The sequence below is a fragment of the Stieleria tagensis genome (assembly GCF_024129865.1).
Classification (GTDB): Bacteria; Planctomycetota; Planctomycetia; order Pirellulales; family Pirellulaceae; genus Stieleria; species Stieleria tagensis.
Map to the genome: position 1 here is coordinate 1 of NZ_JAMYFE010000049.1, position 115,343 is coordinate 115,343.

The following is a 115,343-nucleotide window of genomic DNA, read 5'->3' on the forward strand; positions in this document are numbered from 1 at the left end:
TGCCCGGCGGGATTCGGCGGCAAAGCCGCCGAATCCCGCCGGGCAGCGCGTGTTCCCGGTGCTCGCAACCTAGGGTGGCGGTTTGCTCGCTGCGCTCACAAGACCTGACCCTAGGCTAAGTGTGTCTAACGCCGTTGGCGTATGGAGACCGCAACCTGAATCAATGCCTGGGCCTACTGAAGGGATGTGAGGGCGTCGATGACTTGTTGATCGTGGCCGTCGACTTTGACGCGTTTCCAAACTTTGGCGACCTTGCCATCGGCATCGATCAGGTACGTGCTGCGCTGGATTCCGATTGACTTTTTGCCGTACAGGTTCTTTTCCCGCCAAGCCCCGTACTTTTCCAGCATCACGTGTTTTTCGTCGACCAACAGTGGAAATGGCAGCGAGTATTTCTCGCGGAACTTGACGTGACTCTCGGCGGAATCCGCGCTGACGCCGAATAATTGTGCGCCCAGCGATTTCATTTCCTCGTATCGATCACGAAACGCACAGGCCTCTTTGGTACAGCCCGGCGTGTCATCGCGGGGATAGAAGTACAGCACGACCGGGTTCCCCTTGAGGTCACTTAGTTTGACCTTGTTGCCTTGATCGTCTTGCAGCGTAAATGCGGGGGCTTTGCTGCCCGGTTCAAGCCAGTCGGCCATGGCGTTTTCCTGTCTGGGGTGAAGCACTCGAGCGGGCTCTGGCAGAGCCCGAAACAAATCTGGCAGCAAACCACGCGCTGCACAGGACTGGCAGTGTGGCAAAAGCGGCAAACAAAAAAAAGCCCCGACAGTCCTTTGCGGGACCATCGGGGCTTTCGAGATATTCGCTGTGAATTCGGTATCGGCTCGGAGCGGTGCACGGCTGGTCGCTTGACCCGCTAGGGAGACAAAAACGAGTCGTGTGCGATGAGCCTTTTCAGAGCTAGGTGCAAGGCGGGAACTCCGTTTGGAATCTCGACCCGACCTCTCAGCATCTCGCTATCTAATTCACTGGCATCCGCAAGGAGCAGCTTCGAATCCGCAGGAAGGACCGGCGATTTCGCAGCCACAGGCTGGTTCAGCGTAAGCGGCACAGCCGTTATCGCATCCGCAATCCTTTTTGCAGCTGAACAGTTTTTTCAGCAAACCGAAAGGTTTCTTGCTGCCACAGCATCCGCTGTCGCAAGCCGGTGCAGCGACTTCGCATCCGCAAGCAGGTGCAGCAATTTCGCAGCCACAAGCTGGTTCAGCGATTTCGCAACCGCAAGCTGGTTCAGCACAGCAGCTGTCGCAGCCATGTTTCTTGCCGAACAGTTTCGACAGGAATCCGCCACAGCATCCTTTGGGGGCGCTATCGCATCCACAAGGATCTGCGATTTCGCAACCGCAGGCGGGCTCCATTGCACATGGAGATGCGATTTCACAACCGCAGGCGGGTTCTGCACATCCGGTGTCACAACCGGTGTTACAAAGTTTGCTGAACAGGCCAAACGCGCTTGCGTTTGAAGAGGTGCTTGCGACCAAAGCGACGGCCAACAAAGCAGGAACGATTACACGACGCATCGTGATTCTCCATTGATTTAGTATGAGAGGGTCTTGCCAGCACTTTCGTTGCTACCGAATCGACGGTGGTGGTGACCTGTGCCGGTGAGCACTTGCCAGATCGTGTCTTGCTATTTCGATCAACACTCGCCGACACTACCGATTCGTTCACAACGTTAGCGGCACGGGATTTCAGATTCGTTACCTGCGATTCTCGTGCAGAAGTGGCTATCGTCGCTGCGGTCGAGCCGCCGTTGGTATTCCTGAATCTTTTCGCTGGGAAGCTGTTTTTTGCAGTCCAATTGCAACGCCTTTGCTGGCCCTAGCAGCTGATCCGGTTTCAACGCCCCCATTGTGTGTGGTGCCTGTTCCACTCAGGTTCGTTGCGAGAGCCAAACCAGCCACAAATACAATGCGGCCAGCGTTGAAATCGTGATCAACGCACCCAACGAAAGACGTTTTCGCATCGGCGCGTGCATCAGCAGCGGTTGAACCGCGCCACACCAGGGGCATTCCTGGACGCGGTGGTTGATGCTCGCGTTACAATTGGCACATTGGGCCAAGTTCGATTTCATTTGCTGTTCCCCCCTGCGTACACCGCTTTTGATGTTCCCCAACCTGTCTGTGCTTGACCCCACCCGACCGTATGCCCAATTGTCTGAACGCGAACCCCAGCGAGATGTCTCTGGTGAAGTCGCCGCCGTAGACGTTTCTACGGTTTTCTTGACGGCCAGTCGTTGTCCGGTTGGCTGCGCGATGTGTGATTTGCACCTCAATACGCTTCCGCACCCGACCGAGCGGGGTGCGATCGCCGAGCAAATTCGGTTTGCGCATTCGGTGTTGCCGGCCGCACCCTGGATCAAGTTGTACAATAGTGGGAATTTTTTTGATCCCGCCAGCATCCCGCCTGCTGACTACACGCAGATTGCCGCACTATGCGATCGCTACCAACGCGTGATTGTTGAAAATCATCCCCGTTTTGGCAGGCAGCGACATCAACGTTTTCGTGACCAACTAAACGGAACGCTGGAAATTGCCGTGGGGCTGGAAACCGTGCAGCCGAGAATTCTGAAACGGCTAGGCAAACAAATGTCGCGAGATGATTTCGATGGTTACGCCAGGTGTTTGCGAGACTGGTCGATTGATTTAAGAGTCTTCTTGATTGTCGGCTCGCCGGGTATGTCAGTCGTTGAATCGATTCGCTGGGCTCGCATGTCAGTGCGTCACGCGCTGTTAACCGGTGCACGTCATGTCAGCTTGATTCCGGCTCGTGCCGGTCACGGCTGGAACGGCGCAGCGCACAGCCTGCCCGATATCCGACCCAATCACTTGGCGGATTTGTTTGTCGATTGCCTGGACGATGTTGCCGGTGCGACGTGTTTGTCGGTGGATTTATGGGGATTCCATCAAGCCGATCTTCCCGTCGCAGACCAACAACTGTTAAGTCGCTTGGAATCGGCGGTGTTGCGGCAGGATGCGGATCAGCTATGAAGCAACGATTTGACATCGCCATCATCGGGTCCAGTTTTTCGGGATCCATCCTGGCTTGGATCCTGGCCAAACAGGGCCGCCGGGTCTTGATGGTCGACTCGGCAACGCACCCGCGTTTTGCAATCGGCGAATCGTCCACACCGATTGCCGACATGTTGTTGGCCCGGTTGGGAGAACGATACGGGCTGACTGAATTGGTTGATTTGGCGTCCTTTGGGCGGTGGCAACAAACGCACTCCAATTTGGCATGCGGAATGAAACGCGGGTTCAGCTATTTCGATCACCAATCGGGTTGTTCCGGCTTGGCAGAATCGTTCTCCGGCCAGCGTAGTCTACTGGTGGCTGCCAGCCCCAGTGATCAACGCAGTGACACGCATTGGTACCGGCCAGACGTGGACGCGTTCTTTTTCCAGCAAGCCACGGCCGCGGGGACGCACGTCCGCCAAGCGGTCGCGGTGACGGGATTGACACAAAACCACGATGGATCAATCTCGATTTGCCTGGGCGATGGCGCCACCGAAAGTGCGGATTTTGTTGTTGATGCGTCAGGCCGTGCGAACGTCGCTGCTCGGGCGTTCAATCGCCCATCACTTGTCGAACGATTGCAGACGCGCACCTGCGCGTCGTTCGCGCATTTCCATGACGTGGGATCATTTTCACAGCGATTCAATCATCTCCACAGTGATCGTCGCGCAAGCGTGCCGTTCGACGCTGACGACGCGGCACAACATCACGTGATCGACGACGGTTGGGTTTGGATGCTGCGAATGAACAATTCTGTCACTAGTGTCGGTGTGACATCGTCAACACAGGGACGTTCTGGCGCCGCGCTCGCTGCGACGATTGCTCGCACCGCCGAACAGCTGGATCAACGTTTCGCAAAGTATCCGGATCTGCACCAAGTGATGCGAGACAGTACGGTGATTGCACCCGCATCGGGAATCACAACGATGTCGCAATTGCAACGGTTCTATGATCCGGTCGTCCTCGAAAACTGTTTGCTGTTGCCGGCGACCGCAGCCACGATCGATCCATTGCATAGCACTGGAATTGCACATTCGTTGGCCGGTGTCGACCGCATCGCCAGGCTCTTGTTGGGGCAACAGAGGGCGGCCACGATTCACGATTACCGCCACAGAGTGCTTGATGAAACGGTGCATTTAGACAGGCTGGTCAGTGCCGCCTATCGCTGTCTGCATTCCTTTTCGAGGCTAACGACGGCTTGTATGCTGTATTTTGCGGCGGCGATCGGCAGTGAGGAGAGCATTGCGTCTGGGAATGAAATCCGCGGATTATGGTTGTCGGACGACCCGCAGTTTGTTGCGATTGTTAACGAGTCGGTTGAAATTCTTGATTCGGATTCAAGCGACGCAAATGCGAATTCGAGAATTCGAAAACTGATTCAGCCCTGGAACACCGCCGGTTTACTCGATGATCGTGTTGCCAACCGTTATGCCTACACGGCGACCAAGTAGGTCAACAACGTTGACTTGATGGCCGATTGCAATTCACTTTGACCTTGAACACGAATGACTTCCAAACCCAAAATTTTTCTAACCCGTCGTCTGCCACCCAAAACGATGGACCGATTGCAATCGGATGCGACGTTGCTGCACTGCGATTTGGATCGATCGGTCACACGTCAGGAATTGATCGACGGTGTGAAACAGGCTGATGGTCTGATCTGTTTGTTGACAGACCAGATCGACGCCGAGTTGTTGGATGTCAATCCAGCCCTGCGAGTGGTTTCGAACTATGCCGTGGGCTACAACAACATCGACGTGGATGCGGCGTCCGCGCGGAAGATTGCGGTGACCAACACGCCCGACGTGTTGACCGATTGCACCGCAGACTTGGCATGGGCGCTGTTGATGGCGTCTGCGCGTCGCGTGGTCGAAGGCGACCGGTTGGTCCGCAGCGGTCAGTGGCAAGGCTGGGAGCCGTTGCAATTGTTGGGTGCGGAGGTCAGCGGGGCGACCATTGGATTTGTGGGGTTTGGGCGGATTGCCAAAGCAACCGCGCGGCGGGCGCATGCGTTTGACATGCCCATTCGCTATTGGAATCGAACTCGACTGAGTCCAGACCAGGAAAACAAACTGGGCGTGGAGTATCGACCGCTGGATGATTTGTGGGGCGAATGCGACTTCTTGTCCGTGCATGTCGCGCTTTGTGATCAAACGCGGCATTTGATTTCAACCGCTGCGTTTGAGAAAATGAAGTCGACTGCGACATTGATCAACACCTCACGCGGCCCTGTCGTAGACGAAGCGGCATTGGTGACTGCGCTGGAAAACGGTCAGATTGCCGCCGCGGGACTCGATGTTTACGAACAGGAACCCCTGGTCCAACCGGCACTTCTGCAGATGCCAAATGTCGTGTTGGCGCCCCACCTAGGCAGTTCGACCATCAAGACACGCACCCGAATGGGGGATTTGGCGGTTGAGAACTGTTTGGCGGCCTGTACCGGAAAACGTCCGCCAAACCTGGTCAACACCGGTCTCACAGGCACTGCCTGGTCGTAGCCCTGCCTGGCGTAGCATCGATTTTTCGTTGATCCAGAGTGGATTGACTGGCGGAAATCCAGTTTTCATCGGTTCGCTGTTGTGCGAGGCTTAATCGGTAAAGCCTGCACGCTGTAGCGGTTGCTCCGGTGGATGCCGGTGGAGTTTCGTTGACTGGGTATTTTGCCACGGCTACCATTCATTTCAGTCGGGTGCGATCAGAATGACGGAATTTCTAGGGCGCCGGGCGGTTTCGCGTCAACTTTTTTCGGGGCGCGCTCTTCTCCTGTCTGACTATGGACAAGCACGATTCATCGGCCACCGACGAAACAGTCCAGCGCCCCAGCGCGCTGAAGGCTGCCAAGAAGATTGTCGTCCCGGACGAAACAACCTCGCTGCCTGATGCGCAGCCGGCGGGCTTGGAAGGTGCCAAAACGGTGATTCGTCACGTCGCTGACTCCGACCATCGCAAACCTGAAAGTGTCGGGCGTACACCGGCCGAGGTCGCCAAGGTTCTGGTCGGGCAGCAATTGAACCAGTACCTGCTGCACGCCTTGGTGGGCGGGGGCGGAATGGGGGCGGTGTTTCGCGCACACGATCAACAGCTTGATCGGATCGTAGCGCTCAAGGTGATTCCGTTTGTCGGCAACGATCCTGAATTGCAGCGGCGGTTTCGCAATGAGGCTCAGAACGCAGCCAAATTGGACCACCCTCGGATCGCTCGCATCTTCGATGCAGGCAGCCACGATGATTGGCACTACATCGTTTTTGAGTACATCCAGGGCACCAATCTGCGTGATTTGGTCGAGCACCACGGGCTGCTCTCACTCGACGATGCCGTCTTTTTCACCGCCCAAGTTGCCGAGGCTCTCGATCACTCGTCCGAACGGGGCATCGTGCACCGCGACATCAAGCCGTCCAACGTTTTGATTTCAGAAGACGGTGGTGTCAAATTGGTCGACATGGGACTGGCCCGTAGCGACAACCTTGATCTCAGCGAGGACATGACGGCCAGCGGAGTCACATTGGGGACGTTTGATTACATTTCGCCGGAACAGGCGCTTGATCCACGCGATGCGGATCTACGCAGCGATTTGTATTCTCTCGGGTGCACGTTCTATTTCATGCTCACTGGTGAAGCGCCCTACACCGGTGGCACGATGTTGCAAAAGCTGATTAGCCACGGCAACGCACCTTTGGCCGACCCACGTGTACTGCGGCGTGATCTGCCCGACGAAGTCGTTGCTGTGATGCATCGCATGATGGCCAAGGATCCCAAGGCACGTTACCAGAACGCACGCGACCTGCTGGCTGATCTGGGCGAATTGGCGTTTCGGTTTGATTTGAAACGTTCCCAGTCCAATGCGCCTGTCGCACTGCCATCGGAAAACGAAGGGCTTCAGCGTTTGCAAACGCATCTGCCCTGGATGATCGCGGTGCTGTTGGTCTTGATGGTTGGCGGCTATCTCGAGCTGCAATCAACTGCCACCAACGACTCGTTCGTGATTCAGGGGCCTGCGTCATTGGTTCGCTCCGGCGGTTCTCAAGAAGCCAGTGGGGCGACATCGACCCAGGCGGTCAACTCGCGCGCAGTGGATTCGGGGGCGTCTGTCGAATCAGCGGGAACGGACAACGGTTCAGGTTCAAGCGAACAAACCGCCAATGCTGAATCGAATCCATCAACCACCGCATCGGCCGGAGCAAGCGCTGCAGCCGACCGTATGATGTCCGCAGATAACTTGGGCGGCAGTCTGGATGCCAGCGTCGATGGGATGGCCCAGTCTGCAGCGATCGGACCTCGGTTCAGTCCTCGATTGCCCCTACCTGACGCGCTGGATGGCCCTGATCTGATGGGTGATTCAGACTCGGATGCCTACGCGACCGACAGTGTCAACGAATCGGTTGGACCGTCCGGTAACGGATCGAATACCGTGGACGTCGGTACGGCGACGCAATCGATCGGTGGGGCGGACACAGTGTCGCCGCCAAACTCAAAGTCGGAATTTGTATTGCCGGCGCCGCAAGCCGTTCGAATTGTTTCTCCCGCCTTGCTGGCTCTGTCGGTCCGCGTCGATCAAATCGACCGTGACACCGACGGTGCGATCTTGTCATCGTCCTTTGCCGACGCCATCGATTTGGCGATGCGGTTCGGAGTCGGTCGCGTCGAACTTGCGACGCCAGAGATTGTGACAGGGCCGATCTCGATTCCCATGGACAACATGGTGTTTCAGTCGACCGTTGGCCGCACCACGTTGCGAATGGTTTCAACGGACACACTGGCAATCGGTCGCAGTGAAATGTTGTACGTGGGAAACAATCGCACACAATTTCGAGACATTGATTTTCATTGGGAACTTGCCGAGGAACAGGTCGACGGCGGTGCGATGTTTGTCATCAATGACAACCGTCTGACTCGATTCCAAGACTGTACGTTCACGCTGGTCAATCAAGCAATTCATGATGGCGTGACGTTCTTCGAAATTGTCACCGATCCGGAAGCCCTGCCGGATTCGGAAACCCTGCCGGGACGATTGTTCAATCCAAACGAAAATGCGTTGCCGTTGGTTGCGATCCAATTGGACAACGTCATCGTTCGCGGCGAAGCAAATTTTATTGAGATGGACTATGCGGCCGGTTTACAACTGGTTTGGAACAATGGATTGTTGGCCATCAGCGGACGAATGATTGAAACCTCGGGGGCACTGCGTCGACCCAGTTTGGTTTCTAGCCCGATCCAAATCTCGCTCACCAGTGTGACCGCCGAGATTCCACAAGGTTTGATCCGGATGCGGCTAGGTGATCCCGGCGTTTATTCGGTGCCAATTGAACGCGAAGCAAACCAATGTGTGTTTGTCGTCGACGAAGGCCAACCGCACATTCAAATTTTGGGTGTCGAATCGATCAGTTCCGACCAACCCTTTGTGAAGCTGCGTGGCGAAGCAAACGCCTATGTGGGGGCACCAACATTAAGCGACCCGATGCTGTATGTTTCCGACTACGAGGGCAACGCGATGATGAGTGTGATGTCGGAGTTGCTGTCGGATTCGCTGCCGTGGTTTGATGAGAGTCGGCCGCGTTGGTCGGTGTTGTGGTCGACCGAACGACCCCGTTCGCAAACGTTTCACCGACTGACGCCCGCCAACTACCGCCAGGATGGCGCCATCTATGCTGGATTCCAAGAACTGGATCTTCCACCGTTGTAGCGATTCGTTTACTCAGCAGCGGACTCGGTGACGATTTGAACCTCGACCGGCATTCCCACTGGCAATTGCGCATCGGACTTCAGGTCGATCCAAATTCGCCGCGTGTGCGTTTCATTGCGTTCGCCCGCCCAACCGCCGTAGATCTTTTTCGGTTCCATCCGCGGTTCAATCTCTGTGACGATTCCCTGGAACGATTGATCAGCGGTCGCATCGGCCGTGACAACGCATTGTTGACCGGTGCTAATGCGTAGGGCATCCCGTTCATCAATATCAGCAACCACTCGCAAGTTCTCGATGTTTGCTAGTTCCAGTGCGGCGTCAGGCATATCTGGACTGGCCCATTCGCCCGGATTGATTTCAACGGCAATCACCACTGCCTCGCAAGGCGACACGACAGCACAACGTTCCAGATCAATCTCGGCCATTTGCAATTCCGCTTTTGCTGCTGCGATTGCGGCATCGGCGGCAGCCAGATCAGCGCTACGTGGTGCGGCTTTGATTGTTTCCAATCGCTCACGCGCCGCCATCAGAAGCGCGCGACGGGTTTCGAATTCACCATGTAAATCTTCCAGTCCCTGGGGGCTGATCGCGTTCTGTTTGTAGAGTCGCGTGGCGCGTTCCAGGCGATGACTGGCTGTTTGGAAGCGTGTTTCCGCCGCCGTCATATCATGTTTCGCCGCGGCAATTTCACTTTCCCTGGCGCCTTCGATCAATCGCATTCGTTTTGCCTGGGCCGATGAAAGTGCGGCCGCAGCCAAATCGCGTTGGGCCTTGTAGCGACGATCCTCAAGACGAAACAGGATGTCGCCTTGCTGCACTCGGTTTGCTCGATTCACGTCGACGGTATTCACACGGCCCGGAAATTGAGGGCGAATGAGAATGTTTTCCGTTTTGCCTTCGATACGTCCGGCCGCATGAACGGTATTGGCCAGTGGGCTCGCTTGCTCGATCGGAGCAACCCATTCGGATTTCGCCGTCGTCTGCAACTGTTGATCTGCGACAATTAAGAATCCAGTGCCGACCACCCCAAACACGCTTGCAAAGATGAGCTGTTTCATTTGAACCTCCCATTTTCCATTTCGCAAATGCGATCGGCATAGTGATAGATACGCGGGTCATGTGTGACCACGACAGTGGAGGTCAAGAATTCAGTGGTCAGCTCGCGGAGGAGCTCCATCACTGATTGACCGGATTGGCTGTCCAAGGCAGCGGTGGGTTCATCGGCAAGGATTAGCTCGGGTTGTCTGATCACGGCACGCGCCAATGCGACGCGTTGGCATTGTCCCGGACTCATCGACGAGGGCAGTGCATGGCGATGATCTTCCAGCCCAATCCGACAAAGCAGTTCGTTGGCCAGCTGCCGGGATTCGGCCAGATTCATGCCATCGAGTGTCAACGGAATCGCAACATTGTCTGTGGCGTCTAACCCGTCGATCAATTGGAAGCGTTGAAAGACGAACCCGATCCGCTCTCGACGAATCAACGTGCGTTCGACTTCTCCCAGCCCATCGACACGACGTTCACACAGTCTCAATTCGCCGGCATCGGGCGTCAGCAATAACCCCAAAATGGAAAGCAGAGTGCTTTTTCCGCTGCCGGACGGGCCTGTTAAAAACACACATTCTCCTGTGCCTAGTTGAAAATCGATGCCGTCCAGAACCGGTCGGCTTTGACCGCCGATCACATAGGACTTGGCGATCCCACTGGCTTGCAACGCGAAAGTGGTTTGACGTTGGTCGTTCTGCATCTGTTGTTCGTCAACCCACACTGGTGGGACCGACGAAGTGGCAAATTCGGACGGCTGATGTGTCGAGGTCATGATTGCAGTGCCGTATGAGGATCAATTCGTCGAACGCGCAGGTACGGCAGTCCCGATGCAAACAGACAAATTGCAAAAATCAATCCTGCACAGCCCAGGTACAACAGGAATGGGATTTCAATGGTTGCCCGCGGTGTGCTCAGTAGCATCTGTAAAAAGATCGTGATGCCCATTCCGATCACGATGCCCAGAATGGCCACCATCGCAGATTGGAATGTCAGAATACTCAGCAGTTCTCGCTCACTGAGTCCGATTGCTCGCAAGGTCGCGTACTCGCTGATCCGGTCAAGAACCATCGCATACAAGGTTTGACCGACCATGACCAAACCGACCAGTAGCCCCAACATGGTGGCTGCGCCAAAACTAAGACCTAGTCCGGTCCGCGTCATCCAGAAATTGATACTGACAGATGCGTATTGATCAGCGGTCATGGCCGACACATCGGGTAGTCGCTGTTCGATGGCTCGGCAAACAGCAACTCCATCGACCCCCGGTTTCAATCGCGCCAACAGGTACGATGTTTCGGATGGGTCAGAACCGGTCAGATCGATGACGCTGTCGTAATTGGTAAACACATAGGGGGTCACCAAAAAGCTAAGGATCCCGTTACTTTTTCCAGCGACACGAACGCGTCGTCCGTTGACTTCTCGTAGTTCGCCTATTCGCGGTGTCTTCAGTTTGTCATCGTCGCACTGATCGACAATGACTGCATCGTGGCGATCCAGCGCGTCTGCGGGGCCGTCGACGATGGAGTACGCGCGGCCAAGGTTTGTGGTTTCACCGACGCCGACCAAAGTGACGTTTTCAAAGCTTCCGTTGGGAAGCGACATTTCACCAAATTCAACGCGCAGTGGTTCGACGTCATGGACTCCTTCTATCCCCGCCACGACGTAGCGCCATCGCTCGGGAATTGGATGCGCAAAATCCACATTGTGCATTCCACGGTGCCCGACCCAGATGTCGGCGTTGCTGCGGTCAACCAGCAAGCTGGCCTTGTTGATCAACCCAAAAAACAATCCGCCTTGGATGTTGACCAGCACCACTGAAAAAATCACGCCGATCAAGCCAGCAATCAGTTTGCCGCGATCGTGAAAGAGAGTGCGATAGGCCAGATTCCAACGCATCGCACTGCAGGTTTAGGAGAATAACTTGTAAGTCAGATTCCCTGTTTGTATCGGCGTGAAATTGGTCAAACTTGAGAAAGTCTGGCTCACTTGTTCTCAAGCACCGAAATCCTTTTTTCCAATTGTTCGACACGTTTGTTCAATTGGATCACCATTTGACGCAAGTCGTAATCGTTGATTTGCGGTTTGGGATTCTCCGCATGAAATGGGTTTTCTGCTGGTTCTCCCATTGCCGGTTCCCAGGCTTCCAGCTGTTCTTCGATCGCTTCAATCTTTTTCGTGATCAACGGCAGCGTCGGGTGCTTGCTGCCCAAATTGGCGCGACTTCGTTTGAGCATCCGCAGTTCTTGGGCCAGTTGGCGACCACGCTCAGTCAACAACGCTGCACCAGGGACCGTTTCAGAATCGGAGGATTCTGCCGAGGGCGGAGGCAGCGTTTCCGGACTCTCAGTTTGGGCCCACAGATGAGCAGTCAGGGAAGTGGCTAGACCAGCCAGTAGAATCACGGCGATGAATGGAAAGCGTTGCGGCATCACTGTGGGCCTTGAAATGTGGATTGGAAACGAGAGGTTGATTCACGCACAGAACCAATAGACCACTAGTTTGACGTATTCGATCCAAATCGGCGAATGGGTTTCGGTGCTTTCCGCAGGCAGGTTCGACGAATAAACCTGAATTTTTGCCTGATCATCGAAGACACGGTCAAAACAAAGCTTGCTACGACGGGTGTGTGGCGGCGATGTGACCACGACAATGCTATCGAACGAATCTGGCAAATCAGCAACTCCCTGGGCTTCACTCAGCGAGCTGAGCCAATCGTCGGGACGAATCGGGACGCTGTGAATCACTTCCGGCGGAACGCCGAACATCGCCATATAGTCGATGGCACGTTGAAGCCGCGTGTCCGATGCGCGTCGTGTAAAGTTGTAGCTGCTGGTCCGCGTTTCGTTCAACACATAGATCTGTTTCACGCGATGCATGTGGTACAGATCCGATGCCGCATGCAGTCGTTCCCAATAAGCGGGGCCGTCAGCCATCACGTATGCGATCTGGCCGCGGGCATCTGGTTGGCTGACATACAGCGGTTCAATCAAGATCCCGCGGACAAACGGAAACGATGTTGCCACGGTCCAAATCGCCCAGACAAGCAGCAACGCATAGCAGCGCCGACGCCATTTTTTAGCGGCCTCATTCACGTCCGATTCCTTAGGGGATTCCACGGACGATGGAAGGGCCGATGATTTTTGTGAACCAGACCGGCAATCGCTGCCATAATTCCACTAACTTTTGTTTGCCACCGGCGTCGGGACGCATGTCGTTTGGATCGCCGTCACGCACGTAGTATTGCCAGTTGGCCGGATGCGGCTGGGCGCCCCACTGGGCTTTGAATTTGTAGGTGCCACTGGACTCACTGCTGCGCCCAAAGTCAAACGTGTGACTTCCTCGTTCGATCGCACGCGACAACAGATGGCGATACATCAGCATGTTCGCCCCCATGCGATTGAACTCACGCAAACTGCTTGCACTGGGGACTTCGCTCACTCCGCTGCGATGAATGATCAGGCCCGCTGCGATTGGCTGCTTCTGATGTTGAACGACACAGATTTCGGCATCCCCGTCGAACTGATTTAGAATGCTCGAGAATAGCTTTTTCGAAAACACAGGCGTTCCCAAATCACGCATGTTATGTGCAAACACCGTGTAGAAATCATTCAGCAATTCGCTTTGACCAAATTCTACCTGACAGTCGTAACTGGCGGACTTTTTGACTTGACTGCGAAGTTTCGAACGGAAGGATTTTGAAAGTGCATCGTCGCAATCGGGCAGCGGCAGCCGCATGTGGACTTTGTCGGTCCGCTGAAAGTTGAATTTCGGGTGTTCGACCGGGATTTCATGCCGACACTCGAGATACTTGACACCCAATTGGTCTGCCAAGTCACAGGCTGCGTCGATCAGATTCCCGGCAACGGTCTGATCTCGCGCCCACACGCCACCGGTGTTTAAATACGGCAAACTGACCAGGAATTTCCCAAAGATTGGCCCGCGTACAAACAGCAATGGCATCACTCCGACGATCTGATCGCCATCGGAATCCGTCACGACATAGACTTGATGTCCAAGCCCCTCTGCCAACGCGGTGATCCAAGCCGGATCATGGCCGGCCAATCGCGGCAGGTCTGCAGGCTCAATCTGCGGCCACTCGCAGGGCCATGAATGAATTTGAACTCCGGACAAAGATCAGGTACTCGTCACCGCTGATACGGATCGTTGGAAGATGAACAGGCGGTATTTCCCGTCGCTGATGGTTCCGAGGATTTGTCAGAACGGTCAATTTCGAGTCTCTGACCCTGGAAAAGCCGACTCGTTGGCACCGCAATATCTCCGATTGGGGCGGTTCGTTCAACACCCACTCTCTTTCCATCGAACCTGAAATCTGACCGCTCAGGTCGAATCATTCTGGGGATCTCCGGCACGATACAAACATCGACTAGTTGTTTTGGTGCTAGTCGTGTGACCTGAAGAGTTGTTATTTACCGCACAATCGGAACATCGTTGCGTGTTGACCCTACTTCGTCCTGCTGGCGGGGCCCTTTCGCGGTCTTCACTGTCAGTCGAATCCTACGTTTGCTCAGACGTTCGGAGTTCCCGTTTCCAAATCACTTGTCTTCATGCAACCATCCAATGCAGCAGCCGACTCGGTTTGCCCGCTGATCCCTGCCGGGCAACCGGCAGTGAACAAGCCGGGGGTGGCGGGGTTGCGGTACGAAATCGCGTTCTCGTACCAAGATTTGCATGATTCGTTTTCATTGGTCTACAAATCGTATCGCCGTGCTGGACTGGCGGAGGAAACGGGCAGTCAAATTCGATTGACGCCATTTCACCTGTTGTCGACGACGGAAGTCTTTGTCACTCGGTTGCGAGAGACGATCGTTTCCACGGTCTCGCTGATTGGTGATGGGGCGATGGGGCTGCCATTGGAGGCAATCTATCCCACCAATGTGAACATCATTCGCCGCCGCGGATTGCGGATGGCAGAGGTCGGGTGTTTGGCGGATCGACGCGAATCACCGGTCCGGTTTATCGAGACGTTTGCTGCGATGGGAAAGCTCCTTGCCCAAGTCGCGATGGCCCGTGGCTACGACGGATTGGTCGCCGCAGTTCACCCCAAACACGCGCGGCTTTACCGCCGTGTCCTCCCGTTTGTTCAGATTGGAAACCAGGTCACTTGTCCTTATGCCAACGGCAAGCCTGCGGTGATGTTGGCATTGGTCTTTGAGGACCAAGTCGGTTCAGACGTCTACGAACGTTTTTTCGGATCGATGGGCGGGCGTGCTGACACGACGCCGCGTGCCTGGTCGGATCAGACACGCGACAAATTCGCTGAACTACTGCGTGCAAATCAGCTTCAGACTCTGCGCCCGATCGCCGGCCAGACGTCGGTCGCGTCCGCGCCAGAACCACGACAGGCTAGAGTTCCGAAAGATCAATCAGCAAATCATCAGTGATCGCGATCTTGTCTAGTTTGACGCCATCTTCGCGGACTTTGAATTTCAATGTGTGCGAGCCCGCACTCAAATCAAAACTAACCTGTGAACGTAGCAACCCGTCGGTGACGGTTTGCCATTCGAACGAACTTCCGGTCACACTCAGGTGCCATTGAATCCAGTCGCCATTGTCGATCTGGACCCATAACGAATTGTCACGGTTGCTGGCGGCACTGACCAACGCGTGTAGCTCAAAGTTGCCGGATTCTTCCAATGTGAATTCGTATGTTAATTCGTCGTCGGCTGGCGGAGTGAAATAATGTGAGCCGCTGCCGTTGGGTGAAATCCAGAACTCGTTGCCGTCGTTGTCGACTTCGATCATCCAGTCGCCACTGACAGAACTGGTGTCCAAGGCGTCAATCACAATTGTCGTTGTTGCTAGTTTGCTGACCATGAACTTGTCTAACCTGGTCCCGTCTTCGCGAACTCTAATCTCCAGCGTATGGGCGCCCGCATCCAAATTGAATGCGGTCTCGGATCTGAACCAGCCACTTGTCACCGTGTGCCACTGAAATTCGGATCCTGTCGTCGGCGTGTGCCACTGGATCCAACGGCCATTGTCCACTCGCAACCAGATCGAATTAGCACTCTGGCTTTTTGCCTGGATCAGTGCTGATAGTTCATAGTTACCGGCTGAGTCGACTTGGAAGTTGTAGCCGATCGATTTTCCGCTCGGTGCCCAGAAGTAGTGTGATCCGGTTCCGTCGGGCGCTTCGACAAAACTACCGCCGGACGCATTGGGACTGGATTGAATCGTCCAAGGTTGGTCAATCCATTGATAGTCTTCGGCTTCGAACGTCACGTCCGCTGCCGGTGGATTGACGGGGTTGGTGTAGTGGCTGGAATCACTGGCGAACACCGAACCGGCAGTGACACTGCCGACATTGTGATAACCATTGGATTGCCCCGTGACGTCGTTGGCGATCCCGCTCGCTGTGTACTCCCAGACCTCGCCTGGTGAAAGAATCAGATCGCCTCCGACGTCAGATCCAGCGGTCAGTGTAGGCGTGAAATCGTCTCCGTTGTTCGACGGCGTGCCGGCGTCGTCAACGACCATCACGTCACTGAATATGAACGAAGTCGTGCCGGTGTTTTCGACAACGTAAGTCCACGTCACCGTGTCTGCCACCGCAATCTCGACGGCTTCGGCCGGTGTGTCAGCGTCTTGGCCGTTGGTCAATGTTTGCAGGCTGATTCCCGGTACTCCCACCACGCTATAAAACGCAGCGTCGTCATTGGTTGCATCGTCATCGATGGCGTCGCCGCTTTGGTCAACGGGTGTTCCAGTCACCACAACAACGTTCGTGAATTGTCCAATCTCGCTGGCGATGATTTGGGCGGTGTAGGTCCATTGTTCGCCGGGATCCAAGCGGCCATCAGTGTTCGTGTCTCCGCTGTGGAATCCATTGGTGTCCAGGACTGGGCTGGGGACCAGATCGTCCGACAATTGATTGCTGGTTGCATTGTCGTCAATCAATGACACCGGACTCATCGGAATGTTTCCGGGATTGGTCACCAGATAGGTAAACACGATCGGATCGCCCAGATTGAATTCCACCCCAGGGGCCGCGTTTGACTCTGAGGATCCCACGTATTTGGTCACTGCAATTTGCGGGTTCATGATCTCTGCCCAGCCGGCATCCCAGCTCAGGTCGGTCTGTCCCGCGGCCAGTGAAATGATTGTGGTCAGACCCGAAATTGGATCTGCATCACTATCAAGGCTGTCGTCTATTCCGGCGTTGGGTTGAGTGAATTCCAGTCCGATCGGAAACGGGCCGGGATCAAATTCGACAAAGTAGTCGCCGGCGGCGAGTTGATCGAATTGGTATTGGCCACTCACCCCATCAATGACGCCGGTCTGTGTGCTGGCAATGGCCGGGCCGTCGTCGCCGCCGGGTTCGGCGACACCGTCACCATCGACATCGCGGTACAAGTTCACATCGACGCCGTTGATGCCGGTGGCTCCGTCGTCTTGGATGCCATTGCGGTTCGAATCGAACCACACCGAGCTGCCGATTTTCGCAGTCGGTGGAATGACCACAACTGGATCGATCGCGGTTAACAAGGCTTTATTATTGCCGCCGAAGTCAACTGAAAAATCACCTGCGAAGGTTGAGTTCTGGTTGGTGATCAGCAGCCCAATGTCTTTGCCTGCGAAATAGTTGGGACTTGATGCGTCCGCTGTTGCCAATGCACCGCCGGTGATCGAAATGCGAAAGTCGAAGCGATCGGTCGTTGGGCCGTCGTCTGAAAATCCGAACGCGGTGACTTCGCCGGTCAGCAAGACACCGCTGATGTCTGCAATTCCATCAATGTCCAGATCGATCTCGCCAGTGATCACCAAGTCGTCGCCGGCAACCCCGCCAGCGAACTGCCCTGCTGCGTCGACATGCAGTTGCAAATCAAATGTGGCCGGGCTGGTAATTGGCAATGCTAAATTGATCGGATCGGACTGAAACAGGTTCGGAATACCATTCGCGGTAAACAGGTTTGTGGTGGAATCGTAATCCACCAGTCCGGCAACATCCGTATCGAGCAGCGGTGGCGACAGCATGGGTGGCATCACTCCCAGCAGCGCCAATACGCGTCGGTCTTCAAGCGATTGCACCATCAGTTTTCGGCGCCGGAGGTTCTGTAGGGACAGGCGGCGAGATTCAGTTCGTTTGGATCGTGGAAGCAGACGGGCCAGTTGACGTGAAATCATGAATGCAATTGAAGGGTAAGCGGGGACTGGAAAAAACGCTTGTGGTTTGTCAGCCGACAAATTTAGGAAGGACCGTTTGATCGGAAACGGGGGCACCCCAAAATTTGGCGTGGATGCACCACAAGCCAGAGCGCATCGCAGGTTGAATAATGGCGACGACAATGAATCGAATGTGATCCAAGGTCAACGGCGATACTGTACACAGATCACGTGAAGCGCACGTGTGGTCACAGAGCAGATCGTCGACGCGTCGCAATTCTTTTTCAAAACACGCAGCGAGATGGCGTGTTTACGACGCAGTGCGGTACTGGCAGGCAAGTCAGTGGCGCTCTTACCGCCAGCGCGACGTGTTCGCGAGCGATTTAGCCGGTTGCATGTTGGTGTGGAGGATTTATCCGACCGGCTTTATTCATCGCACCAGACCCTCACCCGAGTCGGATAAATCCTCCACACCAGCGCCGTTGAAGTTGCGCGTTCGCGTCGGGGTACGACTCACACGCTGACCCTTACTCGTCGCGCTGAGGATGGTTCGCGTGCAACCCTGACTGACTTCAGTCGGCCTTCAGTCGGCCGTCTCGAAGGACGGACCGGAGTTGTGCTTGGTGGCGGATCGTCGAGGGATCCGACTGCGGATGGGCGCTAAGCGTTCGGATCCATTCAGATAGCGTGCGTGTCGAGCGCGACGGAAATTGGATGTCGAATGGCAGTGGGGAACAGGCGAGATAACGATGTCGTGTTCATCTGTATCGTCCCCGTCAATCAGCGGTGCTGAGAGCAGTTGGTAGAGCAGTGCAAGCGTGCACAACGTCCAAAGAATTAACAGTGACATCATCGAGGATCTGCTACGAAAGTCATTCGCCTTGCTTCGTCAACGCGTCTCGATCCTTGAGACCCACGAGTTATATCGGCAGGCATCACCGCAGACCGACACGAGAATCGAATTCGACGAAAATTTTGTGAAAAGGCGTGTGCCCGCCAACTTGATCTTCGGCTTAGACGGAGCTCGCATTCGAGATGAGCATCTCACTCGAGTCGGATGCTGCAGTCTTTCCCAACCCGACGCGTCAGCGAGGGATTTGGGGTGTTGGCGGGATCCCTCGCTGACGCGTCGGGTTACCAAAAACCCATGCCCCACGCGAAAGCGCTGGCTTCAAAACTGACGCGTCGGGGTACGACCAGTGTGCAACTTTCAAAAAACTCGCGAGACGGTTTTGCAGGCCAGCACAGCCCGAGCGACTGCAGGGGGTGGTGGCAAACCCACTCGCTAGCATGCGTGCCAGTTTTTTGGGGCGTTCATTGACGCATGGCATCCGCCGCTAGTCTTGATAAATGGTCCGCACCATGGGCAGGACTCCCTTGGTCAGGATCACTGCGATACCTGACAGGGCTGCAAGTGAGAGGATTGTCATTGCGCTGAATTTCAGTGCACGGCGACGAAACGATTGCTTGGCATTCTTTTTCAAAAATCGCTCGGTCAATGCGAGTTCCAGCGATTCAACTTTGTCGTCCGATCCTGCTTGAACAACCGCCACATTTTGTTCACTGGTGTTCGTGCGTGCTGTTTCGATGTCGTCGTCGGATATCGTGGTCGCCAGGGGTTCGAACGATTTGATGGGACGAGCGGATTTAACGAGGTGATCGATGTCCGATTCTTCGCTTCCCGTGATCCACAGATGCACGCCTCCAAGGACGACCGAAGGGTCACCCGGACGAACGTGCCGGATAATTGGCGTTTCCTCGCTCAAATGTTCTGGGTGTAAATCGATCAACCAAACGTCTTCGCCGAAACAAACCACGCCGTGGTCACAGCGGTGTAGATGAGCGCGATGAAGGCGAATCAGGCTGGGATGGTCTTCGCCCAAAATGGAAATGTTTCGATTCAGCGACTTTTGCTTTGGGCCGCTTCCCCAGTCCAAGACCAAATCGGCGTCGGGGTCTGCAATTTCGGGCACCGGCGACGTTCCAAGTTGTTGTTCGACATCGAGTGGTGCATCCACCGGTTCGATCAGGTCGCTTTCAAACTCAACGACATCGGTGTCTGGCGAGTCGTCTTTCAGGAAGAACTGGAGTCGAGTCTTGCCCACCAGCAGCACATGGTTTTTGCTGATGCGGCCCCAGATGGGAAATGCGAGTGGGCAGGTCGGCCAAGCCTCGATGCGGTCATAGTGGATCACAACCAAATAGACGACGGAGGGAAGTCTGGAGTCTTCGATCTGGATGTCGCAGCGCGGATGTGATCCGACCATTGCGAAGGGTTTCTTCAGATCGACCCAACGCTCCCCCCGTTTGGTGCGTATTCGGGCGCCCCATCGATTTGCCGGCCAGAGTTGCATCGTCAATGAAGTCGTTTTTCAAGAGCGAGTGGGAACGGAGGTCTAAATTGCTGAAAATGGAGTGGCTGAAATGCGCTCGGCTGACGCGGACTAAGCAGAGAGAATTGAATCAATTTCACCGGCCGATGCGGGTTTTGGACCTCGACTTCGCATAAGCGAGTTGTTGACGTCGGATCGCACCAGTCTATTCTTTTGTCGTCGGGGGGTGAGGTGAACATAACCGCCCTTGTGTGGTAGATGTTGATTTGGGGTGGCGGACATCCGCAATTGAGCAAGAATTGTGTCGTAGTGGTTTGGCCAAAAAGTACGTTTCAGGCAGATTTCAATGGGCCGATCAAAACAAGACCGGACGTCCAAAACGCGATCGCGCAAGTCCCAGTCGCGTGTTCCTGGCGTCGATCGGAGTAGTGATTCGCCGGCGGCTGGCGGAAAGCAGGGGCGATCTGGCAGCGGCGGATCTGGCAGCGATGGGCGCTCGGGCGGTTGGATCACCAGCTGGCTGGGTTCGGAGCCGTTGGTGGCGTTCCCAAGTCCCGCGAAATGGCCGGCTCGCTATTGGCAGGTTTTAGCGGTGCTGCTGGCGGTGTTTCTGTTCAGTTACTGGCCGACACTCCGCTGGATGGCGGACGCTTGGATCAACGAACCAGATTATTCCCACGGTTGGGGGGTGCCGCTGTTGGCGGTGATGATCTGTTACTACCGCAGCGAGTTGTTTCCCGGAGCGGCCCGTGACGTTTCTTGGGGCGGGTTGTCATTGATCGTTGTCGCCATCGTGATGCGAATTCTGGGGCGATTCGCCTACTTTGATTTTTTCGACGGCTGGTCGATGCTGCCAATGATCGCGGGTGCGGTTTGGTGTTTGCTGGGAATCCGTGCCGCTTGGTGGGCTTTGCCGGCGATCGGGTTTCTGATGTTTGCCGTGCCAATGCCCTATCAGATGGAGAGCATGCTGAGCTGGAAATTACAGGGCGTGGCGACTGAGTTGAGCACGATTTTCTTGCGGGTTCTTGGCCAACCGGCGGTTTCCGAAGGTCACGTGATTTGGATCGGTTCAGAACGAATGGGGGTCGAAGAAGCCTGTTCGGGACTGCGGATTTTTGTCGGGATGGCTGCCTTTGCGTACTATTGGGCCGCCATCAACTTGCGTGGCTGGTCTGACAAGCTCGTGATTTTGGCGTCCGCGATACCGGCCGCGATTTTGGTCAACGCATTGCGAATCACAGTGATCGGACTCGCGTACAGTTGGACCGATAACGAGTCGGCGCGTCGATGGGCACACGATATCTCTGGGATTTTGATGATTTTTGCATCCTTTGCGATGATGTGGGGCGTAAATGCCTACTGGCAAAATCTGTTCGCACCGGTCAGGAAATTGACGGCCAAAGAAATGATGCGGGAATCCGACAGGGTTTCCGCTAATTCTCTTTAGCGGCCTGATGGACTCCCTCCTCGAAGCTAGGTATGATTAGCCCTGTGGAATTTAATGTGAATGATGAGGCCAACGCCTTGGGCGTGCCGTTCGTATTGCATGATGCTTGTCGTGCTGAATTGCAGGGCTGCAACTGAGAATGCGGTTTTGACGGATGTGCCGCATGTCATTGGGTTGGGCGAGAACGGCAAGCATGCCTGATCGTCGGTAGGCCGATGCAAGACGCCGTATGTTTGCCTCAACGGATTTTCTAATCCAGAAATTCAAGTTAGTTCAAGTTCCATGAATCATTCCGAAATTAGCCAACACACCGTCATGCGTGCTCAGCCGCAGGCAGAGTCAAAGTCGTTCGATCCCTGGTTGGTTTGGGTCACGGTTCGTCGCTGTTGGTATTGGGCAATTCCTGTCGGATTGGTGCTCGCCTGTGTCGCTGGATTCGGCGTGCTCAGCACCTTCGAGCCGCGTTACCGAGCCAGCCACCTGATCGAAGCCAACGAGGATTTCATCCTCCACAAAGGCGTGATGCCCACAGTCGAGGATTTGGCGCGCACGGAAAAGCCGCTGTTGATGAACGAAGTCGTGTTGGGGCCAGTGTTGAGTGACCCGGCACTGCGATCGGCACCCAGTTTGAAAGATCCAGAACAAGCCGAGCGAAACATTCGCAAGAACCTGTCGATTGCCACCGCCGGTTCGCGATCGCGTATGACGGTTTCATACGAGGACTCTGATCGCGAATACGCCGCCAAGGTTTGCAACGCGGTCGTCAGTGCCTACATGCGGCAGCGTTCGGATTTGGATCAAAAACGAGTCTCGATTTTGGAAGGTTTGCTGGAGCCGGAAATTGCATTTTGGCAGGGGCGGGTCAGAGAGGAAAAAGCGAACGTCAAAGATTGGTCGCTGAAGACCCGCGGTTACGATCCCAACAGCCCGGTCGGTGTGTCACGCAATCAAAACCAACTGTCGCTTCTAAACACCTATGAAAACGATTTAAACAATCTGCAAGTCGACCTGGTGCTGTTGGAGAAAAAGCTTGTCATTGAAGAGGGCGAAGCGGCTAGCGCAGGGGCGGATGTAGAAGCCGAGCAGCCACAGACCGCAGCGTTTGTTCCCCCAGCGATGGTCGTCACCCGAGATCCCATCACTGAATTCGATGTTGCTACGCTAGTGGAATCAGATCCCAAGATCGCTGAAATCCAGCAACGCATCGCTCGCTATGACCGTCAGATCGTAGCGATTGAAGATAATGGGATGATCGGAATTCGCCGTGCGGAGCACACCGACTATGTGAAATCGCGCGACGAACTGAAAGAGAAATTGGCGAGCATTAAACCCGAAGCGGAGCAGCGGGCCCGCGCCAAGCTTCAGGAGGCAATCGAAAAGAAATATCAATCCGATTTGAAGAACCGGCAGGCGACGATTGATTCGATGCGACTGGCATACGAAGAACAACAACGCGTTGAACGCCAAAACCGGGAATTGGAGAAAGTCCAGCAACGTAGCAGTGCCAATAACATGTTGCGAGATTTGATCGCTGAAAAGAAGCAGCGAATCGCAGTGATCCAAGGGCAATTGGATGAGGAGTTGGCAAAACAGAATCAGCTGATTGGAAATTCGTCAGGGTTGCAGTTTGCTCAGGATGACTTGCGACGCGCCGAGGAATTCTTGACAAAGCTCGAAGACCGTGTTGCGGCGATTCGAACCGAGCGCCGCCAAGTCAACGCGGTTCGGTCTGTTGCCCCGGCGACGCCGCCAAGTACGCCGGTCGAGGACATCCCCTACAAGAAACTATTGGGTGCCTCGGGAATTGCGTTTTTGATTCCGTTTGCACTCGGATTGCTGTGGGAAATGCGTACCAACCGAGTGACTGATAGTGTGGCGCTGGTTCAATCAAAAGGTCTCGCCCCGGTTGTCGGTGAATTGGCTCGTTCACCGAGTGCCTCCAGTGGGCGGCACTCACGCGGGCGCCGTGTTTTCCAAGAAAGTGTGGACACACTTCGCGCCAATCTTTTTCTCTCCAAAGGCACTCGGGATTCACGCTCCATCGCCATCGTCAGTTCGATGTCGGGCGAAGGCAAAAGCACGGCCGCATCACAACTGGCAATTTCGTTGGCGAAAGCCAGTGGGAAGACCGTGTTGCTGATTGACGCTGACATGCGCTGCCCCGACCAGCACGATCACTTCGGCATCAGTCTTGAACCCGGACTCAGTGGTGTTCTGACTCAGACGGCATCATTGGACGAGGCGATTCGCACAGACTTGGGCGATTTAGTGCATGTCATGCCGGCCGGACGATTGAAAGCCAGTCCGCACCGCTTGATGACACCGGAATCGATGAAAGATTTGGTCAATCAAGCGCTGGAGCGGTATGCATTTGTGATCTTTGACACCGCGCCTGTCTTGTCAGCCGGAGAGACCCTGTCGGTAGCATCCGCTGTCGACACAACATTGGTCTGTGCGATGCGTGATGTGACACGAATGGATAGCGTCGTGCGGACGACACATCGATTGGAATCGGCCGGAGCCAACGTGGCGGGCACGATTTTTAGTGGGGTGACGCCCCGCCAATACGCTTATCGCTACGGCGACTACAACTACTCCAATTTTGCCCAGCTTCCCGGTGGGAATGGGTGACCGAACGAATGCTTCATCCAGATTTGAATTTAGGGTCGACATTTCGTGGCGTAAGCTTCCAGCTTGCGATTCACCCGATGTGGTGATTGCAAGCTGGAAGCTTGCCCCACTTTTGAATCTGGATGCAGCACTGGTTGCATTTAAAACTGTACGGCGGGCCGCTTGGATGCCTGCTCTTTCGATTCCCGAATTCGCCGCGTAGAAACGAATGCCGTCCTCCTCTCAACCGACCGACCAGATCAACGATCACGTTGACGACCCGGACGTTGCTGATTCAGTTTCGCGTCACGATGATTCGGTTGAATCTCGAGAGCCGATTCGGGGGCAAGCTGTATCTGCTTTTCACGCCAAGAAATTGAAAGAACGGCGGGAAGAATGGCAGATCAACGGTCGCTTGGTGGCGATCACTTGCGTCGTACTGGTTGCCGTGTTGGGCCTAGGTGCGGCATCGTATTTTTATCATTCCTCATCGGCAATCGAAACATTCCGAGCTCGAGCAAACGATGCCGCAGCAGCGGGTGACGCGAAGGAACAAGTCCGTTGGTGGTCGCGTTATCTGATGATGGCGCCGGGTGATCCCGATGCGATCATGGCGGTTGCGCACGCCGCCGACCAAGTCGCCGAGGAGGCTTCGGCGGCAGGGTCGTATCCTGCGATCAACGATGCACGACGCCGACTGTCGCAGTCACTCGCTGAATTGGGGCAAGGTCACGAGCAAGAACAATCTGACTTGCGTCGACGTTTGATTCGCCGCCTCCTGCAATTGGGCGGCGCCTGGTATCGCGAAGCGGAACAGCAGGTGGTTGCGTTGGCAGCACCGGATGACGATCGATTCGCTAGTAAAGCGCTGGCGCTCGCACTGTACGGCCAAGTTCAATCCGGGATATATGACGACCGTTCCGCAGTGATCGTCGGGGAAACCGATGGTTTTTGGGGGTGGCTGGCCCAACAACCGCCCGGTGTGGTGCTCAATCGGGCGGTCCAGCTTAGCCCCGATGATTTGGAACTTGATTCAGAATTTCTGACCTTGGCCAGATCGAATCCAACACTCTTCGTCCGCGCCGACGACAAGCGTTCTCGGTCCACTTCGGAGCTTTACAATCAAATTCTGGACCGGTTAACGGACTGGACGCAACAAGTCGGCGTGGTTCTCAAACGCTTGCGGGCCGATGATTCAGGCCGATCGATTTTGATTCAATACGCCTATGGGGCTGCCGACAAAGACCCCGTCCAACGCCAGCAAGCTCAGCGGTTCTTATTGCAATCGGCCCCCTTGGCCCAGCAGCGGTTGCGAACAGATTCTGCCGATGCGAAAGACGACGAGCAAGAGTCTGCAACGGTGCAGATAGATGCCGGGTCCATGGATGCCGAGTCCAGTGCCGACCAAATAACCGCATCTGAACTTTCTCTCTACCAAGGTTTGTCGCCTGAATTCTGGGATTACCAGTGCTTGCTCGAAGCGGCAAGAATTTCAGTTGCTCAAATATTGGGGCAAGCCGGTGGCAACGTGGTTGCCCAGAATGGTTCCGAAACTGCGGCCACGAAAGGATCCGATGGGAGTCTGCCGCAGGTTAGCCCCGCGCAGACCGAGCAATGGTTCCAAACCCTGATCGCGGCATCCGTGCCAGACGTCCGTCCAGGAATGCGTGAAAATACTTATCTGTACGCTGGTTCGGCCGCAGATGCCGCTGGCGACCTGGATCGTGCGGTTGAAATCTGGCGTCAGGGGTTAAAGGAAGTCAGTACCGATAGTTTAGAACTTCGCGGTGCGGTTGCCGGACGGTTAGCTGCAACGGCAAAAACCGATTCTGAATTAGCGACCGCAAAAAAGGAACTGGATCTATTTGATGTTGCCATCCAAGCCGAGTCGCGGCGGTTGTTGGAAGCCACCAGTGGCGAATTCAGCGAAGGCCAGCGGAATCAGTTTGGCAGGGCGATCGAGCTGGCACGGTGGCGAGCCTCCGTGGCACGTGCCCGTTTGCTTACCAGTGAAGGCGGTGGGGCGCAGGTGAAAGGCGAAGTGATTGCATTGCTGCAATCGGCGCTGAATAGCAATGCGGACGTCCGGCCAGTCGAACGTGCCCAGTTGGCGATCACGCTGGCAGGCATCTATCAGGAACTTGGTGTATGGGATCAATCCGCCAACGCATTATCCGTTGCCACTGAACTACTACCCGGCGACGAATCCCTGCACGCAGCGGCTGCCGAGGCCTGGTCGCGAGCCGGCCACCAAGTTCGGGCTGCCGAAGAATGGAGATTGGCTGCGAATTCGACGTCGTTGCCGACACGGATTCGTGCCATCGAAGCTGAATTTAATAATCAGCTCAGTGGGCAGCCCGCGATGCGTGATTTGAGCGGTCTCCGCTCTCGAATCACCGCGTTGCGCAGCAAGCTCGATAACCCAAGCGATCCCGATACCCAGAAGATTCAGGATGAAACCCTCGCCGACCTTCGTGCCAGATTGCAAATCGTTGAATTGATGTTGCCATCTGCCGGTGAACTGCTGGAGCAACACCTGAAGTCGCCGGAACTTGCTGAATCAGCCGATGAATTGGCTAACGCAAATCCCAGCAGCGCCGTCTTGCAGGCCTATGCCGCCGAACGTCTGGCTGTGGCTGGGCTCGCAGAAAAATCCGAGCGGCGATTGGCTGTACTGAAGTCAATTCAGGGGGAGGATTCGACAAACTATGCGATCGCCCAAGCCCGGGTGGACGCACTCTTGGGGCAGCCCTTGGAATCGGCCAAACGATTGGCCGAACTGGCGAAGAACAACGTGGACGACGCGGCGCAGTTGAGTCGTTTGGCAGCCAATTATGCCCTTGGCGGCAGCGATAGTCAGCTGGCCTATGACGTGTTGAAACACATCCCCAAGGTCGATCGGTCGCCACAGGATTTGTATCAGTTGTACCGTCTTGCCAATTTGTCGGAGGACAATTTACAGCAGGAGGCAAAGACATGGTTCGACGATTTGAAAAAGTTGGAGGGAGACCAGGGGACGTTCTGGCGATACATTGAAATTGAAAACTCAATTGATGAACTAGCGAAAGACAGCGACAAATTAGAACGCGATGATCCGCGCATTGCACGTGTTCGTGCATCAATCGATCAGTTGACGGCAATGCGTCCCCGGTGGGGTCAGGCGATCACACTGCGCGCACGGCTACTGGATCTGTCAGGCCAGCACGAACGTGCACTCGAGCAGGTTCGGACGGGCATTGCGGCCGGTGATTCCTCCATCGCTGCACGCCAGCTGTTACTTCGCCAGCTTGTCGCGCTCGACCGGCAGCTCGAAGCCGAGGAAGAATTGAAGCGGTTGGCAATGTCAACTAGCAGTGTCGTTGACGCTTACTCGCAAAACGAAATTCAGTCCGCTTTTCGACGTGGCGATTTGATGTTGGGGGTCGAGGCGGCTCGCAAGAGCGCTCAAGCGAGTCCGGATGATCTGACAGCCCAGCTCGTGTTTGCCCGCGTCGCATCGCAAGCCGTGCTGTTGGACCAACAATCTTCTTCATCGTCCAAAAGTCGCGCCACTTTGACGCCCAACGCACGACGTGAGCTGATCGATGAAGCTCGGCAGACGGTTGAAAATGCCGAACGTCTTGCTCAGGAAAACGAGTTTGCGTTGGCTGCGATTCGATTGGAATTGGAACTTCGCCACGGATCGCCCGAAAGTGTGGATGCCGAATTACAGCGGCTTGAATCCAGTCAGGTTGAAAAGTATCAGCAGCTCTTGCTGCGAGCCGAAGTTCAGCGATCGCGTGGAGAAATCGATCAGGCAATTCAAGATTTGCAAGAATCAAACCGGTTGCATCCAGCGGTCGACACCCAGTTACGCCTCGCAAGATTGTATCAGTCGCGAGGGGAATCTAAGGGGTTGGTTCAATCGTTGCAGGACGCGCTGAAATTGCGTCCCGGTGATTCCGTCATCCGAAATGATTTGGCTCGTGCCCTGCTTGTCCATCAAGGCGATACAGTCCAGTGGGACCAAATCGAAGCGTTGCTTTCTAGCGGTGCGGAAGTCACTCCCGCTAATCGGTTGATGTATGCGACCATGCTCGCGGCCAAAGGCAGCGAAGAACAGCAGTTAACGGCCATGGAAATGTTGCGGGAAATCGTGGCGGAAAAGAATGCGGAAAGCAACGATGCCTCGGTTGTACTCGCTGCCTTGTTCATCAAACTCTCTGACCAATACGCCAAAGAGGGGCGGTTTGCTGAGAAGCAGGAAAGCTATCTGTCCGAAGCACGCGAGATCTATCAACGATTGGCTCGGGCGCGTCCGCCTCGCGAAAACGATTTGTACCGCTATGGTGTGTTTCTGCTGCAGCATGGGACCGAGAAAGACTTGGCCGTTGTGAAAACTCTCTCCGAGGACCTCGCTGTAATGCCGGGTGGGATGTTGCAATCGCTGGAACTAGGGTTGATTGACCATCAGCGACGTGGGAACTCGGATGAAACGCCTGAGTGGGTCTCAAATTGGGTCGAGGCCGCAAAGACCACTCAAGACCGTCGCCAACTTGGTGCCGTCGAAACGGCTGCGGGTTCCGCTTTGATGAAATTGGGGTTCACGCAGCAAGCACTCGAGTGGTTCGACAAGGCTTATCAAGCTAACTCGGATTCGCTCACGAACTATGTGGTGGCCCTGTCCAATGCCGGCGAGCACCGTCGTGCGGCGGAGTTGTGTGCTGATCACTTTGACCAGAATGGGGACGCCCGCTCAGCGATGCTTCTGGTGGAATCTTTGTTGGCCGAGGGCTCTGGTGAAGTTGATCCGCGTTATTCCAAGATGTTGAAACGAGCTACAGCGGACTATCCGCGGGATGCTGCGTTGCTCGAGAGTGTTGCGACCTGGGCAATGCAGCGCGGTCGGACTAGAGATGCGATCTCCTTGTACCGCCAAGTGTTGGCGATGGATTCGCTGCGCGTTCGGACTTTGAACAATTTGGCGATGGCATACGCTCAGATCCCGGAACTGGCGGCCGAAGGAATTGAGCCGATTGATCGCGCCATCAAATTGACAAAGCGGAATCCCGAATTACTGGACACTAAGGGCGCGGTGCTGATGAGTGCCCGTCGCTATCGTGAGGCGATCGATGTTTTTGACGAAGCGATCGCGATTATTCCCGATCCCCGCTACAAGTTCCACAAAATCCTAGCGCTGTTGGCCTTGAAACAAACCTCCGACGCGCATCAATTGTGGCAGTCGATTGAGGCAGATGAATTGGACGTCAATGGGCTGACAGAGGAAGAACGCGAGTTGTTCAATCGAATGAAGCAAGATTTTGATTCCGTCGCAAAAGATTTGACATAATCGTGCGGCTAGCCGCCACGCTTTACGCTGATACCTTTGAACCCCCACATACAAACAAATTTTCATCCGAATGATTCGCCTTCACTCCCGCCGTTTCGCTGTCGCCGCCTTGCTGGGGTTAACCCTGCTGTCTGGCGTGGTGCATGGCTATCTAGATGGCCGCTGGACCATTGGCACCGACAAACAGGCGGTCGGCGATCAATTGCATGATTTGCCCGAGACGCTGGGTGATTGGACATTGGTTGAATCTGGGAATTTAGAAGAAAACGCGCTCCAAATGCTGCGTTGTTACGGATCGTTTCTGAACGTCTATCGTCACAATGACACCAAGGCGTTGGTCAATGTTGCTGTGATGTACGGTCCCCGCGGGCCAATCGCGGTTCATACCCCGGAAGTCTGTTACAGCTCTCAGGGCACTGACCTAGTTCGTGAGCGGCGGGTTGAAACGATTTCAGTTGAAAATCAAGAAAATCGGTTCTGGTCGGTGGAATTTGTTAGGGACAATGACCCGAGTTCCGCGTTTGAGGTTTGGTATGGGTGGAGTGATGGCGGAAGCTGGGTTGCGGCCGAAAATCCAAGGTATTGGATGACGGACGATTTGTACAAAATCCAGCTGTCTGGTCCTGCTTCGAAAACTTCATTTTCTGCTTGCAAATCATTTTTGACCGCGTTGCTGCCTCATTTAGAGCAACACATCAAGTGAAGGATTTTACTGTGTTCGATTTCGAAGATTCTGACTCCGATAGCTCCATCATCACCGAATTGCCGGTGAATCTGGCCAGTCGTCGGCACGCTGGTCTCGCGCCGCAAATGGATGCTGCGATCAATCTGACTCCAGTGCGCTCGTCAAAAACTCGCTCGGTGATGGCGGCACGATCGCGTAACGCGGCTTACTTCGCAGTGAAGCATTTCTGTGAACGGGTTTTTGCTGCTGCTTTACTGGTTCTCTCGGCTCCTGTGATCATGTTGTTAATCGCGGTGGTGCGATTGACTTCCAAGGGACCGGGGGTCTATCGCCAAGAACGTGTTGGTCTGAATCGCAAAACATTTAACGTGTTAAAGCTGCGGACCATGTACCAAGACGCCGAGGCCGATGGTCAAGCCAAGTGGAGTCAAAAAGGCGATCCGCGGGTCACCCCCGTCGGACGGTTCTTGCGTCGTAGCCATTTGGACGAGTTACCGCAGTTGTGGAACGTCGTCGCTGGTGACATGTCGTTGACAGGCCCGCGTCCTGAACGTCCAGCGATCTGCGAAAAACTGGAGCGGTACATCGGTGGCTACTACAATCGCAACAGTGTCAAACCGGGTATCACCGGCTTGGCACAGATCAATCTCGAGCCCGACTGCACGTTGGACGATGTCCGCCGTAAACAACTGCTCGACATGCACTACGTCCGTAATGCCGGTCCCTGGCTAGACTGCCGAATGATCCTGGCAACGATGATGCGAGTGGTTGGGATTCGCGGACCGGCTGTCACCCGAGCCATGGGCCTGTGCCGAATGGATTTAATCGACGCTGCTGGGCTCAGTGCAAAGGATGGGCAAAACTCTCAGTCCATCCAGTCTCTCTCAGACCGCCCCACTCACACAGCGGTCGAAGAATTCGAGTCGTTGGTCGCGGTTCGAGCTAATCATCGTTTGCAAAAGACAGATGACAAGCGGAGCGGACGTTTAGGCGGTCGTAGCCGGCCCAGATAGACACTGCTGATCATTTGACAATCAATGCTGCGCCAGCCTCGTGTTGTGGTATGCAGATTGGTCAAGTGAAATGATAGGGCACCGTCTACTCTCATTATGCCGATGGCATTACGTTTGATGAACGAGCGATTCGTGAATGTCGTGGATCGCTCCGCGATCCAACGATGGTTTCCACTCGCTGGCGGGCGTCTCTAAATTCGTAATTGGTAGGTCGTTCCTGCCCGATCCAGTTGATAGGTTGAGTGTATCTGTGCCGTGGTCCTGCCGCGAGAATTAACGGTAGGGTATGATCGCCACACCATCTAATTGGGAGGTAGGCTGTCCACAAATGTGGAAATCGTGCTGCCGCTGGATGGTGAATTGTTCTTTTTCGTTGGCCGTTCACGGACTGTCACCGACGTGGACGAAGTCCGCGCCGATTCCCCTTTTGAACCTCTGCGGACGAGATTAACTGTCTGTGCTTTCCGGCAATATTCCCAACGCCCTGACCGTCGACGTCGAAGACTACTTCCAGGTTTCCGCGTTTGCCGATCGCGTCTGCCGCAAGGACTGGGACAAGTACGAATGCCGTGTGGAAGCAAACACGGACAAGATGCTATCGATCTTCGACAAACACAGCGTTCGAGGGACATTTTTTATCCTCGGTTGGGTCGCCGAACGCTACCCATCACTTGTCAAACGCATTGCCCACGCCGGACATGAAGTTGCCAGCCATGGCTACTGGCACCAATTGGTCTACGACCTGACACCAGAAGAATTCGCCAAGGACATTGCCGACAGTAAAGACGCGATTGCCAACGCCTGCGGCATCGACGTCGTCGCGTACCGAGCTCCCAGTTTCTCGATCGTCGATGATTCTCTTTGGGCACTCGACATCTTGGCCGAGTACGATTTCCGCATAGACAGCAGCATCTTCCCGATCGGCGGTCACGACCGCTATGGTGTCGTGGACGCTACCAAGGAAATCCACGATATCAAAACCAAGCACGGAACCATCCGCGAGTTTCCACCTAGCGCTTGGTCTCGAGGCCGAATCCATATCCCCATCGGCGGTGGCTATTTCCGACTGTTCCCTCTGAAGCTAACCTTGAAAGCCATTCAAGCGATCCGAAAAGAAGGGCGTCCCGCGATGTTTTATACCCACCCTTGGGAGTTCGATCCGAAACAGCCAAAGTTGGTTGCTTTGAAGCGGAGCGTGCGCTTTCGCCATTACGTGGGGTTAAACAAGACGGAGCGACGACTTGATCGCATGTTGGAATCATTTCATTTTGGAACGATGTCAGATGCGATGGGGCGTTCCGACTCTCATTCGTAGACTCGCGGTGTGACAGTAACCATTGACGTCTAGCCAATGACTGCTCCATTTCGAGTGATGTCGAGCAAGGGAGATGCATTTCCCATCAATTTGGGGGCGTCAAAGGCGCTCAGTGAAACCCTCTCTCTTTTGTTCAAAGGCTGTCGAAAATCTTCGATTTGGAAATGGTGTTTACTGGCGCAGTTTGAGCGGAGTGTTACGCAAATTGATTAAGGCAGTGAAGGCCTTTTGTCATTCTTTCAAAGATTGGGATTGGTCGGATCATGTTCATGTATTTTTGCGAATTGGTCACGCAGCTTCGATCGTGCAGGAGAACGAGCTTAGGCATTAGTTTCAGGGCCATTCTCCAATTTTTGAAAGCTCATGCAAAGATCTAGTCAAAATCCGTTTTTTTGCTTGATTGTTGGTGACAATCAACTTCTTGATGTAAATCATAGAGGCGGCATACTTTCATTGCGGATGCTCGGATCCCGCTACGTACGGCAAATTTGCAAACCATGAGTATCGTTTCCAGAGTCTGCAAGAATGTTGCATCAAGCTGGGTAGGGCTCGGTGTGCAGATTGTCGTTACGTTGCTTCTCACTCCGGTTGTGTTGGCGAACCTGGGTTTAGAAGCGTATGGTCTTTGGCTGCTGCTTCAGGGACTTGTTGGGTATTATGGTCTGGTTGACATGGGCTTGCGGGCAGGCGTCACGCAGTCAATCACGCACCGGATTGCGACCAATGACTACCGAGGAGTCCGTCGGCACATTGCCGCTGCGCGACCTATCCTGTGGAAGCTCTCAGCGGCCGTATTGGCTTTGTCTGTTGTCGCCAGTTTGGTGCTGCCGCGACTAATTGACACTGCACCGGATCTACAGTCCGCTTTCTTTCTAATCGTGATCATCCAGGGATTCGGGGTTGCAGTCCAACTTCCATTGATGCCTTACGCTGCAGTGTTGGTGGGATTGCAGCGTTATGACCTCGCCAACGGGATCGCAGTTTGCATCAAAATTGTTTATGCAATGTTGGCTTACATAACCTTGTTATTGGGCGGTGGGATTGTGGCACTGTCGGCCATTCTTGCGTTCACTAACTTGCTTGATAATTTGTGTCGTGTTCGTTTGGCATATCGGTTGGTGCCGGAACTGCGCGGAAGCGTGGATGGAGATTTGAGTGGGGAAGTCAGTGAATTATTTCAATTCGGTATATGGAATTTCTTAATCCAAATCGGACGTCGTTTAATTTACTACTCGGACACACTGGTGGTTGGGACCTTGTTTTCTGCTGCGGCGATCGCACCCTTCGGTATTGCTGGATCGCTCGTTGAGTATTGCAATTCATTGGTTAAAGCTTCTACGCGAGTTCTATATCCCACTATGGCCAGTTTGCATTTGAACGGCGAGAGGCGTCAGCAACTGGCTCTTTATTTATTCTCAACCCGGATTTGCTTGATTGTTTCGGCAGCGTTTCTGATCATCGGATATAGTCATTTACGGGCGTTTCTCTTGCTATGGCTCTCAGGTCCCCAAGACATCACGCCTGTCATTGAACATTCTCCACCGCTTTTTCTACTTATTGGAATTGCGTTCGCCTTTGTGAGCTTGCGTCGCCCAGGCACTCAGTTGCTATTGGCTGCAAAGAAGCTCAAGGAGCTTGCAACGGTTCAGTTCACTGAGGCAATCATTAATTTGATTCTGAGTTTGGGACTAGGGTGGTGGATTGGAGTCGAAGGAGTCGCTTTGGGAACGTTAATCCCAGCCGTTGGTCTAGGCGTGATATGGCACCTCGGTGCCCACGCCGATGTATTGGAGACAACACGTTTTCGGATTTTGGCTTCGATTGTTCCGGGGACCACGCTCTACTGCGTTGCATTGCTCGGTACCGCTTGGGGATTGGGGCATGCGTTTGGGCGTATTGATAGCTGGTTCGCGCTGTTCGGTTCGGCTACGGTCTACACGTTAACTGCCACCTTGCTGCTCCCACTTGGGTTTGAATCAAAGGAACGAAAGTCAGCATGGAGTGCTTTGATGCGACGATTCAATTCATCCAAAAAGGCCTCGGTGCCCGCGGCAGCTATGGATTCTAATGCCGGTGCGGGGAGCGAGTCATGAGCTATAGCGATCTCAAGTCTAGGCTGAAACGACGTTTGCGACGAAGGTTATTGCAACTCGGGAATACACGCCGCGTTCATATTTTTGGGGCCGCCCGTTCAGGGACGACGTTGATGCACTGTGCGATGGCCGCTTTTGAGCACACGTCGGTCCATTCGAAAGAATCCAACGTTCATCACCCTCGGTTAGGCCGCGTGATGAAGATTGGTTTGATGAACCGACTTCAGGGTGATGAGCACGTATACGTTACGAAACGAGGTTTCGGTTGGTATCAACAGGAATTGCTAGACCTGTTCTGTGAGGAAGCGTTGGCGGGTGGCTATGGGGTCATCTATATGGTCCGGGATCCTGCCGACGTTCTAACCAGTCGGCATCGTGGAGATTCAAGTACGCAGTATTATTTGTCACCAGATCGTTGGGTTGAAAGCGTTCGCGGCGGGGAACATCTGGTTAGTCAACTTGACGGTCGGGTCCCTTTTCTGACAATCCGATACGAGGATTTGGTCACTGATCCGGAAGCGACGCGGCAACAGATCGAATCCTGTTTTGACATGCAGCTTCGCTCAGAAGTAACATCGTGGTCTGATTTGGGCGAAAATGTAGACGCTGGAGCGTTGGGTGACTTGGCAACTGCGTTGCACTCCATTCGCAGTTTCGATGCTGATAGTATTGGGAAATGGAAACGGACCGAGAGCCTTGCTGACTACTGGGAAGGCTTGTTGTGTGGAGAATTTGGAGACGAGTTGCTCCAGTTTGGTCAGCGCTATCAATACGATTCGACGAAGATCGTCGCAGGTAGTTAATCGGGCTGTGTCGCAGAGTTATCGACCCGAAATAGACGGACTGCGCTGTATCGCTGTACTTGGTGTGCTTTTTTTTCACGGCGGCATCGGCTTTCCTGGGGGCTTTACAGGGGTCGATGTTTTCTTCGTGATTTCAGGATTTCTAATCGGGGGAAACATCGACCGCAGTCTACGAGCGGGCAACTTTTCGCTGTTCGAGTTTTGGTTCCGAAGAATCCGCCGCATTCTTCCCTCTTCGTTAGCCGTTGGTGCGGTAACGTTGGCGGCGGGCTACGCCTTGCTATTGCCGCAAGACCTTGCGGATCTCGCGAACTCCATGTTCGCTCAACTCTGCATGGTCTCGAACTTCTACTTTGCCGAAGCGGGGGACTATTTCGGTACACAGTCGGAAACTTGGCCACTGTTGCATACTTGGTCATTGTCCGTCGAAGAGCAGTTCTACATCGTGTTCCCGCTTCTGCTTTGGAAGTTTACTGGCGTCTGGCGTAGGCGTTTGTTGCTGACTGGATTTGTTGCTAGTTTTGCTCTGGCAGTGATTGCGGTGCATCAGTTTCCGCAGCAAACGTTCTATTTGTTGCCTACGCGAGCTTGGCAGTTACTTGCCGGAGCGCTGGCTTATGAATGGTTTCATTCAAAACCGCTTTCAAGTGGTAAAGCACGTTTGGCGTCACAATTTGGCGTTGTCGCTGTCGTCTTGCCGATGTTGTTATTGAGCGACGAAATACCTTTCCCGGGGTGGGCAGCGGTACCCAGTACACTCGGGGCCGCTTGCTTGTTGGTTGGTCTTCGTGAACACCGCGGTTGGATCTATCGTCTGCTTTCTTCGCGTTGGCCTGTCAAGTGCGGACAAGTTTCCTACTCACTCTACCTATGGCATTGGCCGCCGCTGGCTTTTGCCAATTACTTTTATCCATCGGGGCCTCCACTCTCCGTTCGATTTCTGGCGTTGACCGTCGGTGTAGTCTTAACGCTAATTGCTTATGCAGCGGTCGAAAAACCACTCCGGTTGAAGGGGCCGATTCATCAGGTTCGGCCGACGTTAGTTGCGACCTTTGTAGTCATCTTTGCGCTTTTGAGTTGGTCCTGGCTGACGTCCGTTTCGAAAGGATTCCCAAACCGTTTTGCAGACCTTTCTTTGCTGCAAAACGAGAGTGAAGAATTATCAGGCCAGTTTCAAACGCGTCATGCGGAGGATTTAACAGCTGAACGACTGCCCCAAATCGGTTCCGCTATTGCAGAGCCCAGTTTTCTGCTATGGGGCGATAGTCACACCTATTCGTTGGCCGCGGTGTTTGATGAGTTTGCGCGACGCTCAGGAGTGAGTGGTTTGGTTTGTGCACGCAACGCGACCGCACCTGTTGTTGACACCTGGCGTCCCCATTACCAGGGAAACTCGCTAGAGGCTATCACCTGGAATGATTCAGTTCGTAACTTAGTCAGTCAACAAGGCATCAAAAGGGTCTATTTGATTTGCCGCTGGGATGTCGCAGTCTTCGGTCGGCCGTCAGGAAAGATGGACACGCTGATCGCACCGGCAGGTAAATTCGGGACGGGGGTCGAGTCCTCGATGCAGACGCTACGAAGTGGATTGCAAAAAATGGTCGCCGATTTGAGTGCCGATGGGGTATCGGTCATCCTGATCGCACAGCCACTGACGCTGCAGTGTCATCCCAATCGGACCGCTGCGTTGTTTTCTCATTTCGATCGACAGTCGATGCTTGAAAACTCGGTGGCAACTGTGAATCGAACGCAGCGGGAACGCATCGCCGAAATGCTCCGTTCCCTTCGCAGCAATAGCGTCGCGATTATTGAACCGGATGACGGAGACCTCACATCAAACGGATTGATGGCAGTCAGCTTCGTCGCCGGCCAATCTCAGTACATGGACACCAACCACTTGACCCCTGCCGGTGCCAAGCGTTTGTACGGCGGGGCAATTGAACGAGAGATGGTTTTGTTAGGCAGTGAATCAACAATCGGTTCGAACGGTCCGCCGGAGACACGCTGAATGGAATCAATTCCTCTACTCATCGTTGCTTCCAATTTTCCTCCGATCCAATCTGCGGGAGTCTACCGTACTCTGCGTTTGGTGAAGTACTTGCCTGAACGAGGTTGGATCCCGCACGTGATAACACTGCGGGAGGACACTGTCCCTAAAGGAACATTGATCGATGACGCCTTAGTCACGCAGGTTCCCGAATTGGTTTCGGTCTATCGTGCGCCCGCTCGGTTCCCGATCGAGAAACTCAACCGAATTCTTGGGCGAGGTGGCAGTCTACAAACGAAGAGCAGGGGCCTGGGAGCCAGCAAGAGCGATGCTGCATCGAAGCCTGTGGGTAAATCGGATCGGGTGCGTATGCTGCAAAGCATAAAAGACCGGTTAACGCTGCCTTGGATGACGCCCGACCGGCTTGTAGGGTGGGTGCGCCCTGCAACACGTCTCGGGATTCGCACAGCAAGGAATTCTGGCTCGCAAATCATCTATAGCTCAGGGCCGCCGTGGAGCAATCACATGGTTGCGGGAGGAATTGTTGCCGCCACTCGTTTGCCGTGGGTAGCCGATTTCCGAGACCCCTGGGTCGGCAATGCGTTCCGTCCCGGCCGCAACGACGACACTTGGGCGGGCCGAAAACACCGTAGACTTGAATCCGAGGTGTACGAAAATGCGGACGTGGTCATTTTCAATACGCCACGAGCGATGGAAGACGCGGTGTCTCGCGCGGGCGAGCGTCTAGCAAATAAATCCATCGTGATTCCCAACGGATTCGATCCGGCCCTCTTTGAAACCCAAGCCGCCGACGTCACGGAAGATCGAGCAAAAAAGATGCCGTTGACGCTGGTTCACCCAGGCGGTTTTTATGGGAAGCGCAATGTCGATGGCCTATTGCAAGCGCTTGGCAAGATGAAGCGGAATGGGCAACTTAGCGAACGTGATTTGCGATTGGAATTGATCGGCGCCGATCGACCTGGGCGTGTTCGCGAAAAAGAGCAAATCGCAAAATTGCAGCTGGAGGGAATTGTCAATCTTTCACCACCAGTCCCTCACGAAGAGTGTATTGCGCGTATCTCCCAGGCCAATGTATTGCTTCTTGTTCAGACCGAAGCGCCGCTTTGCGTCCCGGGCAAATTGTATGAGTACATAGCGATCGGAAAACCAGTTCTGACGATTTCGACAGAGGGCTCCACATCGGACCTTGTGAATGCTGAGTGTCTGGGACCATGCGTCGATCCCGATGATGCCGTCGGTTTAGAAATGGCAGTGCGGGAACTGCTCGATCAGCATCATGCCGGCCAACTACCGAAACTCGATGCGTCGATCAGCAAGCGATACGACGGTCGTAACCAGATGGCTCAGTTTGACGCTGTCTTCCGTCGGGCAATAGGACGGTCAATCGAATCGATTTCAGCATCTAAGGGATTGCGGGAATGATTCGCCTTGGTTTTGTCGTGCACTCGCTACAACCTGGCGGGATCGAACGTTCTGTCACTCGGATTGTGGCCGGTTTGGACCGTGAACTGTTTGAGCCGACCGTGATCTGCTTAGAACGATCCGGTCCGGCCGCTGCCTGGCTACCGAATGATGTTCCAGTAGTAGAAATCAAGAAACGCGCTGGTAACGACTTGGGCTCTGTTCTTCGGTTGGCTAACGAACTGCGTTCACGAAAAATAGACCTAGTCCAGTCTCACAACTGGGGCACGCTGATCGAAACAGTTACCGCCAGAAAGTGGGGGGGAATCCAGGCCCACATCCATGCCGAGCGAGGCACGGTGATGGGAACACTCGGTAGCGGTGGCGTGAGGGGGCGCCTGCGTGCCTTGGCCATGCGTACTGCCCTGAGAAGTGTGGATCTCGTCACGTCAAACGCGCATGCGGTCGCCCGGCGTGTGGAGAATCGATGTGCCTATCCGGCGGATAAAATTAAGATCATTCCGAACGGCATTGCTGGCTATGGCTGCCATGACCACAAGTATCATCGCAATCAGATTCGAAAGAATCTAGGAATAGATAATAATACATTGCTCATTGGCGCTATCGGGCGTCTTCACCCAGTCAAAGGTTTCGATATTCTCGTCACCGCGTTTTCAAAATTATCAGTAAGCCATCCAGACGTTCACCTCGTTATCGTGGGTGACGGCCAGCAACGCCCTGATTTGGAAAACAGGATTAATCTGGATGGAGTAAGTGATCGAATTCATCTCGTTGGACACCATGATCGTGTTGAAGGGTGGCTCAAATCGTTTGATCTCTTTGTCAATTCGAGTCGTAGCGAAGGGATGAGTCAATCGATGGTGGAAGCGATGTCTGTTGGACTTCCAATCGTTGCGACAGATGTTGGCGATGCATCGCGGATGATCGTTCACCGACCTGAGGCGTGCGGGATCACTTGTCCTCCAGAGAACGATCAGCTTTTGGCAGAAGCGATGGCACGCCTGCTAGATGATTTTGCCTTGCGGACTGAGTATTCCGCCAACGGGCGACGAATCCACGAAAGATACTACGGTGTTGAGACGTTCAATCAGTCCATGGAAAAGCTATATCTGGACACAATGAATGATTCGCAACGGGGCGAAAATCAATTGCGTGGTGTAAGGTTGCTCGCTACGGCTGATGCTCTGCAGTCTTGTGGAAAGTCTGCGAAGAACGAAGGCAGTGCCGGGAAATGAGTCTTACTGCGGTTCTTTGGCTATCACTGTTTGCAGGCTGTGCGATCGCATCTATCAAGCGACCGGCGTATGCAGTGTCTGCATACATGTTGTCTTTCTTTCTTTGCCCACCGTTTTGGTGGTGGGGGGACGCCATCGCCGGGTATCGATGGAATCTATATGCGGGGCTGCTCTTGCTGGCAAGCGTATTTGTCAATGCTCCGCCACCGGTTTCCACATGGGGCAAAACACCGAAACGAGCTGTCAAAATTGGCTTGTTGATGTTTCTAAATTTTACGTTCGTGCACCTTGCGTTCGCGTCGGATGCAGAAACAAGCTTTGAAGGTTGGTCACTCGCGAGTAAACTTCTTTTACTGATGTTTCTGACGTTTGCATGTATCAAGACACACCTTGATCTCAAAATCGTGTTGCTATCGATTTTGGTCGGAGCCGCATACATTGGGTATGAGGTGACAATTAACGAACGAGGAGAGTTGAACTCCAATCGCCTTGAAGGAATCGGTGCCCCGGGAGCCAGTACGGCAAATCACTTCGCATCTTTGATGGTTGCTGTGATGCCGTTGGTTGCGCCTTTCTTTTTGGCTGGACGCATGTGGGAAAAAGTATTCGCGGTGGTCGCTGCACCGTTCATCATGAATGTGGTACTGCTGTGCAATAGCCGCGGGGCGTTCCTTGCCGCCATTATGTCGGCTGTGGTGTTCTTGGTGTCTGCTCCCGCTGAGTTTCGTGGGAAATCGATCAAGCTAATTGTGGCGGGGGCCATCGCGGCATTCATGTTGATGGGCGACTCGCGGATTTTGGATCGCTTCATGACGACGTTTTCAGCCGAAGAGGATCGTGATGCGTCGGCACAGTCAAGGCTTGAATTTGCTAAAGCAGGCTTGTCGATGATCGCGGATCACCCGTTGGGAGCAGGCGGAGATTCCTTTAAGTATGTCCATGGATTGAAATACCTTCGCCAGACAGGTGCCGCCGACGAAATGAAGGCACTTCACAACGGCTATCTCACCGAGGCGTGTTCCTGGGGGATTCAGGGGAGCCTATTGCGTCTGTTCTTGTTTGGAACAGTGTCATTGGCAACGTTTCGAGCGGTTCGGCGAAATCGAGGTGAGAGTTCCACGGACAGCTTTGAACGTCTGGCCGCATGTTCTTTCCTGAGCGGTCTTTCTGCTGTCATGACGACCAGCTTATTCGGTGACCACTTTGACAGTGAATGGGGGCTGTGGATGATCGCATTGATGATGGCTTACCTCACGTTGAGTGGGGCCGAAAATGGAGCTTCCAGTATTTCCGATTCTAGCGTTCTTCAAGAGTCGCATCTGTGATCGAAGAGAATCAACCTATTGGTCCAAGCTATTCTCGTCGTGCAAGTAGCCAAATCGCGCGACGAATGCGGAACGGGGTTGCTGTTTACGAAAAACAGTATGTTCCCGACGATTGGGGAGCGACCGAATCGATTGTCAAACTGCGTGCACAGCGAGAAGTCGACTTAATCAAGTTGATGGCTGATAGCGATGCGTTTGGTGGTCCGCTGGGAGTTGTCAGGATCGAGCAATGTGACCCTCAGAAAGCGACGATTTCGACGTTCGAGATCCCAGGTAAATCACTTGATCAATGGATCAAGCGAAGTGCCCAAGCAAAGACAACGCAGACCGCGGTTGAATTGGCAGGGAGATGGATTCGGGCCTTTCAATCGTTGCCATTAACCAAGAACGCCAACAAACGCTTTTCGGAATACGATCCGGAATCCATTCGTGACTATTGCGAGTTGCGGCTCAATTCGCTGAAGGGCTATGGCTATTCGTGGCCCGATACGGCCATGCGTGAAAGAATATTAGAACGCATCGGTGATCTGGAAAACAACTGCAGTGACGCAGACCAGCAGGACGTCTGGGTGCACGCCGATTTTGCGCCTGGAAACATCATGTGGGACGGCGAAACCGTGACTGGTATCGATTTCGCGATGGCGCGTTCAGGGCGACCGCTCGACGACGCCACGTATTTTATCCATCGATTAGAAATGCAAGAAGTCTACCGGCCGTGGCGGTCATTTCCTGTCCAGCAATGGCGTAGTGGGTTTCTGCGAGAGTACGGACGGCCTGACGCGGCTGATTCGGCAATGTATCAATTATTAATGGCGAAGCACCTGGTTTGTCGATTGCACACCTATGTGCGACGACCAGCAACAAGCCACAAGCAAGCCATCCACGATGTTTGGGTTCGGCAGGTCCTTCGTAGAAAACTTAAGCAATTCGCACGCTGACATGCCGAGTGAGAAGAGAGACCAATTGATTCGAGCGAGCGAAGCGCGGGTCCTCGTTTTGGGTTCCGATACGCGCAGCTTTTTGAGTGTTGTCCGATCATTGGGGCGGCACCAGATTGAAGTGCATTCCGCTTGGACTGACCCAAAGTCGATCGCGGCAAGCTCCCGTTTCCTAAAGCAAACGCATGAGATAAGCAAGCCGGAAGGTGGCAATGTTGACTGGATTTGTCAGCTCAATCGACTCCAGTCTGAGTATCGATATCAGTTGGTCATTCCCTGCAATGATCAGTCAGTTATACCGATTCGCAGCCATCGAAAGCAAATCGACCATTACGAATCCTATTACATTCTTGATGACCAAGCATTCGAAATCACTAGCAGCAAGAGTCGTTCTTTCGAATTGGCACGTTCACTGGGTGTACCAGTGCCGCACGGCAAGAATGATGTTGAGCTCTCGGATGCCAAATCGATCACAGATGAACTTGGTTTTCCTCTTATATTAAAGCCGGAATCATCGTTCTTGTTGGACCAGTTGTCGAGGAAGCAAAATGTTCAAACGGTCTTTAGCCAGGATCAACTGCAGAGCACTTTGCGGCGAATGCGTGAAAAAGGCTCGGTTCAAATTCAGCAGTACTTCAAGGGCGTCGGGACCGGAATTGAATTCCTTGCCGTGGACGGCAAAGTTCTTCGTGTTTTCCAACATCTGCGTCTTCATGAACCGCCGGGCGGCGGAGGAAGTTCTTATCGGAAAAGTATTTCGCTACACCCGGGAATGTTGCATGCTGCAACCGATTTGCTGAAGTCGCTCAACTATTCGGGTGTTGGAATGATTGAATTTCTATGGAACCGCTCTACCGATGAATGGCGATTTGTCGAGATCAATGGGCGTTTTTGGGGGTCGTTGCCGTTGGCTGTGTTCAGCGGCGCCGACTTTCCAGCGGATCTCTACCGATGGCGCGTTCAGGGGAAAGTCAATTTCCCGGAGGTCTATCGCGAAGGGGTCCATTCCAGAAACTTGACGGCGGATAAGAACTGGCTTTCAGATTTTCTACGTTCACGCGAGTCGTCGCTTGTCAAAAAGACGGCGCTGCTAGGGCGAGGCGCGATTGGAATACTTGGTCGAGTTCTGCTGGGGAAAGAGCATGTAGACACATTTGCGTGGGACGACCCAAAGCCATTCTTCAAAGAGATCGCTTCGATTGCAGGCTCCGTGTACACCGGAGGTAAGAGGAAGTTGAGAATGCGGCTACGTGAAAACCGATTTGTTCGGAATCGTATTCGGAAGCGACTGTTCTTAAAAATGGGTTGTGCGAAATCGATTTTATTCGTCTGCAAAGGCAATATCTGCAGAAGTCCCTTTGCAGAGCGTTATGCGCGTTCTGTGATGCCATCGGACCTAACAATTAAGTCTTCGGGCTACTTTCCCACTAGCGGTCGGCCTTCCCCTGACGCTGCGGTGTTGATTGCCAAGAATTTCGGAGTTGATCTCGCGAGTCACAGGTCCAGTTCTATTGACGAATTTGAATTAGATAAATTTGACATTATATTCGTGTTTGACGATGAAAATCACGACGAAGTCCAGTTGCGATCGTGTGGTGAGCGTGAAAAAATATTCTTTTTAGGCTGCTGTTCCACTACAGCGACTCATATTAGCGATCCTTATGGTGGGACCCAAGCGAGGTTCCAACAAACCTACGAGGAGATTCAAGAGTGCATGGATCGACTCGCCCAGTGTTTTACGCCCTCTCCTGATGACGCGTAGGTTTCTATGTTTGTCGATTATTTTCAAGACATGAAAAGCGAGCCCAAATATGTGATTTTGGGCTGCCAGGGCTCCGGGACAAACCTGGTTTCTCGGCTGCTGCAACAAACACTCGAATTCTCGGTTGTTCATGACCGGTCGCTAATCTTCAACGCGGCCGTAGGACTTATGCGTGACCAAGAATCGTTGGGGCTTCAGTATGCCAAAATCAGAAAGCGGATTTTCCCGGGAAAGCTGCGGAGGCGGTTCATGCTTAAGCGTCATTATCGTCAAGCAAAACATTTTCAAGGTCTGCCGAGTACGATCGACTCAGATTTAGTGAAAACGCCCGAGGACTTTGCAAACTATCTTTATGCTTACCATGGGTACACGACAAATGCGATGCATTTGGGACTAAAGAGCGATGACCTTTGGGAGAGCGTCGAGCATATTGACGTAGTGATTCCTAACCGGAGGTACTTATTGCTTGTTCGAGATCCAAGAGACAATGCGATTTCAATCACAAATAAGGACTTTGGTCCGAGGAACCTATACGCTGCTTCGCAGTACGTTCAGAAGCGAATGTCACTTTACCAAGCCGAGGTCGACAGGCGGACTGACATTGAGGCAATTACGATCAAATACGAAGATCTACTGAATGAACCTCAGCGACAGATGGAGACGATCGCTCAGGAATGGCGTTTAAATCTTTGCGATGACTACATCCACCGTGTTGAAGGTCTTGGGATTCGAAAGCATAACCAGAGTAAATGGAAGAAATTGTCATCTGAGGATTTAGGGGTTTGCGAATCTGTGCTTGGGGAGCAAATCGAAAAGTATGACTACCCTCGGAGTGAGCAAGCGAAAGTCGAACTAAACAAAATTCATCGGATTTACTACACGGCAAGTGATGTCGCGCTTCGAATTCCGCAACGAGTTTATAAAACCTGCCGAAACTTTATCCGCACATGAGCTACAAAAGTAAACTCAAGAAGATTAAACGTATGCCTCCGGGCGAAATCCGATGGCGGATCAGCAGATTAATCAATCAGCGTAGGGAACGTCGCGACTGGCGGGGGCAGTTGGGGCCAGCTGGGAAGACTTGGCCAAAGTGCAATGGCGACTTGCTGAAGCGGTGTCAGCGGCTTGTTCCAGGGACTCAAAGCGAATCTTGGGATTCCTCGCCGGAAATCGCGAGTATGTTGAGTGACTACCGGCGGAAATCAAGATTGAATGCCGAGTCAATCATGGAAGGCAAATGGTTGATGCTTGGGCATCCGTTTGATCTTACCGGTGTTATCGACTGGCATTGCGATAGTCGCACTGGTTTTCAATGGAAAAGGGAGTTCTATTCCGACATCCCGCTTTACAATTTGCCTGGTGAGACTGACGTCAAGTATCCATGGGAATTGTCACGACATCAGTTTCTTCCTGAGTTGGCACGTGACTACCAGCTGAATGGTAGTGATCGATCTGCCGAGTATGCGCGGGAACTCATGCTTGATTGGATAGTGCAAAACCCGCTGTACGAAGGCGTGAATTGGACCAGCGGACTTGAGGTTGCGATGCGGGCAATTTCCTGGATTTGGACGTTGGCTGGCCTCGGCTCTTGGGAGGGATGGAGTGAACAGGATCTCGACATCATTGGAGGTTCATTGCGCGAACATGCGGTCTATTTGGCGGGCAACTTTTCGACCTATTCCAGTCCCTACAATCATCTTATCGGTGAAGCTGCGGGATTGCTTTGCATCGCCACTTTGTTTGATGAAGGGCCACTAGAGAATAGTTGGAAACGGAAATCTCGCGAAGTGCTTTTAGATTCGGGGCCGAAGCAGTTTTATAGCGACGGCTTCTGTGTCGAGCAAGCAATGGGTTATCACTATTACACACTCGGTTTCCTAGTCATTGGTTGGTTGGCATCGAAAACGATCGGCGAGCCGCTAGATCAATTAGGCAAAGTGATTCATACAGGATTTCAGGTCGGGGCTTCGTTTCGCCAGCCCGATGGGCGATGGCCAGCAATAGGCGATTTGGATTCCGCGCGAGCCATACCGGTTTCAGTCGATGACTATTGGTGTTTCGATTCGCTTCAGAACTTGGCCGCTGTTCTTTTTGACGACCCGCATTTGAAGACAGGAGAAAATGCTCCGGGGCAGGAGTTGTTTTGGCTCACTGGATCATCGGGGGTTTCGAGCTGGATGAAATTGGAGTCATTCAGCACACCATCAGTAAACGTGGTTTATCAGGACTCTGGGTATGCCATCGGTTCAAATGAAAGCGATTGGATGTTGTTTGATGCCGGCTCAATCGCCCACGGGTTGTTTGGCGATGGGACACCTTCGACAGCGCACGGTCATGCCGATACATTGCAAGTGCTCTATTGTTTTGAGAAGCAATTGATCCTCAACGATGGGGGCATGCCATATTATGGTGGGGATCAAGATTGGGTGGCGTATTTTAGAAGCCCGGCGGCGCACAATACCATTCATATCGACGGGGTCGATTTAGTTCGCCGTGCCGGGCGTCTCGCATGGTCTCATGAGGTTGCACGCCCCGAACTAGAAGCATCCATGACGTCAACGACTTGGCTGTGCCGAGGCACGGTTCAGTGGCCAGGCGTTTGCCTAGAGCGGTTCGTTTGCTGTATTCCCGGGAAAGGGCTTTGGATTGCCGATGTAATTAAGGCAACGGAACGCCGCCGTGCAGAATGGTATTGGCAGCTACCGAATCGTCAAATCAATCTTTCTGACCCAGGCATGGCGAAATGGGATAACATGAGTCTTTCTTGTCTCAGTTCGGGCGAACCTATTCAATCCAGTATTGATCGGTTTGACGAATCGAAACCTGAGGGATGGCGCTGTCTCGGATACGGAGAAAAGGATCCTGGGTGTAGGTTGCGGATTCAGCAGTCCGTGCACGGACAACTACTGACACTCACATCGATTGGTCCCGCCGATCGTGGCCAAATTAGTGTTCGAGTAGGAGATCTAAGCTTGGGCGAAGGCGGTAGCGTTGCCGGCGAGTATTCGGTGCGGATCGGACAATGTGAATGGCTCTTTCCACCGTTGGCGGAAATCTCTGGTTAATGTTCTTGTTTCCTTGATCGTTTTTGATAGCCATAAGTGAAAGTTCTTTCAATCTCAGCTACGTTTCCTTCATCTGCGGATCCATCACGTGGCGTATTCGTAAAGGAGCGTCTTCGGGCACTCTCCGAAAAACCTGAGACGGAAGTGCGGGTGCTATCGCCTACTCCCTGGTTTCCGCCAATCAAGGCGTTCAAGAAGTGGTATAGGTGGAGCCAATATCCGAGACAGGAGGTGGTTTCCGGGATGACTGTCTATCGGCCTCGCTATGTATTGCCTCCCAAGGTAGGTGGATATTTTCATCCTCAATTGATCGACCTTGCAATTGCAAAACAGGTTGACCAAATCCGTCAGGCCTACCCCTTCGATCTGATCGATGCCCACTGGGTTTACCCCGCGGGTGCATGGTCGGCCAAACTTGCCAAGCGATACGGTGTTCCTGTTGTGATGACTGGGCGCGGTGAAGACATGATCAAGTTTCCCGATTTACCGTTGATTGGCAATCAAATTCGACGGGCGCTCAAGTTTGCAACTGGGTGCATTGGTGTCAGTCAGGAGATCAGCGAACAGATGATCGCCAATGGCGCTGCTATGGAAAGAACGTGTACGATTGCAAACGGAATCGATGGCCAGAAGTTTCATCCGAAAATCCGGTCAACCTGTCGGCAGGATTGTGGACTACCGGTCGATGTGCCTATCGCCATCTCCGTCGGCGACCGATTGGAGCTAAAGGGGTTTCATTTGGTCGCCGAGGCGATGTCGCTCGTGAGGAAGCGATTTCCCGAGGCGCTGTATATCATCGTCGGCGGCCCTGGGCGATTTGGACGAGATTACACGTCAGAGATTCAGTCACGCATCGATCAATTTGCGCTCGGGGCAAATGTTCGCATGGTGGGACCAAAGCCGCATGGCGATCTGATTGATTGGTATAACGCGGCGGATTTATATGTGATGATGTCGTCGCGCGAGGGCTCGCCAAATGTCGTGCTTGAATCCTTGGCGTGCGGTACTCCGGTGATCGGTAATGCCGTTGGCGGAGTTCAGGATGAATTGAGCGATTGTTTAGCTGGACGTTTGATTCATGACCGTACGCCCGAAGCAGTTGCAGAAGCGATGATCGCTGAATTCGAATCACCCAGGAATCCGGACGTGGTCGCCGGATTGATGAAGGATCGAACCTGGCAGGCGACCGCAGATCGCGTCTCTCACTTCATGCACGAAGTCGTTGATTCATCCGCAGCCGAATTTTCTTCCAACCCCCTTCACACAATCAACTAACGGATATTTTGATGCGAATCACCGTCATTGGAATCGGATATGTCGGCTGCGTTACTGCGGCCTGTTTGAGTCGCGACGGGCATCAAGTGATTGGTGTCGATGTTGATGCTGGTAAAGTCGATGCGATCAATCGTGGGTTGACTCCAGTTTTTGAGCCAGGGCTTGAGGAACTGCTGAAGACACAGGTGGAGACGGGGCGATTGTCAGCGACTACCGATCTTGCTTCGGCGATCATCGGCAGTGACGTTGCCTTGATCGCCGTTGGCACACCTTCGGCTGACGATGGTAGCACCAACGATCAAGCGTTGCGTCGGGTCGTGCAGCAAATCGGGACCATTCTCTCAGGCACTGATCAGTCATTGGTCGTCGTCGTACGGTCCACGCTCATGCCAGGAGTGCTCGAGGACGTCCTAACACCTCTATTGGCAGAGGCAATGGGAGAGCGCGTCGGCGATCGGGTTCTGATTTGCAACAACCCCGAATTTCTTCGGGAGACGACAGCGATAGCGGATTACGACCAACCACCCTATGTTCTTGTGGGTGCCGATGGCGACCGAGCGGCGAAGGTTGTCCTGGACCTCTATAGCAAACTTAGTTGCGAAAAAATCGTCACCAATACTCGGGTGTCTGCAATGATCAAGTACACGTGCAACGCCTTCCATGCACTGAAGGTTGGCTTTGCAAATGAGATCGGTACATTGGCTAAGTCGTTGGGGGCTGACGGAAGAGAAGTGATGGAAATTGTCTGTAAAGACACCCAGCTAAACATCTCCACCGCTTACATGCGTCCTGGATTCGCCTTTGGTGGTTCCTGCCTACCGAAAGATGTGCGTGCCCTCGCGCGACATGCCCAGCGAGAAGGCCTGAAAACGGATCTCATTCGTTCGATCCTTCCCTCAAACAATTCTCACTTAGAACGAGCCGCTCATTTAGTGCGATCAACCGGCGCGCGCCGAATCGGCTTGGTGGGCCTTAGTTTCAAGGCCGGCACGGATGATCTTCGCGAGAGTCCACAAGTGTTGCTTGCCGAGACGCTGCTTGGACAAGGATTTGAGCTGCGGATTTTTGATCCGGATGTTCGAGTCACATCGCTGATCGGTGCTAACCGACATTACATTGACGAACGGTTGCCACACCTCGCCAAACTACTCTGCGAATCGCCCTCTGAGCTAATTGAACACTCCGAAGTGTTGATCGTAGCAACTAGCGTGGTTGATCGCTTAGACGGCTTTGATCGCTTCACCGGCAGGATCATTGATTTAAGGAGAGACTTGGTTGTCGCGGAGACATGCGACTCGGACTCTGTGCAAGAAGTGGCTCGTTGAAAATCCTTTTTCTTCAGAAGAGATTGCTCTTCCCCCCCAATACCGGAGGGAAGATCCGCACACTAAATGTCGTTCGACACCTCGCGGAGTGGCATGACCTGACGTACGTATGCAATCTGCTTCCCGAAGAACAGCGTTTTCTACCCGAGATGCGATCGTTGGGCGTCGAATTAAAAACCGTTGGCTGGACTGAAGCGAGTCGACGAAGTTTTCAGTTTCTATGGTTTGCTTTGCGGAATTTATTGTTCTCTCCACTTCCGTTAAATGTCCAGAAAGATCAAGATTCTCGATTGCGATCTCTCGTTCAGGATGAAGTCGAGTCGGGGCAATATGACCTGCTAATCTGTGATTTTGTTCAAACAGCAGGCAATTGCATTGGGTTGAAGATCCCTAAGTTATTGTTTCAGCATAATGTCGAGGCTGAGATCTTTGAACGTCTTGCCGATCGCGGCGGGCCGTTGTGGCGATTGTATTTGTCCATGCAGGCTGGTCGGATGCGACAATTTGAAGGTGCCGCAGGAAAAGACTTCAACGGAGTCGTCGCGGTTAGTGAGCGCGATAAAATGCGGTTTGAAACCGAATACAGTTGGCGACATGTTCGGTTGATCGATACCGCCGTTGACACTAATTATTTCCAACCACCTCCGGACGCTTCTCCCCGGGCCGGAGTGGTATTTGTCGGTTCGATGGATTGGCCACCAAACGTGGATGGCGTCCTTTCTTTCATCAGCGGTTCTTGGCAGCGAATTCGTGCAGATCGTCCGGACGTCAGCCTAACGATTGTTGGTCGCAATCCACCTGCCTCGTTGCTGCACCATCAGGGCCGTGACGGCATTCGAATCACAGGCACCGTTGATGATATTCGCCCGTACTTATCCGCTTCTGCGGTAGCCGTGGTCCCTTTGCATTCGGGCGGCGGAACCAGACTGAAGATTTTCGAGTCGATGGCGATGGGATGCCCGGTGGTCAGCACGGAATTGGGGGCAGAGGGTCTACCATTACAAGATGGCGAACACTTGTTGATTCGTGACGGAGACCAGCCCTTCGCCGACGCAGTGCTAAATGTATTAGCGGATCCCGATTGTGCTCGCCGGCTCGCACGGTCTGCTTTAGCATTGGTGCAGACGAAATACTCATCCATGGCTGTCGCACGGCAATTTGAACAGCACTGCCGTGAAGCAATTGCTGACTCTACTCTGAATCAGCCGGGGAATAGGGTGGAGAGTGGCAGCTTGGATCCCACCGCAACGGAAATGTAGGTGGAGACCACTGTATTCGCAACACTGAGAATAAATGCCTAAACAATCACCCATAAAACGCAAGGTCATGTATGTGTCGTGGGCGGAATCGTGCAGCCGCAGCGACCAAACGGCGAGAGAATTGGGAGGACAGTCGCTGCTGATCTACTTACCGGTTTTGGGCAGTCATCCGGTTACGATTCTCCCTAAATATTGCGGGCAATTCTTCATGACGGCCTTCGCGTTGATTCGTTATCGCCCCCGTGCCGTAATTGTCATGTCGCCACCCATCGTCGCGGCGTTTGCAGTCTTGATTTATCATCTGTTGACGGGCCGGAAATTTGCGTTGGATTGCCACACAGCAGCGTTCCTGCACCCTCGATGGAATCGTCTGCAATGGCTTCAGCATTTGATCGGACGGCGAGCGAGTATCAATATCGTCCACAATGAACACCTAGCTCAACTGGTGGAACAGAATGGTGGGAAAACTGTAATTGTGAAGGATGTTCCCGTTGTCTATGAGTCCGGCGACACCTACGAACTCTCTAACGGCCCGAATGTCACAGCTGTCTGCTCCTTCAATCCAGATGAGCCCATCGGAGCGATTCTAGATGCGGCGAAAAGATTACCTGAGGTCCAGTTTTACCTAACCGGAAACCCGAAGCATCTTTCCGCCGATCTGGCGGAGTCTCTTCCGATTAATGTCAAGCTAACCGGATTCGTCAGTGATTCCGCTTTTGGCGACTTGCTGATACGTTCTGACATTGTTATGTCACTCACCACGCGAGACCATACAATGCTGCGTGGCGCCTGGGAAGCGATTTACCAAGGCACTCCAGTGATTGTCTCCGACTGGCCAGTTCTGAAGCAAGCGTTTCCTTTGGGGGCATTGCATGTCGATAATTCGCCTGAGGGTATTGCCGAAGCCGTGTCGGTCTGCTTAAGCGACTCCGAACGTTTTCGGTGCGAAGCCGATCAAAGCCGATTGCAACGAACGACGCGTTGGCATCAGACGCGAGATCAAATCTTGCGGGCACTCAATGTCTAGGCTAATCCGCCCCTTTTTGAAACCAAGAAAAGTGAGAAATCATGAGTGAACCAGAAAGGCTCTCCGAATCGAATTCACGAGATGCGATGCTGACAACGAACCAGCGCCAGACGGAGTTCTACGAAACGCACGGACACAACCTTAATAAGTCGAGCAAAGGGCTGCCCAGTCGTCTTTGGGGATGGGCTCGAGGTCGGATGAAAGACTATCGCCGGGAAACGGGGATTAAGGATGCAATTCGTGATTTTCAGTTGGAAGCTTTGGGAGATTTGAAAGGGAAGCGGGTGCTCGACTTGGGCTGTTATGATGGAAACAGCATGAGCTTGCATTTGGCACGGTCAGCCGACTACTACCTTGGAGCCGACCTTTCGACGAAAGCCATTGACAAGCTGAATGCCAAACTCGTGGGATTCCCAAATGCCGAGGGTAAAGCTGTCGATTTTTTGTCGACTGAATTTAGTCCGCAGCCTTTCGATGTGATCTACGCTAACAGCGTCATGCATCACTTCGAACACTTCGATGCCTTTCTGTCAGTTCTTCGAAGCCATCTGAAACCCGGTGGGTATGTTGTCTCGTTTGATCCGTTGGAGACCGCAGCGACAATCCGTGTTTTGAGGTGGGCCTATCGCCCATTTCAAAAGGATGCCGACTGGGAATGGCCTTTTCAGAAGTCAACTTTCGCAGCAATCGAAAAACACTTCCAAATCGATCAGATTCAGGGTTTCTTAGGCAAATCCAAGTGGCCGATTTTCTTGACTCTTATTCCTGGAACGCACAAATTAGTGACCAGGATGGGCGTCAGATCCGCTCTCCACGATTATGAACATGCAAACCAATTGGGACGCCCCTTGTGGCGTTGCATGCAAGTCGCAATGAAACTGGTGCGAAATGAATAGTGTACCTTATTCGCCAAAGCGACTGTCTTTCAGCAATCTCTTCCGGCCGATTGCGATTATGACGGCGCTATTGCTCGGCATCACTCTCGTCACCATGTGTCTTCGGGGTGAGGAAAAGGTGGCTTCGCCACCCTTCAGTCAATTGAGTGAATTGACTGTCGCTGGAGTTGAGACGGCCTTTGATGGGCCGGCGCCTTCAAGAATCGTCGTCCGCGACACTCATCCTCGAATCATGTTCTCTCGTGACGATTTGGAGAACTTGCGTCAAAAACTACATTCCGCCGAATATGGTCGTGATGTTGTTGTTTTGCGTGCCGACCGCAGCACTTCGACAGGTCCGTCCTCTGCAGCCTTGAATTACCAGCTATTTGATGATCAAACGGCACTTGAGTTTGCAAAACAGAAACTGATCCGGTGCGAAATACAAAAGTGGGGTTGGCCCTACTATGACAATCAATGGATTTTTGTTTGGGCATGCACCTACGATTGGATTCATGATGCACTGACGGAAAAAGAAAAGTTGATGGCTTGGCAACAATTTAGAAAGCAAGTCGGAGACCAGTTCAATTTCGCGGCTTTTGAGGGAACCGGCAACTACGTCCAGGAATTCGAAACGAATCACAACGACCATTGGGGAAAACGGGCGTCACCGTACGAAGGCGTGGTCGCTCTAGCCATTCACGGAGACGGAGTTGCGGATGATTGGGCCGAGTGGACGATTGAGAAAATTCGCAGCGGTCATCGATCTTTTTGTACTCCGTGGGGAAAGTATGGAATGATCGATTGGATGAACCTGATGGCATTGGATACCGGTGGGTGTCAGGCTTCAACAGATGACGATAACGCAGCGGGCTACAATGGATTTTATGCAGGGGCGACAATGTTGGTCACAGGTTCGTGGAACTCGGCCACTGATCAACATTTATGGGAAAAAATGAATTTCTTTCGCTATTGGCCACTTTGGAATACATACGACAACGACACTCCGCTTCTTCAAAACGGTTTCGGACTTGGGATCATGGAAGTGGTTGCCGGTCGGTATAAAGAATTGGACCCGGCGATGGCTGGATTAGCCAACTGGTACTCGGCGCAACATGGTCCGAGCGACAAATCGGCAACTTTCCTACCGGGACTGATCTGGGGCGATCGCCGCGTCGCTGCAAAATCACCGCAAGAGCTCAAGCTTCCGTTAGCTAAATTCTTGCGGGGAGCGGATGTTTGTATTTCTCGCGATTCATGGCAGGCCGATGGACTTCTGGTCGGGATGCGCTCACGCTATCTCGACACGTTGCGCTATGAAGGGGCGTCAGGGTGTGTTTGGATTTATCGTCAGAATCAGCCCATCTTGGTTCGTCCGAGATCCGGAAAATGGCGTGATCAGGCAACCACTTGCTCGGGTCTGGGGTTCCGCGATCCCAATGTTGTCAATAAGCGACTGGGGACCAGCCAAGGTGCGGGTGCGACCTATTGGGGAAGGGGGATCGGTCGCGTCGACAATGCATTGGTAGCTGCAAATGTGGGCGACTATTTTCCAAATTGTTTATCACAAGCCATTGTCGAGCCGGCATTTCATATATTCACGACTCGCTTAGATCCTCTTTATACGTTTGATGAGGTCGAGCGTGCGGAACGAACCCTTGTTCACTTCCCACAAGACAACTTGGTTGTCATCGTTGACCAATTTGAAATTCCAGAATCGATTGAATACTACTCGACCCTGCGTTTACCTGACACTCCTGATATTTCTGAAACGACGGTTGCATGGAGTAACGCCGTAGCCAATGTTGTTTCCTTCGACGGCACGCGTCCGATTTGGATTGGGGGCGCTGAGAAAGAACTGATGACGCCGTGGGGTGAGTGGATCACATCAAGAAAGTTCGCGCCAGGTTATTCTCGAGACGATGAAAAGAGACTGCGTTATGGACTCGGGTCTGTCTGGACGCACGGAAAAGGGTCGAATACCATCGTTTCTGCGATTCACGTCGGTTCAAAGCAAGCACCGTCGATCGAACGGTTACCGACGGGGGTTCGTGTCGCAGGGTATTCGTTTGATCTGTCGGGAGGAAATGTTCGCTTGTTGACTGACCAAACGAAATTGCGGTGAGGCGGTAGCATGCAATTTTTTTTTCCGGAATCACCCATTCACCTAGCGATAGCCATTGGCTTTTGGATTTGCGTGGTTGGTGTGATCATGCCGTACCTGATCTATCCAATCTGTCTGTTTGTATTGTCTCGCTTGCGTCGAGTTCGTGAAGCGAGTGGGACTTCGCGACCGGTCACGTTTGTCATTAGTGCCTACAACGAAGCGACCGTGATCAGGGAGAAGATTGAAAATACTTTGGCGCTAGAATACCCAAAGGATTTCCTGCAGATCGTCGTGATTTCTGATGAATCGGATGACGGCACTGACGAAATTGTTGCTCAATTCCCGAGTGTAGAACTCTTTCGACAGTCACCACGACAGGGGAAATCGTCAGGTATCAATGCATCCTTTGGGCAATTTCGTGGTGAAATTGTCGTTTTCAGTGACGCTAATGCGATCTATCATCCCGACGCCGTATCCCATTTGGTGCGTCATTTCGACGATGAGCGTGTAGGCTATGTGGCCGGTCGACAGATGTACCGACAGGGTGGCGGTGCTGCTCAAGAATCTGAAAACGCGTTCTGGGATTTTGAGCTGTTATTGAAGGCCTGGGAGAGTCGACTGTCCAGTGTTGTAGGTGGCGATGGCGCGATCATGGCAATTCGTCGAGAGCTTTTTACTCCTTTGAAAGTCGACGATATTAATGATTTCGTATTGCCGCTGCGGATGGTCGTTGCTGGATTTCAGGGCCGTTTTGAGCCCGACGCAGTCTGCTACGAGGAAGCGGCGCCTTCGTTCCGTGGAGAGTTTCGCCGCAAAGTGCGAATCGTCAATCGCTCGCTTCGAGCGGTGTCGCGAGTCCCGCAGGCACTTAATCCGTTTGTGGTTGGGATTTTTGCGGCCCAACTCTTCTGCCATAAGGTCGTGCGATGGTTTGCAGTATTTTTAATGCTAGGTGCGTTGGTCAACAGCGGTGTGCTGGCATTTGCAGGATTGCCAGCGTACGTTTGTCTTTTCGCCGCACAACTTTGTAGTTATGTCGTTGCATTGGCTGCACGCTGGACTCCTCTGGGGAATTGGAAACCGGCCATGTTGCTCTATTACTTTTGCATGGCGAATATCGCTGGGGGATTGGGTGTGCTGAACTTTTTTGTGGGAAGGAAGTTTGTGGTCTGGACACCACAGCGAGACACTGTTGCCACAGGCGCTGAGCCAACCGCTTAGGTCGCTTTAAATGCAGGGTTTCAATGTGGACGGATGGTTGGCATTTGCATTAACGCTAAATGCTCTCGTTTTGATTTACACATACGTAATTTTTCCGTTTGCGATGGCACTTATCGGACTTCGGCAGACGCGAACCCCATCAAAGGTACAAGACGTCGTGGATGGCGGCCAGTCGTTAAGCGTCTCGCTGATCATTCCCGCTCACAACGAGGAGGCAGTCATAGCGGAAAAGATCCAAAATTCGATTGCCATTGAAACCACTGATCTCGAAACCTTCGGTCAAAAAAATATCAACCTGGAAATCGTTGTAGCGAGTGACGGATCCACTGATCGCACCAACGAAATCTGTAGCGCCGAGCCGCGGATCCGCCTGATGGCATTTGACACCCGCCGCGGTAAATCATCGATCCTCAACGATGCGGTGACTGCCAGTAGGGGAGAAATCATTTGCCTGTGCGACGCGAACGTGATGTTTCGCAAAGACGCGTTGCGACGCCTTGTTAGCCACCTAGGCGATCCGGAGGTTGGTGGCGTTACTGGTGATGTTCGTTTGAAGAGCGAAGAGTCCAGTTTTGGACTCGCAGAGCGTCTCTACTATCGACTTGAACGCTCGATCCACCGTGGTGAGTCAAAGTTGGGAGCAGTGATGGGAGTCGACGGAGGGATGTATGTCATCCGCCGAAATCTGTTTCAGGCACTGCCTCAGGACACAGTGCTGGATGACTTTTCAATTTCAATGAACGTTCTACGCAGTGGCAAGAAACTTCTTTATGATCATAGAGCGATTGCAGATGAGAATGCAACCGAATTAGCTGCCGATGAGTTTCGCCGCCGAGTTCGGATTGGCATCGGAGCCGCCCAGGTTCTCCGCAGAGGCGTGCATCCTGGTTGGGGGCAAGTCGATCGGATGCTGCTGTTCGTCTCGCACAAATTGCTGCGTTGGCTTTCTCCGTTGCTGCTGATTTTGCTTTTTTCGTTGCTGATCGCGTGGGCGCCTCGCAATCCTCTCGCATGGTTGGTGCTCGTTCCAGCATTGTTGGCGAGTTTACTTTGCGTTGTAGGGGCTATGCTGCCAAGCTCACGCAGGACAATGATCGTTGCGTTGCCGTTCTATTTCATCCTCAGCCAAATTGCGATTGCAATGGGTTTGATACGAGGTTCAATCTTTAGATCGTCCGGTATTTGGAAACGCACGAAGCGAGAACGCCTTCAAGACCGTGCGGTGGAGCCATGAATGTTGCCGGAGAGATCTACAGGGGGTTAGTGGTCACAATCGACACAGAAGAAGAAGGGCTGTGGTCGGGTGAGTATGCCGCAAAGGCGACGGTTCAAAACATCAATTCGGTACCGCGATTTCAAATGATTTGTGATCGCCACGGGATTCGCCCTACCTATTTGGTTACCACTCCGGTGGCCGAGTCCGCTGACGCTGTAAGAATCTTGAAAACCATTCAGGATGAAGACCGCTGTGAGATCGCCACGCACGTTCATCCTTGGAACAGCCCGCCGGTGGATGACCATTCAACGCCCAGGAATTCCTACCTCTGCAATCTCCCGACAGAAGTTCAACGGGAGAAGCTCTTGGGATTGACAGAGTTGATTGAATGCCAATTCGAACGCAGGCCAATCGCATTCCGCGCGGGCCGATATGGGGCTGATGCGACAACCCTCCGGATTCTGAAAGAACTGGGTTATCAGGTCGACTCCAGCGTCTTGCCGCGAGCAGACTATCGAAGCCAGGGGGGGCCTGATTTTCGGGCCGCAACGTGCATCCCTTATTTTCCTTCCGAACATGATATCCTAGGCACTGGAGAAGATGACGGCCTGCTAGAGGTACCCGTCACGGCCGGATACACCCACAGTCACTTTGAACTTGCCGATCGACTCCGCGCCGTGGCCATGCGTCGGCCATGGAAAAGTTTCAAAGCAGTGGGGCTATTGGATCGCACTGGCATTGCGACCAAGGTCAAACTCAGCCCAGAGCAAGCAAGTTTGCAGGCGATGCAGCAACTCGCTGCCGCGATGATACGGAGGGGTTCGCCCGTCTTGGTGCTCATGTTTCATAGTTCTTCATTGCTGCCGGGGTGTTCTCCGTACGTGCGTAGCGAAGCAGACCTTGATGATTTCCTTGACCGTCTTGATCGTTTCTTCCAATTTGCGGTCGATCAGCTTGGTCTTGACACGCTGACTTTAGGGGAATGTTTCGATCACCGAGGGCATTTGTGCCCCGGGCAGTTGCCGGGATCGAAACTCTAACCAGCTCTGTTTTTCGCCCGGCAAAAGGAGCGCACTCTTTATCCGCGCTGATCGCATCTCATCCGCGGTCAGAAAGCAGGCTCAGCTGTGTCCATCCATCCGTCGGCATCTTCACGGTGCCAACGTCGTCGGAGTCGGCCGCTTTGTGCGGTTCATCCTGATTGAGTTGGGCGTCCCGGTGTGCGGTTTCTTCCTGTTGCGCACTGATGAAAATTTCTCCTGCTGCGGCCAATGGAATCAGGTCGCCATCTGGATTTCGCATCGACTGGGATACACTTGGAAATTGCGTATCGACACCGATTGTTGTCGATACGACATTCGTTAGGGGGATCGCTGCCGATCGTCCCTGGGTGAAGCGATCCGCTACTTCGTCGCTCTCGATGACAGTGGCTGAGATCCTGGCATTGGACAGGCCGCCACTGAATCCCGTGTCTGTGTCGTCACCACCACCGAGCATAACGGTTTGGCTGCCGAATGGTTTGTACAAAATCCGTTGGCCAATATCCGTGGCGTCGGCACGCATTGTTCCATTGACGTATAGACGCATCCGTCCATTTTGGGCTTCTGGTTCATAGGTTAGCACGACATTGTCCCACTCGCCTGTTTTCCAATCCGTCTTTTCAGCAAGGATGCGTGTTGTTCCCAGTTCCGTCGTGAGTGTGGCGTAGTAGCCCTGCAGCGACGTCGTCCCGCCATCTTTGACCCCAATCGCGTAAGCCGCCGCTGAGCCGGAATTGTATCGAATCAGGTCCTGGAATCCAGTGCGCCCTTCAGGAGACGCCCACAGTTCTATCGTCAGTTCCGACTCGGGGCGCAGCGACGCATTCGCTTCCAGATCTACACGGTTGGAACCATTGAATTGTAGTCCTCCGTCGGCGCGAGGTTCGGCTTCTGACAGAACGCCGTCATTGCCATTGGGGGAGAGATCGGGGACGACAGGATTGGGGCTATTGAGATCCCAACTTGCTAGCACTGGCGAGTCACTCGCATCGTAGAGAACGTTCACGCGAACCTCATTCGTTGCACGCTTGCCGCGCGCATCGGTCGCGGTGAATTCAATCAGGTGCTCTCCGGCATCATCATTGGTTGGTAGCCAGGTGAACTGTCCCGTATGGGTATCGAAATCGCTTCCCTCCGGCAGGCTGCTCGCCGAAAGTTCCACGGCCTCTCCATCTTCGTCAGAGGCCGACACAGAAAAGTCTAGTAAGTGATTTGCCGTGATTCGCTGTCCGGCGGGCGTATTAAGCACCGGGCGAGTATTTGAGCCGGCAATGGGGGCCGGCCGGATCGGTAATTTAAGCGTGAGACTGAGTTGTTGGATGGTTGCACCGCTTTCGGACAACGCTTCACCATCCAATTCAAGGCTGCCGAAACTCGGTAACCCTTCCAATGCGATTTTTCCGGATGTCGATCCGCTCGAATGGATTACCTGACCACCGATCTGCCAGCGAACTTGGTTCACTAATTGATCATTGCCAACGATGGTGTAGTAGAGCAAGGGTGTGCCAAACTCCAGAATCACGTTGCCGACTAACTTAGGCTGGACATTGATCGCGGATGCTTGTTGGAAAACGAGCCCCTCGATGCCCATCGCACGTGCCCGAATGAGAGCTGCTTCTCCGTCGTCACCATCAACTTCTTGGGTAGGCGCAACTCGTCCACCGACCGCTATTCCGTGGTTTGTAAAAGCGTCCAGGTTGCTTAATCCGGCACTGGGACCACCCACAGTTTCGGGAATGATAAAGCTAGGCGCTTGCTCTTTGTAATAGACGTCCAGGTCAATTCCGGCCCAGCCTCGGTAGTTTTTGAGCGTCGTCGTTTCTGGGACCAAAATTGCGTCGTCCAATGTCGGCCGGATCTCCATCCAGACGTTTTGGTCCGCGCCCGGATTGAGATGATCCCCGAATACGACATTGGAAATTTCCATGTCTCGGGAGCCGTCCACCGGGAATTGCCCCCAGGTTTCGCTGGCGAAGTTGGTCGCGTTGTCGAAGTAGCTGTCGCGGATCGAAATCTCGTCCGTCACTCCTCGTCCCCGGTTTCGAAAGCCGATTTCAACCCCTTGAACATTGGCGTTGCTAATTTCGGTCGTGGCGGCGATCGAGCCTCCGTGGGTAAACGCCGTTCCCGGCTTGCTGGATCCACCTTCGGTGATCCGCAACCCAATCGCATCGGGATCCCCTCGCTGCAGCCAACCGTCAATCACGTGATCGTTGGCGTAGTAAAAATAGGCTCCCGATCCGGATACATGCCACACTGTCGTATCAACCAGTGTGTTGCGTCCAGGGGTGTCGGGGAAATGGCCCCGGTCACCGACAGACCACAACCAGACCGCCGCGGTGGTGGCCCCATATGCCTCATTGCCATGAAAATCATCAAAGGGTTCAGCCAGCACGTTGACTTCCCGGGACATACCTACCATGTGTGGGTTGGCGCCTGGAGCCAGCGGAATCTGCACAGGCCGATACGTTGAGCGGTTCACGCTGGGGACATTGTCGGTGTAGACGATGTAGGCATTGCGAATCGCGTTGGCGACGACGTTGTTGTGGACCGAATTCATCGCCCCAGCTAACCAAATCCCATCCCCCATGTCACCAGTGTCGGCTGCCGTCCGGTGCACACCATGCCAGGAAAAAGGGCCACCACCACCGTTGACACGAACAATGAAGTTTCCCTCAATCATGTTCTCAAACTCGCTGCCATCCTCGGTGACCACCGCGGCACCGTCGGAATCGTAGTACACCGACTGGCCTAGGTAACCATAATGCGAAGCATGAATCGCCGTGCCCCACTTCAGCGCCCCGGTGATTGAGTTGCCGACGCTGATCCATTGGTAGTTGGCACCACTGTCATCAAGCGGAATCCCACCCTCAGGGCCGAACAAATGGTGAAAGTGTTCCGAGTATCGAGCGACCTGGTTGCTACCGATTTTCGTCACACGGCCGTCAGAGTCGAACTGAGTGTTGTCGAGTTCACCGACGGTCGTTCTTCCCAATTCTTCCATCGCGGTATAGCGAACGTCATGAACAGAATTCGCAAAGAACATCGTATGGCCACGAACACCGTCAGGGTTTTCGCTTCGTAGAGTGACGTTTCGTGTCAGATTGCCGACATGCGGCATGACCCGTTGCCCGTCAAGTCCTTGGGTAGGCTGCCCGTCGGCGTCCGAAGGTCCTAGGTGAGAGAATTGCAGCGGAGCTTCTAGCGTGATCACACGACCCACGATCGATGCAATCCGAGCGGTCTCAAACTGTCCCTGATAGTCGTAGTAACCGTCGCTATCCACAGGGTTGATTTGTCGAGTATCGGGAAAGACCACCTCGTCTCCGACTTTCCAACCGACAGGCTGTTCGCGAACGAGGATCTCCTGATCCCCGCCTGAGATATCCTGCTCAAGCTCCAAAAATGTTTGCTCCAGTACACTGCCGTGGGCGACGGTTGTGCCGAATGAAAGCAGTCCGTTGCCGAATTGTTGGGGATCGATTCCAGGGTTTGCTACCGTACCGGTTTTGAAGTGCCGCCCAAATGTATCGGGTGTGTCAGTGAAGACAATTTCCGCGGATACTGAACTCGCTACCGGATCATCTTTCGTACCGATCGTGAGGACACCCGTCGGCATCACCATCAGTTCGTTCAACCACAGCGATGTGTTTTTGTTCGTGGCGAAATCCAACTGTCCGTGAATTTCGATCGCGTCCAAGGCGATTTCACTGTCAATGTCGTATCGGACGTTCAGTCCATGAGGAATCCGCACCACGGCATCTTTGGCTGGAACGCCTGTGGGACCCCAGGTATTCGCATCCGACCAATCACCACTGGCAACTGCGACATGACCTGCATTTGCCGCGAAACGCGGAATCGTATCATGCAAAGTGATCACACTGTCCGCCGTGACTTGAATGCCATTGCCGTGGTGCATGGCATCGGATTCGGCAATCATTTCCGGCTCGGGTTGCTCTGTTGATGCCAGGTTCGTGTTGGCAGTCTGGCTCAGGAAATGGACGATATGCAACGGATCCAATGGCGTCAGGTGCCCGTCGCGGTTGACGTCAAACGTCGCATTTCGATTCTGATCACTGCGTTCCAGCTGGTTGATCGTTAGCAAGGCATCCAGCACGCTAACCTTCTGGTCCCCGTTCACATCTTCTGGTTGACTTTGCGGTCCAGCTTGCTGAGTGGCTACTTGATTGATCCATCCTGCTGATTCGGTATTGGTACCTTGAGCAATCGAGCTGGCGTGCAGGAGCCGGCGCGATTCCAGCGACTCCATTCGAATCAAGCGTTTGGGCATCAGAGTGTATTGGGAAAGGATAACGGATGGGGAGAGACGGCAATTGTAGCGGATGGGTGAGATTGTGCGGATTAGAAGGGCTCTCTTCAGATCTTTGCAAGCTCAAACGTGACCCGGTTGCTAAAAGGTTACAGGGAAGCCATTGCAATCGATTGTGCCAGTGAGATTCGTGGCCCTTTTGATGACAGTATGTTGGAGCTTCTGGCGCCCTGCAGGTCGCGGCCTACCGAATTCATGCTTTGCTCGTATCGCGAGGCATTGGCATACCGCGGGCCCTCAGGCGGATACATCCAAGGTCACGGAAATTTGGTCTCCGTAAATGCACGCGACTAGTCAATCATCGAATGGTCGTTAATTATTCGAGAGGGTGCACGGATTGCAGTTCGCCTAACATATAAAGATGGCAGTGCGGTGCAGGTTGAAGCATGGTGCAGTGTGTGCCGCGAACTGGGGCCGTAGGATGCGTTTAAGCATGTTACTGCCACTTCCGTCGCTCGAATGGTGTTGGTCAATTGATATCGTTCTAATTTACCAACTGCTCACGTATCGCTTGGAGGACTATGAGTCGGGCACAGGGAAGCAATCGGGACGGATCGTGGCGGTGCCGCTATGTCAATCATTATGCATAGCACGTTTCAGTTCGTTGATTCAAACCCGCTGAAAGGGTTTTCGGTACGCGGCCGGACGAAGGACCCAGCCACTGGCCCCCCCAAAAAAAAGCGACAAAAATCAAAGTGTTTCGCTGTACAATCGACGATAAACGGAAGATTGCTGCAGCAAGTTGCAATTCACTAGTTTGCATCAAATTTGTGCTTTCCTTGCAGTGTCTAGGCGTTTGAGCCTGCTCTCTCTGCCGTCAGACATTGTCTGTCAAATTGGCAGGTGTGGGCGCGGAAATGAAATCGCTTTTCTCGCAGTTCCAGTTGCGGCTTCTCAAGATTTTCAACGCTTGCATTCCCCCCCGGATGCAGATACAATCGAGTTCATGCCCTATCGACTGATCATAATCGCACTTCTCTTACTGGCAGCCAGTCAATCTGCCAGCGCTGGGGTGATGTATGCCATCAGCGATGGAGTCGACAGCTCCCCTGGGCAGTTCGAAATGATGATGTCAATGGGTGACTCCGATGAGATAGAAGACGGTCGCTGGGTTGACACTCAATCGAATTCGATCGCAATTGTGATTAATCGTGTCGTAAGCAACGCGCCGGCTGCCGTGATCGGTAAGTCCGACGCTTTGGACTTAGGGCTGTTTTGCGGAGCGATTCGTCTGCGGAATTGCCGTTTGCCACGTAGTCCGGTGATCGACGGTCTCCTAAAGCCTGTTTAGATCGAGAATGTTTTTCGAAATGGTTCTCTCGATTTAATCAAATTCTTAGCTTTAGGAATACAAAAATGCGTATCGTTTTTTCTTTACTCGCACTGCTTGCAATCTCGTGCAGTGCTCAAGCAGGTGTGATTGACAGTCTTTTCAACGGTGAAGTTACCAAATTGGAAGATGTTGACTACGAAATCGCCCTGGATGGTGGTGATGGGAGCTTGGATGTCGGCGATTACTTGCTGACCATCATTGAATTTGGTGCCACGCGGCTTGCGGCCAGCAATGATCTGGTCTTCGATGCGAGTGCATCTACTGACGCTATTACTGGCGTTGCGTTGTTCAAGGTTGCTGGAGTCTCTCAGGTCTTTGCCGGAAGCGACGCGATACTTAGCTACGCGCTTACGGGTGCAACAAGTGCAGAGTGGCTTGCTCAAGCTGGATTGGCGGGAATTGGGGACGGTACGGCTTTGGTCGCGTATCATGATCCGATTTCGGCTCCAGCTCAGCACATCGTGAATGCTCCGACCGTCGCGGCCGGCGTTGCTTCCGCAACTCATGGCACTAAGATTTTTGAGTTTGCAGTTGATAATAACTTCCTAGGTGCAACGGTTTCGGATCTCATTGGCGGAACGTTCAATGCGTACGATGCGGCAAACGTGGATGGTTTTACATCTGCTGGCGCCTTTGTTTCAACATACAACGGTCTGCCAGGAGTCACGCTTGTAGAGCACGACTTCAACAATTTCGGTTTTGATACAGAACTGCAGTTGATCGGTGGATTTGAAAGCAAGGGAGGCGCAGGCGCCTTTGATTTCGTAACAGACTCCGACGTGTACCTTCATGCCGTTCCCGAGCCCGGAACGGGCTTGGCCTTCATTGGCATCACCATGGTGACCGGATTCGTTCGCCGCCGACGCCAATCATAAGCCGATTGAATTTGGCTGTGCAACTGCGAAGCCGCTTCTCTAATTTGTTGGGGAGGCGGCTTTTTTTGGTGGGCTTGGCCGAAACGCATTGGTAGGGAGGCGTCGTTTATAGCTTGACCGTCGCCCCTGGGGCAAACGAAGTTAACGTCAGGGACTTACTTTCAGTTAGGCGAGCTGTAGCGTCCGGGAGCAATAATGCTATGTGGGTCGATTGCCTTTCTCAGCTTCGCTGAGGTTCGGCTGGTGGCGTAGCGGCCTAGGGGTACCATCCCAAGTGAATCATCCGATGCGTACCGATAAGGTGTGCACCCCAATGACTTGCCAGCTTGGTTAAGAGCGTTGAAGCAATCTTTAGCCCTTTCGGGGGCGCCATCTTCGTTTGGGCGGAAGAGAATTGGCACAGTGGAATCGAATAATCGTTCCGATAATGTGGTTAGAGTGATTAGCGGTTCGATGCCGTATCGCCGACAAGTCCTTGTAACGACCTGAGTATAGGCTTGGACTATTTCGGACTTCATTGGCACAAGCGGGCTGTACCAAATTAGGCCGCATCCATCTTTTGCAGGATTCAGCGGTTGTGCCTGATTGGGGCTCTCGCCGCGAAGCCAATAGGCAAGCGGAAGTGCGACCCGTCGGGGAAAACCGTTCGCGAGATCCAGGAGGGCCTCGATGGAATCAAGTTGTCGCAGGAAACCTAAAGAATTTGATGGGAGCCTGTTGGCGAGCGATCTCGCCGCGCGTGTCCGCTGATTGTTCATGTGAATGGGGCGTGGAAATGACGCTGGCAAGTGTCGTCGAAGTTCTTTTCGGATGACGCGACGCATAGATCGTGGGCAGTGGATCACTCCCGCAGCTGTCCAGGGTGTGATTCCAGCGCCTCGCGTTAGCCGATTGCAAAGTGAATCACTCATCACTTCCCCAGGGTGAACTTGGTCCACCGGGTAAGGATGTGACATGGAAAGGACTCGACGGTCATTCATCAAATTGACGCCTGCCAAACACGCCCCTAGCGAACTCAGTAGGTCACGGAGGCTTTCAACCATTTCACCAAACTGCGTTTCATTTCCAATACGAATGAAAAACGCTTCGACATGCTCGGGTCGTCGCTGAAGAGTGAAGGTTGCTCGGGTAACAACGCCAAAGTTTCCCTGGCTAAACAAGCCTTCTATATAGGGTCCGATCTGCCAACGGTGGGCTGCGCCGACCAACTCAGCACCCATCTCCATCAACGGTGATCGGTAAATACTGCCGTCGGCAAGAATCGCTTCCAATGAGGTGAGCGCCGCAAAGTGGTCCGTGGTTGGTGTTAGTCCATAGCCGCGTTCAAGTGCGTTTCCGAGCAAGGAGCAATCGGGGCCGCCACCATGTACGGGTACCATCCAGTCCAGGCCTTCGCTGGTTAGGTGGTCTGCCAGCATGCCTTGGGTAACACCGGGTTCGAGTTCAACCAGTCCCAATTCGCGATCAATGATCCGAATCTGAGTTAATTCGGACATGTCGAGCACGGCACAGCCTTCTTGTGCCGGTGTTGCGGATCCGTATCCCCAATTTCGGCCCGTGCTGGTTGGATAGATCGGTGCTCGATGTTCTGCTGCGATCTTGACGATTTGTTGTACGTCAGATCGCTTTCCGGGGCGAAGGACAACCGGTATCTGGATTCGAGAGCCGATCGTGTTGGCGGCGTGGCGTATTAGATCGGTGGCATCGGTGATTACTCGCGCTTGGCCAAGCAAGTTCGTCCAACTTGTGATCGCCAAACTCAAGCTTGTGTCGGTCGGGTTGGCCACAGCGTCGGTGCCTCGGGAAAACCTGTTCGTTCGGTTTGCCCCCTATTGGGTATCAATTATTGATCCGAGTGAAGGTCTTGGGTCAAACCGTATGTACACCGTAGCATTTGTTTAAGAAGAAGGCGCCAACGGACACCGCATTTTCCACATGCGATATACCGAATTTGAATCGGAGTGGATGCGTCTAGGAGAATGCAAAATCCGCCTTCACACGTGCTGGAGGCCGCGTTTGCTGGGAGTTTTAGAAGGTGGTTAAACCTGCAGGGGCCTCTTGGGCAACGATTGCTTTTGGGCATTTTTGCCAGGTGAGCGTTGAAAGAACCAGCGGCGATCGGTTGCGGTCATCTTTGTGCGATTTAGCGAATTGCGTTTTTCGCTGTTGCTGAAATAGTAACTTCGCCACGCCGGGGCGACGATTTCTGGGTCGTGTATTGGGGCGGCGATGGGGGCAGCTGGTTTGCCTAGCACTCCACCATGTGGGGCGATGGATCCGAATTGCTCGAAACCCATCAGTCGCTTGTAGAGCTTGGCGTGACGGGGGTGCACGGTGGCTACCAACTGATCGACTCCCTGGCTGCGGGCGAATTGGACCGCGGCGGAGGTCAATTTTGCGAATGCTTCCGTTTTCGACCGTTCGAACCAGGGTGCAATCGCCAGAGAACTCAGCTCAGCCATGCGTCTACCAGCCGCTCGCTGCTGCTGTACTTCCGCGTGAAAGAGTTCCTCCATTGGCAACCGATCGTTCTCGTCAATGACCAGCGTGACTGTCGCAACACATTCTCCATCGACCATCCCGCAAATCAACTGCGTTTCCGGCCACAGGTGAAATGGCTGGATTCGCATGCCCCAAGGGTTCGGCGCGCACAATCCCGACTTCAAATAGCTCTGATACAACACCTTGTACGCAGTTTCGTGGTCGTAGCGATTCTGGGCTGTTTGGCAGGCCAAGACGCGATTCTTGCTCGCAAGCCGAGTGCTGCTTCTGGAGCGACGTGGGAATGCGAATGGTATCGACTGTGCCGGACCGTACATGAAGTCTCCGTCAGATTAGTCTGTCATCAATCCGGAATCCCGACGGTGTTGATGACGATGAATAGTTGGTCGCTGAAAAGTTGCCCCCCCAAGTGAATCAAGTGATCCTGAGGACCTGGTGAGGGCGGATAGTCCGCCATCGATACCTTGGAGGTGCGTTTCGAATGTAGCGACTGGGTGGGTGGAGACTAGAGCGATTAGGCCGTTTTTATTGCTCGTACCCAAAAAAACGACCGAAATTTTGCATAAGACTACGTACTCTGGTGGGAATGTAAGGACTGCAATCATCTTGATGTCTGCACCAATGATCAGGCCCGTTTTGGGGCTCGATTTGCCATTGGAGCTTCGGACGAAGTAGGCCAGGTGCAACCTGGCGATTGATTGCGTCGGTGGTTTGGGAATTGCCAGGTTTCACCTGGCCTACTGTTTGCGGAGGTCTCGGTGGCGGGGCAGCGGGATCTCAGCGTTCATCCGTAGCGACAGTGTGGTGGGACGCCAGGTTTCACCTGGCCTACTGGGCTTTTCATATAGACCCTCACCGATACGTGCGGGATGTGCCGGTGCCCGGATGGCCGAACGCAGACTAAAATTCAGACCCACTGGATCCTGGCGGGCTGGTGATTTCCTGCAAGTTTTGCTTGATCACCCCTAAATCCCTCGCTCACGCGTCGGGTTGCGATAAAAGCGCTGACTTCAAAACTGACGCGTTGGGTTGCCAGCTACGGCAGCGGTTGGGGCCTAAGGAAATACATCATGTCCGCCGACCAGGAGCATGTATTTTCTGTTGGGGGGCGATGCGCCATCAGAATGAATCAACAGCTGTCTCGGTGATCCTGTTGGCTTTTTCGCATTGGCGATGGTTTTCGGTACTTTCGCGTAAAAACCAGGCCCTGCACGTAAACGGCTAATCAAATTGGCGCGGTCGAGCTAAACTGCCGCGGTCCCCCCCTGTTGTAGACGATGTTTGCCGAACAATCAGAAACGCCATTCAAGCAGGGTTCATTTCCGAAGCCTTCTTTAGCAACCTCTTATGTCTAATAGTCACTGTACTGATTTACTTGAACGTATTGAAAACCGTCGTTGTACCGTTGGTGTCATCGGACTGGGGTATGTTGGTTTGCCCCTGATCGACGCATTTGCTAATGCCGGCTTCCGGTGCATGGGTTTTGACGTTGATAAGTCAAAGGTCGATTCGCTGCTGGCTGGCAAGAGCTATATCAAGCATGTCAGCCACGACAAAGTTCAGGCTTGGTTGGACAAGGGGTTGTTCGATGCAACGGCGCAAATGAGTCGGCTCGATGAGCCAGACATGTTGTTGATCTGCGTGCCAACTCCGCTGGATGATGCGCGGGATCCGGATTTGACGTATGTGATTGAAACCTGCAACAAGATCGCGGATTGCATTCGACCGGGGCAGCTTGTTGTTTTGGAGAGCACGACATATCCAACAACGACGCGCGATGTGATGGTCCCGATTCTCGAGCGAAACGGGTTGAAGGCCGGCGTTGATTTCTTTGTCGCCTACAGCCCGGAACGCGAAGATCCAGGGAACCCTGATTTTTCGGCCGCAGGGATCCCTAAAGTTGTCGGTGCCATCAACGATGAAAGTTTGCAAGTCGCATCGAAGCTGTATCAATCCGCTGTCGCAGGAACCGTGCCGGTTAGCAGTTGCGAAGTTGCTGAAGCGGCGAAGGTTCTCGAGAACATTTATCGCGCCGTCAACATCGCCCTCGTCAATGAGTTGAAGGTATTATTTGATCAAATGGACATCGATGTATGGGAGGTCATTAATGCCGCGAAAACCAAGCCCTTTGGATTCCAAGCGTTTTATCCTGGCCCCGGTTTAGGCGGACATTGCATTCCAATTGATCCATTTTACCTCTCTTGGCTTGCGCGAAAGCAGGGCCTGAATGCCCGTTTTATCGAGCTCGCTGGTGAAGTGAATCGCTCGATGCCAGCCTATGTTGTCTCGCGAACCTCAAGCTTCCTGAATGAAGTATCGAAACCAATCCGCGGAAGCAAAATTTGCATGTTGGGCGTGGCCTACAAAAAGGATGTCGACGATCCACGCGAAAGCCCATCGTTCGATTTAATCAAGCTACTGTTGGCGCAAGGTGCGGAACTGACCTATAGCGATCCACATGTGCCAAAACTGCCCAGGATGAGACACTACGATTTACCAGCCATGGACAGCCAGGAGCTGACTGCTGAATTCTTGGCCAGTCAAGACGCGGTGTTGATCGCTACCGACCACACCGATTTTGACTATGACTCAATCGTCGAGCACTCGCCGCTGGTGATTGATACTCGCAATGCAACTCAGCATGTGACAGCGAACCGCGATAAGATTCGAAAAACCTAGCGTTTGCAAACGTGTCGTGATGCGCCCGGAACTGCGCCAGGTTTCACCTGGCCTACTGGGAGCTGAGTTTTAGTAGTGTGGCGTCGGCGATGATTCGGTGTGCTTGGCTGGTGGGGTGAATGATGTCCCAGTACAAGTACGATGCGCCCTGGTGGGGTGAGATCAGGTTGGATTGAATATCTGTCAACGCGGCGTTGGAGGTGTTGGTCAGTCCAAATGCGGTCGGGAAAATGATTCCGAGATAGGTGAGCGTGAAGGTGTCTAGCCGGTGAATTTTGATCTCTAACTCGGCTTCCAGTTTGTCGAGGCGGCGGTCGAGCAGGCTATTAAAACGCCATGCCATTCCGTTCAAGATCAGGCCCTCGAAGGATTGGTTGACTGCCGGCGTGGTGCCTAGTGGTGAGAGGCTAGGGACAAGAAATTCGTCGGCTCCGGCATCTGCAAGTTTGCGAATATGGTTCTCCACGTTGTAGACCGCAACGATTGGTAGCGTGCGGTTAAGCAAGTCATTTGATCCTGCCCATAAAATGGTCAACTGGTTTTGTGTGGGGGCAGCGACTTGCAGAAACGTCTCGATTTGAGCGCCGACGGTGGGGACGACCGCACCGGGGGCTCCATCGAAAATGCCACTCGGTGGTTCTCGGAAACCCTCTCCGGTGCTAGCGCCGCCGACGGCAAAGTTCAGGATTTGTTGGTCGGCCAGGCCCAGGTCTGACTGCAAGTAGTCGATCCAGACCGGGCCATTTGAAAAGCGGCCTTGGTAGTAGGGGAAATCGCCGGGGCCTGTCGGGGGAATGCCAGTTGCCGCGAACGCGTTTCCGGTATCGCTAAGACTGTCCCCGAACACCACGATGCTGTCGTAGGGCGGCTGCGCAGCGACCTGTGTTGTGAGTGCCGCTAGAACAACGAAAAAGAAAGCCGAAATTCTGTGGTGCATCAACTGTTTCCTGTCTGCGTGAACGAATGGCTTTTGGCGCGATCCTTCATTTTGAGGATACGACCGGAGAGGCAATCGCCTCCGTGGCGAGCCATACCTTATCTGCAGAGGGGTCAGCTGTGTGCTGTTAGAGCGGCTTTTGCGCCGTCAATTTGACTAATAGTTGATGTCGATCGCAATCAGGCAGTCGATCGGGGTAACCTGGCGTTGATTGAGGCTGCCGGGAGATTCGTTGCGCCAGGTTTCACCTGGCCTACTGGAGAATTGCGCCAGGTTGCACCTGGCCTACTAGTGAATTGCGCCAGGTTGCAGCTGGCCTACTGGGGCGTGGCGTTGGGTTTGGTTTTTGAAATGGGCTCTGATGCGGGTGTGGATGATGTCGGCGTGGGTGATCTTCATCCGTATTTGCTGCCCGGGTGATCCGCCGACTTCTTCACAGGCGAATGGTTGGCCGATCACTTCGGCTTTGAAGATGCGGCGATACAGTTTGGCGTGCCGTGGGTGAACAACCGCTTCGAGATGGGTTAGCTGCATTTCCAACGCGGTTCGATGGAGCAAACTGGTCAATTCCAAAAATACCCTCAGGTATGAATCGGGGTGTGGTGGCCCATTGGTCGGCGCTTGATTGATCGCCAGTCGCGTGATCTTGCCAATACCACCTGCATCGTTCGATTCGAACTCGGGCGCCAGCAGTGTGACGGTTCCACACACGCGTTCGGTGGCTGGAGTGTCGAGCGTCGATTGGCTGGCAACTCGTTGGTAAGCCAGGAAAGTGACCGTGCGCCACATCGCTGCCGGGGCCAGCTCGCAGGTGTGGTCCGCTTGGGAAAGCGAATCGACTGGGCGATCGCTGTTGCAGAGCCCAGCTTCGTGATACCGCGTCGCCCACAGTTTCTGGGCGTTGATGTGTTGTCCAACCGTTGTGGCCCGCTCGGCGCGTATCAATCCCAAATGACGCGACATGCTGAATTGGCTCATTCGGTTGACTCCGCGTGCTCATTCGTCCATCAAGAATCAGGCCCCGTCGGTCTGTATCGGTCCCGTCGTCTTTACGGCTTGAGCAAAGTGTGTGTTAAGTCGCAGGGTTGTACCGCTAGCCAGTAGGCCAGGTGCAACCTGGCAGATACTGGTGGGGCGACGCCAGGTTGCACCTGGCCTACTTTTTGCCGCCAGGTTGCACCTGGCCTACTTTTTGCCGCCAGGTTTCACCTGGCCTACTGGTGAATTGCGCCAGGTTTCACCTGGCCTACTGGTGTGGCGGCTGGCCTAGTTTGGGGATCGCCACTGAGTGCTTGGCACGCTGAAGCGTGAACTCCAACGGTGTGTGGCGGCGCTTACTGGCGGGTGGGGGCGTCGGTGCGTTCGGCCATTTGGGGTGCAGTGAAGTTCTGGCGGGTGATCTTCCAGTCGGATGGCGGTTTCTTGGGGATGAAGTTGTTGAAGAACTGCGAGATCCCCGCGCCTAATGCGTTCCGCTTGACGTCACTGAACTCGTAATGGTCCCACTGGGGCGCCAATTTGGCGTGAAAGTTTGGGGCGTACATGATCAAGACTTCGGGTTCGAAGTTATTGCTCAAGACGACTTGCACCATCTTGTACTGCGCCCGGTCTTCTTGAAGCTTCGGCCACGCTTCGATCAAAAAGGTGTTCGGCTTGGGGGATTCCTTCAGCGTGACCCAATAACGCTGCTTGATTTTTGTCGCGTCCAGATTGAAGACGAATGGAAGCGGGCTGTTGAAGATCTGCTGGCCTTGCATGTCCGCCGGCAACGACTGCACGTTGCACTGCTTTTCTTCGCGGTCGTACTCGATCAATTCCACTCCGTTGCAGACCCAGTACTCGCCGTATTTATTGTTCTGCGGTCCGTACTGCGGTTTCCCGTCTTTCATGCCTTTGTAGTACATCAGCGAATCGACGCGAAACAAACCCTTGTCCGGGTTGGCGTACTTGATTTCACCAGTCGCTTTGTGGGCGTGGACGCCAGCGGGGGCTGCTAGCAAATCGAAATGCCAGCGTTCGAATTTGCACTCGAGTGTCTTGGTGCCCTGGCTTTGCGTTTGCCATGAAAGCAACAACTGATCCAGTTTGGCTTGTTCTTCGGGCGCTAGCGCAGGGATGGGCGGTTGAGCAGCAGCCGTCGCGGAAGCTTGTCCGTTGGCAGCCGGTGGTTGTTGTGCAAGCAGCGCAGACGAGCCTGTGAGGCAGCCGATCAAAAGTCCGGCGATCAGGCGGCGATTGCAGAAGAATCCATTGCTTTGGCAAAGTTTTACCATGGCCAGCGGCACCATCCTTGGAGTCTTTGGAACAGTCAAAAGTTTCGGAAAACGCCTCGGTCCGTCAATGATAGACGTGCGGCCACTGCCTTATAGCAATTTTGGTGGGTCGACAGAAAGGGCAAAGAGTTGGCACCCGCTACAAGTTCGGGCTGCGGGTCAGTGAATTCTGAGAGGCGAGTTTTGAGAGTGCGGACTTTATCGTAACCCGACGCGCCAGCGAGGGATTTAGGGTGTTAGCGGGATCCGTCGTTGACCGGGATGTTGATTGAATTAGCCGGTCGCACGTTGGTGTGGAGGATTTATCCGACCGGCTTTATTCTTCGCAGAAGACCCTCACCCGAGTCGGATAAATCCTCCACACCAGCGCCGTTGAAGTTGCGCGTTCGCGTCACGTGTCGGGTTAAGGAAAGCTCATGTCTGAGGCGGCAGGGTGAAGGGGTGTTCAGTCAGTCTGAACCCTGGCGGGCCCAGCTACGCCTTGGAAACTTTTCCGATCATGACGGGAGGGACGAATGGCCGATAAGTGAAAGGATGCGGACTGCGCCAAACCTGCTTCGAGAAGCTGATCAGGTTCACGAATCATCTCCGGTCGCAAGGAAAAACAAAATGTCGCCACGACAGATTGATCAATACGAACGACTTTTCATGTCTCGCCGCCGTGTTTTGCTATCAACGCTGGTCGGCGGCGCCACGCTCGTCACCTCGCAGGTGGCCGTTGGAGATCCGGCAGGCAACGATCAAGTCGTTGCCAGGGTGGCGGCCGAAAACCTAGATCGGCCGATTCCCAATGAGATTGTTCGGCTGCCGGCGATCAGCAAAGAGTTTGAGCAAACGATCGTTCAGGCCATCGCGTCGGACCCGCTTGGAAAACTGATTGCGGTGGCCGGTGACGACCATGCGATTCGAGTGATTGATGCCACATCGTTGGAAATGGTGGCGACGCTACAAGGCCACTCGGATCTGATTCAAACGTTGCAGTTCGACTCCAATGGTGATCGGCTGGTTTCGGCCGGTAACGACGGGCAACTGATTCTGTGGGACCGCAAAGATCAGTTTCGACAGATACAACGAATGGCGGGCACACCGGCGCTGGCTTGCGTTCGTTTTTCGCCGGATGGTCACCAGTTGGCGGCTGTCGGGTTCAAGAACCAGGTGTTCCTGATCGGTCGTTCGCCAGGCCAAGGAAGCCCAAAGGTCGAATGTGACTGTACGGATCTGCGCGCTGTGGACTATCGGAGCGACGGCAAGGTATTGGCGGTTGCCGGACGCAATGGCGATCTGAATTTGTTTGATCGAGCGTCCAACGAATCGCTTGGGGCTTTTAAAATTCATTCCGGTCGCGTGCACGCGTTGCAATTTCACACCGCATCAAATGTTGTCGTCAGTGTCGGCGAAGACGGTCGCGTCACGATCTTTGACACCGCCGCCAGAGTCATCGTCAGTCAAATGCGTGTGACCAGTGGAAAGCTGTTTTCGGTAGCAATTTTGGACCAGGATCATTTGGCGGTGGCGGGTAGCGACAACGTTATCCGGATTGTTGATGTTACGTCGGGGCAGATTGTCAAGGAATTGAGCGGTCACACCGGTTCGATCGCCGCGCTGGCGTGCACCGGGACGCAGCTGTTTTCTGGTGGTTACGACGCAACCTTGCGGCGCTGGCAGTTGAGCAGCATTCAGGGCGTGCGAGATCGAATTGCCGAACGCGACCAGTCGCTGGATCGGTAGTTTCTATTTGGCACACGGATTCATCTGGCACATGAATTCAACCGGCACATGGAGGTGCCAACGCGTGATTTGGAAACCCAAACGAATTCGTCGCTCTCTGCGGAATCCTCCGCCAGAAGCAACTCGTCGTGCGCCGCGTCCCCAGCAATTGGAACGGCGAGAGTTGCTAGCTGCGGATCCAATTCACGTCGGTGTGGTTTACCTGGAAACAGATTACTTGGAAACCGACAACGACGTCGGCAGTGATTCGCGCGGCGACCGGTTCTTGCTGTCGTTCACCGGCGGCGCACCGGATACGGAACTCAACCAGTTGCGCATTCGGACGGACAAAGATGGCGACGGAATTTCGGTCGGTGATCCGATTTTTGATACCGAGCAGGGCGGGCGCGGCAAAAGTGGCGCGCACGATTTCCAGATCGTACGGATTCTGACCAGCGACGGGCGGACTGCGACGGCGCGCGCGACGGTCGCTGACGGCGGCCAGGAACTGATCCTGGATCTAGAAAACTTTCGCGCCGGCGATCGCCTGGAGTTCACTCTGGACGTCGACGAAGTTCTACGCAATTCGCTGGACCTGGCGATCTTTAATGACCGCTTGGATGTGATCACGTCGGGCCAAGAGTTTCAAGATTCGATTCTCGAGGCCGTGTTCGAGGCTCCGCATTACGAATCCGCGACTGCCGATGCAATCTTTCTAAACGACTATGGATCGCCCAACACTCAGTACGGCCTGAATTTGCCGCCTGATGAAGGCAGCGATATTGATAGCCGTCCCAACCGCAGCGCCGCAGCGGTCGCGCACACCGTGCAAACTCCCAAACCCATCGCAATCAGCGGGCATGTTTGGCTGGACAACAATCTGGATGCAATTTGGCAAGACGGTGAATCGGGGTTGTCCGGTGTTGAACTGACATTGTTTGCGGCGAATGACAATGGCCAGTACGAAGCCACTGGATTTCAGACGCATACCGATGAAAACGGCTACTACGAATTCGCCAAATCGTTGGGGTTAGCGCCAGGCCAATACCGTGTCGCCCAGACTCAGCCCGGTGGCTTGTTCAGCGTCGCAGCGGTACCGGGCAGCGTTGATGGGCAATCCACCGGCGTCGCAACATCGACGGACGTGTTGTCGTCGATTCAGATTCCGCTAGGCGACACGACCGCGGTGCAAATGAATTTTGCCGAGGCCGCGCCTGCAGCGATTGGCGGATCGGTTTATAGCGACGACGACAATGATGGGATCCGCGATCGTGACGAAGCCGGGATCGCCGGCGTCACGATCCGTCTGGTTGCGGTCGATACGATTGCTGACCAGCCGACGTTGACCGCTGTGACGGCGGCCGATGGGGCCTATGAATTTACAGGTTTGGCTCCGGGCACGTATGAAATCATCGAAGTCAACCAACCGGCTGATTTCGTCGATGGGATCGACAGCCCGGGAACCGTTGACGGCGTCGTGGTCGGAACGGCTGACGATCCGGGCGACGCGCTGCGAAATATTTCACTTGGCGGCGCTGACGTCGGCATCGACTACAACTTTGGCGAACTGGCGCTCGGAGATCTCTCTGGGTATGTCTACCTGGTCGCACCCGGACAAGACTGCACGGGCGATCACGACGCAATCGGTAACGAGCCGCTTGGTGGAGTGATTGTGGAGTTGCAATCGCCCGATGGAAACGTGATCTCGCGGATCACAACGACTCCCATGGGACGATACGATTTCGAATCGATTCCGCCGGGCAACTATCGGATCGTTCAATACACACCGGATGGTTTGCTCGATGGTGGGGCACACGTCGGTACCATCGATGGACGCAAAAATGGATCTGCGGTTGACGGTGGATTGATCGCGCAGATCACCATGACGCCGGGCGGTGTCGGCGTCGAATACAACTTTTGCGAAATTGCACCGGCGGCGATTTCTGGCTCTGTCTACCACGACCAGTCCAACGACGGTGTGCGCGACCAGAATGAATCCGGAATTGCTGGGGTCACAGTGACTTTGGTCGACGAAACCGGAACGGTCGTCGCCACCCAGCAAACCGATGCGGATGGTCGCTACGAGTTTGACGGCTTGCTTCCGGGGACCTACGAGATCCGTGAACAGCAACCCGCTGGCTACTTGGATGGCATCGATACCGCAGGTCGTGTCGACGGTCGCCCGGTCGGGGTAGCGGGCAATGATTCCATTGGGCAAATCGAATTGCCACAAGGCGTCTTCGGTCTGGACTATGACTTTGGTGAGTTGGTCGCTGCGTCGTTGGCCGGGACCGTTCACGTCGATTTAGACGGTGATTGTGTTCAAGATGAAAACGAAGTTGGATTGCCAGATGTCGTCATTCGCTTGCTGGACCAAAATGGGCATCAAGTCGCGATGACGACGACCAGTCCCGATGGCACCTACCGATTTAGTGGACTGGTGCCCGGCCGCTATACGGTGGTGCAAGATCAGCCGGCGGGCTACTTCGATGGTGGAACCATGGCCGGATCGGTTGGCGGTGTTGTCGGTGAAAACCGCGTCAGCAAAATTGATCTGGCTTCGGGAATTGATGCGGTCGATTACGATTTCTGCGAAGAACCACCGTCCAGTTTATCCGGTTCGGTGTACGTAGACGCCGATGGCGATTGCCAACGTGATGACGACGAACACGGTATTGATGGTGTCACCATCGAATTGCGTGATGCGTCCGGAACGCGCGTTGCAACGGCGGTTACCGATGATCAGGGGAACTACCGTTTCGATGGTTTGCGTGGCGGCGAGTACACGATATTCGAAGTTCAACCGGACGGCTATCTACAGGGCGGACAACAGCTTGGTTCGGCCGGCGGCATGGTATTGGGCGTGGATTTGATGTCGGTTGATCTGCAGCCCGGTGTCACGGCGACGGACTATCTGTTCTGTGAATACCGGCCGGGTTCCATTTCCGGATCGGTCTGGTCGGACAACGATCAAGATCAAGTCTTTGATCCCCACGAAGATCCGATTGCTGGCGTCACCATCACGCTATTGGACGAGAGCGGCAATGTGGTGCGGACTGTCAAAACAGATTCACACGGAAACTACTCGTTCGACGAACTCCCTCGCGGCGTTTACAGCGTTCGGCAACAGCAACCGACGGATTTTTTTCATGGTGGCCAACTGATCGGCAGCCAGGGTGGCCAGATCAATGGCGAAGACTGGATCGTCGGTATCGAGATTGGCAATAGTGACGCAGCCGACGGCTACCATTTCCCCGAGATCCCGCCGTCGAGTGTCTCGGGTCTGGTCTTTATCGATGGCGCGTTGATTGAGACTGAAACGGAAATCCCGGCAGACCAGATTCGGGATTATCGCGACGGATTGTTTACCAGCGATGACACGCCACTGGCGAATGTGCAAATTGAAATCCGTGATGCTGACGGTAATCCGCTGACCGACGACGACTTTTTGTCCGGATTGGCAACCGAGAACAGCGTGGTGCTAACCGACGTCGACGGTCACTACATTTTTCAAGGTCTGCGACCGGGCACGTACACGCTGTTTCAAACTCAGCCGGATTCGTTGACCGATTCGATCGACACAGTTGGGTCAACCGGTGGTCTGGCTGTTAACGCTTCGGACGTTTATAGCGAAGACGAACTGCAGTGGATTGCTTCGGTCAACGGCACCGAGACTCTGGATGCATTGATCGGCATTCGTGTTGAAGCCGGTGGCCAATCAAGCCAGAACAACTTCAGCGAAATCCAAATTGAAATCGTCATTCCGGAACCACCTGTTGAACCGCCTGTCGTAGAGCCTCCACCGGAAGTTCCCCCCAGCGATTTTCTGCCTCTGCCCGGTCCCGAACCGGAGTTTGTGGTGCAGCCACCACCGGAGCGTTTTGAACCGAAGCAATTGCTGTTTCGGCCGGGGATAATCGACGAGGTCGAAGTCAAACGCTACTCGGCAGAAGCTGAGGTGGTGACATGGCACTTAAGTGTGATCAACGGCGGTTATCCGCGTGGCGCCGTGCAGTCCAGCGAGGCGTTCAAGCAGGTGGCGATGAAGCGAATGCCCAAGCAGTGGAACGAAGGTGATCATTCCAAAGGGAAATGGAAATTGATGACGATCGACGGCGAGTTGCGTGAACAGAGCAAGTCGATGACGTTGGGAGCGGAAGACGCGGTGGCGTTGGTCGGTGATTTTGATGGTGACGGTGACGACGAAGCGGCGGTGTATTTGGCCGGCCAATGGTTCGTCGATCTCAATGGGAACGGCGTCTGGGATGCTGGTGATCTGTGGATCATGCTCGGTACCGAACTCGACCGACCGGTTGTCGGTGACTGGGACGGCGACGGTAAAGATGACATCGGGATTTACGGACGGATGTGGGAGCATGATCTCCACCGTGTGAAAATCGACGCCGGACTGCCGGACCCCTCCAACCGTTCGCGACGCTTCATCGAAAATCGTCGATCTCAAAGCGTGGTTCCAGTGACCTATCGCAATCATGATCGCGAGCGCTGGTTGCGCAAGGGTGACGATGGCCAGTTGCGCGCTGACGCGGTTGATCACGTCTTTCAATTTGGTGAGGATGTGGATACGCCGCTCGCTGGAGACTGGAATGGTGACGGTATCGATCAAATCGGGACCTTCCGCAATGGTATCTGGATGCTGGATGCCGAAGGCGACGGACGGCGTAAACTGAACGAAGTTGAATTCGAGTTCGGGCGTCCGGGCGACCAACCCATCGTCGGTGATTTCGATGGCGATGGAATTGACGAAGTCGGTGTGATCCGCGGTGACCTGTGGATCATCGACTCCGACGGTGACCGTCGTCTGACCGCTGCAGATCGACGCATCGAAATGCCGCGTCCCTCTGCCGAAAGCCAGCCCGTTGTCGGAGATTGGGACGGCGACGGCAAAGACGAGCCGGGATTCTACGACAAGGCTGGATAGTGGTTCGAGCCCCAGTGTCGTGCCTCCGTTTTGCATCTCAGCATGATGATGCCACCACACAGGTGTTGCGAAACGGCAACATCCATTGTCGGCGGTCGGTTGATTGAATCAGCCGGTCGCACGTTGGTGTGGAGGATTTATCCGACCGGGATTGTTCTTCGCAGAAGCCCCACAATCGAGTCGGATAAATCCTCCACACCAGCGCCGTTGACGATGCGCTTTCGCGTCAGGCATTGGTTTTTGGTAACCCGACGCGTCGCGCTTGCGATAAAATCGCAACTTCAAAACACAAACGCCGGATTCGGCTTGGCACGGATTGTGCAAACGACGGTGACGCAACTTTGCGTTTCTAACTTTTGCCACCGACGAACCGCTCCATGCATTGTGTCACTCTCGCCGATTTGGCCGCTACGCTTGCTCAGAACGGCCCCTCCCTTTTGCTGCATCGCCGGCCCATGCCTGCGGAGGTGATTATGCGGTATTGGACGGCATCCAGGACACGCCATGAGCTATGGCATCGTGCCATGGCGCGCTACAGAGGGGCGCACAATGCCGGTCAGTCGCGATCGCTGCGTGAGTGGTGGATCGAGCACAGCGTGGTGCTGGAAGAAATCTTGGTTTCCGAGTTGCTTGTCCGAGTCGTGGCGGCGATCAGCAATGAAATCCTGCGAATGGCGGACCCAACCGATGACAAATCGGTGCGGAGCAGCCACGAGAGTTTGGCGGCCGTGACCCACGGTGTCTTTCTCTCGCAGACAGAGGCGAGTAACCGAGTGGCTCAGTTGATTTTGGAAGGCCACGGGGCACGTGTCCAAGACACGGTGCGTTTAAACCGCTTGCGATATGGGGTCGAGCGATGGACGGATTGGTTGATCGGGCGAATCAGTTTGGACGCGAATCGCTCCTTCGAATACTGCATCGATTTGGAACGCGCGCAATCGTTTCATACTGAAGTCCGGCAGCGTTCAGCGGACTTGGAGCCGGACATCACGACGCGGTTGATGAGAGCCGCAATGCGAGACATGTTGACTCGACGAACCAGTTCCGAATCCGCATTGCCGCACGCCAATCAGCAAGTGGCGTCGTCGGCACTGGCACTGTTCCGTCCCGAACTGTTTGATGACTACGGTGTGCCGAAATCGCTGTGGCTCCGTCGTCTGCAAGACACTCCCATCCAAGAAAGGTCACCATCAAAAGTGATTTCCCGAGAACCAAAACGCTCAGCTCCCCTGTAGCCGGCTTTTGTCAAGAAATCTCTGCGTCAATCAGCCGGCACGCGCTAGCGTTCGGTCCCACGGAACTTGCAAGGTTTGTAGCGAGTAACCGATGACTCCACCGGAGTACGCTAAGGCAATCGAAACAATCGCCGCGCGTTCTCGGTCGTCACCTCCGCCAATGCTTCTGGCTTTACGCCGCGGGCTTCCGCCAGGCAACGCAAAGTGTGCTGCACGCGGGCCGGTTCATTGGGGCGCTTGCCACGCAGCGGTTCCGGACTCAAGTAGGGTGAATCCGTTTCAACCAACAACCGATCCTCGGGAACTAATTTGGCGACGTCCCGCAGGTCCTGGCTTTTCTTGAACGTCACCATCCCGGCAAAACTGATGTGCAAACCGAGATCCAGGCATTCGCGGGCACAGTCCCAATCGCCGGTGAAGGAATGCATGATGCCAGGTGGCACCAACGACTGACGTTTCAATTGTTGCACGATCAAATCACCGCTTTCACGCATGTGAATCACCATCGGCAAATCGGTGTCGCGGCACAATTGCAGGTGTTGGTCAAATGCAGCGTGTTGTTGCTCGATCGGTGTGTCGTCCCAATAGCAGTCCAAGCCGGTTTCGCCGATCGCTCGAACGCCTGGCATTCCGACGAGATCTTTGATCAATGCAAAGTCATCTGGGGCGGATTCAGCGACTGAATTGGGTTGGATGCCTACGGCCGCAAACAGATAGTCCGGGTACTCTGCAGCCAACTCGCAAGCGCGTCGACTGGAGGGGACATCGATGCCGATCACCATGATCCCTTCGACGCCGGCTTGCCGCGCCCGCTGAACTGTTTCGGCAACGGTCTTGTCGAACGCGTCGACGTTGAGGTGAGCGTGGGTGTCGAAGAGTCGTAGCGTCATTACGCAGAAAAAAAGTAGCGTGTCAGGTGATAAAAGACCGGTGCAGCAAAACAAATGTTGTCGATCTGGTCCAGCACTCCGGCGTGGCCTTGCACCAGCGTGCCGGTATCGGTGACGCCGCGGTCGCGTTTAATGGCGCTCATGGTCATCGCGCCGCCACAGGCCATCGTCGTCACCACCGCCGCCATCACACCGGCCTCCCAGGGATGAAAGGGGGTGGCCCAGGAGAGTGCAGCGGCGATCAAACCGGTCGTCACCATTGATCCCAAAAAGCCTTCCCAAGTTCTCGAGCCGTTGATCTTTTCTGCGATCACATGCCGCCCGGCCAACTTGCTCCAGCCGCGTTCCAAGACCGCTGCCAACTGGGCGATAACGACTAAGAAAATCAGCACGCTTACGTTGCTGCCGTCCCACTTGGCACCGCCCGTGCGAACCAAATCCAGATCCAACAGCGCCGGTGCATAGCTAAGTGAATACACACAGATCAACAACCCCGATTGGATCTTTGCACTGCGTTCAAGAAAACGTTTGTAGTCCCCGGCAATCGCCGCCCGAGCCGGGATAAACAGGCTGGCGTAGACCGGGATCATGATGCTGTACAAGCCGTAATAATCGTTCTGGGGAACGAAGCTTGGCGGGTGACTGCCCAACGCGATCAGAAAATATTGCAGGGGGGTGAAGACAAAAAATACCCAGAACAACGTGCGGTGATCGCCACGCCGCGTCGGCGTCATCGTGATGAATTCACGTAGCGCCCAAAACGACACGAACCCGAACAACACCACCACGCCAATTCGTTGCAGCAAAAATCCGAACACAAAGATTGCGGTCATCAGCCACCAGACACGCAGTTTCTGGTTGAAGCGGCGTACGCTTGCCGATTCAATCCCCATCGTGTCGCGGCGCGACATCAGGAATCCTACCAGCGTTGCGATGACCAGTGCTGACAAGATCACTGCCACCAAAACCATGGCGCGTGTCGACAACCAGACCGTGCTGGCAATCGGACCGACGGTGGCTTGAAGAGTGATCTCGTTCATCAACTGTTGCTGGTTCGTCAAGTGCGTTTACTTGCTGATCCGCTGGACGACGGCGTCACCCATCGCTTCGGTGCCGATCGCTTCGGAACCGCGGGCGATGTCGGCGGTTCGCAGGCCTGCTGCCAACACCTTGCCAACGGCTGTTTCGATCGCAACCGCTTCGGTTTCGGCGCTCAGCGAATGACGCAGCAACATCGCTGCGGCCAGAATCGTCGCCAACGGATTTGCAATGCTTTTGCCAGCGATGTCCGGTGCGGATCCGTGAATCGGTTCGTACAAACCCGGTCCATCACTGCCCAGCGAAGCGCTCGGCAACATACCCAACGAGCCTGGCAACATCGACGCTTCATCGGTCAGAATGTCGCCGAACATGTTTCCGGTGACGACCACGTCAAAGTCCGCGGGACGATTGATCAAGTGCATCGCCATCGCGTCGACCAGCACCACGTCGTACTGCACATCGGGAAATTCTTCGGCCATCACGCGGGCGGCAACTTGACGCCACAAGCGGCTCGGTTCCAACACATTCGCTTTGTCGACGCTTGTTAACCGGTTGTCGCGGCCCTGAGCGGCTTTGGCGGCTAGGCGTACGATCCGTTCGACTTCTCCGACGCTGTACACCATCGCTTGCGTGGCGGTTTCGTCGGCCCCTGATCCGCTGCGTCCGGATTCCCCAAAGTAGATCCCGCCGGTCAGTTCGCGTAGGAACAGGATATCAGTTCCTTCGATGATCTCACGCTTCAGCGGCGACGCATCCACCAGTTCAGCGAACAGTTTGATCGGGCGCAGATTGGCGAACAGTCCGAGTTCTTTGCGGATCTTCAACAGTCCGGCTTCGGGTCGTGTTTTGGCCGACGGATCATCCCACTTTGGGCCGCCGACGGCACCCAACAGAATCGCGTCCGCGCTGCGACAGGCGGCGACGGTTTCATCCGGTAGCGGGTTGCCCGTTTCGTCGATCGCGATTCCGCCAATCAAGTGCGAGCTGAACGTGAATTCGTGCCCAAAGACTTCGCCAACTTTTTCGAGGACTCGTCGGGCTTGCTGCGTGATTTCTGGGCCAATGCCGTCGCCAGGCAAAAGAACTATGGAGGCTTTCAAGGTTGCTGCGAATGTCAGAGGGGGGAAACGGACGGGTTTATCGGCCGTACTTTAGCCGACTCAGACGGTTTTCCCCAGTGGCTCGCGGGGCGCGATTGTTCCCGAATAACCGGTTTAAACGTTACTGTCCGCATCGTTTACCGTCGGCTTTGCCAGGGATCTTCACCGATCAGCAAAATCGATACGGTCGGTGGGGTTGCGCACCGCACTGTGTGGTAGTCGCACCTGTGCACGTCTACACGCTTGCCCACCTGTTTTTTGGGGGGCGATCGTGAGGTGGGTGCCGGTGATTCGTCGCGTCCCACGTTCCGGTCCAAAACGATGTCTGCTGTTCCACCTGACGCATTGCCTCCATCGCCGCCATCACCTGCTGGAATGCCGCTCTCGGCCGGGGGACCGCTCTGGCCAGCTCCCACCGCGTTGGCACCGTTGGTCTGGAATCCCGCACCGCTGGTTCCGATCGTGCTGCCGGTCGCACAGCCGCCGGCGGATGTGGAGAAGCCGTCACTGCCAAAGCTAAGAGTGCTGCACATCGTCAACGGCGAACATTTTTCGGGCGCCGAACGCGTGCAGTCACATCTGGGCCGCTGTCTGCCAGATTTTTCCGTCGACGCAGATTTTGCCTGCGTGAAGCCAGGTAAATTTGCAGCGTTGTTGGATCAGCACCAGGGGCAATGGGGACAGATCCACTGCGCTGCGATGGCCCATCGATTGGATTTGCGAGCCGCCTGGAAAGTTCGCGAGCTGGTGATCGGCGGTGGCTACCAGTTGCTGCATGCTCATACCCCGCGAACCGCGATGATCGCGTCGGTCGCCGCCAAGTTGACCGGGGTTCCCTGGGTCTATCACGTCCATAGTCCCGCCCTTCGTGACTCCGCCAAGCCGATCACCAATCGAGTCAACGGAGCGATCGAACGACTCGCGCTCTCCAGCTGCAGCCACTTGGTCACGGTTTCAGAAAGCTTGCGTCTGGATTGCATTCGCCGCGGTGCCCGAGAAAGCGATGTCACGGTGGTGCACAACGGCGTGCCTGCGATTCGTCCACCGCGTGCCAACACGCCCGTCGTCGGTGGGCGTTGGGTGATCGGCATGGTGGCTTTGATGCGAGCCCGAAAAGGATTGGAGGTGATGCTCGATGCGCTCGCCCAGCTTCGCAGTCATCACGACGTGGTGTTGCGTCTCATCGGACCGTTTGAAACCGAGTCCTATGAAGCCGAGATCAATTTGAAAATCAAACGCTTGGATTTGTCGCACTGCGTAGAGCGGATCGGATTTAGCAATCAGATCCCTCAAGAACTCGCGCGGCTCGATGCCATGGTGCTTCCCAGTTTGTTTGGCGAAGGTTTACCGATGGTCGTTTTGGAAGCGATGGCGGCGGGATTGCCCGTCATCGCAACGCGAGTCGAGGGAACGCCGGAAGCGGTGACCGATGGCGTCGAGGGATTGTTGGCCGAGCCGCGCGACGCGGTCAGTTTGGCGGGCAAGATAGAAGAACTCGTGACCGGCGCGCATGACTGGAACAAAATGTCCGAGGCCGCTTTCAAACGCCATGGCAGCGATTTTTCGGAGATCGCGATGGCGCGTCACACTGCGGCGATCTATCGCAACGTCTTAAACAAACCGACTCCGTAGCATCATCGGTGTGGATCACTCCGCGAATCCCAACGTCGTGATCGGTCGCTCGATCTGAACAACCAGCAGGGGCGCTGGTACTTCATCCACTTTTTACAGTGGGGGTAAGCTTCCAGCTTGCCATCACCACACCGCTTGAATCGCAAGCTGGAAGCTTACGCCACGAAATGGTTGACCCGAAATTTGATAGGGATGGATCGCCAGGTTGCACCTGGCCGACTGGATCAGGCTTCTAGCAGGCTGTCGCAGACCATCACGCTGGCCCAGTTTTCTTTTTGCCGCGAGATGAATTCCAGGTGCCGTGGAGCGGTTTGGTAGACGTCGTGTGTGGCGCGATCACTAAAAATCACGTGCAGCGAAACGTCGTAAACGGCGTTTACCGGGCGATCCAGTTCGGCGTCTCGTCGGCCGACCGAAAAATCGATCACACCGTCGTGGTTATTCAGATACTCTTGGGCGTCACCGATCAGACTCGCGACGGCTTCGGGACTGTTGTCTTTGAGTGTAAAGAAAACGTGGTGCGCGAGACGCGACATGGAGAACAAGCCCGGGTTGATGATAAAAGATTGCGGTGCGCCCCCGAACCAGTGTCTGGCGGTCAACTGGGACCGGAAATCACTGGGGGGCACCCCGTCAGAGCCGACAGCCGGATTCGAACCGGCGACCTAATCATTACGAATGATTTGCTCTACCAGCTGAGCTACGTCGGCAACCTGGATCGCAGAGTGGTGAAAAAAGGTCGGAACGAACGCTTTCGCCTGCCTTTCACTTCCCGCGAAGTCGCAAAGATTACAAAACGTCTGCGGACTTCACCAGGGTAGATCTTCCACGAGTAAAGATTCTCGGCCAAGGAATCCGACGAATCCTGCCGAAAATTAAAAAATGGCCCTGCTCGACCGATTTTCCCGCTGACACGAAAAATCGTGCCATTTTTTTGACAGCTATCAACGTGCCACGACTCGACAAAAATTATTTTTTTTGGTAAAAAAATTTTCAGCGGTTGGAAGTCTGTCGCCAACCTGCTCGCAGCGTCGGTCACGGCGAACCCAATTGGGGTTATCGCAACCATGGGAAACGCCAGCATCGGCGGACCAGAACATCACACGCTCGCCCCCCGCGGGCAGGAGAATAGGACTTGATGAACGAAGTCGAACTGGAAGTCGTCGACTTGAAAGAGCTCATTCTGTCGAACAATTCGTTCGGACCGAATGACGTTGCCGAAATTCGGCAAATGATCGCTGAGAATTATGGCCATTTTGCCGAGCTCCGCGATGCCGTCAATGAAATGGAAGACGATCCTGCGATCACGCCTGCCGGCAAGACCAAGATGGGTGTTTGCCAGTTCCTGCTCGGCCATTTCGCCCAGTCGTTGGAAACGTTGAAGGCAGCCGACGGCAGCGCTACGGCGCTGTTTTACTGTGCCCGTTCGCTGTTCGAACTGAAAGAGTTTGACAACGCGATCAGCACCTACGAACAAGCTCAAACGGCCGGCTACAACGCCGATCAGTGCAAGATCTTCATTGCCGAATCGCACCGCTATGCCGGTCGAATTGAAAAAGCAATGTTGTTGCTGGACGATATTTTCGGGCCCGCCGAACAGACCGCCGAGTACATGTACCAGCGCGCCGCAACCGTGGCTGCCGTTGGTGGCCGACGCGACGAAGCCATCACGTTGTATCAACGTGCGGTGCAAACCGATGAGAACCACGCCGGTGCCTTGTTCGGTTTGGCTTGGGAAAATGATCGGATGGGCAACGACGAAGAAGCGCTTCGCCTGTACGAGCGTGCTGCCAAAGCGTTCCCGACCGGCGTCGGTGCGTTAATCAACTTGGGATTGATCTACGAAGATCGCAACGAGTTTGACAAAGCACAGATTTGTTACAAACGAATCTTGGACGCCCATCCGGATGACACCCGGACTCGGTTGTACATGAAAGATGCGTCGGCCAACGGCAACATGCTGTACGACGAAGAAATGCAGCGTCGCAACGACCGTTTGGCACAAACGCTGAACATGCCTGTCGCTAACTTCGAACTGAGTGTGCGCAGCCGAAATTGTCTGTCCAAGATGGGAATCGAAACCATTGGCGATCTGACTCGCACCAGCGAAGCCGAACTGCTGTCCAGCAAGAACTTCGGTGAAACCAGTTTGATCGAAATTCGTGAAATGTTGACCAGCAAAGGGTTGAAGCTGGGTCAGTTCGCTCACGAGAAAAAAGCTCCGGAACCACCGGTCGACACCAGTCACCTGTCGCCCGACGAACAGGCGATGTTGGAACGACCGATTTCCGATCTGAATCTTTCGGTTCGTGCCCGCAAATGTATGGCCCGACTGCAACTCAACTCGATCGGCGAACTGCTGCGAAAAACAGGCGACGAAATGCTGGAGTGCAAGAACTTTGGCGTGACCAGTCTGACGGAAGTCCGCGAGAAATTGACCGATCTCGGCCTCAAACTCCGTGGCGATTGATCAGTAGGTCAGGTGCAACCTGGCGACTCTTCTCTCCACCCGGCCTGCCATCCAGTGACCCTCCCGCGTGCGGGAGGGGTAGGCGGAGGAACCTCGCGACGACGCGGGGACGGCCCGCCTTGGGGCGTCTTGGATTTCCTGGAGATTCACTGCTCGACGTCCCCTCGCTACGCTCGACCCTCCTGCCAGCCAGGAGGGTGAATTCCTTAACTGCACGACCGCGAACCGGGGGTGAGTCGTGGATCGCTCCGCCGATCCAACGCAACGCCCGCGTTCCCTCCGAAATCGGTCCGACGATTCCCCCCGTAGACAAACCTGTATGTCCTTTCGTTTCCATCTGCATCACACCGACCTCGAAACCGGTGCACGGCGGGGAACGTTTGAAACACCCCATGGTCCGGTGGAAACGCCTGGATTCATGCCGGTGGGCACGCAGGGAACCGTCAAGGGTTTGACGATCGATCAAGTCGCCTCGACCGGGGCTGACATGATTCTGGGCAATACCTACCACCTGGGACTGCGGCCTGGTCACTTGACCGTTCGTGCCCTTGGTGGGCTGCACGCGATGTGTGGTTGGGACGGTCCGATTCTGACCGATAGCGGTGGCTTCCAGGTATTCAGCCTGAAGGGCATCAATAAAATCACCGAACAGAGTGTGGTGTTTCGCAGCCACATCGACGGTGCAATCATCGACCTGACCCCCGAGCACTCGATCGAAATTCAAGAATCACTCGGCAGTGATGTCGCAATGGTACTCGATCACGTCGTCGCGCTGCCCGCGGAAAAATCCGAAGTCCAGTTGGCGATGGAGCGGTCGATTCGTTGGGCCAAGCGTTGTTTGGAATATGCCAGTCGCGGGGATCAAGCCAAATTTGCGATCGTACAAGGCGGACTGGATGTCGAACTCAGGCAACAATGTGCCCGCGATTTAGCGGCGATGGATTTCCAAGGCTATGCCGTCGGCGGCCTGAGTGTCGGCGAGGCGCCGGAGGAGATGTACCGGATCACACAGGCCACGACACCTGAATTGCCGTCGGATAAGCCACGCTATTTGATGGGCGTCGGCCGGCCGATCGACCTGTTAGAAAGTTTGGCTCGGGGGATCGATCTGTTTGATTGTGTGATGCCGACCCGCAATGGGCGAAATGGTTTGGCGTTCACCGATGCGGGCCCGGTCAAGATTCGCAACGCGAAACACAAAACCGACACCGCGTCGCTGGATCCAACCTGTTCGTGTTTGGCATGCACCCGTCACAGTCGCGGCTACTTGCGGCATTTGTTCATTGCCGGTGAAATGCTCGGTCCGATTCTTTTGTCGCTACACAACCTGACGTACTACCAACGGGTGATGCAGGGCGCGCGTGAAGCGATTAAAGCGAATACACTGTCGCAATACATCGCAACGAAAAAGTCGCAGTGGGGAATCCAATGAGACAGATCATCGCCATCGTCCGACCGCATCTCGCCGAGCGGGTCTTGGAGACGCTCAAGCGAGCTCCGTTGGAAGCGCTGACGGTCAGCGAAGTCAAAGGCTACGGACGTCAAAAAAGCTATCTCGACGAATACCAAGAGACTGAATTCTCCGAGGCGTTTGTCCCCAAGGTTGAGATCACATTGTGGGTCGACCAATCTCGCTACGAAGAAACGCTTGAGAAAGTTGTCGCCGCCGCCCGCAGCGGCCGCATCGGCGACGGCAAAGTCTTCACGCTCCCCGTCGAAGTCTTCCAGTAGGCCAGGTGCAACCTGGCGATCTTCTTCCAGTAGGCCAGGTGCAACCTGGCAACTTTCTTCAAGTAGACCAGGTGCAACCTGGCAAAATTTCCCCCCTCAACCGACCGCAATCTGGCAGCTTTCTATAGCGCCGATGTCCGTCGCGTGCATGTTCGGGTGCAGTCCCCACGAGCCACCCACCGACCTCTCAAGAAATTCAAAGTTTCGAACCGAAAGACCTAGGCGCCAGCGAAGCGATCGACGATAACACCGGTGCGGGATGGAGCAGCCCGGTAGCTCGCGAGGCTCATAACCTCGAGGTCGTCGGTTCGAATCCGGCTCCCGCAACTCTAGATTTCTCGACGAACTTCGGTTGACTGTCGGGTAAACGAATTGGCCGGCGATTGTGTAATACACGATCGCCGGCTTTTTTTTGGTTTCTACGGCGTTTTTTGCCGTGTCAAACGCTGTTTGGCTGTGTCTCGCCGGGCTCTCTGGGTCTCGGTTCGGAGAGTCTCCATCGCGGGTGTTGGGGCAACCTTGGAAGACCTCGCGACCGGAAATCTCAGCACTCTCTAGTCTCTCCGACCTTCCCCTTATTTGAATCCACCGCCGTAGAGACTTTTCAGAGATCGGGCCTCGGACGCCATTTTCCGGGAATCCACGCGCGCCGTTTGCATAAGTAACCCTGAGGGGAGTCGTTTAGTTCGGCTCGGTGAGTTTGGTTCTTTTTGGAGGGGAGGCGTAATGCAGAATTCGGTTTTGCCGGCGGAGCAGGCGACGCGGGTGGCGTGTTTGTTGGGGCGTGCGGTGCTGCGGTGGCAGCGAGATCGAAACACCAACGCGAAAAGTTCGGAAATTGTCTCCGACTCTCTACCCCAGCGGCTTGAGTCTCGTCCGGTTTCCTCGCTCTCTGTGACTGGTCGAAACGATCGGGCTAGGTCTCAAGAACAACTTGGGGGTTCGGTCGAGACCGGTTCTCGACACGAGACGGGAGACACAGGCGTTGTGCGAAGAACAACGAAAACAAATCGCGGAGCTAATCGTCGAAGCGATCCGGCGAAATGCAGAAAAGGTCGCCAAGCAGAAAGCGGCAGCGGAAACAGAGAAGAACGACAAGACGGAGGTTTCCAATGAGTCCTGAAACGAAATTGAAAGTGGCAAAGCTGTCCGATTTGACGATCGGGCAACTCGCGGCGAAGTACGAAAAGCTGTTTGGCGAAAAATGTCGCTCTCGAAATCGGCGGTACGTTCATCGCCGCATCGCGTGGAAACTGCAAGCCGACGACGAAGGCGGATTGAGCGAACAGGCAATCTTGCGTGCCACCGTGGTGGCGGGCGAATCGCTGATTCGATTGACGCCGCCGAAGTCACGCAAATCGAAGAAAGACGAGTCGAAGGTTCCTGAGAAATGGGATTCGCGTTTGCCGTCGCCAGGAAATCTGATCGAGCGACAGTACAAGGGCCAGACGCTGCACGTGCTTGTGTTGACCGAAGGGTTTGAATACGACGGCGAGCGTTACAAGTCGCTGACCGCGGTGGCTCGAGCGATCACCGGAACGCACTGTAACGGGTTCCATTTCTTCAAGCTGGGGCAGGCGAAATGAGTAGCAAGAAACCCGAAGCGAGCCAGCCTATCATTCGCTGTGCGATCTACACTCGCAAGTCGACCGACGAGCGATTGGATTTGCAATTGAACTCGCTCGACTCGCAGCGAGGTGCCGCCGAAGCATTCATCGCCAGCCAGAAATCAGAAGGCTGGGTGTGTCTGCCCAAGCTGTACGACGACGGTGGTTTCACAGGCGGAAATCTGGATCGGCCGGCGTTAAAGCAATTGATGAGCGACATCGAGGCCGGTGAGATCGACTGTGTTGTCGTTTACAAAGTTGACCGACTCAGCCGTTCGTTGCTGGACTTTGCCAGGGCGATGGAAACATTTGATGCCAACGGCGTGTCGTTTGTCTCCGTCACGCAACAATTCAACACGACTCATTCGATGGGCCGATTAACGTTGAACATTCTGCTTTCATTCGCTCAATTTGAACGCGACATCATCGGCGAACGCATCCGCGACAAGATTGCCGCTCAGCGACGAAAGGGGCTTTGGTGTGGCGGGCAACCGGTTCTTGGGTACGACGTGGATCGGTCGGAGACGAGTCCGAAGTTGGTCGTAAACGCTGAAGAAGCAGCGAAGGTCCGCGAGATATTTGACTTCTACTTGAAGCTGCGTTCGTTGTTGCCGGTAGTTGAGAAACTCGAAGAGCTCGGATGGGCGAACAAAACCTGGCTGACTCGCAAGGGACGCCATAAAGGCGGTCGGCCGTTCGACAAGTGTTCGGTGCATTCGCTTTTGACCAACGTCTTGTACGTCGGCAGAATTCGTCACAAGGAAAACGTGTACGACGGCGTTCACGAACCGATCATCCAGCCCGATGTTTTTGACGCTGTCCAAAAGATGCTCAAAGAACACGGTCAGGGCAGCGGAAAGCGTTTGATTAATCGACACAACGCGTTGCTGAAAGGAATGCTGTATTGCCCAACGTGTGGATACGCGATGGCCCACAGCCCGACGAAAAAGAAGAGCAAGTTGTACCGATACTACGTTTGTCAAACGGCCATCAAGCGTGGCCACGCTCAATGCAGTACTGGCTCCATACCCGCACCGGCGATTGAGGCTGCGGTCGTCGAGAGCCTACGCTGCATCGTGGATGACGACGGATTGAAGCGAGAAGTTTACAAGCAATCCGAAACGTTGGTGCAACAGCGACAGGAGAGGTTGGATCTGCAACTTCGGCAACTGACAAAGCAAAGGTCACGCGATAAAGCCGAACTCGAACGCATGGCGACCGAGGGCGAGGCTGGCGAACTGAACGACGCCCGGCGACATGACTTGCAAACGCGTATCGAGAGAACTCGGACGCAGATCGCAGAGGTAACCGATGCACTGGTGATCGCGGGGCAACAAAGTTTCCGACGCGGCGATGTTGATGAAGCTCTGGGCGACTTCGATCGACTTTGGAGGATGCTCAAAGCGAGGGAACGGGTTCAACTGTTGGAGCTGTTGGTATCGCGTGTGCAATACGATCGGTCCGACGGCACTCTGGCAATATCGTATCACCCCACTGCGATCACGGCGTTGATCAAAAACGGAGAGGAAGAGACTGAATGATTACGGTTAAAACGAAAGTCGACTTAAGCACGACGAGACGGCGCAAACGGATCGTGTGTGACGATGTGGAGATGCCAGGTCGGCTGCCGCGGATCACCCGACTGATGGCGTTGGCAATCCGTTTTGACGAGCTGTTGCGGACCGGCCAGGTTCGTGATCTGTATCATCTCGCGACGATCGGAAATGTATCTCAGGCCCGGATCTCTCAAATTCTGAGCCTCGTTTTGCTCGCTCCCGACATCCAAGAATCGCTCCTCTTTCTCCCGCGTATCACCAAAGGCAAACCAGAAATCACTGAAAAAGTTCTTCGGCCCTTGGTCGTTCAGGAGGACTGGGACGAGCAGCGTAAAGCATGGATACGAATGGGGTTCGGTAAGTGGACGCACCGAGAATGATGGTCGGATCGTAAGGCTTACGAAAGATTTTCTGGCTGGAGTGGACCAGACGTGTCACGACCCCTGTGTCTGATAGGTCGCCGAAGGATTTTTGCTAGCAAACGCTCGCCGGCCCGTTATCGCTCCAGGGAAGTCCACAACCAGAGTCGAGTTTTTTTTCGTGAGTCATGATGTTTCAGTTCAAACTGCACCACTTCACCGATCCAGCGTTTCTGCTGTCGATCGACCCGCCGCGATTGCGGATGTTCCTAAAACAGTTCTCAAAGTATCTGAGGCTTCGCGACTTCGACATTCCGTCTAACGCGAAGTTCACTCCGTCGCACATCAATCAGCTGATCGGCATCTTCAACACGCCGACATCTCGCACACCGGCCGAGATGGTCGAAGCGTTGTTTCATATCGACGAAATGGCCAACGAGCACGGCATGGAGGCTTTGCTCTTGGTCGCGTCGAAGGCTGGTTTGGAATTGCCCGAAGGACAGCTGTCCGAAGCCGATGTGGCGATGCACATGTGGTTGCATCACCCTGATCTGTTGCGGCGCGCGAACTGTGAACGCATCGTCTTGCGGGTTCAGACCTTTCGCTATTTCTTCAACAAGACGTTCGAGGTGCCGAAGTTCGTGACGCCCACGGACGACGTTCTCAAACGCATCTGCGACCAACTGAACCGCTTCAATCGTGATCGTCTGCGAGGCGGTGGTTGTGCCGTTTGGATGTACGAGTTTGGTGATGACATCGCGTTCTTGCTGCGATTGGCAATTCCGATGAAACGCGATGAGGTCATGGACGGCGAAATCTGTCGTCACGATGTTCGGCGTCCAGTGCAGTACGACTTGGTCGTCTACAACGTCAAGACGGGTGAACTTCGGGTGCGTGCGAACCTGGTTTCCGAGCGTCGCGAGTACTGCCGAATTTTCGGCGAGCAACTCTTTGGCGATCCCGAGTTCTTTCCAGCAGGCGAACTATTCGATCTGGGTGCAATTCACGAACAGGGCGAAGACATCCAATCACCTACGCACGTCGATGGCATACGGCAAGTCAGATTGGTTGAGTTGCAAGAAGTGTTACTCGGCCAGCAAACGCTCAAGCTCACTTTCAAATCGGATCAAGTTTTTGACGCGATCAAAGAGCATAACAAGCGATTAACACCTACCGGACGATTGTCTCAAGCGAAGTTCAAGTTTTGGTTCATCGCAGGCGGCGACGTCACCGTCACGATCTATGCAGGAAATCAAATTCGGTTCAGTCGCCAAGACGGAATTGACGCAATCGAGCAATGGATGATTCACCACGGTATCAAGATCAATCGTCATGCCACTCTCAGAATTCCAACCGCTGCTCCTCTGGCGGACGCTTTGTCGAATCCCGAGTCTTCACGCACCTCACCGGCTGTGGCGACTCGAATTAGCTGATCAATGGGAACTGTGCCACCAGTTCCTGACCGCGACACCGAAGCTGGCTGCATGGACGCTGGCCAGCAACGGTGTGACGCCCTGCGATGTGATTGAGCATGACGACGGTTCGTTGGTTGGCCTTGACCGATTGCAAGGCGAGACGTTCGACGTGGTTCGCAGCGACGTGGTCATTTACCGATTGCAAATCCGCGAGCTTTCCCATTTCTTGATGGAGCTGCTGGGTGGGGCGATCGACTTCGAGACCGAATCCATTGGTTCGCCTCACCATCGACTCGGCCGTCTATCCCGTCGGTTTAAATCAACCCGAGTGCACCTCTGCACTCGCAATGATCGAACATCGTTGTTGTCCGTCGCGAATACGCTACGACCGACGAAGCCATTGTTGCTCTTCGTGCCGACACTCGCCGGTACCGATGCCGACATCGACTCTTTGGATGAGCACCATCGCGTCGTCGTGTTCGGCCTCGACAAGCTCGTGGTCAAGTCAGGCGATTCAATCATCGTCAACCGCGATGCGATGGAGGACTTGCGATTTCGTCTCGGTCTCGGCGACGACCTCGACACAAACTTCTTCCGCAGAAACGGCAGTGGCTACGACATCTGTTTTGAAGGAAATCGTTTTCCGCTGACCGATGCGGTTGGTCTTTGGTACCTCGCGGAATTCCTGGCTAAGCCCGGTGATACGCTCGATCCCGTCGAACTCGAAGCTGCCCGCACTGGTGTCAATGCTCGTTCCTCCACCAGCGGAACTGGCGAGACGATCGACGACGAAGCGCTGGCCAACTACAAACGCCAACTCCTAGAACTTAGCGAGGACATCGCGATCGCTGAACGCAACCGAGACGATGGCACACTGGAGCGTCTACAAACTGAACGGCATCAAATCGCCGAGCATCTGCAAAAAGAGATTGGTTTGAACGGCAAATCACGAGTCAAAACAGATGCTGGAAACTCTCGCAAAAACGTCCGGCAACAACTGCAGCGAGAAATTAAACGCATTCGCAAACGGCATCCCACGTTGGCCGATCACCTCAGTGCCTCATTTCACGGTCACTGGATGAGCTATCAGCCCGCGGATGATCCACAGTGGGAGTTTTGACAATCGACCTCTCAAGCAATGCACATCATGTAAAAGCCCAGCGAGCCAACAGCAGACACCAGCATGACGAGCAGTAGGTAGGCGATCGTTCGCTTCGGACCGAGGCGAATCATCCAAGCGCCAATAGCAAGCTCAAATGCACTCAGCAAAAACGCCAGCCATTGTGATTCTTGGAAATGTTGTCCGAACATTTGGCTTAGGAATGCCGCCGGAAGAAAGGCTGGCATGCCGGCAATCATCACTGTCAGTGCCGGTAACAACCGATCAAGCTCGTCGTACCCGACTATCCAGGCGTACGGCAGAATCATGCATGCCAGCAACGCAGTAGAAGCCATGCGATGCTCAGGGTATCGCACGCAGAACGCAATGAAGTATGCGAACATGCCGGCACACACGATTCCACTCACCACGAGCGGGAACTTGGCGAGCATCGGGATTGCCACTGCAACACCGGTGGTAATCATCAGCAACGTGCGAACCGAGAATCGCATCGGCGTCCGTGGCGCGTCACTTGGCGGTTTGGTCTCGATGGGCAACCAAGGCAGAGCCATGCAAAACGCTGCGGAAGAAATCGCCAACCAAAGCGGCACCTTCCATAGAAGCGACGACGGCCGGCTCTGGTCGGAATCTGTCCACTCGTAAAACGCAGGGATGCTCCAGCCGACGATGAGGCTGACCGCGATCAAAAGCGGGAAGATCGGAATTCGTGAGAGCAGCTTCGGCATTGGCATTTTTCTACCAGAGCCTCAAGTGACTCGTCTGCTGCGCTCATTCAGAAAATCTGCAAAATCCACAACGACTCACCAAATGAGCCAACGACTCACGATTTGAGTCGCCGTGACTCCAGCTGATGGATTCGCCTGAGTCCAGTCGGGTTGGCTCGTGTGTTTCCGCGATCGTTTGGTTGATCACGGCACGGTTCCGCCAACCGACTGCTTGTGACTTGGGCAATCCTCCAGTCGGAGGATATGGATTTGACAAACCAGGACGTCACGAACACGACACGCCCCGATGTCGATTGGAAAGAGGTTCAAACAGCGGTTCGAGTGAAGGCGTGGCGTGGCTACAAAGCCGGCCTGTACCCACGGCAAGATCTGCGCGACATCGAGCAATCGCTGTCACTCTACGTGCTCGAACGCCTCGATCGGTTCGACCCAGAACGCGGAGCGCTGGCCACGTTCTTGAAACAGGCATTGAAGGGAGGTATCGCCGACATTTCGCGGCGGTCCAGTGCGGCATGCCGATCGCTGCCCGACGACGTTGACATGGAACCGTTTGATTCAATGGTCGACACGCCCGATGGTCCACCGGCCGAACTCTGCCAAACGCTGACTCAAGAAGACCTGGAACGTCGCACTGGCGGCGATTCGCGATCTTCAACTGAACAGTTCGAGTTCGCGCACGATGTCGATTGTGTGATTGCGTTGATGACACTGCGCCAGCAGCGAATCTGTCGCAGTTTGATGGTCCACGGAATCATCAAAGCACAAAAGCGGTCGGGCCTGACGCGGATGAATTTCAATCACGCCGTATCCGACATCGCCGCGATTTTCGCTGCAAATGACTACGACCTTCGTGACGTCATCGCAGACGATTAGCAACAAAATTTCCGTTCGACCCAAGAATCCGGGAATCGGTCGACTCGCTTTGCATAAGTAACCCAGGAGGGGACATCACTTCAATGCTTCTCCAACGAACCACTCAGCAAGCGAGGACACATGAACGGATTGGATATCGAACGCCGTGTGGCAATTTCGCTGGCGGTTGGCCGTTACTTGCGATCGGCCGACCGCTTCAACGAAGCGTCACGAGATTTTACCGGAGCGTGCAAATCGCTCCGCAAGCAACTGGGCACGGGCCAGCGTTTCGTCGTGCAAGTTGATTTCAAGCACTACCTCGTGACCAGTGATCGCGACGGCAATTTCGATGTCGAAGCGATCCCAACGCTCTAAATCAAATCATCCCATCCACTCAATCATGGAGTTATCAAACCAGTGACCAACTTACTCGAAACCATCCAGTCCGGCCGGCAATCGAAGCCGCCACGGGTCTTGCTCTACGGTGTCGAAGGCATCGGTAAGTCGACCTTCGGCAGCGAAGCCCCCAAGCCGATCTTCATTCAAACCGAAGACGGTCTCGACGAAATCGAATGCGATCGCTTTCCGCTGGCGACGAAGTTCGATGATATCGTCGCTGCTTTGAAAACGCTCGTCAATGAGAAGCACGATTACGAATCCGTCGTGATTGACTCACTCGATTGGCTGGAGCGTCTCGTCTGGGACAAGCTCTGTCAGCAGTATGCTGTCGAGTCGATCGAGAAGGTCGACGGCGGGTATGCCCGCGGTTACATGCACGCCCTCTCTCTGTGGCGTGAAGTACTCGACCTGCTCAATGTGCTGCGTTCGCGCGGCATGGTGACGATTCTGATCGCGCACTCCAAGGTCGAACGTTTCGAGGATCCCGAGTCCTCACCCTACGACCGCTATTCGCCGCGACTGCACAAGCACGCCGCGGCCCTCGTCAAGGAATGGTGTGACGCCGTTTTGTTCGCAACTCGCAAGATGCGGACGCAAAGCGAAGACGGCGGCTTCAATCGTAAACGCACCATCGCTCATGCGATTGGCAAAGACGGTGGCGAACGTGTCGTGCGTGCTTACGGATCGCCCAGTTGCGTTGCCAAGAATCGCTACGGCATCGCTGAAGAATTGCCGCTCTCGTGGTCGGCGTTCGTCAATGCACTGACCAACAACTCACCCGCTCCTCAAAACCAAGGTAACTAACCATGGCAAACCTCAACGGCTTTGATGCAAACACCGTCGAACCAGCCGACGACCTCGAACCGATCCCCGCCGGCAAGTATGTCGCTGTCATCACCGATAGCGAAATGAAGCCCACCAAATCCGGCTCTGGAAACTATCTGCAGTTGACGTTTCAGATCGTGGAGGGTGAGTACGCAAACCGTCTTCTCTGGGTGCGGCTCAACCTCGACAACCCCAACGCGACCGCGGTTGAAATTGCCCGGCGGGAGTTGTCTGCGATCTGCCGGTCGGTTGGCGTCTTGGTGCCAACCGACTCGGCGGACTTACACAACCTGCCGTGCATGATTCATGTCCGTGTAAAGCGTCGCAACGACACCGGCGAATTGCAGAACGAAGTCAGGGGTTACTCGAAGAAAGATGCCGTTGCGGAACCCATCGCGGCGTCGCAGGTCAGCGGCAAGGAAGCCCCCTGGAAACGCTGATCCATGTTGACGCGTTTCCAGGCCAGAGTCGTTGGCGATTGCCAAGGCTCAACAGCCGGCCGGCATGGATGCAGGTCGGCTGTTTTTGTTTGCTCTTCTAACTACGAATCGCATCATGCTCAAACTCAAGCTGCCTTACCCGCCTTCGATCAACCATTACTGGCGACACGTCGGCCCGCGAGTGCTGATTAGCAGAAAGGGTCGCGACTATCGCACTGCCGTTGGTGCTTACCTCAAGAACAAAAACGTCGAGCCGCTTGAAGGTCCGTTAGTGGTCGACATCGAACTGCATCTGCCAGATCGACGAAAGCGTGACATCGACAACGTGCTCAAGGCCGTTCTTGATGCTCTACAGTGGGGCGGCGCGTTCTTAGACGACAGCCAAATCGTGCGTCTGGCCATTGAAAAGATCGAGCCGGAGAAACAGCCGATTCCAAAGGGGAAACGGAAACCCGAACCGATCGTAGGAATGGCAGAGGTTTGGATTCAGGAACTTGAACCGTCAAACGTAAAAGAAGCAAGTCGTACATGCCTGAAGTGTCACGAAGCTTTTCCATCGAATGGACCTGGAAACCGGATCTGTAACGAGTGCTTGGCACTCAATCAAGAGATGTCGCCGCGTGTCGATCCGTTGTGGGCAGCGAAACGTCATAACGGGAAGGCACTGTGATGAAGTTGCGTCCCTACCAGCAAGCCGCCGTTGATGCGGTCTATGATCACCTTCGCAACCGCGACGACAATCCAGTCGCGGTGTTGCCGACGGGCGCGGGCAAGAGTCTCGTGTTGGCGAAGATCGCGTCCGATGCTGTCGGGCAATGGAATGGTCGCGTACTAATCTTAGCGCACGTCAAGGAGCTGCTCGAACAGAATGCCGACAAGGTTCGTCGTCTGTGTCCAGACATCAAGGTCGGTCTGTATTCGGCTGGACTCAAGAAGCGAGATACGAACACGCCAGTCCTCGTTGCCGGCATTCAAAGCATTTACAAACGAGCGTGTGACCTCGATCCATTTGATCTGATCGTCGCCGACGAAGCCCATCTGATCTCAAAGAAGGGCGATGGCATGTACCGGCAATTCCTGGCCGACTGCAAAGTCATCAATCCGCATGTCCGCGTGATCGGACTGACTGCCACTCCGTTCCGACTCGATTCCGGCATGATCTGCTCGGCGGACCATTTCTTGAATCAAGTCTGTTACGAGATCGGTATTAAAGAATTGATCCGCGACGGATACCTGAGTCCCCTCATTTCCAAGGCTGGTGTTAATCGTGCCGACTTCGGTGGTCTGCATCTTCGCGCCGGCGAGTTCGTCAGTGAAGAAGTGGAGTCGTTGATAAACGACGACGCCCTCGTGTCCGCCGCGTGTGGCGAAATCGTTGAACTGACGGCCGATCGCCGGGCAGTGTTGATCTTTGCGTCGTCCGTTGCACACGGGCGGCGTGTCGTTGAAGTATTACGGGACAACCACGGCATCGAGTGCGGTTTCGTGACCGGCGAGACTCCGTTCAATGAACGAGACGAATTATTGGCCCGTTTTCGTGGCGATGCCCCAACATCGTTGATCGAAACCGAACCGCTACGCTTTCTCTGCAACGTGAATGTCCTCACCACCGGGTTCGACGCACCGCGAGTCGATTGCGTTGTGATGCTGCGTCCGACTATGTCGCCTGGCCTCCTCTATCAGTGTGTCGGCCGCGGTTTTCGTTTGCATCCCGACAAGGAAAACTGCCTCGTTCTCGACTTCGGCGGCAACATCGAACGCCACGGACCGATCGACCAGATCAAACCGAAGGACAAAGCCAAGCGTCCAGACCAAGGTCCACCGGCGAAAGAGTGTGAGAAGTGCCATGCCCTCGTTGCATGTGGTTATGCCAATTGTCCCGAGTGCGGTCATCCGTTTCCGCCACCCGAGCGCGAAGCCCACGACGCCGAGGCTAGCGAAGCCGGCGTGTTGTCTGGCGAAGTGACCGACACCGAGTACGACGTCCAAGACATCATCTACCGCATCCATCGCAAACGCGATGCAGATGAAGACGCACCACGATGCCTGCGAGTCGATTACATGATCGGCCTCGAACGTTGGCAGAGCGAATTCATCTGTATCGAGCATTCCGGCTACGCCCGACGCAAAGCCGAAGCGTGGTGGAGTGAACGCTGTCTCGATCCGTGCCCAACCAACGCGGAAGAAGCGATTGACATTGCCGAATCAGGTTTACTCGCTACGACCGAGAAACTGATTGTTCGCTCGATCGCCGGCCAGAAATACGATCGCATCATCAAACAGACGCTCGGCGAGATTCCAAACGTTGCATTGGAAGAGGCACCCTTTTGATGGCCGATGTGCGGGAGCAAGTTACGATCTATCGCCAGCGTGGCTGGTACTGCGTACCGCTGCGCCCGCGATCGAAGTCACCGGCACGACGTGACTGGACGAATCTTCGATTGAACCCGGAGGTCTTTCCCGATCAAGGTAATATCGGAATCATCCTTGGCGAGCCTTCGGGATGGCTGGTCGACGTCGACCTGGATTGCGACGAAGCGATTGAGCTGGCTGATCAATACCTGCCACCAACGCCGGCGATCACGGGCCGATTGACAGCCCTGCGATCGCATCGTTGGTACATCGCAATCGGCGCGACCACTGAAAAACATTCCGATCCGACTGATGGCTCGATGATCGTCGAATTGCGTTCAACCGGAACGCAAACCGTCGTCGGGCCAAGTATCCATCCCGACGGCGAAACCTACGAAACACTCGATGGCGAGCCGGCACCAGTTCCCTCACTCATGTTGGCAGCATGCGTCAAAGCACTTGCGGAGGCCGTCATCCATCGACGTGGAACCGCGAAGCCACCGCAACAAATCGCCACGTTGCTGCCACAATCGCCGCGTGTGGGCAACGACGTCGAGTCACGGGCGATTGCCTACTTGGACGCGATGCCGCCAGCGATCGCCGGTAGCGGCGGTCACTCGCAAACTTATGCCGCCGCGACGGCGCTCGTTCATGGATTTGGCCTCGATCCGGCAGAGTCGCTCGCAATTCTGACCAACCACTACAACCCGCGTTGCAATCCGCCGTGGTCCGACAAGGAACTGCAACACAAAGTCAACCAAGCGGCAACGAAACCGCACGATCGCCCATTCGGTTGGCTTCGTGATGTAGGACCGATCGAGCCGATTGTCAACGATGTAGACCTAAGCCAGTTCATGGTCGGCAAGCGATCGCCGGAGGTTGCCAGCTCACCTCCGCCGGTCGATACAACGCCCGATCCCGGACAACTGCCCGAGCGATTGTTCAACGTGCCGGGCTTCGTTCGACGTGTCATGGATTTCACGCTCGCGAATGCTCCATACCCGAATATCGGACTCGCATTTTGCGGCGCGATGGCACTGCAGTCGTTTCTCGCTGGTCGAAAGGTCTGCACGTCGGGTGATCTGCGAACAAATCTGTATCTACTCGCACTCGCCAGCAGCGGAACGGGGAAGGAGTTTCCTCGCAAAGTTAACTCGCAGATTCTGTTTCAAATCGGCATGTCCGCATCAATCGGAGACAAGTTCGCATCCGGCGAAGGCATCCAGGACGCTCTAGTCCGTACTGGCCGAATGCTGTTTCAGAACGACGAAATGGACGGAGTGCTCCGCCAAATCAATCTCGATCGCGAAAACAGCCGGGAGTCAATCCCGAATATCCTGCTCACGCTCTACACCTCAGCCGGCGACGTCTATCCGATTCGTGTCAAAGCGAATCAGAAAGAGGCGATCCATGTCGACCAACCACACTTGACGCTCTTCGGCACCGCGACGCCCCAATACTTCTACGAATCGCTGTCGAAGCGAATGCTCACGAACGGATTTTTCGCACGCCTCAACATCATCGACGTCGGCAAACGTGGCTCAGGCCAATCGCCGGGGTCCGCTCGTGACCTGCCCGAAGATATCCTCGACATCGCAAAGTGGTGGGCGGACTTTGAGCCTGGTTCGGGCAACTTCCTGAACTTCCACCCCAAGCCGCTCGTGGTGCAAACCACGCCTGATGCGGCCGAAGCGATCGACCACTTACGACTGATGACCGAGCGCGAATACAACGCCGCAGAAGAGGCACTCGATGAAGTCGCTCGTACGGCATGGAGTCGTACGTGCGAGCACGCAAAAAAGCTGGCGTTGATCTATGCGTGCAGCGAAAACCACATCGAACCGCTTATCGGCTTGCCTGCAGTTGAGTGGGCGACCGAGTTCGCAATGCACCAAACCCGGCGTCAGCTCTACCTCGCGTCCGTCCACGTCGCCGAGAATCCGTTCCACGCCGAGTGCCTGAAGTTCCTCAAGAAGCTAGGTGAACAACCGACGAGAACGATGCAGCGACGCCAACTCATGCGAGCGATGAAACTGAAGGCGGCTGACTTTGACCAGATCGTGTTGACTCTGCGCGAGCAAGGCGAGATCGAAACGGTCGTCATTGAAACCGCAACCAAGTCGGCCCAAGGATATCGACTGGGAGGCAGCCAATAGATGTGTCACCAATCCGTCCCAGATCTGTCACCGGCCGTGACGTATTCGCAACCCAATCGTCGACCATAGCATCTGAAACGACTGAATCCGTCCCAATCCGTCACCATGCCCAGTGACGGATTGGTGACGGATCTCCAATGAAGAAAAGCCTGTAAATATAGAAGTGAATCTCTCTTTTCCATGTATATGTCCCCCTGTCACGCCCACACCCCCGCGATGCGTCCACGTTCGCGTGAGGGGGGAGCCGGACGGATTCAGGGTGACGGATTCGATTCTCGGTGCCGGAGCGACCCCCGACCAACATTTAGGTACTCCCGGCCGATCGTATCTCTGGTCAGGGCTACCGGAACAGCAGCCTTATTAGGCACAGTTAGTTTTGATTGTCCGAACAAACCAAGGAGCCAGAATCGAATGAAATCCGCCTGGGAGCAAATTGCCGACAACCTGTGCAGCCGCATTCGTGCGGACTTCAGAAACCATCAAATGTTCGCTGACCCTTGGTCCAAACGCGCTAACATCATCGTCCAAGGCTGGCGGAACATTGCCAGCCAAGGACGTCTCGACCCCAACCTTCAACCAAAGACAAAGGTTACGACATGGAAACAATCGGCCGACCGAATGCGGATGCGGATTCACAGCAGACGACAATCCCGCTTACTCGACAAGACGACTTGGCGTTATTGGGCCAATCACCTGTCGCAAGTAAAGCTGAGGTACATCCCCAAACGCAATCGGGAGGGAGTCGGCCAACCGGAAGAATCAACGTGAAGAACGTTTTGCAACTATTGAACTGGCAAGACTATCGCTGTGCCTTGACGGGCCGTTTGCTGACGCCCGACGACGCCTCGCTGGATCATATTGTCCCAGTCCGCGATGGCGGCGAACACGTGATAGAAAACACGCAAATCTTGCATCGCGATATCAACCGAGCTAAGTCGATTCTGACCAACGAAACATTCATCAAGATGTGCCGCGAAGTTGCTTCGCACACCAGTTGAACCGTCTGTCCGAACGCATCGGATCCCAAACCAACCACCCATCAAGCCAACGACCGACCCAACCCTTCCCGTTTCATTCTCTCGCCTTGGAAGGGCAAATATGCAGGTCGAAATGTGGTCGCTTGATCGGATCAAGCCTTACGAAAACAACCCCCGCATCAATGACGACGCCGTTGATGCTGTCATCATCTCAATCAACGAGTTCGGGTTTCGCCAGCCGATCGTGGTCGATACCGCCGGCGTCATCATCGTCGGACACACGCGGTTCAAAGCCGCCAAGAAACTTGGGCTCGCCGAAGTCCCCGTTCACATCGCGACGGATCTCGAACCCGAAGCGGTGAAAGCGTACCGGATCGCCGATAACCGAACGGGCGAGAACGCGCAGTGGGACTACGAACTGTTGCCCTTGGAAATCAGCGGACTACAAGAATCAGGTTTCGATGTTGAATTGCTCGGCTTCGATGGTGATGAACTCGCCAAACTGCTCGATCCCGGTGTCACGCAGGGATTGACGGATCCAGACGACATCCCCGAACCGCCAGACGAAGCTATCACGCAGCTAGGTGATCTTTGGATCCTCGGCGATCACCGTTTGCTGTGTGGCGACTCGACCAGTGTCGAAGACCTCGATCGGCTGCTCGCCGGCGCGAAGATTCACCTTTGCAATACCGATCCACCGTACAACGTGAAAGTGGAACCGCGAAGCAAAAACGCGATCGCGGCCGGCAATTCGTCGTTCGAGGCCGGCAAGGGCAAGACGAAAGAAGCCCCTAAAAAGATGAGGGCCAAAGATCGACCGCTCGCCAACGACTTCGTCTCAGACGAAGAGTTTGACCGTTTGTTGAAAGCGTGGTTTGGCAACATCACTCGCGTACTCGAACCCGGCCGTTGCTTTTACATCTGGGGTGGCTTCTCCAACATCGCCAATTACCCGCCGGTCCTGGCCGCGGCCGGTTTGTATTTTTCGCAAGCCATCATCTGGGACAAGCAACACCCCGTGATGACCCGCAAGGATTTCATGGGGGCACATGAATGGGCGTTCTACGGATGGAAAGAAGGTGCAGGCCACAAGTACTTTGGGCCAAACAACGCGACTGACCTTTGGCATGTCAAGAAGATCGCGCCGCAGAAACTCGAACACCTTACCGGCAAGCCGGCCGAACTCGCGGTACTTGCGATGCAGTACTCGTCACGGAAGGGCGAGAACGTACTCGACCTGTTCGGCGGAAGTGGCTCGACGCTGATTGGTGCCGAGCAGACCGGACGCAAGGCGTTCTTGATGGAACTCGACCCACCGTATTGCGATGTGATCGTTGATCGCTATCAACGCTTCACCGGCAAGAAAGCAATCCTCGAACGGACCGGCGAATCGCCGATCCCAGTTGGCAAACGCGAGGAGAACATGCGGTGACTAGAGTTCCTTGTAGGACCAAGCTCCGTCGTCAAAGACATAGACGAACCGAGCGCCGCAATTTCTCGCGAAATCAATCAGCGAGTCGTTGCTCGGCAACTTGGCCGGCGGATCGCCGTCTGAGAATCGTTCGGCCTCGCCGGTCTCGCGGTTCAGGCATCGAAGGTCGCCATGGGAGACAAGTTCCTCGGCGGCGGTTTGAGTTTGGTAACTTTGCATCAGTATTTCTCCGGTGTGTTCGGGGTAACCGTCGTAGTGAAGGTAGACCGCTGCATACGTTCGGTCGGGGCGGTGGACGGCGATCGTCGCTCGTGTGGACATGGTGGTTGCTCCTTAGTTCGTTGTGTCGGCCGGCAGTCGCTCGACGACGTCCGGAGGAATGGAAAGCATCAGCGACCGGCCGCCCGCCCAATCAACATCGACTTGAGTCCAATCGCTATGCGGATAGACGCCGACCACCGTTCCGGCGGTGCCGGCGGGAATCGGATCGGGGTCGTCGGTCATCGAAAGCAGCCGCACGCGATCGCCCGCCTTGAGATTTGTTTTCATCGTTTTGATTCCTAGTTGCGAGCGTTGTTGGTTTCGTCGAGCAAAGCAGCGACTTCCGAAAGTTGAGCGTTGACCAAGTTCAACGCTCGTACGTGTGTCCATCGCAACGCCTTGTTGTCCGGCCGAATCATTCGGTCGAGTTGCAACTCGATGTGTTGCAAGAGATCGCGGGCAATCTGGTGAGCGTTTTCGTAAGCCGGTGCGGGTTGGATTGGCTGAGCGTTAAGCGTTTGAACCTTGCTCATTGTTGGTCTCCTTTCGCGTTGAGATAGATTTCGGTGCCGTTTTCGAGTTCAACCTTCGCCGCGCCGGCGCGTTTCGCATCGGCGACGATCGTTTGCACTGGTAGTGGTTCTTCGACTTCGATTCGCCGTCCATCGGCGAACAAGACAGCCGATCGCTTTCGCTGCGGTTGCATCTTCATTTCGTTTCTCCGTTCGTGTTGTTTGAAAACCGTTCGTACAACCACACATGAGCCATGGGTTTGCCGACACATCAAGCGAAGTCCGCGAAACATTCCAAAACTTCAGCATGTTTTTCGCCGGAGTGCGTTGGGCCGCGACGTTGCCGCGTGTCGCGTCGCTCAGGTGCGCCGCGTGGTTACGGCCGTCACGACGAAACGCCCGTACGCTACGAACGTCGGGCGTTGTCGGCGGCGTTCGGACTAGAAGCCGAGCGGCACCAAAACGTGGGCGTTCTTGCCCGTGACCGCGAACTCTTCGTCGACCGTCGTCCTCGCAAAGATCGCGTCTCCGCGGCGGACCACATATTCCACGACGCCAGCTTCAAAGTTTTCGCCGGCGATCGACCGCAGTTCGTAACCCATGTCGGGTTCCGGCGGTGCGGTTTCTCCTTCGGCCAAGTCGTCGACCTGGCGGACGTCGCAAATGAACTTCATCGCTTCGACCTATGCTCTCGCCGTAAATCGGCCGCGTTCCGTTTTGACGAAACGGCTTTCATCGCCGCGTTTCATGTCGCGGAGGATCGCGGAGTACAGCGTCGCGTGCGGCGTCTTACCGCCAGGGCTTTCCCACAACCCAGCTTCGGTCATCGCGGCGATCATCTCTTGCGCGTTCATCGGTTGGCCGCTATCGGTCAGGACCTTCAAAGCGGCTTTGACGCACGAGAGCTTCTTTTCACCGCCAGTGGTTTCCTCCGTCTTTCTCGCGACTCGTTTCCTGACCCGTGTTTCCGTTGCCGGCGTCTCAGTAGCTCGCGCCGAACCCTTCAACCGGCCGGCCGTTTTGATTCGCACTTTCTTTCCCGTCGAAAGATTGGTCGCGTCCCAGCCTCCGTTACGGTTTTCCGCGTCGATTCGCACGGTCACCTTTTTGTTGGTCACGGTTGCGAAGTATTCGCCGCCGATCTTTACGTCTGCTTTCTTCATCGTTCGTTCTCCGTTTGGACTTCGTTCGTGGTTGGCTGCCATCGTCAGGCCGCGGGAACCACCCGCGACAACGCCCGTGTGCGTTTCGGCTTCCGTCCTTGCGAGTCGAGCCGCGGTTCCGTCCGCGGCAGTTGTTGTGCGGCCGGCCGGTTAAACCACCCCACCGAGAAGGCTCTTATTGAGCCGGTCGAGCATCTCGCAAAAGATGTAGTGCTCTTCCAAAAGCGGGCCGTCCGGTCCCAGGTCAGCGTCGGCCTTTTCAAGGGCGTCGACCAAGGGGCGAAGCTCCTCGGCGATCTTGTAGTACGACTGGCGAATCTCCTGGTACGTTTCGGGGTCGAGCTTTCGCATCTCGGTGCGAAGGGCGGCGACTTTCGCTTTTCGCGTTTCGTTCATGGCCATCGTTTTGTCTCTCGTGAAAATTGTTTTGAAATCGTTTTGCCGTTTGGCGTTAACACACATGAGCCATGCATCGGGAAACAGCTCAAGCGAATCTCGGCAGTAATTCGCAGTCTTTTGCGATGTTTTCAATTTCCGCCGACGTTCGCGTTTGTGGGCCGCAAAGAGATGTCGGCATGGTTTGCCGCTTGTTGGCAACAGCGCGCGACACGGGCCAACGTGGGCGGCACTTCAACGAGAAACGGCCGCGCTGGCGAGCGAGGCCGAAAGGATGCAGGTGGGAATCTATTCGCCGGCGGGAGCAACGAAATCTTTCAATTCCTTGAGCCGTTCGCAAAGATGTTGCAGCGAACCGACGTGTTCCCAATTGATGGGATGGTCGGCATCGGGGGCAGGCATGTCTTCGACGATTTGGTGAAGGTCTTCGAGCAAGGTCAAAGCCCGTACATGCGCGGTGGTGTAAGCGTCTTCGACTCGAGCGGTGTTCTTTGCCATGGTTGGGTCTCCGTTGTTGGAAAGGGGAAATGCGTTTGCGTTGACACACATGAGCCATGCGGTTTCAGACACAGCAAGCAGAGTTCGGGAAAGTTCTTGAATGTTTCCCGAACTCGCTTTCGCTTGCCGCGTTCAGCAATCGCGGCACGTTTCCCAGGCCCGCTTGCTGCCGTAGCAAATCTGGCCTCCTTCGACGATGTAGACGATCGCGTCTTCGGCGACGTCTTGGTCATCGAAGTATTCGCTAGGGTCGTCTTCGCTCGCTTCGTTCATCTCCGCGCCGCTCGTGATTCCGGCAATCCGGTTTTCAAAGGGCCAGTTCTCTTGCGTCATCAAACGCACTTCGGCGTCCGGTCCGTGTTCGTCGCGGTACTCTTCGAGCAATCCGATCAGTTGGTCGATGGTCATGTTTGTGTCTCCGTTGGGGTGAATGAAAAACCGTTTCGTGTGACCACACATGAGCCATGCGTTTCAAAACACATCAAGCGAATCCAGCCAGTAATTCGCAGTCTTTTTGAATGTTTCTCGATCTCGTCGACGTGGCCGAGAAACGCCGCGTGTGGCGATAGCCGAAAACAACGGCCCCTCAGGGTTACTTATGGAAACGACGCGACACGTTTCCCGTTGTTGGCCATAAAAACGACAAAACGCTGCGATGAAGTTCGCAGCGTCGCGCCGGGCAAAAGCCGTGGCCCGTTAGACCGCTTGGTCGTATTTGCGGGCCAACTCAAGAAGTTTCTTTTTGACCGGCTTCCAGTCGCAGGTTTGTTCGCCGACCGAAAGTTCGCCGAAGCGTTTGTTGCGAAGCTCGCCCTTGTACCAACCCTTGGTCCAACCGAGGCGGTAGAAGAGCCGGTTGAGTTCCGTTTCGCCGTGGCCGGCATCCGGTCGGTCCCAGCAACTCTTCGTGCCAGACTTCTTGGCGTAGTCCCATCCGCTGCAGCGTTTTGTATTGAGGGCGAGTTCTACCAAGCCCAAAATCATCTGGATGTATCCGATCAGTTTCGTTTTGTTGAGCGTTCCGGCGAAGGCGCGAATCTCGATCCGGTTTCGGCCGGCGGCCAAGTGCGTCAAATTCAAAAGGTGGTAGCGGTCTCGTTCGCAGCGGGTCTTCGCGGCGTCTTTGTTGCCGTAGCTTTTGATTTGTTTCGCCCAGTGGGTTCGTTCGCGGCGCCGCGTGCCGGTCGAAGCGTAGATGGCTCCCTCGTGGTTCGCGATCAGCGAAATCAGTCGGGCCAAAGCCGCAGCGTCGCCGTTCCAGGAAACCGTTACGTGCAGGCCGCAAGATTCGTTGACCCGCGCGCCGCGTTCTTTGATCGCGTCCACCGCGGTCTCTACGTTGGCGAGTCCTTCGTAGCCGCGAAGGACCGGCGATACGAACTCGCATGGTTTGCGTCCGGCCGGCGTGCGGATGCTGCCGTCGCGTTCTGCTTTCCAACCCGCGGGCAGCCAAGCGACCGGCAACCCGTTGTGGTATCCGCCGATCGGCGTGCGGTCGGTGCCGGGCATGTGGGTTTCGATTTCGATACCGAAGGCGATGTCGTTGGCGTTCATTCGTGTGTCTCCAGAAGGCGTGTAATTCGTTTCGTTGACACACATGAGCCATGCGTTTCGAGATACCTCAAGCGAAGTCCGGAAGTAATGTTTCAGTAATTCCCAGGTTTCTTTTCACCCGCACGCGCGGCCACTTTTGGCCCAACGTCGCCGGCCCAAACATGCGGCCGACGATGCCAAACATGCAAACAAACGCGACAGTCGCCGACGTGTGCGGCGAGTCACGAACCAACCCACGGATCCCGTCATGGAAGGCAAACGAGAGAATGTTGACCCCACGAAACTTTCGGTCGAGCAACTTTCAAAGTTGTTGAGCAACGCGTACCGCCAGCGAGTTCCGGAGGAACAAATTGCCGCCGACCTAGAAGCCGGCGCACCGTCCAACGTTGACGGCACGATCAACCTGGTTGTCTACACCGCTTGGCTCTTACAGGAGATGCACCGTGGCGACTGACCCGCGACGAATGAAACCGAGCGAGTGCTGCCGGACGCTCAATAGCACGCCGCTCGGTGAGGTGATTAACGAACGCCAGCTCTATCGCTACCGAACGCGAGCCGGCAACCGCATCGGAGACGGCACGCATGTTGACCTTCTCCGATTCACTGCTTGGCTAGTCGAAGAACGCCACCGTCCCAAGCCGCCGGCCGACGAAGATCCGTACGGCACGGTCAAAGACAAAGCCCGCGCCCGCAACGCAGCGATCGCATTGGCCGGTCGCGACATCGGTGACCTGCCAGTGATCGAAGATCCGCAACGCAAAGCCAATGCCGCTAGTAGTTTTCGATATTTCTGCGAAGCGTATTTCTCGTTGACATTTCATCTGCAATGGTCCCCGGATCACTTGAAAGTGATTGAACGCATCGAAGAAGCGGTCGTTCGCGGCGGATTGTTCTCACTCGCGATGGCACGCGGTAGCGGAAAAAGTTCGCTGGCCGAGGTTGCGTGCATCTGGGCAGTGCTTAACGGATATCGCGACTTCGTGTGTTTGATCGGCAGCGACGAAGGCCACGCATGCGACATGCTCGACTCGATCAAAACGGAACTCGATGCCAATGAAGCGTTGTTGGCCGACTACCCAGAAGTCTGCTTTCCAATTCAGGCGTTGGACGGAATCTCAAACCGAGCCAACGGGCAGCTCTATCAAGGCAAACGCACGCAGATCGGTTGGACCGCCAAAGAAGTTGTCCTGCCAACGATCGCCGACAGCGAAGCGAGTGGCGCGATCATCAAAGTCGCCGGCCTAACCGGGCGCATCCGCGGGATGAAGTTCAAGCGGCCGGATGGCCGTACGGTTCGGCCGTCGTTGGTCGTGCTCGATGACCCGCAAACCGACGAGTCGGCTCGCTCGCTATCGCAATGTGCCAACCGCGAAGCAATTCTCGCCGGCGCGGTCCTCGGACTCGCCGGCCCAGGCAAAAAGATCTCCGGAATCATGCCATGCACCGTCATTCGTCCCGGCGACATGGCCGACAACATTCTCGATCGCGATAAACACCCGGAATGGAACGGTGCCAGAACGCGAATGGTCAATTCATTCCCCACGAATGAAACGCTATGGGAACGTTACGCAGAAATCCGCGCCGAAGGCTTGCGTGCCGGCGATGGCGGAGCTGCCGGCACTGAATTCTATCGTCAGAACCGCGATGCAATGGACGAAGGTGCCGACGTCGCGTGGAAAGAACGTTTCAACCACGACGAACTGTCGGCGATTCAGCACGCGATGAACCTGAAGCTTCAAGACGAAGCCGCGTTCTTTGCCGAATATCAGAATGAACCGTTGCCCGAAGAACGCGTCGACGCGGACCAACTGACAGCCGACCAGGTCGCTGCGAAGTTCAACGGGATGCAGCGAAATCTAGTCCCGATCGCCGCAAACCATCTTACGACATTCATTGACGTTCAAGGCAAATTGCTCTTCTACGTTGTCGCAGCGTGGGAGGACGACTTCACGGGCTACGTTGTCGACTACGGAACATTCCCCGACCAGAATCGGCCGCATTTCACGTTGCGTGATGCAAGATTCACTTTGGCGACGGAGGGCACTGGACTCGAGGGATCGCTCTATGCGGGCATGAACAACCTGACAACGGATCTTTTAGGACGAGAGTGGCAACGCGATGATGGCGCGGCGATGAAGATCGAACGCTGCCTGATCGACGCGAACTGGGGACACTCCACCGACGTCGTCTATCAGTTCTGCCGGCAAAGCCCGCACGCATCAATCCTGCTTCCGTCCCATGGTCGCTTCGTCGGCGCATCATCGAATCCGTTCAGCGAATACAAACGACGGCCTGGTGACCGCGTCGGGTTGAACTGGCGAATCCCCTCCGTCCACGGTAAACGAGCCATTCGCCACGTTATCTACGACACAAACTGGTGGAAGTCCTTCACGCACGCCCGGCTCGCCGTCGCGATGGGCGATCGAGGATGCCTATCTATTTTCGGTGACCGAGCCGAAATGCACCGCATGTTCGCCGAACAAGTCACCGCCGAGTACTTCATCAAAACCGAAGGCCGTGGCCGAACCGTCGACGAATGGAAAGCCCGCCCAGAACAACCCGATAACCACTGGCTCGATTGTCTCGTCGGTTGCGCGGTTGCAGCGTCGATGCAAGGAGTAACGCTATTCGGAACTGACTTGCCATCTGCTCGAAAGCGTTCTCGATTGAGTTTCAGCGAACTCCAGAAACGCAAACGCAGCGGTCAGTAGTTTGAATGGCCTCGAATTCAAACGCATCGCGGCTACAATTTGACGCGTACTCGCAGCAGTCAATTGCTGCGCTAGTAGAACGACAGAATCCTTACATGCCGACAAGAAATCATGACGACCGTCTTTCATAATCCAAGGTGCTCGAAATCGCGTGCTGCCGTAGAGCTACTTATCTCACGTGGGATCGAGTTCGACGTTGTAGAGTATTTGGAGACGCCGCCAAGTGCAAAGGAGCTTGGAAAGATCGTTAAGATGCTGAACATTGACCCGGCGCAATTGGTGCGGACGGGAGAGAAGCTCTTTAAGGAAATGAATCTTGGCGATCGAGAGCTATCGGACGCACAGTGGATCGCGATTCTTGCCTCCAATCCAACGCTGATTGAGCGACCGATTGTCGTTTACGACGGAAAGGCCGCAGTTGGTCGACCCCTCGAAAACATCGTTGAGATTCTTGACCAATAGGCTGCAGAGCATAGCTGGAGACTCACCTTTGAGAAAACCGGAACTCATTGTTTTTGACCTCGACTTCACTCTCTGGGATTGCGATGGCACTTGGTGCGATTGCCTTTCGCCGCCTTTTCGCCGACAGAACGAACGAGTCCTTGATCGGGCAAGTCGCCAAGTGCGATTGTACGATGACGTTACCAGTATCCTGGACCATTGCGACAATCATTCGATTCCGATGGCGATCGCATCGCGAACGGAGCAGCCAGCATGGGCGCGTGAGCTGGTGGGATTGCTGGCGATCAATCACCGATTCGCGTTTGCTGAGATCTATCCGTCATCAAAGCTGAAGCACTTCGCATCCTTGAGTGCGGCAAGTGGTCTCAATCACGAAGGTATGATCTTCTTCGACGACGAGATGCGAAACATCAACGAGGTCTCAACACTCGGTGTCACCAGTATTCACGTGCCCAATGGCATGACAGCCGATTTGTTTCACACCACTCTGCGAGCATTCGAGAATAGTGGCCATGCGAGCCGGCATCAAGATTGACGCGGAGACCTTGGGCGAAGGGGATCTCGCTGCAAAAGGCGATCGCGTAACCATTCGCCTGCAAGTTTTTCTTAACCGTGGCGAGCTAGTTCAGAATCTTAGCGCGTACTCGTTTGTGCTTGGCAAGCGGGAAGTGATCGCCGGGTTGGAATACGGGATCGAAGGTATGCGCGTCGGCGGACACCGAAAGTTTCATGCTGGCCCTCATCTCTGCTACCGCGATGAGGGAGTTGCGGATTCGATACCGTTAGCAGCAGTACTTCATTTCGACGTCGTCTTGCTGGCGATCGAACACTGAATGGAATCGCGATTCCATTCAATCCGCAAATACTTCTTACAAAATGCAGCCGATTCCCGATTTTCCGGGAATTGGTGGCAGGCGTTTGCATAAGTAACCCTGAGAGGAGCACTTGTTTCCAACACTCTCAGATGTTTGATGCCAGAAAACCTCAACAATGAAATCCGTGAGAACGCTGCGGGGCCTGCGAAGGCTTCGGGTGATGCGGGTTCGGTTGAGCAGCACAAGCTGACGGAGCAGATCGCTGCGGATAAGCATCTCGCTGGCAAGGACGCGGTTCGTAAGCCGAATCGTGGGTTGCGTTTTAACAAGATCGTGCCGCCTTCGGCTGGTTGATTCTTCTTTCGTTTTGCGATGAGCACAGGGCTGCCGGGGACGGCAAAAGGAAACCAACACGGATGTTGAAGATGTTGTCAGGGATTATCGAGCAAGCATGGCGTGGCGGAGCTTCCCGCTCTT

At 54.6% G+C, this 115,343-nt stretch carries 93 protein-coding genes, 2 tRNA genes and 1 other RNA gene; 63 read left to right on the forward strand and 33 right to left on the reverse strand.

The window, feature by feature from the left end; all coding sequences use genetic code 11:
* Nucleotides 1–173: 173 nt before the first annotated feature.
* A complete protein-coding gene (gene bcp / locus NHH03_RS12005; RefSeq protein WP_253156341.1) occupies nucleotides 174–647 on the reverse strand; it encodes a thioredoxin-dependent thiol peroxidase in 474 nt (157 codons plus the stop codon).
* Nucleotides 648–1,086: 439 nt separating this feature from the next.
* Between bcp and NHH03_RS12010 the strand changes: the two genes are divergently transcribed.
* Nucleotides 1,087–1,545 (forward strand): hypothetical protein, encoded by a 459-nt coding sequence (locus tag NHH03_RS12010; RefSeq protein WP_253156343.1) that lies wholly within the window; start codon nucleotides 1,087–1,089, stop codon nucleotides 1,543–1,545.
* A gap of 337 nt (nucleotides 1,546–1,882) precedes the next feature.
* Here the strand turns inward: NHH03_RS12010 and NHH03_RS12015 are convergent, their stop codons facing one another.
* Nucleotides 1,883–2,083: a hypothetical protein gene (locus tag NHH03_RS12015; RefSeq protein ID WP_253156345.1), complete on the reverse strand. Its 201-nt coding sequence runs from the start codon at nucleotides 2,081–2,083 to the stop codon at nucleotides 1,883–1,885.
* Nucleotides 2,084–2,132: 49 nt separating this feature from the next.
* Here NHH03_RS12015 and NHH03_RS12020 point away from each other — a divergent pair, with 49 nt between their 5' ends.
* The 4 genes from NHH03_RS12020 to NHH03_RS12035 all read left to right on the forward strand — a co-directional run bounded on the left by NHH03_RS12020 (nucleotide 2,133) and on the right by NHH03_RS12035 (nucleotide 8,703).
* Nucleotides 2,133–2,999 (forward strand): hypothetical protein, encoded by an 867-nt coding sequence (locus tag NHH03_RS12020; protein ID WP_253156347.1) that lies wholly within the window; start codon nucleotides 2,133–2,135, stop codon nucleotides 2,997–2,999.
* Entirely contained in the window at nucleotides 2,996–4,474 is a 1,479-nt protein-coding gene (locus NHH03_RS12025) for an NAD(P)/FAD-dependent oxidoreductase (protein ID WP_253156348.1), read from the forward strand. The genes NHH03_RS12020 and NHH03_RS12025 overlap by 4 nt, the downstream gene beginning before the upstream one ends.
* Nucleotides 4,475–4,528: 54 nt before the next feature.
* Nucleotides 4,529–5,521 carry a 2-hydroxyacid dehydrogenase gene (locus NHH03_RS12030; protein ID WP_253156349.1) on the forward strand — a complete coding sequence of 331 codons (993 nt, stop codon included), beginning with the start codon at nucleotides 4,529–4,531 and terminating at the stop codon, nucleotides 5,519–5,521.
* Between the two features lie 275 nt (nucleotides 5,522–5,796).
* Entirely contained in the window at nucleotides 5,797–8,703 is a 2,907-nt protein-coding gene (locus NHH03_RS12035; RefSeq protein WP_253156351.1) for a serine/threonine-protein kinase, read from the forward strand.
* An 8-nt stretch (nucleotides 8,704–8,711) separates the two neighbouring features.
* On the opposite strand, the gene NHH03_RS12040 is transcribed toward NHH03_RS12035, so the two are convergent.
* From NHH03_RS12040 to NHH03_RS12065, 6 genes are all read right to left on the reverse strand, one after another.
* Nucleotides 8,712–9,761, reverse strand: a complete 1,050-nt coding sequence (locus tag NHH03_RS12040; RefSeq protein ID WP_253156353.1) for an HlyD family secretion protein — start codon at nucleotides 9,759–9,761, stop codon at nucleotides 8,712–8,714.
* Complete coding sequence (locus tag NHH03_RS12045; RefSeq protein WP_253156355.1) at nucleotides 9,758–10,522, reverse strand: ABC transporter ATP-binding protein; 765 nt, start codon at nucleotides 10,520–10,522, stop codon at nucleotides 9,758–9,760. The genes NHH03_RS12040 and NHH03_RS12045 overlap by 4 nt, the downstream gene beginning before the upstream one ends.
* Nucleotides 10,519–11,646, reverse strand: coding sequence for an ABC transporter permease (locus NHH03_RS12050; protein WP_253156357.1), 1,128 nt, complete (start codon nucleotides 11,644–11,646; stop codon nucleotides 10,519–10,521). Before NHH03_RS12050 ends, NHH03_RS12045 begins: the two co-directional genes overlap by 4 nt.
* 86 nt (nucleotides 11,647–11,732) lie before the next feature.
* On the reverse strand, nucleotides 11,733–12,179 hold the full coding sequence (locus NHH03_RS12055; RefSeq protein ID WP_253156367.1) for a hypothetical protein: 447 nt from the start codon (nucleotides 12,177–12,179) through the stop codon (nucleotides 11,733–11,735).
* Nucleotides 12,180–12,221: 42 nt separating this feature from the next.
* Complete coding sequence (locus NHH03_RS12060; protein ID WP_253156369.1) at nucleotides 12,222–12,842, reverse strand: YdcF family protein; 621 nt, start codon at nucleotides 12,840–12,842, stop codon at nucleotides 12,222–12,224.
* Nucleotides 12,843–12,852: 10 nt separating this feature from the next.
* Entirely contained in the window at nucleotides 12,853–13,881 is a 1,029-nt protein-coding gene (locus NHH03_RS12065; RefSeq protein WP_253156371.1) for a FemAB family XrtA/PEP-CTERM system-associated protein, read from the reverse strand.
* 434 nt (nucleotides 13,882–14,315) lie between these two features.
* Here NHH03_RS12065 and NHH03_RS12070 point away from each other — a divergent pair, with 434 nt between their 5' ends.
* Entirely contained in the window at nucleotides 14,316–15,152 is an 837-nt protein-coding gene (locus NHH03_RS12070; protein ID WP_253156373.1) for an N-acyl amino acid synthase FeeM domain-containing protein, read from the forward strand.
* On the opposite strand, the gene NHH03_RS12075 is transcribed toward NHH03_RS12070, so the two are convergent.
* Both NHH03_RS12075 and NHH03_RS12080 read right to left on the reverse strand, forming a co-directional pair.
* On the reverse strand, nucleotides 15,115–17,802 hold the full coding sequence (locus NHH03_RS12075; protein ID WP_253156375.1) for an SdrD B-like domain-containing protein: 2,688 nt from the start codon (nucleotides 17,800–17,802) through the stop codon (nucleotides 15,115–15,117). The genes NHH03_RS12070 and NHH03_RS12075 overlap by 38 nt on opposite strands.
* A 1,409-nt stretch (nucleotides 17,803–19,211) precedes the next feature.
* Nucleotides 19,212–20,141, reverse strand: coding sequence for a hypothetical protein (locus tag NHH03_RS12080; RefSeq protein WP_253156377.1), 930 nt, complete (start codon nucleotides 20,139–20,141; stop codon nucleotides 19,212–19,214).
* A 412-nt stretch (nucleotides 20,142–20,553) separates the two neighbouring features.
* Here NHH03_RS12080 and NHH03_RS12085 point away from each other — a divergent pair, with 412 nt between their 5' ends.
* The 25 genes from NHH03_RS12085 to NHH03_RS12205 all read left to right on the forward strand — a co-directional run bounded on the left by NHH03_RS12085 (nucleotide 20,554) and on the right by NHH03_RS12205 (nucleotide 58,605).
* The gene (locus NHH03_RS12085; RefSeq protein ID WP_253156379.1) at nucleotides 20,554–21,657 is read left to right on the forward strand and encodes an exosortase/archaeosortase family protein; all 1,104 of its coding nucleotides are present in this window, start codon (nucleotides 20,554–20,556) and stop codon (nucleotides 21,655–21,657) included.
* A 282-nt stretch (nucleotides 21,658–21,939) separates the two neighbouring features.
* Nucleotides 21,940–24,288 carry a polysaccharide biosynthesis tyrosine autokinase gene (locus tag NHH03_RS12090; protein ID WP_253156381.1) on the forward strand — a complete coding sequence of 783 codons (2,349 nt, stop codon included), beginning with the start codon at nucleotides 21,940–21,942 and terminating at the stop codon, nucleotides 24,286–24,288.
* 208 nt (nucleotides 24,289–24,496) lie between these two features.
* Nucleotides 24,497–29,596 (forward strand): hypothetical protein, encoded by a 5,100-nt coding sequence (locus NHH03_RS12095; protein ID WP_253156383.1) that lies wholly within the window; start codon nucleotides 24,497–24,499, stop codon nucleotides 29,594–29,596.
* Nucleotides 29,597–29,666: 70 nt separating this feature from the next.
* Nucleotides 29,667–30,299, forward strand: coding sequence for an exosortase-associated EpsI family protein (locus NHH03_RS12100; RefSeq protein WP_253156385.1), 633 nt, complete (start codon nucleotides 29,667–29,669; stop codon nucleotides 30,297–30,299).
* A gap of 11 nt (nucleotides 30,300–30,310) precedes the next feature.
* Nucleotides 30,311–31,294, forward strand: coding sequence for a sugar transferase (locus NHH03_RS12105; RefSeq protein ID WP_253156387.1), 984 nt, complete (start codon nucleotides 30,311–30,313; stop codon nucleotides 31,292–31,294).
* A 457-nt stretch (nucleotides 31,295–31,751) separates the two neighbouring features.
* The gene (locus NHH03_RS12110) at nucleotides 31,752–32,609 is read left to right on the forward strand and encodes an XrtA system polysaccharide deacetylase (protein ID WP_253156389.1); all 858 of its coding nucleotides are present in this window, start codon (nucleotides 31,752–31,754) and stop codon (nucleotides 32,607–32,609) included.
* A gap of 497 nt (nucleotides 32,610–33,106) precedes the next feature.
* Nucleotides 33,107–34,702, forward strand: a complete 1,596-nt coding sequence (locus tag NHH03_RS12115) for a lipopolysaccharide biosynthesis protein (RefSeq protein WP_253156391.1) — start codon at nucleotides 33,107–33,109, stop codon at nucleotides 34,700–34,702.
* 212 nt (nucleotides 34,703–34,914) lie between these two features.
* A complete protein-coding gene (locus tag NHH03_RS12120) occupies nucleotides 34,915–35,505 on the forward strand; it encodes a sulfotransferase (protein ID WP_253156393.1) in 591 nt (196 codons plus the stop codon).
* 7 nt (nucleotides 35,506–35,512) lie between these two features.
* Nucleotides 35,513–37,513: an acyltransferase family protein gene (locus NHH03_RS12125; protein ID WP_315861450.1), complete on the forward strand. Its 2,001-nt coding sequence runs from the start codon at nucleotides 35,513–35,515 to the stop codon at nucleotides 37,511–37,513.
* Nucleotides 37,514–37,900: 387 nt separating this feature from the next.
* On the forward strand, nucleotides 37,901–38,935 hold the full coding sequence (locus NHH03_RS12130) for a glycosyltransferase (RefSeq protein ID WP_390895562.1): 1,035 nt from the start codon (nucleotides 37,901–37,903) through the stop codon (nucleotides 38,933–38,935).
* The gene (locus NHH03_RS12135; protein WP_253156399.1) at nucleotides 38,932–40,170 is read left to right on the forward strand and encodes a glycosyltransferase; all 1,239 of its coding nucleotides are present in this window, start codon (nucleotides 38,932–38,934) and stop codon (nucleotides 40,168–40,170) included. The genes NHH03_RS12130 and NHH03_RS12135 overlap by 4 nt, the downstream gene beginning before the upstream one ends.
* Nucleotides 40,167–41,495 carry an O-antigen ligase family protein gene (locus NHH03_RS12140; RefSeq protein ID WP_253156401.1) on the forward strand — a complete coding sequence of 443 codons (1,329 nt, stop codon included), beginning with the start codon at nucleotides 40,167–40,169 and terminating at the stop codon, nucleotides 41,493–41,495. Before NHH03_RS12135 ends, NHH03_RS12140 begins: the two co-directional genes overlap by 4 nt.
* A 65-nt stretch (nucleotides 41,496–41,560) precedes the next feature.
* Nucleotides 41,561–42,433, forward strand: coding sequence for an aminoglycoside phosphotransferase family protein (locus tag NHH03_RS12145; RefSeq protein ID WP_253156403.1), 873 nt, complete (start codon nucleotides 41,561–41,563; stop codon nucleotides 42,431–42,433).
* A gap of 1 nt (nucleotide 42,434) precedes the next feature.
* Nucleotides 42,435–44,195 carry an arsenate reductase/protein-tyrosine-phosphatase family protein gene (locus NHH03_RS12150; protein WP_253156405.1) on the forward strand — a complete coding sequence of 587 codons (1,761 nt, stop codon included), beginning with the start codon at nucleotides 42,435–42,437 and terminating at the stop codon, nucleotides 44,193–44,195.
* Between the two features lie 6 nt (nucleotides 44,196–44,201).
* Nucleotides 44,202–45,146 carry a sulfotransferase gene (locus tag NHH03_RS12155; RefSeq protein WP_253156407.1) on the forward strand — a complete coding sequence of 315 codons (945 nt, stop codon included), beginning with the start codon at nucleotides 44,202–44,204 and terminating at the stop codon, nucleotides 45,144–45,146.
* 257 nt (nucleotides 45,147–45,403) lie between these two features.
* Nucleotides 45,404–47,260 carry an alginate lyase family protein gene (locus tag NHH03_RS12160; RefSeq protein WP_253156416.1) on the forward strand — a complete coding sequence of 619 codons (1,857 nt, stop codon included), beginning with the start codon at nucleotides 45,404–45,406 and terminating at the stop codon, nucleotides 47,258–47,260.
* Between the two features lie 231 nt (nucleotides 47,261–47,491).
* Nucleotides 47,492–48,535: a glycosyltransferase gene (locus NHH03_RS28170; RefSeq protein WP_390895561.1), complete on the forward strand. Its 1,044-nt coding sequence runs from the start codon at nucleotides 47,492–47,494 to the stop codon at nucleotides 48,533–48,535.
* A gap of 11 nt (nucleotides 48,536–48,546) precedes the next feature.
* Entirely contained in the window at nucleotides 48,547–49,860 is a 1,314-nt protein-coding gene (locus NHH03_RS12170) for a nucleotide sugar dehydrogenase (RefSeq protein ID WP_253156425.1), read from the forward strand.
* A complete protein-coding gene (locus NHH03_RS12175; protein WP_253156427.1) occupies nucleotides 49,857–51,119 on the forward strand; it encodes a glycosyltransferase in 1,263 nt (420 codons plus the stop codon). The genes NHH03_RS12170 and NHH03_RS12175 overlap by 4 nt, the downstream gene beginning before the upstream one ends.
* Before the next feature lie 34 nt (nucleotides 51,120–51,153).
* Nucleotides 51,154–52,146, forward strand: a complete 993-nt coding sequence (locus NHH03_RS12180; protein WP_253156429.1) for a glycosyltransferase family protein — start codon at nucleotides 51,154–51,156, stop codon at nucleotides 52,144–52,146.
* Between the two features lie 197 nt (nucleotides 52,147–52,343).
* A complete protein-coding gene (locus NHH03_RS12185) occupies nucleotides 52,344–53,042 on the forward strand; it encodes a class I SAM-dependent methyltransferase (protein ID WP_253156434.1) in 699 nt (232 codons plus the stop codon).
* Between the two features lie 775 nt (nucleotides 53,043–53,817).
* The gene (locus tag NHH03_RS12190; RefSeq protein WP_253156436.1) at nucleotides 53,818–55,146 is read left to right on the forward strand and encodes a hypothetical protein; all 1,329 of its coding nucleotides are present in this window, start codon (nucleotides 53,818–53,820) and stop codon (nucleotides 55,144–55,146) included.
* A gap of 87 nt (nucleotides 55,147–55,233) precedes the next feature.
* Nucleotides 55,234–56,349 carry a glycosyltransferase family 2 protein gene (locus NHH03_RS12195; protein ID WP_261364244.1) on the forward strand — a complete coding sequence of 372 codons (1,116 nt, stop codon included), beginning with the start codon at nucleotides 55,234–55,236 and terminating at the stop codon, nucleotides 56,347–56,349.
* Between the two features lie 37 nt (nucleotides 56,350–56,386).
* Nucleotides 56,387–57,583, forward strand: a complete 1,197-nt coding sequence (locus tag NHH03_RS12200; protein ID WP_253156445.1) for a glycosyltransferase — start codon at nucleotides 56,387–56,389, stop codon at nucleotides 57,581–57,583.
* Nucleotides 57,580–58,605: a polysaccharide deacetylase family protein gene (locus NHH03_RS12205; RefSeq protein WP_253156447.1), complete on the forward strand. Its 1,026-nt coding sequence runs from the start codon at nucleotides 57,580–57,582 to the stop codon at nucleotides 58,603–58,605. Before NHH03_RS12200 ends, NHH03_RS12205 begins: the two co-directional genes overlap by 4 nt.
* A 58-nt stretch (nucleotides 58,606–58,663) precedes the next feature.
* Here the strand turns inward: NHH03_RS12205 and NHH03_RS12210 are convergent, their stop codons facing one another.
* Nucleotides 58,664–62,896 carry a LamG-like jellyroll fold domain-containing protein gene (locus NHH03_RS12210; RefSeq protein WP_253156449.1) on the reverse strand — a complete coding sequence of 1,411 codons (4,233 nt, stop codon included), beginning with the start codon at nucleotides 62,894–62,896 and terminating at the stop codon, nucleotides 58,664–58,666.
* Between the two features lie 985 nt (nucleotides 62,897–63,881).
* Here NHH03_RS12210 and NHH03_RS12215 point away from each other — a divergent pair.
* Complete coding sequence (locus NHH03_RS12215; RefSeq protein ID WP_253156451.1) at nucleotides 63,882–64,226, forward strand: hypothetical protein; 345 nt, start codon at nucleotides 63,882–63,884, stop codon at nucleotides 64,224–64,226.
* A 65-nt stretch (nucleotides 64,227–64,291) separates the two neighbouring features.
* On the forward strand, nucleotides 64,292–65,143 hold the full coding sequence (locus NHH03_RS12220) for a PEP-CTERM sorting domain-containing protein (RefSeq protein WP_253156453.1): 852 nt from the start codon (nucleotides 64,292–64,294) through the stop codon (nucleotides 65,141–65,143).
* Nucleotides 65,144–65,304: 161 nt separating this feature from the next.
* Here NHH03_RS12220 and NHH03_RS12225 read toward each other — a convergent pair whose 3' ends face one another.
* Entirely contained in the window at nucleotides 65,305–66,930 is a 1,626-nt protein-coding gene (locus NHH03_RS12225; RefSeq protein WP_253156455.1) for an FAD-binding oxidoreductase, read from the reverse strand.
* Between the two features lie 252 nt (nucleotides 66,931–67,182).
* Nucleotides 67,183–67,878: an N-acyl amino acid synthase FeeM domain-containing protein gene (locus NHH03_RS12230; protein WP_253156457.1), complete on the reverse strand. Its 696-nt coding sequence runs from the start codon at nucleotides 67,876–67,878 to the stop codon at nucleotides 67,183–67,185.
* Between the two features lie 1,114 nt (nucleotides 67,879–68,992).
* Here NHH03_RS12230 and NHH03_RS12235 point away from each other — a divergent pair.
* Nucleotides 68,993–70,324, forward strand: coding sequence for a nucleotide sugar dehydrogenase (locus tag NHH03_RS12235; RefSeq protein ID WP_253156467.1), 1,332 nt, complete (start codon nucleotides 68,993–68,995; stop codon nucleotides 70,322–70,324).
* 52 nt (nucleotides 70,325–70,376) lie between these two features.
* On the opposite strand, the gene NHH03_RS12240 is transcribed toward NHH03_RS12235, so the two are convergent.
* The 3 genes from NHH03_RS12240 to NHH03_RS12250 all read right to left on the reverse strand — a co-directional run bounded on the left by NHH03_RS12240 (nucleotide 70,377) and on the right by NHH03_RS12250 (nucleotide 73,534).
* Nucleotides 70,377–71,261: an SGNH/GDSL hydrolase family protein gene (locus tag NHH03_RS12240; RefSeq protein ID WP_253156469.1), complete on the reverse strand. Its 885-nt coding sequence runs from the start codon at nucleotides 71,259–71,261 to the stop codon at nucleotides 70,377–70,379.
* A gap of 288 nt (nucleotides 71,262–71,549) precedes the next feature.
* Nucleotides 71,550–72,239, reverse strand: coding sequence for an N-acyl amino acid synthase FeeM domain-containing protein (locus tag NHH03_RS12245; protein ID WP_253156471.1), 690 nt, complete (start codon nucleotides 72,237–72,239; stop codon nucleotides 71,550–71,552).
* Nucleotides 72,240–72,595: 356 nt separating this feature from the next.
* The gene (locus tag NHH03_RS12250) at nucleotides 72,596–73,534 is read right to left on the reverse strand and encodes a TIGR03009 domain-containing protein (RefSeq protein WP_253156473.1); all 939 of its coding nucleotides are present in this window, start codon (nucleotides 73,532–73,534) and stop codon (nucleotides 72,596–72,598) included.
* A 609-nt stretch (nucleotides 73,535–74,143) separates the two neighbouring features.
* Here NHH03_RS12250 and NHH03_RS12255 point away from each other — a divergent pair.
* From NHH03_RS12255 to NHH03_RS12265, 3 genes are all read left to right on the forward strand, one after another.
* Nucleotides 74,144–75,262 carry a WD40 repeat domain-containing protein gene (locus NHH03_RS12255; protein WP_253156475.1) on the forward strand — a complete coding sequence of 373 codons (1,119 nt, stop codon included), beginning with the start codon at nucleotides 74,144–74,146 and terminating at the stop codon, nucleotides 75,260–75,262.
* 97 nt (nucleotides 75,263–75,359) lie between these two features.
* Nucleotides 75,360–80,180: an SdrD B-like domain-containing protein gene (locus NHH03_RS12260; RefSeq protein WP_449339227.1), complete on the forward strand. Its 4,821-nt coding sequence runs from the start codon at nucleotides 75,360–75,362 to the stop codon at nucleotides 80,178–80,180.
* Between the two features lie 524 nt (nucleotides 80,181–80,704).
* A complete protein-coding gene (locus tag NHH03_RS12265) occupies nucleotides 80,705–81,415 on the forward strand; it encodes a hypothetical protein (protein ID WP_253156477.1) in 711 nt (236 codons plus the stop codon).
* 110 nt (nucleotides 81,416–81,525) lie between these two features.
* On the opposite strand, the gene NHH03_RS12270 is transcribed toward NHH03_RS12265, so the two are convergent.
* Genes NHH03_RS12270 through leuB form a run of 3 tightly spaced genes read right to left on the reverse strand, consistent with a single transcriptional unit; the run spans nucleotide 81,526 to nucleotide 84,446 of the window.
* Nucleotides 81,526–82,305, reverse strand: coding sequence for a TatD family hydrolase (locus tag NHH03_RS12270; RefSeq protein WP_253156478.1), 780 nt, complete (start codon nucleotides 82,303–82,305; stop codon nucleotides 81,526–81,528).
* Entirely contained in the window at nucleotides 82,305–83,345 is a 1,041-nt protein-coding gene (locus NHH03_RS12275) for a phosphatidate cytidylyltransferase (RefSeq protein WP_253156479.1), read from the reverse strand. The genes NHH03_RS12270 and NHH03_RS12275 overlap by 1 nt, the downstream gene beginning before the upstream one ends.
* Nucleotides 83,346–83,372: 27 nt before the next feature.
* A complete protein-coding gene (gene leuB / locus NHH03_RS12280; protein WP_253156480.1) occupies nucleotides 83,373–84,446 on the reverse strand; it encodes a 3-isopropylmalate dehydrogenase in 1,074 nt (357 codons plus the stop codon).
* A gap of 321 nt (nucleotides 84,447–84,767) precedes the next feature.
* On the opposite strand from leuB, the gene NHH03_RS12285 reads away from it, so the two are divergent.
* Nucleotides 84,768–86,078 carry a glycosyltransferase gene (locus NHH03_RS12285; RefSeq protein ID WP_253156481.1) on the forward strand — a complete coding sequence of 437 codons (1,311 nt, stop codon included), beginning with the start codon at nucleotides 84,768–84,770 and terminating at the stop codon, nucleotides 86,076–86,078.
* Between the two features lie 224 nt (nucleotides 86,079–86,302).
* Here NHH03_RS12285 and NHH03_RS12290 read toward each other — a convergent pair whose 3' ends face one another.
* Together NHH03_RS12290 and NHH03_RS12295 are read right to left on the reverse strand one after the other, a co-directional pair.
* Nucleotides 86,303–86,614 carry a Dabb family protein gene (locus NHH03_RS12290; RefSeq protein ID WP_253156482.1) on the reverse strand — a complete coding sequence of 104 codons (312 nt, stop codon included), beginning with the start codon at nucleotides 86,612–86,614 and terminating at the stop codon, nucleotides 86,303–86,305.
* Between the two features lie 101 nt (nucleotides 86,615–86,715).
* A tRNA-Thr gene (locus NHH03_RS12295) sits at nucleotides 86,716–86,788 on the reverse strand.
* Nucleotides 86,789–87,216: 428 nt separating this feature from the next.
* Between NHH03_RS12295 and NHH03_RS12300 the strand changes: the two genes are divergently transcribed.
* The 9 genes from NHH03_RS12300 (at nucleotide 87,217) to NHH03_RS12340 (ending at nucleotide 96,336) form a co-directional block, all read left to right on the forward strand.
* Nucleotides 87,217–88,548 carry a tetratricopeptide repeat protein gene (locus NHH03_RS12300; protein WP_253156483.1) on the forward strand — a complete coding sequence of 444 codons (1,332 nt, stop codon included), beginning with the start codon at nucleotides 87,217–87,219 and terminating at the stop codon, nucleotides 88,546–88,548.
* Nucleotides 88,549–88,867: 319 nt separating this feature from the next.
* Nucleotides 88,868–89,980 carry a tRNA guanosine(34) transglycosylase Tgt gene (gene tgt / locus NHH03_RS12305; protein ID WP_253156485.1) on the forward strand — a complete coding sequence of 371 codons (1,113 nt, stop codon included), beginning with the start codon at nucleotides 88,868–88,870 and terminating at the stop codon, nucleotides 89,978–89,980.
* Nucleotides 89,977–90,279: a P-II family nitrogen regulator gene (locus NHH03_RS12310; RefSeq protein ID WP_253156487.1), complete on the forward strand. Its 303-nt coding sequence runs from the start codon at nucleotides 89,977–89,979 to the stop codon at nucleotides 90,277–90,279. The genes tgt and NHH03_RS12310 overlap by 4 nt, the downstream gene beginning before the upstream one ends.
* Before the next feature lie 253 nt (nucleotides 90,280–90,532).
* Nucleotides 90,533–90,606 (forward strand) — tRNA-Met (locus tag NHH03_RS12315).
* Nucleotides 90,607–91,391: 785 nt separating this feature from the next.
* Nucleotides 91,392–91,865, forward strand: a complete 474-nt coding sequence (locus tag NHH03_RS12320; RefSeq protein WP_253156489.1) for a DUF2924 domain-containing protein — start codon at nucleotides 91,392–91,394, stop codon at nucleotides 91,863–91,865.
* Nucleotides 91,862–93,427 carry a recombinase family protein gene (locus tag NHH03_RS12325; protein WP_253156491.1) on the forward strand — a complete coding sequence of 522 codons (1,566 nt, stop codon included), beginning with the start codon at nucleotides 91,862–91,864 and terminating at the stop codon, nucleotides 93,425–93,427. Before NHH03_RS12320 ends, NHH03_RS12325 begins: the two co-directional genes overlap by 4 nt.
* A gap of 104 nt (nucleotides 93,428–93,531) precedes the next feature.
* A complete protein-coding gene (locus NHH03_RS12330; protein ID WP_253156492.1) occupies nucleotides 93,532–93,822 on the forward strand; it encodes a hypothetical protein in 291 nt (96 codons plus the stop codon).
* A 167-nt stretch (nucleotides 93,823–93,989) separates the two neighbouring features.
* Nucleotides 93,990–95,234 (forward strand): hypothetical protein, encoded by a 1,245-nt coding sequence (locus NHH03_RS12335; protein WP_253156494.1) that lies wholly within the window; start codon nucleotides 93,990–93,992, stop codon nucleotides 95,232–95,234.
* Complete coding sequence (locus tag NHH03_RS12340) at nucleotides 95,134–96,336, forward strand: hypothetical protein (protein WP_253156496.1); 1,203 nt, start codon at nucleotides 95,134–95,136, stop codon at nucleotides 96,334–96,336. The genes NHH03_RS12335 and NHH03_RS12340 overlap by 101 nt, the downstream gene beginning before the upstream one ends.
* A gap of 11 nt (nucleotides 96,337–96,347) precedes the next feature.
* On the opposite strand, the gene NHH03_RS12345 is transcribed toward NHH03_RS12340, so the two are convergent.
* Complete coding sequence (locus tag NHH03_RS12345; protein ID WP_253156498.1) at nucleotides 96,348–97,061, reverse strand: hypothetical protein; 714 nt, start codon at nucleotides 97,059–97,061, stop codon at nucleotides 96,348–96,350.
* Between the two features lie 243 nt (nucleotides 97,062–97,304).
* On the opposite strand from NHH03_RS12345, the gene NHH03_RS12350 reads away from it, so the two are divergent.
* The 10 genes from NHH03_RS12350 (at nucleotide 97,305) to NHH03_RS12395 (ending at nucleotide 106,494) form a co-directional block, all read left to right on the forward strand.
* A complete protein-coding gene (locus NHH03_RS12350; RefSeq protein ID WP_253156500.1) occupies nucleotides 97,305–97,934 on the forward strand; it encodes a hypothetical protein in 630 nt (209 codons plus the stop codon).
* Between the two features lie 120 nt (nucleotides 97,935–98,054).
* Nucleotides 98,055–98,288, forward strand: a complete 234-nt coding sequence (locus NHH03_RS12355) for a hypothetical protein (protein WP_253156502.1) — start codon at nucleotides 98,055–98,057, stop codon at nucleotides 98,286–98,288.
* Nucleotides 98,289–98,330: 42 nt separating this feature from the next.
* The gene (locus NHH03_RS12360; protein ID WP_253156504.1) at nucleotides 98,331–99,116 is read left to right on the forward strand and encodes an ATP-binding protein; all 786 of its coding nucleotides are present in this window, start codon (nucleotides 98,331–98,333) and stop codon (nucleotides 99,114–99,116) included.
* Between the two features lie 2 nt (nucleotides 99,117–99,118).
* The gene (locus NHH03_RS12365) at nucleotides 99,119–99,577 is read left to right on the forward strand and encodes a DUF669 domain-containing protein (RefSeq protein WP_253156506.1); all 459 of its coding nucleotides are present in this window, start codon (nucleotides 99,119–99,121) and stop codon (nucleotides 99,575–99,577) included.
* A 31-nt stretch (nucleotides 99,578–99,608) separates the two neighbouring features.
* On the forward strand, nucleotides 99,609–100,247 hold the full coding sequence (locus NHH03_RS12370; protein ID WP_253156508.1) for a RusA family crossover junction endodeoxyribonuclease: 639 nt from the start codon (nucleotides 99,609–99,611) through the stop codon (nucleotides 100,245–100,247).
* On the forward strand, nucleotides 100,247–101,908 hold the full coding sequence (locus NHH03_RS12375) for a DEAD/DEAH box helicase (protein WP_253156510.1): 1,662 nt from the start codon (nucleotides 100,247–100,249) through the stop codon (nucleotides 101,906–101,908). Before NHH03_RS12370 ends, NHH03_RS12375 begins: the two co-directional genes overlap by 1 nt.
* 8 nt (nucleotides 101,909–101,916) lie before the next feature.
* A complete protein-coding gene (locus NHH03_RS12380; RefSeq protein WP_253156513.1) occupies nucleotides 101,917–104,085 on the forward strand; it encodes a bifunctional DNA primase/polymerase in 2,169 nt (722 codons plus the stop codon).
* 411 nt (nucleotides 104,086–104,496) lie between these two features.
* Nucleotides 104,497–104,853, forward strand: coding sequence for a hypothetical protein (locus NHH03_RS12385; RefSeq protein WP_253156515.1), 357 nt, complete (start codon nucleotides 104,497–104,499; stop codon nucleotides 104,851–104,853).
* Complete coding sequence (locus NHH03_RS12390) at nucleotides 104,850–105,083, forward strand: HNH endonuclease (protein WP_253156517.1); 234 nt, start codon at nucleotides 104,850–104,852, stop codon at nucleotides 105,081–105,083. Before NHH03_RS12385 ends, NHH03_RS12390 begins: the two co-directional genes overlap by 4 nt.
* Nucleotides 105,084–105,183: 100 nt before the next feature.
* Entirely contained in the window at nucleotides 105,184–106,494 is a 1,311-nt protein-coding gene (locus NHH03_RS12395) for a DNA modification methylase (protein WP_253156518.1), read from the forward strand.
* Here NHH03_RS12395 and NHH03_RS12400 read toward each other — a convergent pair whose 3' ends face one another.
* The 11 genes from NHH03_RS12400 to NHH03_RS12450 all read right to left on the reverse strand — a co-directional run bounded on the left by NHH03_RS12400 (nucleotide 106,495) and on the right by NHH03_RS12450 (nucleotide 110,878).
* A complete protein-coding gene (locus NHH03_RS12400) occupies nucleotides 106,495–106,815 on the reverse strand; it encodes a hypothetical protein (RefSeq protein ID WP_253156519.1) in 321 nt (106 codons plus the stop codon).
* A gap of 12 nt (nucleotides 106,816–106,827) precedes the next feature.
* Nucleotides 106,828–107,043, reverse strand: a complete 216-nt coding sequence (locus NHH03_RS12405) for a DUF4314 domain-containing protein (protein WP_253156520.1) — start codon at nucleotides 107,041–107,043, stop codon at nucleotides 106,828–106,830.
* 11 nt (nucleotides 107,044–107,054) lie between these two features.
* On the reverse strand, nucleotides 107,055–107,288 hold the full coding sequence (locus NHH03_RS12410) for a hypothetical protein (protein ID WP_145295002.1): 234 nt from the start codon (nucleotides 107,286–107,288) through the stop codon (nucleotides 107,055–107,057).
* Nucleotides 107,285–107,467 carry a hypothetical protein gene (locus NHH03_RS12415; protein ID WP_253156521.1) on the reverse strand — a complete coding sequence of 61 codons (183 nt, stop codon included), beginning with the start codon at nucleotides 107,465–107,467 and terminating at the stop codon, nucleotides 107,285–107,287. The genes NHH03_RS12410 and NHH03_RS12415 overlap by 4 nt, the downstream gene beginning before the upstream one ends.
* Nucleotides 107,468–107,707: 240 nt before the next feature.
* Complete coding sequence (locus NHH03_RS12420; protein WP_253156522.1) at nucleotides 107,708–107,941, reverse strand: hypothetical protein; 234 nt, start codon at nucleotides 107,939–107,941, stop codon at nucleotides 107,708–107,710.
* A gap of 9 nt (nucleotides 107,942–107,950) precedes the next feature.
* The gene (locus NHH03_RS12425; RefSeq protein WP_253156523.1) at nucleotides 107,951–108,430 is read right to left on the reverse strand and encodes a winged helix-turn-helix domain-containing protein; all 480 of its coding nucleotides are present in this window, start codon (nucleotides 108,428–108,430) and stop codon (nucleotides 107,951–107,953) included.
* A gap of 29 nt (nucleotides 108,431–108,459) precedes the next feature.
* Nucleotides 108,460–108,521: hammerhead ribozyme type II (locus NHH03_RS12430), an RNA gene on the reverse strand.
* Between the two features lie 59 nt (nucleotides 108,522–108,580).
* Entirely contained in the window at nucleotides 108,581–108,826 is a 246-nt protein-coding gene (locus NHH03_RS12435; protein WP_253156524.1) for a hypothetical protein, read from the reverse strand.
* Nucleotides 108,827–109,114: 288 nt separating this feature from the next.
* Entirely contained in the window at nucleotides 109,115–109,324 is a 210-nt protein-coding gene (locus NHH03_RS12440; protein ID WP_253156525.1) for a hypothetical protein, read from the reverse strand.
* A gap of 132 nt (nucleotides 109,325–109,456) precedes the next feature.
* Nucleotides 109,457–109,732, reverse strand: coding sequence for a hypothetical protein (locus tag NHH03_RS12445; RefSeq protein WP_253156527.1), 276 nt, complete (start codon nucleotides 109,730–109,732; stop codon nucleotides 109,457–109,459).
* A gap of 288 nt (nucleotides 109,733–110,020) precedes the next feature.
* Nucleotides 110,021–110,878, reverse strand: a complete 858-nt coding sequence (locus NHH03_RS12450) for an amidoligase family protein (RefSeq protein WP_253156529.1) — start codon at nucleotides 110,876–110,878, stop codon at nucleotides 110,021–110,023.
* Between the two features lie 247 nt (nucleotides 110,879–111,125).
* On the opposite strand from NHH03_RS12450, the gene NHH03_RS12455 reads away from it, so the two are divergent.
* From NHH03_RS12455 to NHH03_RS12480, 6 genes are all read left to right on the forward strand, one after another.
* A complete protein-coding gene (locus NHH03_RS12455) occupies nucleotides 111,126–111,332 on the forward strand; it encodes a hypothetical protein (protein ID WP_253156531.1) in 207 nt (68 codons plus the stop codon).
* Nucleotides 111,322–113,589 carry a terminase gpA endonuclease subunit gene (locus NHH03_RS28175; protein ID WP_253156533.1) on the forward strand — a complete coding sequence of 756 codons (2,268 nt, stop codon included), beginning with the start codon at nucleotides 111,322–111,324 and terminating at the stop codon, nucleotides 113,587–113,589. Before NHH03_RS12455 ends, NHH03_RS28175 begins: the two co-directional genes overlap by 11 nt.
* Nucleotides 113,590–113,700: 111 nt before the next feature.
* Nucleotides 113,701–114,051 carry an arsenate reductase (glutaredoxin) gene (gene arsC, locus NHH03_RS12465; protein WP_253156535.1) on the forward strand — a complete coding sequence of 117 codons (351 nt, stop codon included), beginning with the start codon at nucleotides 113,701–113,703 and terminating at the stop codon, nucleotides 114,049–114,051.
* Between the two features lie 28 nt (nucleotides 114,052–114,079).
* A complete protein-coding gene (locus tag NHH03_RS12470; protein WP_253156537.1) occupies nucleotides 114,080–114,586 on the forward strand; it encodes a magnesium-dependent phosphatase-1 in 507 nt (168 codons plus the stop codon).
* Nucleotides 114,564–114,884 carry an FKBP-type peptidyl-prolyl cis-trans isomerase gene (locus NHH03_RS12475; protein WP_253156539.1) on the forward strand — a complete coding sequence of 107 codons (321 nt, stop codon included), beginning with the start codon at nucleotides 114,564–114,566 and terminating at the stop codon, nucleotides 114,882–114,884. Before NHH03_RS12470 ends, NHH03_RS12475 begins: the two co-directional genes overlap by 23 nt.
* Nucleotides 114,885–115,022: 138 nt before the next feature.
* A complete protein-coding gene (locus tag NHH03_RS12480; RefSeq protein ID WP_253156540.1) occupies nucleotides 115,023–115,220 on the forward strand; it encodes a hypothetical protein in 198 nt (65 codons plus the stop codon).
* The last annotated feature ends 123 nt before the right edge of the window (nucleotides 115,221–115,343 follow it).

Coding starts and splice junctions, on each gene's coding strand:
- bcp (WP_253156341.1), bottom strand. CDS start 647: ATGGCCGACTGGCTTGAACCGGGCAGCAAAGCCCCCGCATTTACGCTG.
- NHH03_RS12015 (WP_253156345.1), bottom strand. CDS start 2,083: ATGAAATCGAACTTGGCCCAATGTGCCAATTGTAACGCGAGCATCAAC.
- NHH03_RS12025 (WP_253156348.1), top strand. CDS start 2,996: ATGAAGCAACGATTTGACATCGCCATCATCGGGTCCAGTTTTTCGGGA.
- NHH03_RS12030 (WP_253156349.1), top strand. CDS start 4,529: ATGACTTCCAAACCCAAAATTTTTCTAACCCGTCGTCTGCCACCCAAA.
- NHH03_RS12035 (WP_253156351.1), top strand. CDS start 5,797: ATGGACAAGCACGATTCATCGGCCACCGACGAAACAGTCCAGCGCCCC.
- NHH03_RS12040 (WP_253156353.1), bottom strand. CDS start 9,761: ATGAAACAGCTCATCTTTGCAAGCGTGTTTGGGGTGGTCGGCACTGGA.
- NHH03_RS12045 (WP_253156355.1), bottom strand. CDS start 10,522: ATGACCTCGACACATCAGCCGTCCGAATTTGCCACTTCGTCGGTCCCA.
- NHH03_RS12050 (WP_253156357.1), bottom strand. CDS start 11,646: ATGCGTTGGAATCTGGCCTATCGCACTCTCTTTCACGATCGCGGCAAA.
- NHH03_RS12055 (WP_253156367.1), bottom strand. CDS start 12,179: ATGCCGCAACGCTTTCCATTCATCGCCGTGATTCTACTGGCTGGTCTA.
- NHH03_RS12070 (WP_253156373.1), top strand. CDS start 14,316: ATGCAACCATCCAATGCAGCAGCCGACTCGGTTTGCCCGCTGATCCCT.
- NHH03_RS12075 (WP_253156375.1), bottom strand. CDS start 17,802: ATGGTGCAATCGCTTGAAGACCGACGCGTATTGGCGCTGCTGGGAGTG.
- NHH03_RS12080 (WP_253156377.1), bottom strand. CDS start 20,141: ATGGTCGGATCACATCCGCGCTGCGACATCCAGATCGAAGACTCCAGA.
- NHH03_RS12085 (WP_253156379.1), top strand. CDS start 20,554: ATGGGCCGATCAAAACAAGACCGGACGTCCAAAACGCGATCGCGCAAG.
- NHH03_RS12090 (WP_253156381.1), top strand. CDS start 21,940: ATGAATCATTCCGAAATTAGCCAACACACCGTCATGCGTGCTCAGCCG.
- NHH03_RS12095 (WP_253156383.1), top strand. CDS start 24,497: ATGCCGTCCTCCTCTCAACCGACCGACCAGATCAACGATCACGTTGAC.
- NHH03_RS12100 (WP_253156385.1), top strand. CDS start 29,667: ATGATTCGCCTTCACTCCCGCCGTTTCGCTGTCGCCGCCTTGCTGGGG.
- NHH03_RS12115 (WP_253156391.1), top strand. CDS start 33,107: ATGAGTATCGTTTCCAGAGTCTGCAAGAATGTTGCATCAAGCTGGGTA.
- NHH03_RS12120 (WP_253156393.1), top strand. CDS start 34,915: ATGAACCGACTTCAGGGTGATGAGCACGTATACGTTACGAAACGAGGT.
- NHH03_RS12130 (WP_390895562.1), top strand. CDS start 37,901: ATGACGCCCGACCGGCTTGTAGGGTGGGTGCGCCCTGCAACACGTCTC.
- NHH03_RS12135 (WP_253156399.1), top strand. CDS start 38,932: ATGATTCGCCTTGGTTTTGTCGTGCACTCGCTACAACCTGGCGGGATC.
- NHH03_RS12140 (WP_253156401.1), top strand. CDS start 40,167: ATGAGTCTTACTGCGGTTCTTTGGCTATCACTGTTTGCAGGCTGTGCG.
- NHH03_RS12145 (WP_253156403.1), top strand. CDS start 41,561: ATGCGGAACGGGGTTGCTGTTTACGAAAAACAGTATGTTCCCGACGAT.
- NHH03_RS12150 (WP_253156405.1), top strand. CDS start 42,435: ATGCCGAGTGAGAAGAGAGACCAATTGATTCGAGCGAGCGAAGCGCGG.
- NHH03_RS12155 (WP_253156407.1), top strand. CDS start 44,202: ATGTTTGTCGATTATTTTCAAGACATGAAAAGCGAGCCCAAATATGTG.
- NHH03_RS12170 (WP_253156425.1), top strand. CDS start 48,547: ATGCGAATCACCGTCATTGGAATCGGATATGTCGGCTGCGTTACTGCG.
- NHH03_RS12180 (WP_253156429.1), top strand. CDS start 51,154: ATGCCTAAACAATCACCCATAAAACGCAAGGTCATGTATGTGTCGTGG.
- NHH03_RS12185 (WP_253156434.1), top strand. CDS start 52,344: ATGAAAGACTATCGCCGGGAAACGGGGATTAAGGATGCAATTCGTGAT.
- NHH03_RS12190 (WP_253156436.1), top strand. CDS start 53,818: ATGATCGATTGGATGAACCTGATGGCATTGGATACCGGTGGGTGTCAG.
- NHH03_RS12195 (WP_261364244.1), top strand. CDS start 55,234: ATGCCGTACCTGATCTATCCAATCTGTCTGTTTGTATTGTCTCGCTTG.
- NHH03_RS12205 (WP_253156447.1), top strand. CDS start 57,580: ATGAATGTTGCCGGAGAGATCTACAGGGGGTTAGTGGTCACAATCGAC.
- NHH03_RS12210 (WP_253156449.1), bottom strand. CDS start 62,896: ATGCCCAAACGCTTGATTCGAATGGAGTCGCTGGAATCGCGCCGGCTC.
- NHH03_RS12215 (WP_253156451.1), top strand. CDS start 63,882: ATGCCCTATCGACTGATCATAATCGCACTTCTCTTACTGGCAGCCAGT.
- NHH03_RS12220 (WP_253156453.1), top strand. CDS start 64,292: ATGCGTATCGTTTTTTCTTTACTCGCACTGCTTGCAATCTCGTGCAGT.
- NHH03_RS12235 (WP_253156467.1), top strand. CDS start 68,993: ATGTCTAATAGTCACTGTACTGATTTACTTGAACGTATTGAAAACCGT.
- NHH03_RS12240 (WP_253156469.1), bottom strand. CDS start 71,261: ATGCACCACAGAATTTCGGCTTTCTTTTTCGTTGTTCTAGCGGCACTC.
- NHH03_RS12245 (WP_253156471.1), bottom strand. CDS start 72,239: ATGAGCCAATTCAGCATGTCGCGTCATTTGGGATTGATACGCGCCGAG.
- NHH03_RS12250 (WP_253156473.1), bottom strand. CDS start 73,534: ATGGTAAAACTTTGCCAAAGCAATGGATTCTTCTGCAATCGCCGCCTG.
- NHH03_RS12255 (WP_253156475.1), top strand. CDS start 74,144: ATGTCGCCACGACAGATTGATCAATACGAACGACTTTTCATGTCTCGC.
- NHH03_RS12265 (WP_253156477.1), top strand. CDS start 80,705: ATGGCGCGCTACAGAGGGGCGCACAATGCCGGTCAGTCGCGATCGCTG.
- NHH03_RS12270 (WP_253156478.1), bottom strand. CDS start 82,305: ATGACGCTACGACTCTTCGACACCCACGCTCACCTCAACGTCGACGCG.
- NHH03_RS12275 (WP_253156479.1), bottom strand. CDS start 83,345: ATGAACGAGATCACTCTTCAAGCCACCGTCGGTCCGATTGCCAGCACG.
- NHH03_RS12285 (WP_253156481.1), top strand. CDS start 84,768: ATGTCTGCTGTTCCACCTGACGCATTGCCTCCATCGCCGCCATCACCT.
- NHH03_RS12290 (WP_253156482.1), bottom strand. CDS start 86,614: ATGTCGCGTCTCGCGCACCACGTTTTCTTTACACTCAAAGACAACAGT.
- NHH03_RS12300 (WP_253156483.1), top strand. CDS start 87,217: ATGAACGAAGTCGAACTGGAAGTCGTCGACTTGAAAGAGCTCATTCTG.
- tgt (WP_253156485.1), top strand. CDS start 88,868: ATGTCCTTTCGTTTCCATCTGCATCACACCGACCTCGAAACCGGTGCA.
- NHH03_RS12310 (WP_253156487.1), top strand. CDS start 89,977: ATGAGACAGATCATCGCCATCGTCCGACCGCATCTCGCCGAGCGGGTC.
- NHH03_RS12320 (WP_253156489.1), top strand. CDS start 91,392: ATGAGTCCTGAAACGAAATTGAAAGTGGCAAAGCTGTCCGATTTGACG.
- NHH03_RS12325 (WP_253156491.1), top strand. CDS start 91,862: ATGAGTAGCAAGAAACCCGAAGCGAGCCAGCCTATCATTCGCTGTGCG.
- NHH03_RS12330 (WP_253156492.1), top strand. CDS start 93,532: ATGGCGTTGGCAATCCGTTTTGACGAGCTGTTGCGGACCGGCCAGGTT.
- NHH03_RS12335 (WP_253156494.1), top strand. CDS start 93,990: ATGATGTTTCAGTTCAAACTGCACCACTTCACCGATCCAGCGTTTCTG.
- NHH03_RS12340 (WP_253156496.1), top strand. CDS start 95,134: ATGCCACTCTCAGAATTCCAACCGCTGCTCCTCTGGCGGACGCTTTGT.
- NHH03_RS12345 (WP_253156498.1), bottom strand. CDS start 97,061: ATGCCGAAGCTGCTCTCACGAATTCCGATCTTCCCGCTTTTGATCGCG.
- NHH03_RS12350 (WP_253156500.1), top strand. CDS start 97,305: ATGGATTTGACAAACCAGGACGTCACGAACACGACACGCCCCGATGTC.
- NHH03_RS12355 (WP_253156502.1), top strand. CDS start 98,055: ATGAACGGATTGGATATCGAACGCCGTGTGGCAATTTCGCTGGCGGTT.
- NHH03_RS12365 (WP_253156506.1), top strand. CDS start 99,119: ATGGCAAACCTCAACGGCTTTGATGCAAACACCGTCGAACCAGCCGAC.
- NHH03_RS12375 (WP_253156510.1), top strand. CDS start 100,247: ATGAAGTTGCGTCCCTACCAGCAAGCCGCCGTTGATGCGGTCTATGAT.
- NHH03_RS12385 (WP_253156515.1), top strand. CDS start 104,497: ATGAAATCCGCCTGGGAGCAAATTGCCGACAACCTGTGCAGCCGCATT.
- NHH03_RS12395 (WP_253156518.1), top strand. CDS start 105,184: ATGCAGGTCGAAATGTGGTCGCTTGATCGGATCAAGCCTTACGAAAAC.
- NHH03_RS12400 (WP_253156519.1), bottom strand. CDS start 106,815: ATGTCCACACGAGCGACGATCGCCGTCCACCGCCCCGACCGAACGTAT.
- NHH03_RS12405 (WP_253156520.1), bottom strand. CDS start 107,043: ATGAAAACAAATCTCAAGGCGGGCGATCGCGTGCGGCTGCTTTCGATG.
- NHH03_RS12410 (WP_145295002.1), bottom strand. CDS start 107,288: ATGAGCAAGGTTCAAACGCTTAACGCTCAGCCAATCCAACCCGCACCG.
- NHH03_RS12415 (WP_253156521.1), bottom strand. CDS start 107,467: ATGAAGATGCAACCGCAGCGAAAGCGATCGGCTGTCTTGTTCGCCGAT.
- NHH03_RS12420 (WP_253156522.1), bottom strand. CDS start 107,941: ATGAAGTTCATTTGCGACGTCCGCCAGGTCGACGACTTGGCCGAAGGA.
- NHH03_RS12425 (WP_253156523.1), bottom strand. CDS start 108,430: ATGAAGAAAGCAGACGTAAAGATCGGCGGCGAATACTTCGCAACCGTG.
- NHH03_RS12435 (WP_253156524.1), bottom strand. CDS start 108,826: ATGAACGAAACGCGAAAAGCGAAAGTCGCCGCCCTTCGCACCGAGATG.
- NHH03_RS12440 (WP_253156525.1), bottom strand. CDS start 109,324: ATGGCAAAGAACACCGCTCGAGTCGAAGACGCTTACACCACCGCGCAT.
- NHH03_RS12445 (WP_253156527.1), bottom strand. CDS start 109,732: ATGACCATCGACCAACTGATCGGATTGCTCGAAGAGTACCGCGACGAA.
- NHH03_RS12450 (WP_253156529.1), bottom strand. CDS start 110,878: ATGAACGCCAACGACATCGCCTTCGGTATCGAAATCGAAACCCACATG.
- NHH03_RS12455 (WP_253156531.1), top strand. CDS start 111,126: ATGGAAGGCAAACGAGAGAATGTTGACCCCACGAAACTTTCGGTCGAG.
- arsC (WP_253156535.1), top strand. CDS start 113,701: ATGACGACCGTCTTTCATAATCCAAGGTGCTCGAAATCGCGTGCTGCC.
- NHH03_RS12475 (WP_253156539.1), top strand. CDS start 114,564: ATGCGAGCCGGCATCAAGATTGACGCGGAGACCTTGGGCGAAGGGGAT.
- NHH03_RS12480 (WP_253156540.1), top strand. CDS start 115,023: ATGCCAGAAAACCTCAACAATGAAATCCGTGAGAACGCTGCGGGGCCT.